General features: G+C 71.9%; 66 protein-coding genes, 2 pseudogenes and 1 riboswitch (1 of these 69 running past the window's edge). Of the genes and pseudogenes, 20 read left to right on the plus strand and 48 right to left on the minus strand.

Annotated elements, in window-relative coordinates; translation table 11 throughout:
- The 3 genes in view from AB0D48_RS05050 to AB0D48_RS05060 are tightly spaced (at most 1 nt apart) and all read right to left on the minus strand, a layout consistent with a single transcriptional unit that may run on beyond the window.
- On the minus strand, positions 1 to 135 hold the start of the coding sequence (locus tag AB0D48_RS05050) for a DUF3710 domain-containing protein (protein WP_362390879.1). It extends 654 nt beyond the left edge of the window; only the first 135 of its 789 coding nucleotides appear in the window; the start codon lies at positions 133 to 135; its stop codon lies off the left edge, out of view.
- Between the two features lies 1 nt (position 136).
- Entirely contained in the window at positions 137 to 673 is a 537-nt protein-coding gene (gene dut / locus AB0D48_RS05055) for a dUTP diphosphatase (RefSeq protein WP_362390881.1), read from the minus strand.
- Positions 673 to 1257 (minus strand): PaaI family thioesterase, encoded by a 585-nt coding sequence (locus tag AB0D48_RS05060; RefSeq protein ID WP_362390884.1) that lies wholly within the window; start codon positions 1255 to 1257, stop codon positions 673 to 675. Before AB0D48_RS05060 ends, dut begins: the two co-directional genes overlap by 1 nt.
- A 58-nt stretch (positions 1258 to 1315) precedes the next feature.
- Here AB0D48_RS05060 and AB0D48_RS05065 point away from each other — a divergent pair, with 58 nt between their 5' ends.
- The gene (locus AB0D48_RS05065; RefSeq protein ID WP_362390886.1) at positions 1316 to 1780 is read left to right on the plus strand and encodes a DUF3093 domain-containing protein; all 465 of its coding nucleotides are present in this window, start codon (positions 1316 to 1318) and stop codon (positions 1778 to 1780) included.
- A 54-nt stretch (positions 1781 to 1834) separates the two neighbouring features.
- Here the strand turns inward: AB0D48_RS05065 and AB0D48_RS05070 are convergent, their stop codons facing one another.
- The 4 genes from AB0D48_RS05070 to AB0D48_RS05085 form a co-directional block, all read right to left on the minus strand.
- Entirely contained in the window at positions 1835 to 2809 is a 975-nt protein-coding gene (locus AB0D48_RS05070) for a hypothetical protein (RefSeq protein WP_362390888.1), read from the minus strand.
- A 12-nt stretch (positions 2810 to 2821) separates the two neighbouring features.
- Positions 2822 to 3118: a DUF4193 domain-containing protein gene (locus AB0D48_RS05075; protein ID WP_030036261.1), complete on the minus strand. Its 297-nt coding sequence runs from the start codon at positions 3116 to 3118 to the stop codon at positions 2822 to 2824.
- Positions 3119 to 3501: 383 nt separating this feature from the next.
- Positions 3502 to 4746 (minus strand): ATP-binding protein, encoded by a 1245-nt coding sequence (locus AB0D48_RS05080; RefSeq protein WP_362390890.1) that lies wholly within the window; start codon positions 4744 to 4746, stop codon positions 3502 to 3504.
- Positions 4747 to 4751: 5 nt separating this feature from the next.
- Positions 4752 to 5405 carry a response regulator transcription factor gene (locus AB0D48_RS05085; protein ID WP_030036265.1) on the minus strand — a complete coding sequence of 218 codons (654 nt, stop codon included), beginning with the start codon at positions 5403 to 5405 and terminating at the stop codon, positions 4752 to 4754.
- A 246-nt stretch (positions 5406 to 5651) separates the two neighbouring features.
- Here AB0D48_RS05085 and AB0D48_RS05090 point away from each other — a divergent pair, with 246 nt between their 5' ends.
- Positions 5652 to 5825, plus strand: coding sequence for a hypothetical protein (locus AB0D48_RS05090; RefSeq protein ID WP_328928077.1), 174 nt, complete (start codon positions 5652 to 5654; stop codon positions 5823 to 5825).
- Positions 5826 to 6018: 193 nt separating this feature from the next.
- Here the strand turns inward: AB0D48_RS05090 and AB0D48_RS05095 are convergent, their stop codons facing one another.
- Entirely contained in the window at positions 6019 to 6819 is an 801-nt protein-coding gene (locus tag AB0D48_RS05095; RefSeq protein ID WP_362391113.1) for an inositol monophosphatase family protein, read from the minus strand.
- 47 nt (positions 6820 to 6866) lie between these two features.
- Entirely contained in the window at positions 6867 to 8027 is a 1161-nt protein-coding gene (locus AB0D48_RS05100) for a ferrochelatase (protein WP_362390893.1), read from the minus strand.
- 172 nt (positions 8028 to 8199) lie between these two features.
- Between AB0D48_RS05100 and AB0D48_RS05105 the strand changes: the two genes are divergently transcribed.
- From AB0D48_RS05105 to sepH, 4 genes are all read left to right on the plus strand, one after another.
- A complete protein-coding gene (locus AB0D48_RS05105; RefSeq protein ID WP_362390895.1) occupies positions 8200 to 9453 on the plus strand; it encodes an MFS transporter in 1254 nt (417 codons plus the stop codon).
- Entirely contained in the window at positions 9407 to 10732 is a 1326-nt protein-coding gene (locus AB0D48_RS05110; protein ID WP_362390897.1) for a D-arabinono-1,4-lactone oxidase, read from the plus strand. The genes AB0D48_RS05105 and AB0D48_RS05110 overlap by 47 nt, the downstream gene beginning before the upstream one ends.
- Positions 10733 to 10937: 205 nt before the next feature.
- Complete coding sequence (locus tag AB0D48_RS05115) at positions 10938 to 11255, plus strand: hypothetical protein (protein ID WP_362390899.1); 318 nt, start codon at positions 10938 to 10940, stop codon at positions 11253 to 11255.
- Positions 11256 to 11812: 557 nt separating this feature from the next.
- Complete coding sequence (gene sepH, locus AB0D48_RS05120) at positions 11813 to 12862, plus strand: septation protein SepH (RefSeq protein ID WP_362390901.1); 1050 nt, start codon at positions 11813 to 11815, stop codon at positions 12860 to 12862.
- An 81-nt stretch (positions 12863 to 12943) separates the two neighbouring features.
- Here sepH and AB0D48_RS05125 read toward each other — a convergent pair whose 3' ends face one another.
- Complete coding sequence (locus AB0D48_RS05125) at positions 12944 to 13789, minus strand: sulfurtransferase (protein ID WP_362390903.1); 846 nt, start codon at positions 13787 to 13789, stop codon at positions 12944 to 12946.
- Positions 13790 to 13965: 176 nt separating this feature from the next.
- Here AB0D48_RS05125 and AB0D48_RS05130 point away from each other — a divergent pair, with 176 nt between their 5' ends.
- Positions 13966 to 14757: a VOC family protein gene (locus tag AB0D48_RS05130; RefSeq protein ID WP_362390905.1), complete on the plus strand. Its 792-nt coding sequence runs from the start codon at positions 13966 to 13968 to the stop codon at positions 14755 to 14757.
- Positions 14758 to 14970: 213 nt separating this feature from the next.
- Positions 14971 to 15792 carry a DUF2182 domain-containing protein gene (locus tag AB0D48_RS05135; RefSeq protein WP_362390907.1) on the plus strand — a complete coding sequence of 274 codons (822 nt, stop codon included), beginning with the start codon at positions 14971 to 14973 and terminating at the stop codon, positions 15790 to 15792.
- Between the two features lie 53 nt (positions 15793 to 15845).
- Here AB0D48_RS05135 and AB0D48_RS05140 read toward each other — a convergent pair.
- From AB0D48_RS05140 to AB0D48_RS05155, 4 genes and pseudogenes are all read right to left on the minus strand, one after another.
- A pseudogene (locus AB0D48_RS05140) lies at positions 15846 to 16658 on the minus strand (aspartate kinase).
- A 461-nt stretch (positions 16659 to 17119) separates the two neighbouring features.
- A complete protein-coding gene (locus AB0D48_RS05145) occupies positions 17120 to 18229 on the minus strand; it encodes a M20 family metallopeptidase (protein WP_362390909.1) in 1110 nt (369 codons plus the stop codon).
- 130 nt (positions 18230 to 18359) lie between these two features.
- Complete coding sequence (locus AB0D48_RS05150) at positions 18360 to 18710, minus strand: hypothetical protein (RefSeq protein ID WP_362390911.1); 351 nt, start codon at positions 18708 to 18710, stop codon at positions 18360 to 18362.
- Between the two features lie 307 nt (positions 18711 to 19017).
- Positions 19018 to 19353, minus strand: a pseudogene (locus tag AB0D48_RS05155) (hypothetical protein); the annotation flags it as partial.
- Between the two features lie 420 nt (positions 19354 to 19773).
- On the opposite strand from AB0D48_RS05155, the gene AB0D48_RS05160 reads away from it, so the two are divergent.
- Positions 19774 to 20382 carry a hypothetical protein gene (locus AB0D48_RS05160; protein ID WP_362390913.1) on the plus strand — a complete coding sequence of 203 codons (609 nt, stop codon included), beginning with the start codon at positions 19774 to 19776 and terminating at the stop codon, positions 20380 to 20382.
- Between the two features lie 186 nt (positions 20383 to 20568).
- On the opposite strand, the gene AB0D48_RS05165 is transcribed toward AB0D48_RS05160, so the two are convergent.
- The 5 genes from AB0D48_RS05165 to AB0D48_RS05185 all read right to left on the minus strand — a co-directional run bounded on the left by AB0D48_RS05165 (position 20569) and on the right by AB0D48_RS05185 (position 27865).
- Entirely contained in the window at positions 20569 to 22092 is a 1524-nt protein-coding gene (locus AB0D48_RS05165; protein ID WP_362390915.1) for a hypothetical protein, read from the minus strand.
- Between the two features lie 369 nt (positions 22093 to 22461).
- Positions 22462 to 23112, minus strand: coding sequence for a thymidine kinase (locus tag AB0D48_RS05170; protein WP_362390917.1), 651 nt, complete (start codon positions 23110 to 23112; stop codon positions 22462 to 22464).
- A 75-nt stretch (positions 23113 to 23187) separates the two neighbouring features.
- Positions 23188 to 24393, minus strand: coding sequence for a nucleotide pyrophosphatase/phosphodiesterase family protein (locus AB0D48_RS05175; RefSeq protein ID WP_362390919.1), 1206 nt, complete (start codon positions 24391 to 24393; stop codon positions 23188 to 23190).
- Entirely contained in the window at positions 24393 to 24989 is a 597-nt protein-coding gene (locus tag AB0D48_RS05180; protein ID WP_073909804.1) for a DUF5998 family protein, read from the minus strand. Before AB0D48_RS05180 ends, AB0D48_RS05175 begins: the two co-directional genes overlap by 1 nt.
- Positions 24990 to 25039: 50 nt before the next feature.
- On the minus strand, positions 25040 to 27865 hold the full coding sequence (locus AB0D48_RS05185) for a GNAT family N-acetyltransferase (RefSeq protein ID WP_362390922.1): 2826 nt from the start codon (positions 27863 to 27865) through the stop codon (positions 25040 to 25042).
- Between the two features lie 184 nt (positions 27866 to 28049).
- Here AB0D48_RS05185 and AB0D48_RS05190 point away from each other — a divergent pair, with 184 nt between their 5' ends.
- Positions 28050 to 28331, plus strand: coding sequence for an HPr family phosphocarrier protein (locus tag AB0D48_RS05190; RefSeq protein ID WP_266842887.1), 282 nt, complete (start codon positions 28050 to 28052; stop codon positions 28329 to 28331).
- A 282-nt stretch (positions 28332 to 28613) separates the two neighbouring features.
- Here AB0D48_RS05190 and AB0D48_RS05195 read toward each other — a convergent pair whose 3' ends face one another.
- The 4 genes from AB0D48_RS05195 to AB0D48_RS05210 all read right to left on the minus strand — a co-directional run bounded on the left by AB0D48_RS05195 (position 28614) and on the right by AB0D48_RS05210 (position 33424).
- Positions 28614 to 29291 carry a GntR family transcriptional regulator gene (locus AB0D48_RS05195; RefSeq protein WP_362390925.1) on the minus strand — a complete coding sequence of 226 codons (678 nt, stop codon included), beginning with the start codon at positions 29289 to 29291 and terminating at the stop codon, positions 28614 to 28616.
- A gap of 193 nt (positions 29292 to 29484) precedes the next feature.
- Entirely contained in the window at positions 29485 to 30288 is an 804-nt protein-coding gene (locus AB0D48_RS05200; protein WP_362390927.1) for a M23 family metallopeptidase, read from the minus strand.
- Positions 30289 to 30301: 13 nt separating this feature from the next.
- Positions 30302 to 30460, minus strand: a riboswitch (cyclic di-AMP (ydaO/yuaA leader).
- 205 nt (positions 30461 to 30665) lie between these two features.
- Positions 30666 to 32033: a pitrilysin family protein gene (locus AB0D48_RS05205; protein ID WP_362391115.1), complete on the minus strand. Its 1368-nt coding sequence runs from the start codon at positions 32031 to 32033 to the stop codon at positions 30666 to 30668.
- Between the two features lie 20 nt (positions 32034 to 32053).
- The gene (locus AB0D48_RS05210) at positions 32054 to 33424 is read right to left on the minus strand and encodes a pitrilysin family protein (protein WP_362390929.1); all 1371 of its coding nucleotides are present in this window, start codon (positions 33422 to 33424) and stop codon (positions 32054 to 32056) included.
- Between the two features lie 191 nt (positions 33425 to 33615).
- Between AB0D48_RS05210 and AB0D48_RS05215 the strand changes: the two genes are divergently transcribed.
- Positions 33616 to 36072 (plus strand): DNA topoisomerase IV subunit A, encoded by a 2457-nt coding sequence (locus AB0D48_RS05215; RefSeq protein ID WP_362390931.1) that lies wholly within the window; start codon positions 33616 to 33618, stop codon positions 36070 to 36072.
- A 107-nt stretch (positions 36073 to 36179) separates the two neighbouring features.
- On the plus strand, positions 36180 to 38264 hold the full coding sequence (locus AB0D48_RS05220) for a restriction endonuclease (protein ID WP_362390933.1): 2085 nt from the start codon (positions 36180 to 36182) through the stop codon (positions 38262 to 38264).
- Here AB0D48_RS05220 and AB0D48_RS05225 read toward each other — a convergent pair.
- Together AB0D48_RS05225 and AB0D48_RS05230 are read right to left on the minus strand one after the other, a co-directional pair.
- Positions 38261 to 39385: a GTP-binding protein gene (locus AB0D48_RS05225; RefSeq protein ID WP_362390935.1), complete on the minus strand. Its 1125-nt coding sequence runs from the start codon at positions 39383 to 39385 to the stop codon at positions 38261 to 38263. The two genes, AB0D48_RS05220 and AB0D48_RS05225, sit on opposite strands and share 4 nt — an antisense overlap.
- A gap of 24 nt (positions 39386 to 39409) precedes the next feature.
- Positions 39410 to 40570 carry a citrate synthase/methylcitrate synthase gene (locus AB0D48_RS05230; protein ID WP_362390937.1) on the minus strand — a complete coding sequence of 387 codons (1161 nt, stop codon included), beginning with the start codon at positions 40568 to 40570 and terminating at the stop codon, positions 39410 to 39412.
- A 70-nt stretch (positions 40571 to 40640) separates the two neighbouring features.
- On the opposite strand from AB0D48_RS05230, the gene AB0D48_RS05235 reads away from it, so the two are divergent.
- The 3 genes from AB0D48_RS05235 to AB0D48_RS05245 all read left to right on the plus strand — a co-directional run bounded on the left by AB0D48_RS05235 (position 40641) and on the right by AB0D48_RS05245 (position 44272).
- A complete protein-coding gene (locus tag AB0D48_RS05235; protein WP_362390939.1) occupies positions 40641 to 41864 on the plus strand; it encodes a citrate synthase in 1224 nt (407 codons plus the stop codon).
- Between the two features lie 111 nt (positions 41865 to 41975).
- Positions 41976 to 43577 carry a sensor histidine kinase gene (locus tag AB0D48_RS05240; RefSeq protein ID WP_362390941.1) on the plus strand — a complete coding sequence of 534 codons (1602 nt, stop codon included), beginning with the start codon at positions 41976 to 41978 and terminating at the stop codon, positions 43575 to 43577.
- Complete coding sequence (locus AB0D48_RS05245; protein ID WP_362390944.1) at positions 43574 to 44272, plus strand: response regulator; 699 nt, start codon at positions 43574 to 43576, stop codon at positions 44270 to 44272. Before AB0D48_RS05240 ends, AB0D48_RS05245 begins: the two co-directional genes overlap by 4 nt.
- Positions 44273 to 44323: 51 nt before the next feature.
- Here AB0D48_RS05245 and AB0D48_RS05250 read toward each other — a convergent pair whose 3' ends face one another.
- The 3 genes from AB0D48_RS05250 to AB0D48_RS05260 all read right to left on the minus strand — a co-directional run bounded on the left by AB0D48_RS05250 (position 44324) and on the right by AB0D48_RS05260 (position 48674).
- Positions 44324 to 45916: a cation acetate symporter gene (locus AB0D48_RS05250; protein WP_362390946.1), complete on the minus strand. Its 1593-nt coding sequence runs from the start codon at positions 45914 to 45916 to the stop codon at positions 44324 to 44326.
- Positions 45913 to 46398 (minus strand): DUF485 domain-containing protein, encoded by a 486-nt coding sequence (locus AB0D48_RS05255; protein ID WP_362390948.1) that lies wholly within the window; start codon positions 46396 to 46398, stop codon positions 45913 to 45915. The genes AB0D48_RS05250 and AB0D48_RS05255 overlap by 4 nt, the downstream gene beginning before the upstream one ends.
- A 155-nt stretch (positions 46399 to 46553) precedes the next feature.
- Entirely contained in the window at positions 46554 to 48674 is a 2121-nt protein-coding gene (locus AB0D48_RS05260) for a DNA topoisomerase IV subunit B (protein ID WP_362390950.1), read from the minus strand.
- 448 nt (positions 48675 to 49122) lie between these two features.
- Here AB0D48_RS05260 and AB0D48_RS05265 point away from each other — a divergent pair, with 448 nt between their 5' ends.
- Positions 49123 to 49359, plus strand: a complete 237-nt coding sequence (locus tag AB0D48_RS05265; protein WP_215019552.1) for a hypothetical protein — start codon at positions 49123 to 49125, stop codon at positions 49357 to 49359.
- A 122-nt stretch (positions 49360 to 49481) separates the two neighbouring features.
- On the opposite strand, the gene AB0D48_RS05270 is transcribed toward AB0D48_RS05265, so the two are convergent.
- From AB0D48_RS05270 to AB0D48_RS05300, 7 genes are all read right to left on the minus strand, one after another.
- The gene (locus AB0D48_RS05270; protein WP_362390953.1) at positions 49482 to 50408 is read right to left on the minus strand and encodes a serine protease; all 927 of its coding nucleotides are present in this window, start codon (positions 50406 to 50408) and stop codon (positions 49482 to 49484) included.
- 122 nt (positions 50409 to 50530) lie between these two features.
- Complete coding sequence (locus tag AB0D48_RS05275) at positions 50531 to 52126, minus strand: RNA polymerase sigma factor (RefSeq protein WP_362390955.1); 1596 nt, start codon at positions 52124 to 52126, stop codon at positions 50531 to 50533.
- 365 nt (positions 52127 to 52491) lie between these two features.
- Complete coding sequence (locus AB0D48_RS05280) at positions 52492 to 53433, minus strand: FadR/GntR family transcriptional regulator (protein ID WP_362390957.1); 942 nt, start codon at positions 53431 to 53433, stop codon at positions 52492 to 52494.
- 136 nt (positions 53434 to 53569) lie between these two features.
- Complete coding sequence (locus tag AB0D48_RS05285) at positions 53570 to 55378, minus strand: ATP-binding cassette domain-containing protein (protein WP_362390959.1); 1809 nt, start codon at positions 55376 to 55378, stop codon at positions 53570 to 53572.
- 158 nt (positions 55379 to 55536) lie between these two features.
- Positions 55537 to 56280: an NUDIX domain-containing protein gene (locus tag AB0D48_RS05290; RefSeq protein ID WP_362390961.1), complete on the minus strand. Its 744-nt coding sequence runs from the start codon at positions 56278 to 56280 to the stop codon at positions 55537 to 55539.
- A 69-nt stretch (positions 56281 to 56349) separates the two neighbouring features.
- Positions 56350 to 58338 (minus strand): glycogen debranching N-terminal domain-containing protein, encoded by a 1989-nt coding sequence (locus AB0D48_RS05295; protein WP_362390963.1) that lies wholly within the window; start codon positions 58336 to 58338, stop codon positions 56350 to 56352.
- A 209-nt stretch (positions 58339 to 58547) separates the two neighbouring features.
- Entirely contained in the window at positions 58548 to 59813 is a 1266-nt protein-coding gene (locus AB0D48_RS05300; RefSeq protein WP_362390965.1) for a DUF4192 domain-containing protein, read from the minus strand.
- Positions 59814 to 59936: 123 nt separating this feature from the next.
- Between AB0D48_RS05300 and AB0D48_RS05305 the strand changes: the two genes are divergently transcribed.
- The gene (locus tag AB0D48_RS05305) at positions 59937 to 62096 is read left to right on the plus strand and encodes a RecQ family ATP-dependent DNA helicase (protein ID WP_362390967.1); all 2160 of its coding nucleotides are present in this window, start codon (positions 59937 to 59939) and stop codon (positions 62094 to 62096) included.
- Between the two features lie 215 nt (positions 62097 to 62311).
- A complete protein-coding gene (locus AB0D48_RS05310; RefSeq protein ID WP_362390969.1) occupies positions 62312 to 62941 on the plus strand; it encodes a hypothetical protein in 630 nt (209 codons plus the stop codon).
- Between the two features lie 261 nt (positions 62942 to 63202).
- Here the strand turns inward: AB0D48_RS05310 and AB0D48_RS05315 are convergent, their stop codons facing one another.
- Together AB0D48_RS05315 and AB0D48_RS05320 are read right to left on the minus strand one after the other, a co-directional pair.
- Positions 63203 to 63844, minus strand: a complete 642-nt coding sequence (locus tag AB0D48_RS05315; RefSeq protein ID WP_362391117.1) for a hypothetical protein — start codon at positions 63842 to 63844, stop codon at positions 63203 to 63205.
- Positions 63845 to 63893: 49 nt separating this feature from the next.
- Positions 63894 to 64604 carry a ribonuclease HII gene (locus AB0D48_RS05320; RefSeq protein WP_362390971.1) on the minus strand — a complete coding sequence of 237 codons (711 nt, stop codon included), beginning with the start codon at positions 64602 to 64604 and terminating at the stop codon, positions 63894 to 63896.
- 467 nt (positions 64605 to 65071) lie between these two features.
- Here AB0D48_RS05320 and AB0D48_RS05325 point away from each other — a divergent pair, with 467 nt between their 5' ends.
- Entirely contained in the window at positions 65072 to 66625 is a 1554-nt protein-coding gene (locus tag AB0D48_RS05325; RefSeq protein WP_362390973.1) for an MFS transporter, read from the plus strand.
- A 123-nt stretch (positions 66626 to 66748) separates the two neighbouring features.
- Here AB0D48_RS05325 and AB0D48_RS05330 read toward each other — a convergent pair whose 3' ends face one another.
- From AB0D48_RS05330 to nrdR, 7 genes are all read right to left on the minus strand, one after another.
- Positions 66749 to 68563 (minus strand): DUF4173 domain-containing protein, encoded by a 1815-nt coding sequence (locus AB0D48_RS05330; RefSeq protein WP_362390975.1) that lies wholly within the window; start codon positions 68561 to 68563, stop codon positions 66749 to 66751.
- Between the two features lie 170 nt (positions 68564 to 68733).
- Positions 68734 to 69651 carry an ADP-ribosylglycohydrolase family protein gene (locus AB0D48_RS05335; RefSeq protein ID WP_362390977.1) on the minus strand — a complete coding sequence of 306 codons (918 nt, stop codon included), beginning with the start codon at positions 69649 to 69651 and terminating at the stop codon, positions 68734 to 68736.
- 11 nt (positions 69652 to 69662) lie between these two features.
- Entirely contained in the window at positions 69663 to 70322 is a 660-nt protein-coding gene (locus tag AB0D48_RS05340; protein ID WP_362390979.1) for a histidine phosphatase family protein, read from the minus strand.
- A 72-nt stretch (positions 70323 to 70394) separates the two neighbouring features.
- Complete coding sequence (locus AB0D48_RS05345; RefSeq protein WP_362390981.1) at positions 70395 to 71000, minus strand: YdbC family protein; 606 nt, start codon at positions 70998 to 71000, stop codon at positions 70395 to 70397.
- A 32-nt stretch (positions 71001 to 71032) separates the two neighbouring features.
- Positions 71033 to 71863: an arylamine N-acetyltransferase gene (locus AB0D48_RS05350; protein ID WP_362390983.1), complete on the minus strand. Its 831-nt coding sequence runs from the start codon at positions 71861 to 71863 to the stop codon at positions 71033 to 71035.
- 158 nt (positions 71864 to 72021) lie between these two features.
- Entirely contained in the window at positions 72022 to 74910 is a 2889-nt protein-coding gene (locus AB0D48_RS05355) for a vitamin B12-dependent ribonucleotide reductase (RefSeq protein WP_362390985.1), read from the minus strand.
- Positions 74911 to 75050: 140 nt separating this feature from the next.
- Positions 75051 to 75563 carry a transcriptional regulator NrdR gene (nrdR, locus tag AB0D48_RS05360; protein WP_362390987.1) on the minus strand — a complete coding sequence of 171 codons (513 nt, stop codon included), beginning with the start codon at positions 75561 to 75563 and terminating at the stop codon, positions 75051 to 75053.
- Between the two features lie 469 nt (positions 75564 to 76032).
- Between nrdR and lexA the strand changes: the two genes are divergently transcribed.
- A complete protein-coding gene (gene lexA / locus AB0D48_RS05365; RefSeq protein WP_215016496.1) occupies positions 76033 to 76824 on the plus strand; it encodes a transcriptional repressor LexA in 792 nt (263 codons plus the stop codon).
- A gap of 149 nt (positions 76825 to 76973) precedes the next feature.
- Here lexA and AB0D48_RS05370 read toward each other — a convergent pair whose 3' ends face one another.
- From AB0D48_RS05370 to AB0D48_RS05385, 4 genes are all read right to left on the minus strand, one after another.
- Positions 76974 to 78944, minus strand: a complete 1971-nt coding sequence (locus tag AB0D48_RS05370; RefSeq protein ID WP_362390990.1) for an ATP-dependent DNA helicase — start codon at positions 78942 to 78944, stop codon at positions 76974 to 76976.
- Between the two features lie 52 nt (positions 78945 to 78996).
- The gene (locus AB0D48_RS05375; protein WP_362390992.1) at positions 78997 to 80877 is read right to left on the minus strand and encodes an IucA/IucC family siderophore biosynthesis protein; all 1881 of its coding nucleotides are present in this window, start codon (positions 80875 to 80877) and stop codon (positions 78997 to 78999) included.
- 98 nt (positions 80878 to 80975) lie between these two features.
- Complete coding sequence (locus AB0D48_RS05380; RefSeq protein WP_362390994.1) at positions 80976 to 81674, minus strand: GNAT family N-acetyltransferase; 699 nt, start codon at positions 81672 to 81674, stop codon at positions 80976 to 80978.
- Positions 81675 to 81705: 31 nt separating this feature from the next.
- Positions 81706 to 83568 (minus strand): IucA/IucC family protein, encoded by a 1863-nt coding sequence (locus AB0D48_RS05385; RefSeq protein ID WP_362390996.1) that lies wholly within the window; start codon positions 83566 to 83568, stop codon positions 81706 to 81708.
- Positions 83569 to 84792: the final 1224 nt, after the last annotated feature.

Raw genomic sequence — 84792 nt, forward strand, 5'->3', positions numbered from 1 at the left:
CACCCGGCGCGGCTGGGCGTCGAGTTCCTCGGCACCGTCGTCCTCGCCGGAGTCCAGACCGGACACGCGGCCATCGACCTGCTCGGCCGCGCCGCCGTCCTTGGCGGAGTCGTTCTTCTTGCGACGTCCGAACACGTCACTGTCCTTCCCGGTCGGTTACGACCGAAGCGTAGCCATTCCCACCCTGCTGACCAGCGCCGGATCCGGCCACGGCCGCATGACCGCCGGTGGAGCCGAAACCCCCCTCGGCCCGGGCCGAGCCGGGAAGTTCCGCCACCTCGTGGAAGCGCACCTTCTCGACCCGCTGGACAACCAGCTGGGCAATGCGGTCGAAACGCTCGAACCGGACGCTCTCGCGAGGGTCGAGATTGACCACGATCACCTTGATCTCCCCACGGTACCCGGCATCCACCGTCCCCGGGGCATTCACGAGCGCGAGCCCGCAGCGGGCGGCCAGGCCGGACCGCGGGTGCACGAACGCGGCGTACCCGTCGGGCAGGGCGATGGACACCCCGGTGGGCAGCACGGCCCGCTCGCCGGGTGCCAGCTCGGCGGCCTGGGTGGTCACCAGGTCGCAGCCGGCGTCGCCGGGGTGACCGTAGGCGGGGAGGGGCACCTCGGGGTCGACGCGGCGGATCAGCACGTCGACAGGTGCGTGGTTGCTCTGGGACATCAGGGGTTCACCTCGAAAGCGCGTGCGCGCCTGACCTGGTCCGGGTCGGCCATCGCCGCCCGGATCTCCTCGGGCCGTCCGTTGTCGATGAAGTGGTCGACCTTCACCTCGATGAAGAGGGCGTCGGCGCGCACGGCGACCGGGCCCTCCGGGCCGCCTATCCGGCCGACCGCCGTGGAGTAGATCTTCCGCCCGGCGACCGCGGTGACCTCGGCCTCCAGGTACAGCACGGTGTCCACCGGCACGGGCCGTACGAAGTCGGTCTCCAGCCGCCCCGTCACGGCGATGACGCGCAGCAGCCAGTTCAGCGAGCCGAGCGTCTCGTCGAGCGCGGTGGCCAGCAGTCCGCCGTGCGCGAGGCCGGGGGCTCCCTGGTGCGCGGGCTTGACGGTGAACTCGGCGGTGACGCGCACGCCCTCGCCCGCACGGGCCTCCAGGTGGAGTCCGTGCGGCTGGCCCTCGCCGCAGCCGAAGCAGTGCTCGTAGTGCGCACCGAGGAGCTCGCCGGGTGCCGGGGCATCGGGGTGCCGCACCGGCGCGGCCGCGTCGGCCGGGGGCGTCAACGCTGTGTTTCGTCCACTCACAGCCGCAGACCTTACCCGCGCGGCTACCCACCGGTCGCCCCGTGGCAGGCTTGACCACATGCAGCTCTCCCCCGCGCACCACGACGAACGTCTGACCGCCCCCCGCTCGTGGTGGGCCATCGCCGTACTGATCGGGCTTTCGTGCGCGCTGATGCTGCTGCCGCTGGGCACGCTGCCGCTGCTGGCGGGTCTGGTCGGGGGCACCGCGCTGGCGGGGCTGCTGGTGAGTTCGTACGGCTCCGCGCGCGTGCGCGTGGTGAACGGCGCGCTGGCGGCGGGGGACGCCCGGATCCCTGTGACGGCCCTGGGGGAGCCGGAGATCCTGGACGCCGAGGAGTCGCGCGCCTGGCGCACGCACAAGGCCGACACGCGCGCCTTCATGCTGATGCGGAGCTACGTACCGACCGCGGTCCGCGTCGAGGTCACCGACCCGGCAGACCCGACCCCTTACGTCTACGTCTCGACGCGCGAGCCGCAGGCTCTGGTCGCGGCGATCCGCGCCGCCCGTACGCAGACGAGCTGAGCCTCAGCGTTTACCGCGGGGGTCCGGGCCGCCTGTACGCAGACGAGCTGAGCCTCAGCGTTTACCGCGGGGGTCCGGGCCCTCAGGGCTTCCATCGCGTGAGCCGGGACCCTCGAGGGCGGCCCTGGTGGCCTCGGGAAGGGGCTGGACGGGCTGTTCCAGCGGCGGCAACGCCGAAAGGGCATCCCATGCCACCGCCCTGCTCCGCAGGTCGTTACGGACCTTCTCGGCGACTTTCCGTGTGTCGCGGCGGTTCATCACCGCTCCGACGGCCGCGCCGACCATGAAGGGCATCAGGTTGGGGAGGTTGCGGAACGTCCGCTTCATGATCTGCTGGCGCAGTTCGCGCTTCATCTGGCCGCCGAGCGCCGCGTTCAGCGTCGTGGGCTTCGTCAGGTCGACGCCGCGCTCCTCGGTCCACGAGGTCAGGTAGGCGAAGCTGCGCTCGCTGAGGGTGCCGGGCGCGCGCCGGCCGTAGACCTCATGGAGTTCCGCGATGAGCTTCAGCTCGATCGCCGCGACGGCGGTGACCTCCGCGGCCAGCTCCGCCACCATGGCGGGCGGTACGGGCAGCATGGCGGCCGCTCCGACACCCGCGCCGACGGTGGACGTGGCGTTGGCGGCGCCGAGGATCAGCTTGTCGGCAAGCTGATCGGGGCCGAGGCCGGGGAACTGCGCGCGCAGGGTCGCGAGGTCGCGAACCGGAACGCGCGGTGCGTTCTCGATGATCCGGTCGGTGATGTACAGGGCGGCGCTCCTGACACCTTCGCCGCCCTTGCGTACACCGTGGCGTACACCGCTCTTGACGGCTTGCAGCCGACGAGTCCCGGACCGGTGCCGGGCCTCCTCGTCGGTCTGTGTGGCCGACGGCACCGCTGGGGCGATGTCGGAGGGCACGATGGCGGTCCCTGTGGCGGAGCCGCCGGGGGCTCCAGGACCCGTCTCCGGGTCCGTGGTTCCCGCCTGCGTCTCCGCCGGGTCGCCAGCTTTCCGGAAGCGGCGCTTCCGGAAAGGTGTCGAGCCAGCCACGGCCGACGCCTCTCAGTCGCAGTCGCGACAGATCGGCTGGCCGTTCTTCTCACGTGCCAGCTGGCTGCGGTGGTGCACCAGGAAGCAGCTCATGCAGGTGAACTCGTCGGCCTGCTTGGGCAGGACCCGGACGGCCAGCTCCTCGTTGGAGAGGTCCGCACCGGGAAGCTCCAGGCTCTCGGCCGAGTCGAACTCGTCCATGTCGACGGACGAGGACGACTTCTCGTTACGTCGGGCCTTCAGCTCTTCAATGCTGTCGTTGTCGACGTCGTCGTCTGTCTTGCGTGGGGTGTCGTAGTCCGTTGCCATTTGTTCGCTCTCCCCCTCTGGGTGTTAGCGGTGTCTCAGCGCACGTAACGCACGAGAGGCCGGACTTGTGCCCGACCTGAGGCGGAGATTTTGCCTCACATCAAGGTCTGTTACTCAATCGACACCCAGCCGAACGCCTTGAGGACGATTGGCTGGGATGACGACCGGGACCGTACACGGTCCGGGGGCCGTCTTGCACAAACGCCACCCCGTGTATTTCCCGCCATTAGGGGAGCCGGAAACCCGGACTTCCCGGGCGTTCCGGCCGCTACGGGGTCACAGAACGCACATGGCCAGACACTGGGCCATGTGATCGATCACACAGACCCAGTTGCTTTCACAGGGCAAGTATTCAGCCAAAAGCGAACGTCAGGGTGACGAACTCACAAGGGAAGAGTGACACGCATCACGAGGCCACCGCCTTCCCTGGGGATCGCCTGGATCCTTCCGCCGTGTGCGCGCGCCACGGAGCGCGCGATGGAGAGGCCGAGCCCGACACCCTTGTCGCTGCCCGTTCGCTCCGTACGGAGCCGCCTGAACGGCTCGAACAGGTTGTCCACCTCGTACGCGGGAACCACCGGACCCGTGTTCGACACCACGAGGACCGCCTCGCCGTGCTGGACCTCGGTGGTGACCTCCACCCAGCCGCCCTCCGGCACGTTGTACCGGAGGGCGTTCTGCACCAGGTTCAGGGCGATCCGCTCCAGCAGCACGCCGTTGCCCTGGACGACGGCCGGCGCGCGCTCGCCGCGGATCTCCACGCCCTTCGCCTCGGCCTCCCCGCGCGCCTGGTCGAGGGCGCGCGAGGCGACCTCCGCCAGGTCCACGGGCTTGCGCTCGACGATCTGGTTCTCACTGCGCGCCAGCAGCAGCAGGCCCTCGACCAGCTGCTCGCTGCGCTCGTTGGTGGCGAGCAGGGTCTTCCCGAGCTGCTGGAGCTCGACCGGAGCGCCGGGATCGGAGAGGTGCACCTCCAGCAGGGTCCGGTTGATCGCGAGGGGGGTCCGCAGCTCGTGCGAGGCGTTCGCGACGAACCTCTGCTGGGCCGTGAAGGCCCGCTCCAGCCGGTCGAGCATCTCGTCGAAGGTGTCGGCGAGCTCCTTGAGCTCGTCGTCCGGCCCGTCCAGCTCGATCCGCCGGGTCAGGTCGGAGCCGACCACCCGGCGGGCGGTCCGGGTGATCTTGCCCAGCGGCGACAGCACCCGCCCGGCCATCGCGTAACCGAAGGCGAAGGCGATGATGCTCAGGCCCAGGAGGGCCATCAAGGACCTGCTCAGCAGGTCGTCCAGCGCGTGCCTGCGCTGTTCGAGGATGCACGCGTTGATCGCGGCATTGAACTGATCGTGCGTCTGGCCCGTACCACCCACGCCGGGGCAGGAACTGGTGACCTGGATGTCCGCCCCGCCGACGATCTTGAACGGCAGTCCGTTGCCTTCGCGCAGTGCCTGCGCGGCCAGCAAGTAGATGATCGACAGCAGCAGAATGCCGGCGATGAGGAACATCCCGCCGTACAGCAGCGTGAGGCGTATCCGGATCGTCGGCCGCAGCCAAGGAAAGGGACCCTCGGGCTGCCCGGGGTCCCAGGTCGGTTTCGGAGGCGCCGCGGGCGGCGCCGGAGTCGCTGCCACCGGCGTCAGATCCGATATCCGGAACCGGGCACGGTCACGATGACGGGCGGCTCGCCCAGCTTGCGGCGCAAGGTCATGACGGTCACCCGCACCACGTTGGTGAAGGGGTCGGTGTTCTCGTCCCAGGCCTTCTCCAGGAGCTGCTCGGCGGACACCACGGTCCCCTCGCTGCGCATGAGGACCTCCAGCACCGCGAACTCCTTGGGCGCCAGCTGCACCTCCCTGCCCTCGCGGAACACCTCACGCCGGTTCGGGTCCAGCTTGATGCCGGCCCGCTCCAGCACGGGCGGCAGCGCGACCGTGGTGCGCCGCCCGAGCGCTCGTACGCGGGCGGTCAGCTCGGTGAAGGCGAAGGGTTTGGGCAGGTAGTCGTCCGCCCCTAGTTCCAGCCCCTCCACGCGGTCGCTGACGTCCCCGGAGGCGGTCAGCATGAGCACGCGGGTGGGCATGCCGAGCTCGACGATCTTCCGGCAGACGTCGTCGCCGTGCACGAGCGGGAGGTCCCGGTCGAGCACGACCACGTCGTAGTCGTTGACTCCGACGCGCTCCAGGGCGGCGGCGCCGTCGTACACGACGTCCACGGCCATGGCCTCCCGGCGCAGCCCGGTGGCCACCGCATCGGCGAGCAGCTGCTCGTCCTCGACGACGAGTACGCGCACGTCGTTTCCTTCCTCAGGGCCCGGCAGGGCACACGTGTGTTGCGGCGTCCATCCTGCCCGTTTCGGCCGTAAACCGGCTGTAAGGCGCCGCTCACGGGGGGCGGACGGGACGGAAGTGAGGATTCCCTCGCCTCACGAGGTTTCTGGGCCCAGGGTGCCGGGGAGGACGTCACCACACCCCATCCACTCCCTGACGGCGGACTGCCACGTGCCGCCGCCGACCCACGAAGAGGGGGCGAACCCACCATGGACGCATTCACCGCGGGTCTCCTGCAGCGCATCAGGGCCACGCAGTCGGACCTCAGGATGGCCCGCGAGTCGGGCGACGACTTCCTCGCGGAAGTGGAACAGGCGGAGCTGGAAGACCTCCAGCGCCTCGCCGCCGAACACGGGGTCCCCGTGTCCGTCAGCGCCGCCTGACCCCTGATCCCGAACCCCGGTCGCCACCCCTGGCAGCCGGGGTTCCGTCATGCCGTGCCACGACAGCGCCGCCGCACCTACCAGCCCCGCCGGCGGGGGAGCAGCGGGGCCGGGCGCAGCCCCGGTCTTCCGGCCCCGCCGACGCGTGAGGCGCGGGGTCCTCGGCGGAGCCCCGGGAGGGCGGCCCGCAGGGTCAGTCGTGCCAGGCCCCGGCCTCGTCCAGCAGCGGCTGCAGCGAGGCGAACACGGCCGGAGTGGCGGCAAGGGCCAGCTCCCCCGAGGCCCGCTCACCGGGCCGCCCCCCGGTCACGGCCCCCGCCTCCCGGGCGATCAGCTCACCGGCCGCCAGGTCCCACGGGTTCAGCCCGCGCTCGTAGTACCCGTCCAACCGCCCGGCAGCCACATCGCACAGGTCGAGCGCCGCCGATCCGCCCCGCCGGATGTCCCGTACCAGGGGGATGATCCGCGCCACGACCTCGGCCTGGTGGGCCCGCCGGGTCTGGATGTATGCGAAGCCCGTCCCGAGCAGCGCCTGGTCCAGCGGCGCAGCCCCCCGGCAGGCGAGCCGCGCCGTACCGAGCCACGCCCCGCCGCCGAGCACCGCGTGGTAGGTCTCCCCGCGCATCGGCGCCGTCACGACGCCCACCACGGTCTCGCCCCGGTACTCGGCCGCGATGGACACGCCCCAGCTCGGCAGCCCGTACAGATAGTTCACGGTCCCGTCCAGCGGGTCGACGACCCACCGCACGCCGCTCGTCCCCGGAGTGTCCGCGCCCTCCTCGCCCAGCAGCCCGTCCGCGGGCCGCCGCTCGGCGAGGACGCCAGTGATCAGCTTCTCCGCCGCGATGTCCATCTCGGTCACGACGTCGATCGGGCTGCTCTTCGTCGCGGCCACCGCCAGATCGGCCGGCCTGCCGTCGCGCAGCAGCGCCCCGGCCTGCCGGGCGGCCTCCAGGCCCACGTCCAGCAGTTCGGCCTTCAGCTCTTCGGAAATCACGGTCCACTCCTCAGCGGGGATACGGCTTCAGGGGGTGTACGGCCTCAGCGGGTGTACGGGCTGTCAGCCCCCGCGGCGGCCGGCCGGGGTGCCCGCGCCGGGCAGCAGCCCACGGCGCACAGGTCATGGCTCGCGCCCAGCAGCCCCAGCGCGCACCGCTCGACGGGCTCGCCCCGTTCGGCCGCGGCCCGCTCCAGCACGAGTTCGCGCACGGCCGCGGCGAACCGCGGATCGGCCCCGACCGTGGCCGACCGGGCGACCGGCAGCCCCAGCTCCGCCGCCTTGGCCGTCGCCTCCGTGTCGAGGTCGTACATGACCTCCATGTGGTCCGAGACGAAGCCGATCGGCACCATCACCGCCGCCGGGGCCGCCGCCTCGTGGAGCGCCTCCAGGTGGTCGCAGATGTCCGGCTCCAGCCACGGGATGTGCGGGGCCCCGCTGCGCGACTGGTAGACGAGCTCCCAGGGCCGCTCGGTGCCCGTCTCCGCGCGCACCGCGTCCGCGATCACCTTGGCGACGTCCAGGTGCTGCTTGACGTAGGCCCCGCCCTCGCCGTGCTCCGTGTGTTCCTCGACCGGTCCCGAGGTGTCGGCGGCGGCGGTCGGGATGGAGTGCGTGGTGAAGACCAGGTGCGCCCCTGCGCGTACCTCCGGCGGCAGCGCCGCCAGCGAGGCGAGCACCCCGTCGATCATCGGCTGCACGAAGCCGGGGTGGTTGAAGTAGTGGCGCAGCTTGTCCACGCGGGGCAGCTCCGGGACGCCTTCCGCGGCGAGCGTCGCCAGCGCGTCGGCGAGGTTTTCGCGGTACTGCCGGCAGCCCGAGTACGAGGCGTACGCGCTGGTCGCGAGCACGGCGATGCGGCGGCGCCCGTCGGCGGCCATCGCGCGCAGCACGTCGGTCAGGTACGGGTCCCAGTTCCGGTTGCCCCAGTAGACCGGCAGGTCCAGCCCGTGTTCGGCGAAGTCCTTGCGCAGCGCGTCCAGCAGTGCGCGGTTCTGCGCGTTGATCGGGCTGACCCCACCGAAGCCGAAGTAGTGCTGTCCGACCTCCTTGAGCCGCTCGCGCGGGATGCCGCGCCCGCGCGTGACGTTCTCCAGGAACGGCACGACGTCGTCGGGTCCCTCGGGGCCTCCGAAGGAGAGCAGCAGGAGGGCGTCGTACGGGGCGGCGGGTCCGCCGGCGGGCGGGAGGGGCTGGTCTGACATGGATCGAATCCTGCCACCCGGCCTCCGCGCGCGGGAACCGGCCCGGCCGGGGCCCGACCATCGACACAGGTAAGGTGACCCTAAGTTCCCCTGTCCGGAACCTTTCCCCGTGCGGGTGCCTGGTCGGCAGTCGTAACCTGTACGAGCCGATGTCGTCCCTTACGGAGGGCCCTTGCCCAGTCCCTACCGCGCCATCTTCGCGGCCCCCGGAACCAAGGGGTTCAGCGCCGCCGGCCTCATAGGCCGGCTCCCGATCTCCATGGTCGGGGTCGGCATCCTCACGATGATCTCCGAGATCACCGGCCGCTACGCGATGGCCAGCGCACTCACGGGCACCCTTGCCCTGGCCGCCGCGGTCATCGGCCCCCAGGTCTCACGACTGGTGGACCAGTACGGCCAGCGGCGGGTCCTGCGCCCCGCGACGGCGGTCTCGGTGGCCTCGGTGGCCGCGCTCCTGGTGGCCGCCGCCAACGGGTGGCCGGACTGGACCCTCTTCGTCTTCGCCGCGATCGCGGGCTGCGTACCGAGCGTGGGCTCGATGGTCCGCGCCCGATGGACCGTGATCTACCACGACTCCCCCCGCGAGCTGCACACCGCGTACTCCTTCGAGTCCGTGATCGACGAGGTCTGCTTCATCTTCGGCCCGATCATCGCCATCGTCCTGTCCACCACCTGGTTCCCCGAGGCCGGCCCGCTGATCGCCGCCCTCTGCCTGTTCGCCGGCGTCTGGCTGCTCACCGCCCAGCGCGCCACCGAACCCGCGCCGCACCCGCGCGACGAACACACGGCCCGCACCTCGGCCCTGCGCTCCCCCGGCCTCCAGGTACTGACGGCCACCTTCGTGGCCACCGGCGCGATCTTCGGCTCCATCGACGTGTCCACCCTGGCCTTCGCCGAGGAACAGGGCCACAAGTCGTACGCCAGCTACATCCTGGCCATCTGGGCCCTTGGGTCCTGTATCGCCGGAATCGTCTTCGGCCTGCTCCATCTCAAGGGCCGGACCGAACGCAGGTGGGTACTGGGCATATGTGCGATGGCCGTGAGTATGATCCCCCTCCTACTGGCCGGGAACTTGCCGTTTCTGGCCGTGGCGCTCTTCGTCTCGGGCCTCGCCATCGCTCCCACGATGATCACCACGATGGCCCTGATCGAGGCGCACGTACCACGCGCGAAGCTGACCGAGGGCATGACCTGGATCAGCACCGGCCTCGCCGTCGGCGTCGCGATCGGCTCCTCCGTGACCGGCCTGGTCATCGACGTGGCCGGCGCGCAGCGCGGGTACGTCGTCTCCATCGCGTCGGGGATGGCCGCGGCGGCGGTGGCGTTCGCGGGTTACCGCCGGCTGACGAGGCCGGCGCAAGGGGAGGAGCCAGCTACCGATGGGGACGGCGACAGCAGGGAAGAACAGCCAGACCGCGTGGCGTAACTGGGCGGGCAACGTGTCCGCCCGGCCCACCCGCGTGGTGAACCCGGCCTCGGTCGGGGAGCTCCAGGAGGCGGTCCGCCGGGCCGCCGAACAGGGACTGCGGGTGAAAGCGGTCGGCACCGGCCACTCCTTCACCGCGGCCGCCGCGACCGACGGCGTGCTCGTACGCCCGCAAGCGCTGGCCGGGATCACCTCGATCGACCGCGTCGCCGGCACCGTCACGGTGGCCGCGGGCACGGTCCTCAAGGACCTGAACGTGGCCCTGGCCCGGGAAGGGCTGTCGCTCACGAACATGGGCGACATCATGGAGCAGACGGTCTCCGGCGCCACCAGCACGGGCACCCACGGCACCGGCCGCGACTCGGCCTCCATCGCCGCCCAGATCCGCGGCCTGGAACTGGTGACCGCGGACGGCCGGCTGCTGCCGTGCTCCGAGAAGGAGAATCCCGAGGTCTTCGCGGCGGCCCGGCTGGGCATCGGCGCGCTGGGCATCGTCACCTCGATCACCTTCGCCGTGGAGCCGCTCTTCTTCCTGACCGCCCGTGAGGAGCCCATGGGCTTCGACCGGGTGACGGCCGAGTTCGACCAGCACGTCGCGGAGAACGAGCACTTCGAGTTCTACTGGTTCCCGCACACCGGCAACTGCAACACCAAGCGGAACAACCGCAGCCAGGGCCCCGCCGCCCCGCCCGGACCGGTGAGCGCGTGGATCGAGGACGAGCTGCTGTCCAACGGCGTCTTCCAGGCGGCCAACTCGCTGGGCCGCGCGGTCCCCGCCACCATTCCCGCCATCGCCCGCGTCGCCAGCCGCGCCCTGTCGGCGCGCACCTACACGGACATCCCGTACAAGGTGTTCACGAGTCCGCGCCGGGTGCGGTTCGTGGAGATGGAGTACGCACTCCCGCGCGAGCACGTGGTCGAGGCGTTGCGGGAGCTGCGCGCGATGGTCGACCGCTCCGGGATGCGGATCAGTTTCCCGGTCGAGGTGCGCACGGCCCCCGCGGACGACATCACGCTGTCGACGGCGTCGGACCGCGAGACGGCGTACATCGCGGTGCACATGTACCGGGGCACCCCGTACCAGGCCTACTTCACTGCGGCCGAGCGCATCTTCACCGCGCACGGCGGGCGGCCGCACTGGGGCAAGGTGCACACGCGGGACGCGGAGTACTTCGCGCGGGTCTACCCGCGGTTCGCCGAGTTCACCGCGCTCCGCGACCGGCTGGACCCGGACCGGGTGTTCGGCAACGACTACCTGCGGCGCGTGCTGGGCGAGTGAGTTCAGCGGGCACTCTGCCCCTGTCCGGCCGGCGTCGAGGTGCCCGGGCCGGGAGTGCGGCTCGGGGTGGGCGTCGGGGTGGGCGTCGGTGTGTGCTGCGACGGGGAGGGACCGGGCCTGGGGCCGCCGGAGTCCGAGGTGCTCGGATCGGAGCCCGGGCCCCGGCCGCCACCGCCGTGCGCTTCCAGCCCCGTACCCGGGTTCCGTGCACGGTGGCCGCGCCGAACTCCCCGCCGGCGCCGCACCCGTCGGACTCCCCGCCGGCACCGAACTCCTCGGAGGGCGCGAACTCCCCGTGAGGCCCGGGGGGCGCGGCCTCGCCGGGGCGCGGTACCCGGCGGCCCTTGGGGTGGGAGGTCTCGCGCAGCTGGTCGCCGGTGCGCCGGAAGAAGTGCTGGATGACGGGTCCGCCGGCGGTGGCGGCGACGCCGACCACACCGGCGCCCAGGACGGTCCCGTACAGCCCATCTTCGAGGCGAGCAGGGCCGCCGCGATCGTGGCGAGGGAGCTGCCGGCCACCTGAGCCGCGCTCAGGTCGAGCTTCCTCTTCTCAGGTTCGGCGTCGTGCGCCGCCTTCTGACCCATCGCCATCCCCTGTGTGTCCTGCCCCTCCCGCCCCGGAAGCCTTCAGGAGTTACCGACACCCGAGCGAAACAGAAAGTTCCGTTTCTGCAGATTCTGTGAAGCAAGACACCCGGAAACGGACATGGGTGCATGTGGGGGCCGTCAGAGGGCATGCCAACTCACGCCGCCCGGGAGAAGTTCGGCGGCGCGGCGGTCCACCCAGGTGGCCCGAATGGAGTACTGTGACGAGCCCTGGGGTCGTCCTTCCTTACGGATGTCCGGACTCGGGAGAGGGGGCCGATTGATGGAAAACGGCACTCAAAGACCGGTGATGCCGCGGTATCGCACGGGTTCCTGCTGCGCACAGTAATCGCTCGGTCACTGTGTGTGCCCAACAGGTAACCGTGCCATAACGGCGATCAAGGGCGCATGCCCGACACGCCGGTTTAACTCGGCAAGGTTGTGGCAGGCTGCACCCGGGCAGGCCACACTCGACTAGCGGAAGCAGCGACGCACGTGACGTCGGCAGGCACCACCCGGGAGGTCCCCATGCCCGAACTGCGTGTCGTGGCCGTCTCAAATGACGGCACACGACTGGTGCTCAAGGCTGGGGACAGCACGGAGTACACGCTTCCGATCGACGAGCGGCTGCGGGCTGCCGTGCGCAACGACCGCGCGCGCCTGAACCAGATCGAGATCGAGGTCGAGAGCCACCTCCGCCCCCGCGACATCCAGGCCCGCATACGAGCCGGTGCCTCCGCTGAGGAGGTCGCTCAACTCGCCGGCATCCCCGTCGACCGCGTACGCCGCTTCGAGGGCCCGGTGCTCGCCGAGCGCGCGTTCATGGCCGAGCGCGCCCGCAAGACCCCCGTACGCCGCCCCGGTGAGAACACCGGACCCCAGCTCGGCGAGGCCGTGCAGGAGCGGCTGACCCTGCGCGGGGCCGAGAAGGAGTCCGTCCAGTGGGACTCCTGGCGCCGCGACGACGGCACCTGGGAGGTCCTGCTCGTCTACCGCGTCGCCGGTGAGCCGCACTCGGCGAGCTGGACGTACGACCCGCCGCGCCGGCTGGTCGTGGCCGTGGACGACGAGGCCCGCTCGCTGATCGGCGAGTCCGACGACCTGCCTGCCACGCCGGAGCCGAGCTTCCCCTTCGTGCCGAGGATCGCGCGGCTGCCGCGCGACCGGCCGCTGGACCGCGCCCTCGACCGCCAGTTGGAGCGGCCGACCGCCCCCCAGCCGGATCCGGAGGAGGAACGGGACACCCTGACCAGCCTGCTGGAGGCGGTCCCGAGCTTCCGCGGCGACATGGTGGTCCCGGACCGCACCGAACCTCCCGTAGAGGAAGCCGAGGCGGAGGAACCGCCGGCCCCGGCCGCCTCGGCGGGCGCCGGTGCCGCGTACGCCGATGTCCTGATGCCCCGCACGGTGGCCGGCCACCGCGACCGGCTGACGGGCACCACCGACCGGCAGGCCGAGGCCGACGGGGTCCGCCCCGGGCGCCGCGCCGCGGTGCCCAGCTGGGACGAGATCGTCTTCGGCACCCGCCGCAAGAAGCAGGAATAGCGCCGCCGCCCGACAGGCTCCGGTAGCCCCGGCGGCGGCGCCTCCGGGGCTGCTCGGGAGCGGGCGGGTGGCCTTCGGGGGCTACTCGGGGTGCGGACCCGTGGCCACCGGACGGGTCGGGTCCGACGACCACTCCGACCAACTGCCCGCGTAGAGGTCGGAGGCGATCCCCGCCACCTCCAGCGCGAGCACCTCGTGCGCACCGGAGACCCCCGACCCGCAGTACACCCCCACCGGGGCGCCGCCCGAGGCACCGAGGGCGGCGAAACGCGCCCGCAGGGCGTCAGCCGGCAGGAAACGGCCGTCCGCATCCACGTTCTCCGTGGTCGGGGCCGAGACGGCGCCCGGGATGTGGCCGCCGACCGGATCGATCGGCTCGACCTCCCCGCGGTACCGCTCGCCCGCACGCGCGTCCAGCAAGACGCCTGCACGCGCCCGCGCGGCCGCTCCGTCCGCGTCGAGCAGCCCGACAGCTCCCGGAGTTGGCTTGAAATCGCCCTCCGCCGGAGTCACCCGGTCGGCCGTCACGTCACCCCCTTCTGACGTCCACCTAGCCAGGCCACCGTCCAGTACCCGCACGTCCGTGTGACCCGTCCAGCGCAACAGCCACCAGGCCCGGGCAGCCGCCCAGCCCTGACCGCCGTCGTACACGACCACCGGCACGTCCGCACAGACGCCGGCCCGCCGCATCACCGCTCCGAAGGCCTCCGGGTCCGGCAGCGGGTGCCGCCCGCCCGACCCCGCCGGACCTGCCAGTTCGCTGTCGAGGTCGATGTACACCGCGCCGGGGAGGTGCCCGGCCTCGTACGCGGGGCGCTGGTCGGGGCCGCCCAGCTGCCAGCGGACGTCCAGCAGCACCGGCGGCCGGGAACCGGCCAGCTCGCTCGCCAGTTCGGCGGCGGAGAGGATCGTCGATTTCGTAGTCATGCGGCCCATCTTCCTCCCCTCCCGGCGCCCCCGTAACAAGCCCGTCACCAGTGGGGCGCACCGATCCGGTCATCTCTGCCCCGGGCCCCTGCGACCCGGCCCGGTCGGGGCGCGCCGAGCCCCCCGGAGTGGAAGCATCAGCACCGGTAAGCGGCACGACGGAGGAGACGGCTGACATGACCGAGGCAGCGGAAGCAACCCGGCGCACGCCCGGCACCCCGTGCTGGGTGAGCCTCATGGTGCACGGCCTGGGTACCACCGAGGACTTCTACGCCGACCTGTTCGGCTGGGAGTACGTACCTGGCCCGGGGCAACTCGGTCCGTACGTACGGGCCCTGCTGGACGGCCGCGAGGTGGCCGGCATCGGCGAGATGCCGCCGGACCGGCATCTTCCGGTCGCCTGGACCACGTACCTCGCCACGGACGACGCCGACTCCACGGCGGAGACGATCCGCGCGTGCGGCGGCACGGTCGCGGTGGGCCCGCTGGACGCCGGCATCGCGGGGCGGGTGGCGATCTGCTCCGACCCGCTGGGCGCGATCTTCGGGCTGTGGCAGGCGCAGACCCACATGGGCACCCGGCTGCACGGCGCGCCGGGCACACCGGTCTGGAACGAGCTGGTCACCCAGGACACCTCGGCGGTCGGCAAGTTCTACGAGCACGTCTTCGGCCACGAGGCGCAGACGCACTCCACCGCCTCCGACGACTTCGACTACCTGACGCTGCACCTGGAGGGCCGCCCGGTGGCCGCCGTGCACGGCGTCGGCCGCTCGCTGCCGCACGACCGGGGCCCGCACTGGATGACGTACTTCGAGGTCGAGGACACCGACGCGGCCGCCATGCGGGTCAGCGACCTGGGCGGGCGGATCCTGCAGCCGCCCCGCGAGGGGATCAACGGCCGGGTGGCCACCGTCGCGGACCCGGAGGGCGCCGTCTTCACCCTCGTACGGTCGCGGACCCGCGACTGACCTGGGCCCTCGCGCAGGCCTGTGACGGGCCGCCGCCGTCCGGCTCGCCCTGGTACCGGGCCCGGCCTCGACTCGGACGCCCGCGCGGCTTCCCGTTCTGTGATCTGCTGGAGATGTCGCCGGAGCCGTCCCGGCTGTCCGCGGTGTACCACCGCGATCGATGCGGCACGGGTACGCGTGGCGGCCCGGGCAGCTCGCGTTGTTGGGAGGCCCATGCCACACCTGCCCTCGGTCCCGCCGGCGCCCACGCGGCCCGGGGTTCTGCTGCCCGCGCGTGACCTGGCGGTCGCCTGGTTCCTGATGCTGCTGCCGGCCGCCCTGGCGTGGGTGTTCACCGTGCGGCTGTCCCGCCACACGGGGATGGAGTCCGGCACCATGGGCCTGGCGTTCCCCCTCTTCCTGCTGCTGTGGGTGGTCATGATGGCAGCGATGATGCTGCCCTCGGTGGCACCGGTGGCCATCACGTGGGTGCGCGGCATCAACCGCCGCACGGCGGGCCCTGCCCGCGCGGTCCGGGTCACCGCGTTCGTCGGCGGCTATCTCCTCGCCTGGACCGCGTTCGGGCTGCTCGCGTACGCCTCCCTGGCCGCGGCCGGGCACCTGGTGGACGGCGATCCAGGGACGGGCCGCTGGATCGGCGCCGCCGTGTTCCTCCTCGCGGCGGCGCAGCAGTTCGGGCCGCTGAAGCGGAGCTGCTTGCGGCACTGCCGCAACCCGATGTTCGCGCTGCACCAGTACGCGCGACTGCGGCCCTGGGCGAAGGACCTGCGGGTGGGTGCGCACCACGGGCTCTACTGCGTCGGCTGCTGCTGGGGACTCATGACCGTCCTGATCCCGCTCGGTGTGATGAACGTGGCCGCGATGGCGGGACTGGCCGCCGTGATCTTCCTGGAGAAACTCTGGCGGCAGGGGCCCTGGCTGGCCTGGGCCGTCGGCTTCGCGTTCCTCGTCATGGCCGTACTCGCCCCCTTCCAGGACTGGCTGCTGCCCGGCCTGACCACATCCGGTACGCCGATGGACCGGATGTCCGGCTGAACCTTCTCCGTGATCAAGACCCGAGCCTGTGAACAACGCGTGGTCATCACGAATCAGCGGCCGGTGCCTCCGTGGACGACGGCCTCGTCGCTGTCGGAGTCGAGGCCGAAGGCCGTGTGCACGGCGCGGACGGCCTCGTTGACGTCATCCTGGCGGGTGACGACCGAGATGCGGGTCTCGGGCGTCGAGATGAGTTCGATGGTGACACCCGCGTCGGTCAGCGCGTCGAAGAAGCCGGCCATGACGCCCGGGTTGATCTTCATCCCGCCGCCGACCAGGGATATCTTGGCGATCTGGTCGTCGTAGCGCAGGGACTCGAAGCCGTGACGGACTTCTGCTTCTCCAGGGCGTCGATGGCTTTGTGGCCCTCGGCCTTGGGGAGGGGTGAAGGAGACGGTGGTGTCCGAGCCGCCCCGGCCGAGGGTGGTGATGTCCTTGGAGTCCGCGGACACGCCCTGGAAGCCGGCGACGATGGCGATGTTGCCCTCGTCCAGCGCGGTGCGGATACGGCCCGGCGTGACATCGATGATGCGCGCCTTGTTGTGGACCGAGTCGGTGATCACGCCAGCCTGGCTACCGGTGAACGACTGGGCCTCGTGGCCCAGGTTTTTGATCGCCATGGCCAGCAGGGCCATGGAGATCCGCTCTCCGGCGGTCAGCAGCATGTCGAATTCGCGTCCGGCAGGCATCGGGGACACCTGCTCGGCGAGATCGATCAGCTCGTCCGTCGTGTCGCCCATCGCGGATACCACGACGACCACCTGGTGGCCGTTCTTCTTGGCATCCACGATCCGCTTGGCGACGCGCTTGATGCCCTCGGCATCGGCTACGGAGGAGCCTCCGTACTTCTGCACGACGAGGCCCACGTGCGCTCATGCCGGTTCGTGTCTACCGGGCTGGGCCAGGGCAGCGGTCATGACGTCCATTACGTAGCTCCTTGAGTGGTCAGTGCCGAAAGTGAAACCCGAGGCCGGCGTCCATCGCGCGCGGCGGGTGTTCCAGGCCGACGACGTCGGAGTGTTCGCTCGACCGCGTGGCCAGTCGTGGCACCTACGTCGTCCAGTGGTGCGAGTTCGGCGATGTCGTACCCGACGACAGCCTGGTTGTCCCCCGTGCCCCAAGGGCAGGCGACGCGCCTGGACGATCACGTTCGACACCTCGGCGGCTACCTACGCCGTCGCGGTCGGTGCGGATCGCCGCAGTGCAGGCGCGAGTTGGTGATCAGGGGCGTTGCTCCCGCGCCGGACGAGGTCTTCGGCCGAGGCGACTGCCCCTGCTGTCTCAGCGGTGCGGGTGTCCCGGCCCTGACCGCTCACACCGCGCGCTCTCACTCTCCTCGGGAGTCGCGGATCGCGTTCACCAGTCCGGTGACGAGATGCGCCCGCTCCGCCATCGCGTCGACCACCAGATACTCGTGGTCGGCGTGAGCACCGCCGCCGACCGCTCCCAGGCCGTCGAGCGTAGGCACCCCCAACGCGCCCGTGAAGTTGCCGTCGCTGCCGCCACCGACCGCCTCGCCCTCGATACCCGGCAGCAGTCGCTGAGCCATCTCGAACAACTCCGCCGAGGCCGACTCCGGCATCGGGGGCCGGCCCACAGCCCCCCGAACCACGATCTCTGCCTCGTCCAGGTGCGGAGCCAGTGCCGCCAACGCCGACTCGATGCGCTCCTTCTCCCGAGCCGACTCGACCCGGACATCAACCAACACCGTCGCCTCCGCCGGAACGACGTTGTCCGAGGTTCCCGCCGATGCCACTGTCGGCGTCACCGTCGTCCCGATCTCCGGCCGGCTCAGCGCCGCGATGTCCAGCACCTGGTACGCCGCCTCGACCAATGCGTTCACCCCCGCCTCCGGCTCCAACCCCGCATGCGAGGCGCGCCCCTTGATGAACACCTCGAACGTGCCGCACCCCTTGCGCCCCGTCTTCAAGCCCCCGCCATCGGCCGAGCCCTCGAACACCAGCACTGCGCCGCAGGCACGAGCCCGCTCCTCGATCAGAGCCCGGGAGGAACCGGAACCGACCTCCTCGTCGGCGGTCACCAGAACCTCCACACCCGATCGGTCATCCAGCGCCGCCAGGCCGTGAATTGCCTGAACCAGACCACCGAGCATGTCGAAGACTCCGGGGCCCGTCGCATGCCCGCCCTCCACCCGGAAGGGGCGGCGCTCCAGGGTGCCCAGCGGAAAGACCGTGTCATGGTGACCGAGGATCAGCACCCGAGGATCACCTCCGCCCGACCAGTGCACATGCGGCCCGGCCTGGCTCTCCACCAGGACGGCCTGCCCACCCAGCCGGCTCTCGATGACCGCCGCCACGGCGCGGGCCGACGCGTTCAAGGCGTCGAGGTCACGCGACGGGGACTCGACCTGAACGAGCGTACGCAAGTCCTCGAGCATCGCGTCAACACTCACATCAGTGCTCTGGTACATCCTCATGTCCTCAAGATACGGGGCACGCCCTTCGCAAAGGCTGCCCCCCGAACCGGTCGGCTCCCGACCGGCAGGGATCGCACACGCCGCCGTCCCGCCCGGCGCGACCCGGGCGGGACGGCGGGCCGCCGGAATCTCAGAAGCCGGCTTCCGCGACAACACGCGCAGAGCTCTCCAGCGCGGTCAGGAAGTGGCCGTCGGTCTCCGGTGTCTGCGGCAGCGACAACGTGACGAAGCCGCTCTTGCCGATGTAGACGCCCCTCTCCAGCATCTCGTGGAACAGGAGTTCCACCGGCCGCTTGTCCATACCAGCCAGATCCGAAGCACGGTTGGTGGGGGCATCGGTGGGATGGATGCCCATGAGGGACCCCCAGCCGGTGGCCTGGAAACCGTGCTCCCGCAGCAGGGCGTCAGCGCGCTTGCGCAGGCTCTCGCCGCGCTCGAACAGCGCGTCGAGGTTCGACCGCGTCAGCACGGTGCTGAGCATGGCGAGCTGGCCGCCATGGAGAACCGGTTGTTGTTGAAGGTGCCCGAAACTATGGGCGGCGACGGAGGACGCGGCAGCCTCGCTCGGCCTCGCCGACTACGGGCTCCGTGAGGACGCCCTGGCCGACCTCACCGTCGTCGAGGGGGTGTCGGCGGCGCACGCAGTCGTCGAACACGCGCCGCGTCACCGGGTGTTCAAGGCAGGCCGAGCCACCTTGGGCCAGGCCGTCAGCTCTTCCTAGCCTCAAGTCCGAGCTGTCCCGGAAAGCTCACCATCCCGGAAACGGCCGCGGAACGGGCAGAGGGTTACGGAAGTCCGTGGTGATGCCGAACGCGAGACGTCCAGGCCGAGGTCGTCCACGACCCGGTCGATCTGCTCCGGGGCCACGCACTGCGCCTCGTCCATGATCACGTAATCCGCCTTGACGCCCTGGCCGCCGCGCGACGAGGTACGCGTACAGGTCCATGCCCTCCGGCGCCTCGATCGCCTCCGTCACCAAGCCGAGGCGGGAGGACAGCTTGCCCTCGCCCGCCCGGTCGTCCCGCGTGAAGATCACACCCTGGAGCCCGCGCGCGTCGCGGTTGTGGGCGATCTGGAGCGCCGGTCTTCTTACTTGACCATCCACCAACTCATGCCGGGTCACTCTCGAGAGCGGGCGGCCGTACCTGGTGAGGCGGCAGGCCACACAGAGTGCGGGGCGGGGTGTCTGGGTGTCCGGTTGGCGGTCACGAGATCACGGCGCGCAGGCATGGAGAACCTTACGCTTTTTGCGCGGGAAGGCCCGCAGCGGCCTGGACGCGGTCCGCGCCAACCGAACAGGGGTGAGCATCGGCCCTCAGACGCCGCTTCTCCAGCTACGCGAGCCCGGGCACCGGGTTCAACGGCCGCCCAATCCGGTCACCCTCGGACTGACCGTGGGTACCGGCGTGGTATATGCAGGTGCCTGGCCTGGGAGAACAGAGAGGCCATCGGCAAGGGTCTGGACAAGGCGGGCGACTGGATCGGCGACAAGGCCGGGAAGCTCGGCAGCGCGCTGAACCCGTTCGACTAGCCAGGGAGAGAGATGCACACCACCACGGCCCCGTTCGCACTGCGCGTCTGGTCGGAAGGCGAGAAGTTCGAGCGACTGACCGGCTGGCAGGGGACATCGCAGGAGTTCGGGGAGATCACGGTGATCCACCCGCACCGCGGTAACAACGGCCATTCCCTGAGGAGCGAAGTGCGGGGCAGCCGGATCCCTTCGGCGTCCTTCTCCTCGCGCGGCTTCCATGCGCAGGTGATGACACTGCCGAGCCTGAACGGCGCGACGCTCCGACTCGGGGACGCGGTGGTGCACATGACGCGCAACCGCTGGGCGCTGACTCACCGGGGGCGCTCGCTGCGTCTGAAAGACGGCGGGGACCAGTACCGGCTGACGGCGGTCAACCGCAAGGAATACACCCTGACCCGGGCTCCGGACGCGGAGGACCCGGGAGTCACCATCAGGGTGAAGCAGTCAGGCATCGGGAAGAGCAAGCGGCTGGCGGTGAGCGTGGCGGGCCGGGCCCTCGGCGCCGACATCGCGCTCGCGGCGCTCTTCGGGGGCGTCGACAGAGCGACTCTCACCCGGCGCGGCGCCGTGCGGGCAGGCTTCTCACGGGCGTTCGGGTTCTACGCGGAATCCCAGTACTGACCGCGTTCCGGCCGGATCGCTGGCTGCGTAGGTGAGAGGAACGTTTGTAGACAGTTGCGGGAGCAGTCGCTTGTTGCTGATGTCCGGAATGTTGCTGAGATTCGGCAACGCCTGTTTGGTGTGTCGACGCCAGTCGATGGTCCACGGAGGTTGCCATGCCTGTGATCGCTACGTGGGCGTCGTCTGTCAGCGCTGGACTGCCCCCGGCGGGGTGGCGGCGCCGTTCAGGCAGTGGTCGAGGAGTGCGTGCATGCGCGGAATGGGGAGGGCCGGATTGGCCGCGGCGCCCTCGGCGGTGCGGGGGTCGGCGAGGAGGGTCTCCAGGGCTTCCGGTGACAGGCTCGGGTTGGTGACCGCTGCCCGGCGCACCGACGCGTCGGGGTCCTCCACCGGGGGGTCGGGCACGGCGGGATCGGCTGCGGCCAGGGCCCGTACGTCGGGATCCGGGTGGTCGATGAGGTGAGCCCGGCCGGTACGGGGGAACGCGGGCAGGTCCAGCAGGTGCGGACGGTGGGCAGGGCGTGTGACGAAGACATCCAGGAGGAGGTGCGGCGGAGCCAGCCGGTGGTGGCAGGCCAGCCGGATCCTCACCTCCTCGTCGTCGTCCTGCGCGAGCGTCTCGGCGAGTTCCGCCGACAGGCCCGGCCAACTTGCCGCAACCCGGCGGAGCACCGGCTCCTCGGACACCGCACAGGCGGCGAACCAGTCGGGCGACGGCCCGACGTCCGGCTCAATATGCGACCTGGTGAACGGCTCGCCGATCGGGCAGGTGCAGTCAGGACCGTGCCCGAGGACCTGATCGATCGCCCAGTACTCCGCCCAGGTGTGGGTGAAGGGGCGGAGGCGCGCGCACATCCGCACGTCCTCGTCCGGGTCCTGCATCAACTCCGCCACCAGGTCCGGTCCTACGTCGGGCCGGGCGGCGACCGACGCGCGGACCTCCGCGTCGGGGTGGCGGGCGAGACGGGCGAGGGCGTAGGCGGGGAAGTGCGGGTTCCGGGCCATGGGGAGCACCGTGCCGTCCGTGAAGCACTGCTCGACGAGCGCGGGGGACAGAGCACACGTGTCGAACACGAATCGGTTGCGCGAGCCGAAGGACGGCAGCATGGCCTCCACCCGTTCCGGGTCCAGCCGCCAGTTTCTGTCCTGCGCCGCTTCACGGACCGCGGGGTCCGGATCGTCGAGCAGCCCCGCCCGCTGGGCCGGGGTGAGCGACTCCCACCGCCACGTGGCCCGTATCCGGAGTTCGGGGTCCTCGCTGCCGGCCATGGAGCGGAAGAAGGACAGCGGGATCTGCCGGGACGAGTCGAGCCCCCCGATGATCTCGTTCACGGTGACCTTGCCGTCCACGCCCGCGTCCTGGGCGGTCAGGAGGGTCACGAGGATGTCGTCCGGCAGCGGTCGGACCCATCGGAGATAGTGACGGGGGCCTGCGGCGAGCCACCCGCGGACGACCCCCGACGGGTCCGTTGCCAAGGGGGCGAGCCGCGCCGGTTCGACGTACCGGTTGCGGGCGAGCGTGCGGCGGATGACTCCCTCCGGATGGCGCAGGGCAGCGTCGATGACGGCGTCAGGCAGGTCACGACCCTCGCACATCAGCAGGCCGGCTTCACCGGCCGCTCGATCCAACAGGCGTACCAATACGTCGGAGGGCGCCGCCCGATTGAAGGCGATGCCGCGCAGCCACAGTTCACGCCGAGAGTCGAACACCGTGTCATCCTGCCACCTCGCCTCCTGAACGAGGCCGCCCGACTACGACCGCGGCGGCGCTTACCGGCGGCTCCGTCTGCAGGGCTTCGGACCACGTGACGAGGGGCTTGCTCATGATGCGCACGCTGACCGTACCCGGCACACCGACAGGTTGCGCATCCACCCCCGCCGGGGGAACGCTCACACTGACCGACAAAGCCAGGCCGGATCGCGGTGGCTCAACTATCAAGCGAGTATGCGCATGCCGTCGTTCTTCTTGGGCGCTGCCGCCGCCACAGTCAGCGGGGTCGGCCATCCGCGCCGCCATGAGCGTCCCGCCGCTGAACACATCGAAGCAGAGAGCGTCCCCATGCGGACGTGACAGAGCGATCAGGCGTGGTTGACCGGGAGGACGTCCGGGGAGAGGGCGCCCGCGTGGGCCGCGGCCGAGGTCATGCGGCGGCGGTGGTGACGGCGGCAGAGGACCTCGTAGCCGATCTCCTCCGCAGGGCGGTTCACATCGCCGACCACGACCTGGGCGCCTTCCACCACCATGGCGCCGCCCACCGTACGGGCGTTGTGCGTGGCGCGGGCCCCGCACCAGCACAGGGCCTCGACCTGGAGCTGCTCCAGGCGGTCCGCCAGCTCGATCAGCCGCTGCGAGCCCGGGAACAGCTTGGTGCGAAAGTCCGTCGTGATACCGAAGGCGAACACGTCCATGTCGAGGTCGTCGACGATGCGGGCGAGCTGGTCGATCTGCTCCGGGGCGAGGAACTGGGCCTCGTCCACGATCACGTAGTCCGCTTTGCCGCCCTTGGAGAGCTGCGCGACGAGGTACGCGTACAGGTCCATGCCCTCCGGCGCCTCGATCGCCTCCGTCACCAGGCCGAGGCGGGAGGACAGCTTGCCCTCGCCCGCCCGGTCGTCCCGCGTGAAGATCACACCCTGGAGCCCGCGCGCGTCGCGGTTGTGGGCGATCTGGAGCGCCAGGGTGCTCTTTCCGCAGTCCATCGTTCCGGAGAAGAACACCAGCTCGGGCATGGGAAGTACGGGACCTTTCGGGTCGTGGGCGGGAACGAGGACGAGGGGGAGGACGAGGGGAGGAAGAGCGGCCGGTCAGGTGCGGATTTCGAGCAGCGGGACGAGCTGCTCGGCCGCCGTCATGGAGCCGTGCATTCCGACGAGGGCGGACTCGTTCGGCTCGTTGCGCGAGGCGGTGATCGCGACATCCGCCTGAGCGGCGGCCACGACATCGCCGATACGGCCGAGCACGCGCTCGTCGCACTCCCCCGGAGGTCCGAACCAGCCCAGTTCCAGGGCTTCTTCACGGCCGGCGACCCAGAACCGGTCGCCGAGCACCTCGCGCCACACGGTCAGTACGTCGGCCTCGGCCCCCGGCACCGCGTACACGTGCCGGGCCCGGCCCTCGCCACCGAGCAGGGCCACGCCCGCGCCCAGCTCCCAGTCCTCGTCGAAATCGATCCGGGAGTCCTCGTCGAAGGGGACGTCGACCATGCCGTGGTCCGCGGTCACGTACAGGGCCGTGCGCGGCGGCAGTTGCTCGGCGAGGCGCTGCACCAGACGGTCGACGTACATCAGCTGGCCGCGCCAGGCATCGGAGTTCACGCCGTGCCGGTGCCCGGCGCCGTCGAGCTCGCTGTAGTACGTGTACACGAGCGAGCGGTCGCCGGCCGCGAGGCGTTCGGCGGCCAGGTCCATCCGCTCCTCGCCGGTCATCCGGCCCAGGAAGGTGCCGCCACTCAGCGCGATCTTGGTGAGCGGGGTGGTCTGGAAGGCGGGCGCGGACACCTGCGCGGTCGCCACACCGGCCTTGTCGGCCAGCTGGAAGACGGTCGGGTACGGCTGCCAGGGCTTGGGCGCGGTCCACGGCTGCCAGCGGAGCTGGTTCATCAGCTCGCCGGTGGCCGGGTTGCGGACGGCGTAGCCGGGCAGGCCGTGGCTGGCGGGCGGCAGGCCGGTGCCGACCGAGGCCAGCGAGGTGGCGGTGGTCGCCGGGAAGCCCGCGGTGATCGGGCGGCCGGTGCCGCCGCGCGAGCCCGCGAGGAGGGAGGTGAGGTAGGGGGCCTCGTCCGGGTGGGCCTTGATCTGCTCCCAGCCCATGCCGTCGACCAGGAACACGCAGTTCCGGTCGGCCGGGGTCAGCTCGGCGATGGAGGCGGTGAAGCCGGGAACGCCCTGGCCGGCCACGAGGGTGGGCAGCAGGTCGGCGAGCGAGCCGCCGCCGTACTCGGGGACGGGCGCGGTGGCGAGGTCCAGCAGCTCCGGCTCGTCCGCCCAGTTCTGCGCGGCGGGGTAGGCCATCAGCGGGCGGGGGTGGACGTGGCCGCGGTGGCTTCGGAGAGTGCCTGCGCGAAGACCAGGGTCTGGCGCACCGCCTCCGGGCCGTCGCCCGCCTCGCTGACCCGCAGGCTGAGGTCGTCGGCGGTGGAGTTGCCGGTGTAGCCGTGGTCGGAGTCGCAGTTCGGGTCGCCGCAGGCGGCCGGCTCCAGGTCGATCCGGGAGACCGCGCCCCAGCCGATGGTCAGGACGACCTCGCGGGGCAGGGTGCCGGGGGTGTAGGACTCCGGGTTGGCGACGACGCGGCTCAGCACCACGGAGGAGATGCTCGACAGCTTGACGGACTCGGTGGAGGTCGTCGCGTACGGGGACGGGGACCCGGCGTCGGCCGCCTGCTCGTCGGTGTGGCTGACGATGAAGCGGTTTCCGGTCAGGACCAGCACGGTGACGTGGCGGCGCACCTCGTTGGAGTCGAAGGTCGTCTCCTGGTGGACCAGGTACGACGAAATCGGCTCGCCGCCCACCGCGGCCTCCACCGCCTCGGCCACGAGGGCCGGGTAGTAGCCGCTGCGCTCGATCGCCGTGCGCAGCCCCTGGGTCGTCGTACCGGATTTCGCCATGAGGTCCATCCTAAGGCCCGCACGGGGCGCCCCGGCCTCTCCGTACCCGCTCAGTAACTGGGGAGGGTCCGTGGTCCCAGGTCGCCGCGGGCGGGCGGGTGCGCGACGCGGACGGTGGCGCTCAGCACGGAGAGTCCCTCGGTGGCGACGACCACGGGCTCCAGGGAGACACCGATCACCTCGGGGTGGTCGTCCACGAGGCGGGACAGGCGCAGGAGCAGTTCCTCCAGGGCCGGGGTGTCGACGGGGTCGCTGCCGCGCCAGCCGAACAGGAGGGGTGCGGTCCGGATGGACCGGATCAGTCCGGCGGCGTCCCGGTCGGTGGCCGGGACCAGGCGGTGGGCGGTGTCACCGAGCAGTTCGGAGGCGACACCGGCGAGACCGAAGGAGAGGACGGCGCCGGCGGCCGGGTCGATGACGGAGCGGACGACCGTGTCGACCCCGCGGGGCACCATCGCCTGGACCACCGGCTGGAGCTCCGAGGGTTTGCCCAGCAGGGCCGTGAGGTCCTCGTACGAGCGCCTCAGCTCGGCCTCGTCCCTGAGGTCGAGCCGTACCCCGCCCAGGTCCGCGCGGTGGCGCAGGTGCGGGGCGGTGGTCTTGAGGGCGACCGGGTAGCCGAGGATCCCGGCGGCCCGGACGGCCGCGTCGGGGCTGGGCGCGGGCAGGGCGGGCAGGGCGTGGATCCCGTACCGCCCGAGGAGCTCGCGGGCGTCCCACTCGGCCAGGGTGAGCACGGCTCCGCCGTCGACGTCGGCCAGCAGCCGGGTCAGCTGGGCGGCGGCGCCGGGCTCGTCGATGTCCTCGAACTCGGGGACGTGCCCGACCTCGGCGTTGGCCCGCCGCCACTGCCCGTACCGGACGGCTTCGGCGATGGCCCGCACGGCTCGCTCGGCGGCCGGGTAGCTGGGGATCCGGCCCTGCGCCTCACGGCGCCCTCCGTCGGCGGACGCGGGCACGAAGGGCGTGTACGGGGTCCTGGGCGGGACCTCCTCGCTGCGGAGGGGCACGCCCGTTGTGTCGGCGACGGGCGGGGCCGGGGAAGGGCCCCGCGAGGCGGAAAGGGCTTCGACGAGCTCACCGAGCTCGACGTGCACCACCGCCACCGGCTTGCCGGGCACCTCGGCCACGGCCTCGCGCAGCGCATCGGCCAGCTCGTCCGCCAGCGCGTGCTCGCTCACCCAGGGGATCGCCGTGACCACCACCGCGTCGCAGTCGTCGGAGGCCAGCGCCGAGACCAGCGCCGTGCGGAAGTCCTCCGGCGAGGCCGCCGTCGTCAGGTCGAGCGGCGGCAGCGGCCGCAGCCCCTGGGCCAGGCAGGCGTCGTACGTGAGGACCCCGAGGGACTCGGAGTTGCCGAGGATCGCGATCCGGGGTCCGGCGGGCAGCGGCTGCGCGGCCAGCAGGAGGCCGACGTCGACCAGCTCCGTCACCGTGTCGACCCGGATGACGCCCGCCTGCCGCAGCAGGTCGGAGACGGTGGCGTCGGGCAGCCGGGTGCCCGGGACCACGTGCCCGGCCGGGGTGTGGCGGCCTCCCCTGGCTACGACCACCGGCTTCTCGGCCGCCGTCCGGCGGGCGAGGCGGGTGAACTTCCGCGGGTTGCCCAGGGTTTCCAGGTACATCAGGGCGACGTCGGTCGCTTCGTCGTCGTACCAGTACTGGAGGATGTCGTTGCCGGAGACGTCGGCCCGGTTGCCCGCGGAGACGAAGGAGGACAGGCCCTCACCGCGCCGGAGCAGAGCGGAGAGCAGCGCGATCCCGATCGCCCCGGACTGCGTGAACAGGCCGATCCGGCCCCGCATCGGCATCGGCGCGGGCGTCAGCGAGGCGTTGAGCTCCACCTCGGGCGCGGTGTTGATCACCCCGTAGGCGTTCGGCCCGATCAGCCGCATCCCGTACGAGCGCACCTGGCGCACCAGTTCGCGCTGGCGGGCGAGTCCGGCCGGGCCGCTCTCGCCGTACCCGGCGGACAGCACCACGAGTCCCTGCACCCCGTGTTCACCGCAGGCCGCGACGACCTCGGGGACCCGGTCCGACGGAACCGCGATCACCGCGAGGTCGACGGGGGCGCCGATGGCTTCGATCGTGCGGTAGGCCCGTACGCCGTCCAGCAGGTCGCGCGTGACCTGCTCGTTGACGGCGTAGAGGTGGCCGTGGAAGCCGCTGTCGCGCAGGTTGCGCAGCGCGGCGGCGCCCACGCCCGCGCCAGAGCGGCTGACTCCGATCACCGCGACCGCGCCGGGGGCGAGCAGCCGCTGCACCGAGCGGGCCTCGGCCCGCTGTTCGCGGGCGCGCTGGACGGCGAGGGACTCCGCGGTGGGTTCGAGGTCGAGGGTGAGGTGGACGGAGCCGTCCTCGAAGCTGCGCTTCTGCTGGTAGCCGACGTCCGTGAACACCTTGATCATCTTGGTGTTGGCGGGGAGCACCTCGGCGGCGAACCGGCGGATGCCGCGCTCGCGGGCCACCGCGCCGATGTGTTCGAGGAGGGCGGAGGCCACGCCGCGGCCCTGGTGGGCGTCCTGGACGAGGAAGGCGACCTCGGCCTCGTCGGCGGGCTCGGTGGCGGGCCGGCCGTCGGGGCCGATGCGGTCGTAGCGGACCGTGCCGATGAACTCGCCGCCGATGGTTGCCGCGAGGCCGACCCGGTCCACGTAGTCGTGGTGCGTGAACCGGTGCACGTCGCGGTCGGAGAGCCGGGGGTAGGGGGCGAAGAAGCGGTAGTACTTCGACTCGTCGGAGACCTGCTCGTAGAAGCTGACCAGCCGGCCCGCGTCCGCGGTGGTGATGGGCCTGATCCGGGCGGTGCCGCCGTCGCGCAGGACGACGTCCGCTTCCCAGTGGGCCGGGTACGAGGGGTCCGACTCGGTGGTCATGGGCCTACCTTACGGCCGGGAACGGCCGGACAGTGCTCGCGCGGCGCATTAGGCAAGCCGGGACAAAACGGTGCAAGCTGGGGAAGGCCGAACGGCAGCACATCCGGGCCGAAGGCCGGTCGGAGCATTCCGGGCGTCGTGAGAGACTGGTCTAGACAACCGTAAGAACCTGAAGGGCATCACCATGGCAGAGCGCCGCGTCAACGTCGGCTGGGCCGAGGGCCTGCACGCTCGTCCCGCCTCGATCTTCGTCCGTGCGACGACCGCTTCCGGCGTCCCGGTGACCATCGCCAAGGCCGGCGGCGACCCCGTCAACGCCGCCTCCATGCTGGCGGTTCTGGGTCTGGGCGCCCAGGGCGGCGAGGAGATCGTCCTCGCGTCCGAGGCCGACGGCGCGGAGGCCGCGCTGGACCGCCTCGCGAAGCTGGTCGCCGAGGGCCTCGAGGAGCTCCCCGAGACCGTCTGACCCTTCGGGTTCGACCCACGCAGTACGCCCGCGGACGCCGCGGCCCCACCACCCCGGGGCCGCGGCTCCGTGGTTTCCGGATCCGGCTCGGGGTCGACGGAATACCGAAGACGAGACGAAAACACGGCAGCACGGAGAAACCCGGCGCGAAATACCGGAAGCACGAAAACACGGCAGGGCAGCGCGATAATTCGGCTCCGCAGGAATTAGGCGCAGCACATGCACGCCCCCCGGAAATTCAGGCAGCGTCCCCCGGATACGCCTCTTTGTACACGAGCCCTGTTAATGCCTGCCGCTCGCCATGTTTACGGCAGGTTGCGTAGTGCTCACGGCCGACCGGAGCCGCGGCCGGTGCGCGGCCTCCGCCCGGTCGGCGTGGACCGCGGTCAGCGTCCGGGCCCGCTCCGCGTCCCCCCGCGCCACCGCGTCCACGATCGCCCCGTGCTCCGCCCACGACTCCACCGGCCGGGCCGGCGCCTCCACCACGTACATCCACGCCACCTTGTGCCGCATCTGCGTGAGCAGCGCGATCAGCCCGGGGCTCCCGGAGGCCTGCGCGAGCGTCTCGTGGAACCAGCCGCCCAGGGACCGCAGATCCTCGCCCTGGCCCCGCCTGGCCCGCTCCTGGCCCAGCCTGACCAGCCCGCGCAGCACCTTGAGGTGGGCCTCCGTGCGCCGCCGGGCCGCCCTGGCGGCCGCCAGGGGCTCCAGCAGCATCCGCAGTTCCAGGAGGTCGGCCGCCTCCTGATCGGTCGGCTCGGCCACACAGGCGCCCGCGTGGCGCCGCGTGGTCACGAATCCCTCGGACTCCAGGGTCCGCAGCGCCTCGCGCACCGGGACGCGCGAGACTCCGTACCGGCGGGCCAGCACCTCCTCGGTCAGCCTGCCGCCCGGTTCGAAGACCCCGGAGACGATGTCGTCACGAATTGCCGTGCATACCGCGTGCGCAGGAATACGCAAGACCGGACCTCCGCCTATTTCCGACTGCCACGCTCAATGGACACGCATGTGCGTGCTGCGACTCTATTGCAACACACGATAATTTCCGAGAGCGGCCGGAAATGCGAAACATTTACCCGGCGGAGCACCGCGAAGGCCCCGGCTCGGGGAGCCGGGGCCTTCGGTGGAGCGGTGTCGCGCGGTGCGCCGCGGATCAGAGGCTGACGTCGTGCGAGCGCAGGTACGCGATCGGGTCGATGTCCGAGCCGTAGTCGGCACCGGTGCGGGCCTCGAAGTGCAGGTGCGGGCCGCTGGAGTTGCCCGTGGAGCCCGACAGGCCGATCTGCTGGCCGGCGGTGACCTGCTGGCCGGCGGAGACGCTCAGCGAGGACATGTGCCCGTACTGGGTGTACGTGCCGTCGTTGTGCTTGATGACGACGTTGTTGCCGTACGCGCCGCCCCAGCCGGCCTCGACGACGACGCCGGCGCCCACCGCGTGGACGGAGGTGCCGGAGGCGGCGTGGAAGTCGATGCCGGTGTGGCTGCCGGAGGACCACATGCCGCCGCCCGCCTTGTACTGCGTGCTGACGTACGAGCCGTCGACCGGCGCCACGAAGGTGTTGAGGCGCTTGCGCTCCTCCTCGCGGGCCGCGCGCTCGGCGGCTTCGCGCTCGGCCTTCGCCTTGGCCTCGGCGAGGCGCTTGGCCTCGGAGGCCCGCTGCTTGGCGTCGGCCTCGGCCTGCGCCTGGGCTGCGGCGTGCTCCGCGGCGCGCTGCTGGGACGCGGCCTGGTCCTGGATGTCGCCCTGGAGGTCCTCGGCCACGACGACGGCGCCGAGCGCGTTGTCCTGGGCGGAGTGGTGGTCGCCGTTGTCGGCGGCGAAGGCCGGGGCGGCGAGGGAGCCGACGACACCAGTGGTGGCGAGGGCGGCTATGCCGGCGTAACCGGCGGTCTTGCGGCTCAGACGGCTGGAACCACGGTGCTTACCGGAGCCGGCGGGACGACTGCCAAACGCCATGAAGGGGCTGATCCTTTCCTTCCTTCTCGCCTACCGGGTTAGCTGACGGGTTCGGAGCAGGAAGGTCTCCTACGGGCCTCCTCTTGCGAGGCGGCCCGATTCACCCCAGGGACGCATGTGGGTCCCCGGCTCCCCAGGCTCGCGCCTGACGGGGACTCGGCGATCGCTGCCCGGTGCCACGGATGCGGCGGGTACAACTGACGGACAGCACGGGTGACGCTAGGCGGATCATCAGTCAATCGCCAAACAGACACGCCTTTTTGTTGCGTACGCCACACCACATAAAGCAACCTCTCCGCCTAACGGACAAAAAGGGCCCCGGCGGACAAGCCCGCCAGAGCCCCTCTTCGTGCCGGTCAGTTGGCCGACGGATTACGTCAGTTGCTGACGACGCTCACGTCGCCGATCCCGAGGGCGCGCACCGGCGCCTCGATCTGCGCCGCGTCGCCCACCAGGACGGTGACCAGCCGGTCCGCCGGGAAGGCCTGCACGACCGCCGAAGTCGCCTCCACCGTCCCGGTTTCGGCGAGCCGCGCGTACAACTGCGCCTGGTAGTCGTCCGGCAGCTCCTGCTCGACCTGGTCGGCGAGGGTTCCGGCGACCGAGGCGGCCGTCTCGAACTTCAGCGGGGCCACGCCCACCAAGTTCTGCACCGCCACGTCCCGTTCGGCATCGGTCAGGCCGCCCTCCGCGAGGGTGCGCAGCACCTTCCAGAGGTCCTCCAGCGCCGGGCCGGTGTTCGGGGTGTCCACGGAGCCGCTGATGGCGAGCATCGAGGCGCCCTTGCCGTCGGCGGTCGAGCGCAGCACCTGGCCGAAGGCGCGCACGCCGTAGGTGTACCCCTTCTCCTCGCGCAGCACCTTGTCCAGGCGGGAGGTCAGGGTGCCGCCCAGGCAGTACGTGCCGAGCACCTGGGCCGCCCAGACCCGGTCGTGCCGGTCCGGCCCGATCCGGCCGATCAGCAGCTGCGTCTGGACCGCGCCGGGCCGGTCCACGATGACCACGCGGCCGGTGTCGTCGGCGGTCACGGGCGGCACCGGGAGGGGCTCGGCGGTGCCGCCCGTCCAGGCGCCCAGGGTGTCCGCGAGCACGGCGTCGAGGTCGATGCCGGTCAGGTCGCCGACGACCACCGCGGTGGCCGTGGCGGGGCGTACGTGGGCCTCGTAGAAGGCGCGTACGGCCGCGGAGTCGATCCGGGCGACCGTCTCCTCGGTGCCCTGGCGCGGGCGGGACATCCGCAGGGAGGCCGGGAACAGCTCCTTGGAGAGCTGCTTGGCGGCGCGGCGCTGCGGGTTGGCCAGCTCGTGCGGGATCTCGTCGAGCCGGTTGCGCACCAGACGGTCGACCTCGGCGTCGGCGAAGGCCGGCGCGCGCAGGGCCTCGGCGAGCAGGCCGAGCGCCTTGGGCAGCCGGGAGGCCGGGACCTCCAGGGAGACCCGCAGGCCCGGGTGGTCGGCGTGCGCGTCGAGGGTGGCGCCGCAGCGCTCCAGCTCGGCCGCGAACTCCTCGGCGGAGTGCTTGTCGGTGCCCTCGGACAGCGCGCGGGCCATGATCGTGGCCACGCCGTCCAGGCCCTCCGGCTCGGCGTCCAGCGGCGCGGCGAGGTTGACCTCGACCGCGATCACCTGCTGGCCCGGACGGTGGCAGCGCAACAGGGTCAGGCCGTTGGCCAGGACCGAGCGGTCGGGGGCCGGGAACGCCCACGGCTGCGGTTCCCCGGCCTCGGGGCGCGGGTGGAAGGTCATCGTGACGGCTGCGGTGTCGCTCACTGCTCCGCCCCCTCGTTCTCGTTCGCGTCGTTCTCGTCGGACTCGTCGGACTCGTCGGCGGCGTCGTCCGCGGCGATCGGCTCGTAGACCAGCACCGCGCGGTTGTCCGGGCGCAGCCGGGCCGCGGCCACGGCCTGCACTTCCTCGGCGGTGACGTCGAGGACGCGCCGGACGGCGGTCAGGGCCAGCTGCGGGTCACCGAAGAGCACCGCGAAGCGGCACAGTTCGTCGGCGCGGCCCGCGACCGTGCTCAGCCGGTCCAGCCACTCGCGCTCCAGCTGTGCCTGGGCGCGCTCCATCTCCTCGGCCGTCGGGCCCTCGGCGGCGAACCGCGCGAGCTCCTCGTCGACGGCCGCCTCGATGTCGGGCACCTCGACCCCGCCGGACGTCTTGACGTCCAGCCAGCCCAGCGAGGGCGCTCCGGCCAGGCGCAGCATGCCGAAGCCGGCCGCGACGGCCGTCTGGTCGCGGCGCACCAGGCGGTTGTGGAGCCGCGAGGACTCGCCGCCGCCCAGGACGGTCAGCGCCACGTCGGCGGCGTCGCACTCGCGGGTGCCGTCGTGCGGGAGCCGGTAGGCAGCCATCAGCGCACGCGCCGGGACCTCCTCGACGATCTCCTCGCGCAGCTCCCGGCCGATGACGTCGGGCAGCGAGCCGTCACGGGGAGGATGCTTGCCGTCGTGGGAGGGGATGGTGCCGAAGTACTTCTCGATCCAGGCGAGCGTGCGCTCCGGGTCGATGTCGCCGACCACCGACAGCACCGCGTTGTTGGGCGCGTAGTACGTACGGAAGAAGGCGCGGGCGTCCTCCAGGGACGCGGCGTCCAGATCGGCCATCGAGCCGATCGGGGTGTGGTGGTACGGGTGGCCCTCGGGGTACGCGAGGGCGGTCAGCTTCTCGAAGGCCGTGCCGTACGGGACGTTGTCGTACCGCTGGCGGCGCTCGTTCTTGACGACGTCGCGCTGGTTCTCCATGGACTCGTCGTCCAGGGCGGCCAGCAGCGAGCCCATGCGGTCCGCCTCCAGCCACAGCGCGAGCTCCAGCTGGTGGGTCGGCATCGTCTCGAAGTAGTTGGTGCGCTCGAAGCTGGTGGTGCCGTTCAGGGAGCCGCCGGCACCCTGGACCAGCTCGAAGTGCCCGTTGCCCGGTACGCTCGCCGAGCCCTGGAACATCAGGTGCTCGAAGAGGTGAGCCAGGCCGGTTCGTCCCTTGACTTCGTGGCGCGAGCCGACGTCGTACCAGAGGCATACCGCGGCGACCGGGGTCAGGTGGTCCTCGGAAAGCACCACGCGCAAGCCGTTGGCCAGCCGGTGTTCGGTTGCTGTCAGGCCGCCGGAGCCGGCCTGGGCTGTGGCCGTGTGACCCATGGGCATGTGGTCCCTTCGATCGCGATGCAGAGATTTCTGTCAGACCTGCCACTGTATGCAAGCGCGTCGACCGCCGGATAAGTTCCCGGGTCACACCCTGGGTCGGAGTCGGCGTTGTCGGTGCCTCGGGCCACAATGGTCCGCGTCAGACCCCCCAGCACACTCATTCTTGGTTAAGGAGCCGCGCAGCGATGGCCCGCCGCAGCACGAAGACCCCGCCGCCGGAGGATTTCGAGGAGAAGATCCTCGACATCGACGTCGTCGACGAAATGCAGGGCTCCTTCCTCGAGTACGCGTACTCGGTGATCTACTCCCGTGCCCTGCCCGACGCCCGGGACGGCATGAAGCCGGTGCACCGCCGCATCGTGTACCAGATGAACGAGATGGGTCTGCGCCCGGACCGCGGGTACGTGAAGTGCGCCCGTGTCGTCGGCGAGGTCATGGGCAAGCTCCACCCGCACGGTGACGCGTCGATCTACGACGCCCTCGTGCGCATGGCCCAGCCCTTCTCCATGCGGCTGCCGCTGGTGGACGGCCACGGCAACTTCGGTTCGCTCGGCAACGACGACCCGCCGGCCGCGATGCGTTACACCGAGTGCAAGATGGCCGACGCCACGTCACTGATGACGGAGTCGATCGACGAGGACACCGTCGACTTCACCGCCAACTACGACGGACAGGAGCGGGAGCCGGTCGCGCTGCCCGCCGCGTACCCGAACCTGCTGGTCAACGGCGCGTCCGGGATCGCGGTCGGCATGGCCACCAACATGCCCCCGCACAACCTCGGCGAGGTCATCGCGGCCGCCCGCCACCTGATCCGCTACCCGCACGCGGACCTGGAGGCGCTGATGCGCTTCGTGCCGGGTCCCGACCTGCCCACGGGCGGCCGGATCGTCGGGCTCTCGGGCATCAAGGACGCCTACGAGAACGGCCGCGGCACGTTCAAGATCCGCGCGACGGTGGCGGTGGAGAACGTGACGGCGCGCCGCAAGGGCCTGGTCGTCACGGAACTGCCCTTCACGGTCGGCCCCGAGAAGGTCATCGCGAAGATCAAGGACCTGGTCGGCTCGAAGAAGCTCCAGGGCATCGCGGACGTCAAGGACCTCACCGACCGCTCGCACGGCCTGCGCCTCGTCATCGAGATCAAGAACGGCTTCCACCCCGAGGCCGTGCTGGAGCAGCTGTACAAGCTGACGCCGATGGAGGAGTCCTTCGGCATCAACAACGTGGCCCTGGTGGACGGGCAGCCGCTGACGCTCGGCCTCAAGGAGCTGCTGGAGGTCTACCTGGACCACCGCTTCGAGGTCGTCCGGCGGCGCAGCGAGTTCCGCCGCACCAAGCGCCGCGACCGCCTGCACCTGGTCGAGGGCCTGCTGGTGGCGCTCATCGACATCGACGAGGTCATCCGGCTCATCCGGGACAGCGACAACTCCGCGCAGGCCAAGGCCCGGCTGATGGAGCGGTTCTCGCTGAGCGAGATCCAGACCCAGTACATCCTGGACACCCCGCTGCGCCGGCTCACCAAGTTCGACCGGATCGAGCTGGAGTCCGAGCGCGACCGGCTGACCGGCGAGATCGACGAACTGACCGGGATCCTGGAGTCCGACACCGAGCTGCGCAAGCTGGTCTCCACGGAACTGGCGGCGGTCGCGAAGAAGTTCGGCACCGAGCGGCGTACGGTCCTGCTGGAGTCGGCGGGCACGGCGGTCGCGGCGGTTCCGCTGGAGGTCGCGGACGACCCCTGCCGCGTCCTGCTGTCCTCGACGGGCCTGCTGGCGCGCACCGCGAACGGCGATCCGCTGCCGGAGGAGGAGGGCGGCGCCCGCGCCAAGCACGACCTGATCGTCTCGCAGGTCGCGGCCACCGCCCGCGCCGACGTCGGCGCGGTCACCTCGTACGGGCGGCTGCTGCGGCTGTCGGTGATCGATCTGCCGCAGCTGCCGGACACGCACGCCGCGCCGAACCTGGCGGGCGGCGCCCCGGTCTCGGAGTTCCTCTCCGGGCTGGAGGCGGACGAGAAGGTGATCTGCCTGACCTCGCTGGACGAGTCCTCGCAGGGCCTGGCGCTGGGCACCGAGCAGGGCGTGGTCAAGCGCGTCGTGCCGGACTACCCGGCCAACAAGGAGGAGCTGGAGGTCATCACCCTCAAGGAGGGCGACCGGATCGTCGGCGCGGTCGAGCTGCGCACGGGTGAGGAGGACCTGGTCTTCCTCACCGACGACGCCCAGCTGCTGCGCTACCCGGCCTCTCAGGTGCGCCCGCAGGGCCGTCCGGCGGGCGGTATGGCGGGGATCAAGCTCACGGGGAACGCCAAGGTGATCCATTTCTCGGCCGTCGACCCGGCCCGGGACGCGATGGTGTTCACGGTGGCGGGCTCGCACGGGACGCTGGACGACTCGGTGCAGTCCGGGAAGCTGACCCCTTTCGACCAGTACCCGCGCAAGGGCCGCGCCACCGGTGGTGTGCGCTGCCAGCGGTTCCTGAAGGGCGAGGACGTGCTGGTACTGGCCTGGGCGGGCAATGCTCCGGTCCGGGCGGCGTCCGCGAACGGATCCCCGGCCGAACTGCCGGAGGTGGACCCGCGCCGGGACGGCTCGGGGACCGCGCTGCCCGCGGCCGTGGCGGCGCTGGCCGGAGGCGCGCTGTAGGACGTACGGGGCATTCAGGTGGTACGCCCAACGGGGGACGTACCACCTGAATGGCGACTAGTGTTTTCCCTCTTGGCACTGGCGGGTGGGGCGGGAGAACAGAGCTGATGAGTCGTCGCTCGGGCGTGATCGGGGACTGGGCAGAGGCCCAGCGCCGGATGCAGCAGACGCAGTTGATCCAGCAGCGCGAGGCGGAGCGCCGGCAGCGGGCGTACGAACGGGGCGTGGCTCGCGGCGAGCGGGAGCAGCAGGCGGCCCACCGGCAGCGCCGAGAAGCCGAGGCGCGGCGGCGGACGGAGTCCATCGAGGCGGAAGTGGCCCGTCTGCAGGGCCTGCTGGCGGCGGGTTGCCGGGCCCCGGCGTTCCGGATGGCCGCGCTGGTCCGGTCCGAGCAGATCGAACCCTTCAACCCCGGCACGCTGGGGCAGCCCGTGCCGATGCCCCGCCTGGAGCAGTTCCAGCAGCAGAGCACCGGCTGGACCCTCGGCTCGAACCGGCGGGCGCAGGCGGAACGCGAGGCTCACGCGCGGTACACCCAGGCCTGGCAGGCCGCGCACGCCGCGGAGGCGAGGCGGCAGCAGCAACTGGAGGCGTACCGGCAGCAGTACGACCGCTGGGCCGCTGAGCAGCTCGCCGCGGTCCGCGGGCACAACGGTGGGCTCATCGAGCTGGCCGGGAGGCTGCGCGCGGGCGATGCCGAGGCCGTGGTGGAGTACTTCTCCGCCGCCCTGTACGCCTCGACGTCCTGGCCCGAGGCGCTGCCGAGGCAGGTGGCAGCCGCGTACGACCCGGGGGCTCGCCAGCTCGTGCTGGACTGGGAGCTGCCCGGGTACGAGGTGGTACCGGAGGCCAAGTCGGTGCGGTACATGCCGAGTACGGACCAGGACAAGGAGACGGCCCGTCCGGCCACGCAGCGGCGGGCGCTGTACCGGGACGTGCTGGCGCAGTGCATGCTGCTGGTGGCGCGCGAGCTGTTCGCGGCGGACGAGTTCGGCGTACTGGACTCGGTGGTGGTCAACGGCTTCGTGGACGCCCACGATCCGGTGACGGGCCTGGAGGCGCAGCTCGTGCTCGCGACGGTATCGGCAGCCCGGTCCGCCTTCGAGGTGCTGCGGCTGGAGCAGGTCAGCGCGGTGGACTGTCTGGTCGAGGGGTTGCGCGGGCAGCTGTCGGCACGGCCGGACCAGCTCACGGCCGTGCGTGCGGGCCGCAGGCCCGGGGAGGTCGGCGGCGTCGTCAGCCACGGCGGACTGGCCGAGGGCGGCGAGGAGGAGCCCGACCTCTTCGCGATGGACCCGATCGCCTTCGAGAACCTGGTGGCGGAGCTCTTCCGGGCGATGGGCATGGAGGCGCTGACCACCCAGCGGTCGGGCGACGGCGGAGTGGACATCGAGGCGAACGACCCGTCCCCGATCACGGGCGGACGGATCGTCGTGCAGGTCAAGCGCTACCGGAACACCGTCTCGCCCACGGCGGTGCGGGATCTGTACGGCACGGTCCAGGACAAGGGGGCGAACAAGGGGGTGCTGGTCACCACCGCGTCCTTCGGGCCGGGGTCGTACACCTTTGCCAACGGCAAGCCGCTGGAGTTGGTTCCCGGTGCCAAGCTCGTGGAGCTGCTGCACCAGTACGGGCTGCGCGGACGCCTGGGCGGCGGCCCGGCGGCCGGGGTCCCGGCGCAACGGACGCCCGAGCTCGCCCCTTCCGCCGACCACAACGTGCTCGGCATGTCCTGGTCGGGCCGGGTCGCGCTCGACGTGTGCGCGCTGGTCTGCACGGGCAACCGGGTGCTGAGCGAGGACCACTTCGTCTTCTTCAACAACCCGCGGACCCCGGACGGTTCGGTACGGACGGGCGCGCACTCGGCGCCCGACAAGGCTGCGGTGGAAGTGGCCTTCGACGCCCTGCCGCGCGAGGCCGACCGCCTGGTCCTGGTGGCCGCGATCGACCCGGAGGCCGATCCGCACGCCGACCTGGCCGGCTTCACGGATGCCCGGATCCGGCTCCTGAACGCGGCCGGCGCGGAGGCCGGACAGCTGGAGGTCTCCGACGGCCGGGCCGGCGAGACCGCGCTGGTGCTCGGGTCCTTCCGGCGCCGGGCGAACGGCGACTGGGACTTCGTGATCGGCGGCAAGGGCTACCGGGGCGGGCTGGAGGACCTGCTGCGGGAGTACGGCGTCGACGTGGCCTAGACCTCCGGGGTCTCGGTCTCGGGGGTCTCGATCTCAGGGTCCGCGGGGTCCGCGGGGTCCGCGGGCCGGGCCACGTACCGCAGTACTCCCCACATGCTCTCGGGGCGCACCTGGTGCGGGGCCGGTTCGCGGCAGGCCTCCAGCTCGCGCAGCAGCCCCGGCCCGTCGGTGCCCGAGCCGATCAGGACGAGCTGCGTCAGGCGCGCTTCGCCCCGCCCCCAGGGCTGCGGGGCGAAGCGGAGGAACCGGCCGACCGCGTGGACCTCGTACCGCTCCTCGTGCCCGGGGACGCCGAAGTACACGAAGCCCTTGATCCGGTAGAGCCCGGCCGGGCGGCGGTCGAGGAAGTCGATGAACCGGCGTGGCGACAGGGCCTGTTCGGAGACGAACTCGACGCTTTCGTACGCCGCGTGCGCGTGACCGCTGTGGTCGTGGCCGTCTTCGTGGCCGGTGTCCTGACCGGCGGCCTCCGCGAGCAGGTCCTCGAAGGAGAGCTGCCCGCGGGTCTCGGTCCAGGGCCGCCGGTCGAAGAGCAGTTCCGGGTCGATCCGCCCGTGGTCGGCGCCCACGACCGGGATGCCGGGGGCGCAGAGCGCGGCGAGTTCCTTTTCGATCCGGGCACGCTCCGCTGCGTCCACGCGGTCGGTCTTGTTGAGCACGACCAGGTCCGCGACGGCGAGGTGGCGGTCGGTCTCCGGGTGCCGGGCCCTGGTGGCGTCGAACTCCGCCGCGTCCACGACCTCGACCATGCCTCCGTAGCGGATGTCCGGGTTCTCGCTGGCCATGAGCATCCGGATCATCTCCTGGGGCTCGGCCAGCCCGCTCGCCTCGATGACGATCACGTCGATGCGGTGGACGGGCGCGGCGAGCTTCTCCAGGTACGCGTCGAGCTCGCTGCCGTCGACGGCGCAGCACAGGCAGCCGCCGCCGAGGGAGACCATCGAGTCGCCGAGCTGACCGGCCACCGACATGGCGTCGATCTCGATCGAACCGAAGTCGTTGACGACGACTCCGATCCGGGTACCGCCGCGGTGGGCGAGGAGGTGGTTGAGCACGGTGGTCTTGCCGGATCCGAGGAAACCGGCGAGGACGACGACGGGGATGGGCTGCCTGCTGTTCACCCGGCCGATCGTAGCCAGGCTCCGTCAGCCGAGCGCCGGCACCGGCTGCGGCGCGGTGGGGCCGGCGTACCGGGCCGCCGGGCGGATGATCTTCGAGTCGCCGGCCTGTTCGAGGATGTTCGCGCTCCAGCCGACCACGCGGGCCGCGCAGAAGGTCGGGGTGAACATCTCGCGCGGCAGTCCGCACAGTTCCATGACCACGCCCGCGTAGAACTCCACGTTGGTGTGCAGTTCGCGGCCCGGCTTGAGTTCGGCGAGTATCGCCTCGACCTGGCGCTCGACCTCGACTGCGAGGTCCACGAGGGGGCCGCCGAACCCGCGGGCGATGTCGCGCAGCATGCGCGAACGAGGGTCCTCGGTGCGGTAGACGGGGTGGCCGAAGCCCATGATCCGGTCTCCCGCCAGGACCCGCTCGCGGATCCACGGTCCGATCCGGTCCGCGGTGCCGATGGCGTCGAGGGTGTCCAGGGCCCGGCTCGGGGCGCCGCCGTGCAGCGGGCCGGAGAGCGCGCCGATCGCCCCGGTGAGGCATGCCGCGACGTCGGCGCCGGTGGAGGCGATGACGCGGGCGGTGAAGGTCGAGGCGTTGAATCCGTGGTCGATGGTGGAGATCAAATACCGCTCGACCGCGCGGGCCTTGACCGGGTCGGGCTCCTGCCCGGTCAGCATGTAGAGGTAGTTGGCGGCGTACGGGAGGTCGTCGCGCGGCTCGACGGGCTCCAGTCCCTCTCCCAGCCGGTGCAGCGCGGTGAGCAGGGTCGGTACGGCGGCGCAGGCGGCCAGCGCGTCGGCGGCACGGCGGGCAGGGTCGAGGTCGTAGACCGGGCGGAAGCCCGCGGAGGCGCCGAGCAGCGAGAGCGCGGTGCGCAGGCCGGCGAGGGGCCCGGAGAGCGCGGTGGCCCGGGCCAGGGCGGGCAGGGCGTCCCGTACCTCGGCGGGCAGCCGGCGCAGCGGGACGGTTTCGGCGGCGAAGGCGGCGCGTTGGGCCGCATCCGCCGGCAGGGCACCGCGGAACATCAGGTGCCACACGTCCTCGAAGCTGCGGCTCCCGGCGAGCTCGACGGCCGAGTACTGGCGGTAGTGGTAGAAGCCCTCACGGCCCCGGACGTCACCGAGCTCGGTCTCGGTGACCACGACTCCCGCGAGACCGCGGGGCACTTCTACGGTGCTGTCGATGGTGTTCATGCATCGACCATCGATGATTGATGGAATCCTTGTCAATATTGATTGAATCAACATATGTAGGCTTGCGTGCATGAACGAAGAGCGACGGCTCACCACCCGGCAGGCCGCCGAACTGCTCGGGGTGAAGCCCGCGACCGTGTACGCCTACGTGAGCCGGGGGCAGCTCACGAGCCGGCGGGACCCGGTCGGGCGCGGCAGCAGTTTCGATGCGCGCGAGGTGGAGGAACTGGCCCGGCGCAGCCGGCGCGAGGCCGCGGCCCCGGCCGGGGAGCTCGCCGTACGGACCGCCCTCACCCTCATCGAGCCGGACCGCTACTACTTCCGCGGGGTGGACGCCGTGGAATTGGCCTCGCGGTACGCCTTCGAGGAGGTCGCGGAGTGGCTCTGGACGGGAACGCTTCCGCCCGGACGCCGGTTCACCGCTCCCCCGGAGCCGCTCGCCGCGGCCCGGCGGGCGGTGGCCGCTCTGCCGGAACACAGCGGGCCCGTGGACCGGCTGCGTGTGGCGGTCGCCGCCGCCGCGGTGGCGGATCCGCTGCGCTTCGACCTGTCCGAGAAGGCGGTGCTCGGCTCCGCGCGCTGCCTGATCCCCACGCTGGTCGGTGCCCTGCCCGTGCTGGGGCCCGCGCCATGGGCCGGCGACGGCCGGACGGCCCGGCAGTTGTGGGCGCGGCTGACCGAGCGGGAGCCGGACCCGGACGCGCTGGCCGTGCTGGACCTGGCGCTGGGGCTCCTGGTCGACCACGATCTGGCCGCCTCCACGCTGGCGGTACGGGTGGCCGCGTCGGCGCGGGCACATCCGTACGCCGCGGTGTCGGCCGGACTCGGCGCCCTGGAGGGGCCGCTGCACGGCGCGGCCGGGCGGCTCGCGCACCGGATGCTGGTGGAGGTCCTGGAGCGGGGCGGAGCCGCCCCGGTGGTGGCGGAGTACCTGCGGGCGGGGCGCCGGGTGCCGGGGCTCGGCCACCGGCTGTACCGGGGCGAGGACCCGCGCGCGGGGGCTCTGTTCGGACGGTTGGAGGACCTGGCTCAGGCCGGCCCCGCGCTGGCCGCGGCGCGCGAGGTGTCCGCCGTGATGGCCCGGCAGGGCGGACTGCACGCGAACGTGGACCTGGCGCTGGCGGTGCTGACGGTGTCATGCGGGATGGAGGCGGAGGCCGGCGAGACGGTCTTCGCGGTGGCGCGAACGGCAGGCTGGGTCGCGCACGCCCTGGAGGAGTACCAGGAGCGCCCGCTGCGGATGCGGCCGAGCGGGGAGTACCACGGGCCGCGCCCGCCACAGCCGATGCCGTGACGGGCAGGCCCGCACCCCTTGTGGCACGGTGCGCGGGCCATTCGCGTGCGCGATGGAGATTCCGCTTATGCCGGAGCCGACCTACCGTTGCTACTCATGCGGTTCCTCCTCATGAGCGCTCGGCGCCTCGGGCTGCCCAGACGCGCCGTCTCCCAGATCCTCCTGACCCAGCTGGCCATCGCCGGCGGGGTCGTCGCGCTGGCGACCGGGCTGTTCCTGGCCCCGCTGAGCGCGCAGCTCGACGACCAGGCCATGCGGCGCGCCCTGGCCATCGCGCAGAGCGCCGCGGCCGACCCCTCACTGGCCGCGGACCTCCTGGACTCCCGCGCTTCGGTGGACAGCCCCGTACAGTCCTCGGCCGAGCGCATCCGCCGGGCCACCGGCGCCGAGTACGTGGTCGTCATCGACCTGAACGGCATCCGGCGCTCGCACCCCAGCCCCGGACGGATCGGGCTGCCCGTCTCCACCGACCCCGGCGACGCCCTGGCCGGCCGCGAAGTCATGGAGATCGACGAGGGCACCCTGGGCCGCTCGGCCCGCGGCAAGGTCCCGCTCCTGGCCGCCGACGGCGAGATCGTCGGCGCGGTCTCGGTCGGCATCGCCTACGACAGCGTCCGCGACCGGCTGCTCGGCGCCATCCCCGGCCTCCTCGCCTACGCGGGCGGAGCCCTGGCCGTCGGCGCGCTCGCCGCTTACCTGCTGTCCCGCAGGATCCACCGCCAGACCCGCGACCTGGCCTTCTCCGACATCGCCGGGCTGCTCGCCGAACGGGAGGCGATGCTGCACTCCATCCGCGAAGGCGTGATCGCCCTCGACCGGGAGAGCCGGGTCCGGCTGGTCAACGACGAGGCCGCCCGGCTGCTCGGCCTCCCCCCGGACTCCGTCGGCTCCCTCGCCGGACGGCCGCTGGACGACGTGCTCGGCGCGGGCCGCACGACCGACGTCCTGTCGGGCCGCGTCACCGGCCGGGACCTGGTCACCGTCCAGGGCCCACGGGTCCTGGTCGCCAACCGGATGGCCACCGAGGACGGCGGCGCCGTCGCCACCCTGCGCGATCGCACCGAACTGGAGCACCTGGGCCGCGAGCTCGACTCCACCCGGGGGCTGATCGACGCCCTGCGCGCCCAGGACCACGAGCACGCCAACCGCCTCCACACCCTCCTCGGCCTGCTGGAGCTGGGCCTGCACGAGGAGGCGGTGGAGTTCGTGACCGAGGTCGTAGGGGTCCACCGCACCACCGCCGAACAGGTCACGGAGAAGGTCCACGACCCCCTGCTGGCGGCCCTCCTCGTGGGCAAGGCGACGGTGGCCGCGGAGCGCGGCGTCCCCCTGCGGCTGGCGGCGACCACCCTCCTGCCCGACCGCGTCGTGGACCCGGGCGGCCTCGTCACCATCCTCGGCAACCTGGTGGACAACGCCCTGGACGCAGCTGCCGGTTCTACAGCACCCCTGGTCGAGGTGGAGCTGCGCGCCGAAGGCCGCACGGCCGTGCTCCTCGTGCGCGACAGCGGCCCCGGGATCCCTGTCGCGCGCCGCGAGGATATCTTCACGGAGGGCTGGTCGACCAAGCAGCCCAAGGCCCACCGTGAGCGCGGGCTCGGCCTCGCCCTCGTACGCCGCCTCGCGGAGCGGCAGGGCGGCAGCGCCCGGGCCGGCGAGACAGCGGTCGGAGGGGCGGAGTTCTCCGTCGTACTCCCGGAGGCCCTGCGATGAACGAGACCCCGATCCACGTATTGGTCGTCGACGACGACGTGCGTGTTGCCCGGATCAACGCGGCGTACGTGGCGAAGGTTCCCGGTTTCCGGGTGGCCGCGCAGGCCCATTCGGCGGCCGAGGCCCTCGACTTCCTCAGCGTCCACCCGGTGGACCTGATCCTCCTCGACCACTACCTCCCGGACGAGAACGGCCTCGACCTGGTGCGCCGCCTGCGCCAGCTCGGCCACCGTACCGACGTGATCATGGTCACGGCCGCGCGCGACCTGGCCACGGTGCAATCCGCCATGCGCCTCGGCGCCCTCCAGTACCTGGTCAAGCCCTTCACCTTCGCCGGCCTGCGCACGAAGCTGGAGGCGTACGGGACGCTGCGCCGCACCCTGGAGACCGGCGGCGAGGCCGAACAGGCCGAGGTGGACCGGATCTTCGGCGCGCTCGCCGCAGCCGGATCGACGAACGACCTCCCCAAGGGGCACTCCCCCACCACCGCGGAACTGGTCCGCCAGGTCCTGCGCTCCGCCGACGGGCCACTGTCCACCCAGCAGATCGCCGACCGCGCGGGCATCAGCCGCCAGACGGCTCAGCGCTACCTGAAGCTCCTCGAACGCTCCGCCCGCGTCAGCCTGGCCCTGCGCTACGGCGAGACCGGGCGCCCCGAGCACCGCTACACCTGGCTCCCGTCGGACGGATCCTGAGCCAGCTGGTGCCGAGGCAGCCGGTCCTGAGCAAGCCGGTTCCGAGCCGGCTCAGACCGCTCCCGCGCCGGTCAGCGAGCGCACCTCGGTCTCCGCGTGCTTGCGCTCGTCGGCCTCCTCACGGGAGGTGACGGTGCCCAGCCAGCCCGCCAGGAAGCCCAGCGGAATCGAGATGATGCCCGGGTTCTGCAGCGGGAAGTACTGGAAGTCCACGCCCGGGAAGAGCGATTCGGGACTCCCGGAGAGCACAGGCGAGAGCGAGACCAGCAGCACCGCCGGGATCAGGCCGCCGTACACGGCCCAGACGGCTCCCCGCGTGGTGAAGCCGCGCCAGAACAGCGAGTACAGCAGCACCGGCAGGTTGGCCGAGGCGGCCACCGCGAAGGCCAGGCCCACCAGGAAGGCCACGTTGAGGTTCTGGGCGAGCAGCCCGAGGGCGATCGCCACCGCCCCGATGCCGACGGCCGCGAGCCGGGCCACGGCCACCTCGCTTCGCTGCCTGGCGTGGCGCCGCTTCAGGGAGGCGTACAGGTCGTGCGCGACGGAAGCCGACGAGGCCAGGGTGATCCCGGCGACCACCGCGAGGATCGTGGCGAAGGCGATGGCCGCCACGAACGCGAACAGCACCGCGCCGCCCGTGGAGTCGGCGCCGCCGCCGAGGAAGGCCGCGAGCAGCGGAACGGCCGTGTTCCCGGAGGCGTTGGAGGCCCGCACCTCGTCCGGGCCCACCAGTGCGGCCGCCCCGAAGCCGAGCACGATGGTCATCAGGTAGAAGCCGCCGATCAGCGCGATCGCCCACACCACCGAACGGCGCGCAGCCCGCGCGGTGGGCACGGTGTAGAAGCGCGACAGGATGTGCGGCAGTCCCGCAGTGCCGAGGACCAGCGCGAGACCGAGGCTCATGAAGTCGAAGCGGGCGGTCCAGTCCCCGCCGTACTTGAGGCCGGGGCTCAGGAACTTGAGCCCGTGGCCGCTGCGGTCGGCAGCGCTGGTGAGCAGCTGGTCGAAGTTCCCGTGGAAGCGCAGCAGCACGAGCACCGTCAGGGTGATCGCCCCGCCCATGAGCAGCACGGCTTTCACGATCTGGATCCAGGTCGTGGCCCGCATCCCGCCGAAGGACACGTAGACCACCATGAGGGCGCCGACGCCGACCACGGTGAGCGTCCGGGCGGCTGCGCTCGAACTGCCGAGCAGCAGGGCGACCAGACTGCCCGCGCCGACCATCTGCGCGACCAGGTAGAGCACCGAGACGACCACCGAGGAGGTGCCCGCCGCGATGCGTACCGGCCGCTCGCTCATCCGGGCGGCGACCACGTCGGCGAGGGTGAAGCGCCCGCAGTTGCGGACCAGTTCGGCGACCAGGAACAGCACCACCAGCCAGGCGACGAGGAACCCCACCGAGTACAGCAGGCCGTCGTAACCGAAGAGGGCGATCAGCCCGGAGATGCCGAGGAAGGAGGCGGCGGACATGTAGTCGCCCGCGATGGCGAAACCGTTCTCCAGCGGGGAGAACAGCCGTCCGCCCGCGTAGAACTCCTCCGCCGACCCGTGCCGGTTCCGGCTGACCCAGGTGGTGATGCCCAGGGTCACCGCGATGAAGACGCTGAACAGGATCAGCGCGAGGGTCTGGTGCTCGGTGGTCACCGGCCGGCCTCCTTCGCCCGGTTCCGTACCTGGTCGCGCTCCTGCTCGAAGACGGTCCAGCGCAGGTCGAGCGCGGCCCGGTCCCGGCGCAGCCGCGCGTGCCGGGCGTAGGCCCAGGTCAGCAGGAAGGTGCTGAGGAACTGCGCGAGCCCCGCCAGCATGGCCACGTTGACCACACCCGCCACGGGCCGGGCCATGAGGCCGGGCGCCGCGGTGGCGGTGACCACGTACGCGACGTACCAGAGGAAGAAGCCGGCGGTCGCGGGGACGACGAACCTGCGGTAGCGGCTGCGGACCTCCTGGAAGGCGGCGCTGCGCTGCACTTCGAGGTAGATGTCCGATGCGCTGGGCGCGGGGCGGCCGCCGGAAGCCGGGTCCGGTGGGGACGATTCCTCACCCTCGCCCCAGCCGACGGCCAGCGCGTCGTACCAGGGGTCGTCCAGCCGGATCGTTCCGGCATCACGACCTTCGTGCTTGTCCACCGAACTCTCCTTGTCCGCCGCCGCATTGGCCGCGTGCCCACAAGGATGGGCTCAATGGTCGCTTTCCGGACTGATGTCCCGGTGCTCTTCACTCCTTCAGGTGAGGGAACGAAGAGCACCGGTGTGCCGTGGAACCGGACGGGCGGCCCGTCGGCTCAGGCGTCGATGCGCGAGCGGTCCAAGGTCGCGGCGGAGCTCGTGATGAACTCCTTGCGCGGAGCCACCTCGTTGCCCATGAGCAGGTCGAATACCTGCTCGGCCGAATCCAGGTCGCCGATGTTGATCCTGCGCAGGGTGCGGTGGCGCGGGTCCATGGTGGTCTCCGCCAGCTGGTCCGCGTCCATCTCACCGAGGCCCTTGTACCGCTGGATCGAGTCCTTGTAGCGGATGTTCTTGCGCTGGTACTCCAGCAGGGTCTGGCGCAGTTCGTTGTCCGAGTACGTGTAGACGTACTTGTCCTGGCCCTTCTTCGGCTGGACCAGCTCGATCCGGTGCAGCGGCGGCACGGCCGCGAAGACCCTGCCCGCCTCGACCATCGGGCGCATGTACCGCTGGAAGAGCGTCAGCAGCAGGCAGCGGATGTGCGCGCCGTCCACGTCGGCGTCGACGAGCAGGACGATCTTGCCGTACCGGGCCGCGTCGAGGTCGAAGGTCCGGCCCGAGCCGGCTCCTATGACCTGGATGATCGCCCCGCACTCGGCGTTCTTGAGCATGTCCGAGACGGAGGACTTCTGGACGTTGAGGATCTTGCCGCGGATCGGCAGCAGTGCCTGGAATTCGGAGTTCCGGGCGAGCTTCGCCGTACCGAGGGCCGAGTCGCCCTCGACGATGAAGAGCTCGCTGCGCTCCACGTCGTCGCTGCGGCAATCGGCCAGCTTCGCGGGCAGCGAGGAGGTCTCCAGCGCGGTCTTGCGGCGCTGCGCCTCCTTGTGCTGGCGGGCCGCGATACGGGTCCGGGCAGCCGCGACGATCTTCTCCATCACGGCGCGGGCCTGCTGCTTGTCGTCGCGCTTGGTGGAGGTGAGGAAGGCCTTGAGCTCCTTGGCCACCACGGCGGCGACGATCCGGGTGGCGGCCGAGGTGCCGAGCACCTCCTTGGTCTGGCCCTCGAACTGCGGCTCGGCGAGGCGGACGGTGACGACGGCCGTCATGCCCTCCATCGCGTCGTCCTTGACCACGTCGTCCTCGGCCACGCGCAGCAGCTTCGCGGAGCGCAGGACCTCGTTGACGGTCTTGGCCACCGAGCGCTCGAAGCCGGAGACGTGGGTGCCGCCCTTGGGGGTGGCGATGATGTTCACGAAGGACTTGACGTTGGTCTCGTACCCCGTGCCCCAGCGCAGGGCGATGTCCACGCCGAGCTCGCGGGTGACCTCGGTGGGGGTCATGTGGCCGCGGTCGTCGAGGACCGGGACGGTCTCCTTGAAGGTGCCCGTGCCGGTCAGGCGCAGCACGTCGCAGACGGCCTTGTCCTGGGCGAGGTAGTCGCAGAACTCGCTGATGCCCCCGTCGAAGCGGAAGGTCTCCTCGGTCTTGCCGGCCCCGTCGATGCCCCGCTCGTCGCGGACGACGAGGGTCAGGCCGGGGACGAGGAAGGCGGTCTGGCGGGCGCGCTGGTAGAGCGTCTCCAGGCCAAGCCGCGCGTCCTTGAGGAAGATCTGGCGGTCGGCCCAGTAGCGGACCCGGGTACCGGTGCGGCCCTTGGGGACGCGCTTGACCTTGCGCAGGCCGTTGGCGGGGTCGAAGGGGCTGTCAGGGCCCTGCTCGGTGAACATCCCGGGGACGCCGCGGCGGAAGCTGATGGCGTGGGTGGAGCTGCCCCGGTCGACCTCGACGTCCAGACGGGCGGAGAGGGCGTTGACCACGGAGGCGCCGACGCCGTGCAGGCCGCCGGAGGCCGCGTACGAGCCGCCGCCGAACTTTCCGCCGGCATGCAGCTTGGTCATGACGACTTCGACGCCGGACAGGCCGGTCTTGGGCTCGACGTCCACGGGGATGCCGCGGCCGTTGTCGCGGACCTCCACGGAGGAGTCCTCGTGGAGGATCACCTCGATGTGGTCGCAGTAGCCGCCCAGGGCCTCGTCGACGGAATTGTCGATGATCTCCCAGAGGCAGTGCATGAGGCCTCGGCTGTCGGTCGAGCCGATATACATGCCGGGGCGCTTGCGGACGGCCTCCAGCCCTTCGAGGACGAGCAGGTGCCGCGCGGTGTAGTTGGAACCGTCCCGGTCTGCTCCGGACAGCAGCGCGCTGGAAGGCACGGACGTGTCGGCGGTCACGCAGTTCGCTCCTCGCTGAATTTCTTTTCTGGCCCGGTCGGGCGCAGGGGTGGCTCGGTTGCCGGTCGAAGGGTACCGAGGCCAGGTAGAGCCGATGCAACGCCACCCTCGCGCGTTCCTCACCCTAGTCCAGATCCGCACGGATGTTCGATCCCTCGTGGGGGTGAAGGAAACATCACGTTCCCTTCCAGGCATGAACCATTTAGGGTTCGGGCACGTCCTCATGAACACCCTGGCACTCCCGCCGGGGGAGGATGGAACTGCAACAAGCGAACGACTGACAACGCGAAACCGTAAAGCAACGCAATACGGCTCCTTCGCCGCCAACCGGCAACAGCCGGCCAGCTTCGGAAGGAAGTTTCGAGGAAAAGCCGCGAGCGGGAACGTTTTCGGCCTGGTTGGATGTTGACCCTGGTACGACAGCTCGTCGAGCTAGAGAAGAGGCGACGTGACTACTGTTCTGACACCCGCGACCCCGCTGACGGCCGCTGACCGATGCGACCGTTGCGGCGCCCAGGCATATCTGCGCGTCGTCCTGCTGAGCGGCGGTGAACTGCTCTTCTGCGCCCACCACGGTCGCAAGTTCGAGCCGGAACTCAAGAAGATCGCCGCGGAAATACAGGATGAGACCGAGCGGCTCACGTCCGCTCCGGCTGCCAATGCCGCCGAACCCGAGGACCGCTGACACAAGGCCTACACCTCGCATCCGACGAGCCAGGACCGGCCAGGCCGGTCGACGGGCGGCACCCCTGCGACCCAGGGGTGCCGCCCGTCCTCATGTCCGGCGCCAGGCTGCCGTAACGGCGGCTATTGCGTGCGATGCCCCTGCGCGGGCTCTCCATCCGCCCCGTAGGCCCTCCGGGCGCTCGGGGTGACGTCCTGGACCCTTTCGGGCTGCGCGGGCTTCTCCGGGCCTGTCACGAAGTCGGCGAGCGGTGCGATCCGCGTGTACACCCCCGGGCTGTCGGCGCGCCCGCAGCCGCGCCCCCACGACACCAGGCCGATGAGCCGCCCCTGCGCGACCAGCGGGCCTCCGCTGTCGCCCTGGCAGGCGTCCTTGCCGCCCCCGTCGTCGCCCGCGCACACCATGGAATCCGCCCGGTACTGCCCGTCTGCGTCCCCGGGGTACGCCTGCCCGCAGACCTCGTCCGGCAGCACGGTCACCGGCGCGGCGCGCAGCGCGTACGCGTAGTCACCGAATCCGCTGGTGTCGCCCCAGCCGTACACGGCCGCCTCGGTCCCCGCCGCGTAGGCGGGATGCCCCGCTCCGGCCATGGGGAGCACGTAGTGCGCCGGCACGGCTTCGGCGAGTTCCAGGACGGCGAGGTCCCCGGCGTTGCTGCCCGGGTCGTAGTCCGGATTCACCCGGGCCGAGAGGACCGCGATCTCCCGGCCGTCGGACGCCCGCAGCTCCGTGCGCCCGGCGACCACCCGGAAGTCCTCGACAGACTCGACCGGGCCGCCGAGCACCTCGCGCCCCAGGCAGTGGGCCGCGGTCAGCACCTTCGCCGGCGCCACGATGACGCCCCCGCAGAACTGCCCGCCCCTCGTACCCCCGAACCGGTCACGGCTGGCGAGGGCCACGACCCAGGGACTGTCGGCCACATTCACCGGCTTCCCCCCGATCACCACGCTGTCCGCGGCCGCCTGCGGCGCCTGGGCCAGCGGGGCCACGGCCGCTCCCGCCGCCAGGGTCAGCGCTCCCGCCAGAGCATGGGCAAAGGGACGACGCATGAGGCCTCCTGACTCCGAGTGTGCATGACTCCACCCAGAGTGGGATGCCTGGTGGCCGTGCGCACCCGCGCGGCCACCTCCCGTCGGCGACGCGGCCGCATCGCGGCCGGACCCGCCGCCCGTCAGTCGAGGTAGTCGCGCAGCACCTGGGAGCGGGACGGGTGGCGCAGCTTCGACATCGTCTTCGACTCGATCTGGCGGATCCGCTCACGCGTGACCCCGTAGACCTTGCCGATCTCGTCCAGCGTCTTGGGCTGGCCGTCCGTGAGACCGAAGCGCATCGAGACCACGCCGGCCTCGCGCTCGCTCAGGGTGTCGAGCACCGAGTGCAGCTGCTCCTGCAGGAGCGTGAAGCTCACGGCGTCGGCCGGGACGACGGCCTCGGAGTCCTCGATGAGGTCACCGAACTCGCTGTCGCCGTCCTCGCCGAGCGGGGTGTGCAGGGAGATCGGCTCGCGGCCGTACTTCTGGACCTCGATGACCTTCTCGGGGGTCATGTCGAGTTCCTTGGCCAGCTCCTCCGGGGTGGGCTCGCGGCCCAGGTCCTGGAGCATCTGGCGCTGCACGCGGGCGAGCTTGTTGATGACCTCGACCATGTGCACGGGGATGCGGATGGTGCGGGCCTGGTCGGCCATGGCGCGGGTGATCGCCTGCCGGATCCACCAGGTCGCGTACGTGGAGAACTTGTAGCCCTTGGTGTAGTCGAACTTCTCCACGGCGCGGATCAGACCCAGGTTGCCCTCCTGGATCAGGTCCAGGAAGAGCATGCCTCGGCCGGTGTAGCGCTTGGCGAGGGAGACCACGAGGCGGAGGTTGGCCTCCAGCAGGTGGTTCTTCGCGCGGCGGCCGTCCTCGGCGATGATCTCCAGCTCGCGCTTGAGCTTGGGCGCCAGCTTGTCGGAGTTCGCCAGCTTGTCCTCGGCGAACAGGCCGGCCTCGATGCGCTTGGCGAGCTCGACCTCCTGCTCGGCGTTGAGGAGGGGGACCTTGCCGATCTGCTTGAGGTAGTCCTTGACCGGGTCGGCGGTGGCGCCGGCGACGACCACCTGCTGGGCGGGGGCGTCGTCCTCGTCGTCGGAGATGACGAAGCCCTTGTTCTCCCCGCCCTCCTCCTCTTCGTCGGCCTCGGCCTTGGCGGCGTCAGGACCCTCCTCGGGGGTCTCCTCGTCACCTGCAGCGTCGGCGTCCTTCTTGGAGGCGGTCTTCTTCGCCGCCGTCTTCTTGGCGGCGGCCTTCTTGGCGGGCGCGGCCTTCTTGGCCGCCGTCTTCTTCGCCGCCGTCTTCTTGGCGGCGGGCTCCGTTCCGGGCTCCTGCGCGAGGGCGTCCGCGATCTCCGGGTCCGCCGTCCCGGTCGCGGGGGACGCCGTCTCCGCGGTGGCTGCGGGCTGCGCTGCCGTCGCCTTCGCCGCCGTCTTCTTGGCTACGGCCTCGGTGGCCGTCCGCTTGGCCGGGCTCTTCGCTGCGACGCTCTTGCGGGTGGTGCGCTTGGGCGACTCCGCGGCACTGACCATCAGCGTCACACCCTCTTCCTCGAGGATCTGGTTGAGGCTGCGCAGAACATTCTTCCACTGGGTCGCAGGAATCTGGTCAGCCTCGAAGGCCCGACGCACGTCATCGCCGGCGATCTGCCCCTCGGCCTTGCCCCGCTCGATGAGCGCCATCACAGACTCGGAATCGGCGATCTCCGGCGGGAGCGTACGGGATGTGCTGGCCGACACGAACAACCTCTCGGAACGATGGAAACGGCTTCCGACCCCGGGCCTGGTGGTGCTGGACCGGAGCCGACGACCACCGACTGGGGATGGGCCGGCGGCGCGGGCAGGGGCCGGGGAGCTGCACAGCACCCGCAAGGGCTGCTGTCTTCCCTCCGTCGGCCATCACCTCTTAGGTCATCGCGTGACCTCGCGGAGCGTTACGCCCAATCTTCGTGGCCCGAGTCACACCCCGGATACGCCAATGCCGGTCATAGGGTCATACGCGCGGTTCCGGCGCGGCCGGAACAGGGCGCCGCACGCCGGTGTCGCCGGACCCGAACGGGCCCGGCGACACGTCGTGCACCCCCGCGCCCCCGCGCGTCCGCCCGTCAGTGCTCGCGCGGTGCGGGGACCACGCGCTCGACCTCCGAATGCACCGTCAGCAGCTGGCGCATGGCGTTCTCGGCGCCCGTCGCGTCACCGGCGGCGAGGGCCTCGACCATCCGCGCGTGGTGCGCGACGCTGGCCTCGCTCGGGCGGTCGCAGGCGGTGACCGGGCTGCCGGAGACATGGAGTGCGGCGGAGACGATCCCGGAGAGGTGCTCCAGCATCCGGTTGCCGGCGACCTGGATGAGGAGCGCGTGGAACTCGTTGTCGGCGCGCGCGAAGGTGATCGAGTCCCCCTGGCCGAGGGCGTGGCCCATGATCTCGACCATGTCGGCGAGGCGCTGCTGGATGTCCGGGCGGCCGTGGCCGGCGGCGAGGCGGGCGGCGAGCGGTTCGATCGTCAAGCGGAGCTCGCCGAGCTCGCGGCGCTGGTCGTCGCGCTGGGGGCCGAAGGCCCGCCATTCGATGATGTCGGGGTCGAGCAGGTTCCAGTCGGCGACCGGACGGACCCGGGTGCCGACGTTCGGGCGGGCGCTGACGAGGCCCTTGGCCTCCAGGACCCGCAGCGATTCGCGGACGACGGTGCGGGAGACCTCGAAGCGCTGGCCGATCTCCTCGGGGACCAGCGGGCGATCGGCTCCGAGGTCGCCGGAGACGATCATCTGGCCGAGCTGCTGGACGAGTTGGCCGTGCAGTCCGCGGCCGCGGCTGCCGGCCGCGCGGCGGCCGACCCGGCTCAACTCGACGTCGGCGCCGTCCCAGTGGGGCGCTCCGACGCGGTCGGGCCCGGAGGCCTCCGCGTAGGGGTAGCGGTCGAGTTCGCCCGGGCCGGCGAGGCCGGAGTCGGCATGGCGGGCGGCGGTCATCATGGTGTGCGCAAGGGTACTCACGAATCCTTTGTCGGCCTTGCCTCCATCACCCTTGAGGTCTTTGGTGAAAAGCACACGAAAGGGTGATCGGTACCCCCTACGCAATTGACGACTTATCGTAAAGAACCGGGCCTTTTGCGGGGAGTTGCGGTCCGTGTGACGCGACGCGGACTCCAACGGTCCCGTCCGGACCCGCTCCGTACCGAAACGATCACCAACGGACCCTGCTGCGCAGTCCGGTGAACCCATAGGCGCACAACAGGACCATCAGCGACAACACCAGCGCGGTACCGACGGGTTGGGCCATCACCCGCAAAGCCCCCATCACCAGGCGGTCCGCTTCGGGGGGCCACTGCACCCAGGTCAGACTGCGCAGCCGGGGCCCCAGTCCGGTGACCGGGTACGCGGAGGGACCTTCCAGCACCTTGCGCACCAGGGGCACCACCATCACCGGCACCGCGAGCACCGCGGCCAGGCCCGCGGTGGCGGACCGGAAGACACCGGAGGCCAGAACGCCGGCCCAGGCGCAGCCGATGAGCAGCCCGGCCCAGCTCACGGCCGGGGAGAGCCAGTGCGCCGGAGTGCGCAGCGGGCCGCTGTCGAAGACGAGCGCCAGGGCGCCGGCGTCGGCCACCACGACCAGGGCGCCCAGCAGCAGGGCGAGCAGGGCGCAGACACCGAGCTTGGCCGCGAGCAGTCCCATCCGGCGGGGCACGGTGCCGCGATCGGCAGCGAGGGCGGGGTAGCGGTACTCCTCACCGAAGGCCAGGGCACCGAGCAGCCCCGCACCGAGGGCCGCGGGCGGCAGCGGCAGCAGTTCGGGCCAGGCGGCCAGCAGCCGGTTCTGCGGGGTGTGCCCGGCGCGGGCCAGTACCAGGGCGGTCAGGACGGAGACGGCGACGACGAGCGCGGTGGTGAGGAAGGGGGTGGCGGTCCCGAAGGCCCGGAGCAGTTCGTAGCGCAGCGGCCGCAGTGGCCCGCCGACGCGGCGCACCGCGGACGCGGGCCGCCCGGAGCGAGCACGCCGGGGCCGTACGCCTGAGACCTCCGCAGACGCCTCCGCAGACGCCGGGCCGGACGGCTCGCCGGGGGCGGGCGGGGGGCCGGCGGCCTCGGCGCGGGCGTGCGGAACTGGTGGCGCGGGGGCGCCGGCGTCCCCGGTTTCGTCGGCGAGCTGGTGGACGAGCACCCCGTGCCGGAACGCCGCCTCGCCGACCTCGGCACAGTTGCTGCCGTACACCGACAGGCGGCTGCCGCTCTCCGCCACGATCTCCACGGCGCGCCGGGCGGCCCGGGCCTCCCGGCCCAGTACGTCGGCCAGCCGGGCCGCGTGCGGGGTGCGCACGGCGACCCGCGGCCGCAGCCGGGTCCGGGCGAACTCGGCGGCGTCCTGGTCGGCGACGAGGCGGCCCGCCTCGATGCTGACGACCCGGTCGGCGCTGCGGGCCGCCTCTTTGGCGTCATCGGTGGTGAACAGCACCGCTCCGCCGAGGGAGGCATGGCTGCGCAGCAGCCCGTGCAACCAGCCGCGTTCGCGGGGCGAGAGTCCGGCCGCGGGCTCGTCCAGGAGCAGGGTGCAGGGGTCGGCGAGCAGCGCCGCGGCCAGCGCGACCCGTCGCTCCATGCCAAGGGAGAGCGAGCCGAGCCGCTGGTCGCGCAGGCCCGCGATACCGACGACGTCCAGCATGGCGTCGGCCCGGGAGACCGGCACGCCTGCGGCGGCGCAGAGCATCCGCAGCTGGTTGCGTACGGTGCGCGCGGGGTTGCCCGGGACGTCGCCGAGCAGCACCCCGACCTCGCGGCTCGGGTGCGGGATCCGGTGCAGTGGACGACCGCGGAAGTAGGTGACGCCGCGGCCCGGTTCGAGTTCGAGCATGAGCCGCAGCGCGGTGGTCTTGCCCGATCCCGGCTCGCCGAGCAGGGCGGTCACGCTCCCCGGGCGGGCCTCGAACGTGAGGTCGTCCACGAGGGGCGGGGCGTCGGGGCGGGGGTTGCTGGTGAGTCCGATGGCCTGGAGCATCGCTTCTCTCGCGGGGGGTGAGACCGCTCTGCGGCAGGGTGAATACCGCAAGCAAGATAACGCGATATGTCCGATTTACGACGTAACCGGTCCGATGGGATGCCAATATTGCGGTCGGAGCGGGAGCCGGAACCAGTTCCCGTGACGGCGTCTCGGCGTCAGACTTCCGGGCGCAGCATCGGCGGGTTGAGCAAGGTGGCCCCGCCCGCGCGGAACAGCTGGGCCGGGCGTCCGCCCTGACGAGTCGTCGTCCCTCCGGCCGGTACCAGGAACCCCGGGGTCCCGGTGACCTTGCGGTGGAAGTTCCGCGGATCGAGGGCCACGCCCCAGACCGCTTCGTAGACCCGGCGCAGCTCACCGACGGTGAACTCGGGCGGACAGAAGGCGGTGGCCAGGGAGGAATACTCGATCTTCGAACGGGCCCGCTCCACACCGTCGTCGAGGATCCGGGCGTGGTCGAAGGCGAGCCCTGCCTCCTGGCCCTCGGGTTCCAGCAGTTCGTCGACGGGGGCCCAGCGGGCGCTGTTCGCGTCTCCGCCGGCCCGGGGCGCAGGAAGGTCGGGAGCCAGCACCAGATGCGCCACGCTGACGACACGCATCCGCGGATCCCGCTTCGGATCACCGTACGTAGCCAGCTGTTCGAGATGGGCTCCGTTGCCCACGCCCGGCATGGCGGGGTCGTGCGCGCACAGGCCGGTCTCCTCGGAGAGCTCCCTGGCGGCGGCGGCCGCCAGGTCCTCGTCTCCGCGTACGAATCCGCCGGGCAGCGCCCAGCGCCCCTGGAACGGCTGCTCACCCCGCCGGACGACCAGCGCGCAGAGCGCGTGGCGCCGTACGGTGAGCACGACCAGGTCGACGGTGACGGCGAAGGGCGGAAAGGCCGACGGGTCGTAGGGCGACATGCGGCGATCATAGTCGTCTGCCTGACGATAAACAGCGCTTTGCTGACCTTGAAGACGGCGGAGTGGAAGCTAGCCTCCCAGTACGAGCGCATCGGCTGCCTCCTCCACCATGCCGAGGCCTAGCCGGCTGATCCGGACCGCGAAGGCCTGCCCCGACACACGCAGGCCGGAGAGCCGCAACGCGCCGAGAGGGGCGCCGGGGAGTGGGGCGAGGGCGACCGTACCGGCGGGGGCGTCGGGACGGATCCCGGCGAGGGCGGTCAGCACGTGCACCCCCGCCGCCGCGGCCACCGCGGCCGGGCGGCAGGCCGCCGGGTGCGGGAGCGGGGCGCTGCCGGAGGTGCGCTGCTCGGCCGCGAACATTTCCGGCAGCCGGTACCCGAAGCTCTCCGCCGCGTCCAGCAGGCCCCGGAGCAGGCCGGTGGCCTCCTTCTCGAAGCCCGCCTGGGCCAGTCCGGCCACCGCCACGGCACTCTCGAACGCCCGCACCGCACCGGAGCGGTGGCCGAACGGGTTGTGTCCCGGCTCCCTGGCCGCCATGCTCCGCAGTCCCCATCCGGAGTCCATGGCGGGTGCTCCGAGCAGCCGGGCCAACTGTTCGGTGCGGGACCGGTCCAGGAGCCCCGGGGCGAGCCGGCCGCCGCCCAGGAGGCCGGTGTCGAGCAGGTGGGCGGCGGCCCCCGTCAGCCGGGGCAGCGGCCGACCGTCGGGATGCAGGGCCGCCGCGGGCCGGCCCCCGTCCGGGCCGTCGATCCAGAACTCGGCCCGGAACCGCTCCCGCAGCGCGGCCGCCCACTGCCGCCACTCCTCGGCGCCGGGCCGCCCGCATGCGGCGAGCAGGTCGGCCCCCAGCAGGGCGGCCCGGTGGGCGTGGGCCTGGGTCTCGCAGCGCCGCGGCCCCGGCTCCGGATCGGCCAGGAAGCCGTCCTCGCCCTGAGCGCCCCGCAGCCAGTCGAGGCACCGCTCGGCGGCGGGGAGCAGCCGGTCCACCTCCTCCTCCGGCATTCCCCAGAGCCGCGCTTCGGCAAGCACCGCCGGGAAGGCCAAGGTCGCCTCCGTGCCGGTGCACCCCGGGGGGAGCTGCGGGCCCGCTCCCCGCAGGGGTCCCGGGATCTTCCCCGCGTCGGGCCCGCGCCCCTCGCCCTGGCTGCGGGCCAGGATCCGCAGGGTCGCCGCGGCCAGTCCGGTCCCGAGCGGCAGCGCCATCCGGGCGGCCCAGAGGGACTCCGCCGGTGCCAGCCCCAGCCGCCACGGCACCCCCGCCGCCGCGAAGGCGTCCCCCGGCTCGCCGGGATCCCTCAGGAGCAGCGCCCCGAGGTCCCCGACACTGGTCCGGAACCACGCCTCGGCTCTCGGATCGTCCCCTTCGGCCCGCGCATCGGCGAGCGGGTTGGCCACCTGCCCGGCGGGGGCCCGGGCGCCGCGGTCCCGGGTGGTCCGCAACTCGATGGTGCGGGACTCGCCGGGGCCGAGTTCGAGCTGCCAGCGCAGCAGCCCGGACGAGGCCAGCGCGTCGTCCGGCGGCGGATCGGCGGCGGTGACCGCCTCTGCGTCGCCGGTGGTCCAGCGCAGCCCGGCGGCATGCACCGCGGCGGGCAGCTCCGGACCGGCCCGGCCGGCGGCCACGGCGGCCAGCTCCGCCAGGTCGGTGCCGAGCAGAATCTCCACGGGCAGGCGCAGCGGCCGGACCGTGAAGCTGCGCAGGGTGATCCGCTCCGTGCCGTCCGCGTGGCGGACCCGTTCCACGCCGACGTCCGGGTCGGGTCCGGGGTCGGCACCGGTGCGCACCGTGGCGGTGAAAGCGGCCCGGTCCGCACCGAGGCTGCGCCCCTGGACGGCCACCGGGTCACGCCCACCCACGCGCAGCACGCACCGGGAGAGCAGCCGCCGGCCGGAGCGGTAGATGCCGTCGATCCCCCGCCCCGTCAGCTGACCGTGCTCAGGCGAGATGACCAGACAGGGCGCGGCGACGCAGATGACGGCGCCGTGCACGGGCGGCGGCTCGGGCCTGCGGGCGGCAGGCACGCCGGGTGCTCGGGAAGGTGCGGGGTGAGACATGCGTCGCCTTGTCTGCGCTCCGGTCGGTTCGGCTGGGCGGCGGCGCGGCCGGTCCCCCACCGCCCCCCAGCTGAACGCCGCCACCCCCGCCCGGGTCACGGGCCGCAGCGCCGGCCGCCCGCGCCCGGGGCGCGGCCGCTGTCCGAGGCCCGAGCCCGGGGCCCTTCGGAACCACCGCGCCGGAGGTCCCGACGGGGGCCTGAGGGCGCTCACTGCCCGCTCCCCGCGGTGCGGCGGGGTTCGCGGCGGGGAGCGGGCTTGCTGCGGCGGCCCGGGGGACGGGTACCCGCCGTCCGGCGCCCCGGCCGGGGCTCGCGCCGCCGCCGTTCCTCCCGCAGGCACTGCCTCAGTCCCTCGGGGTCGATGCCTTCGTTGCAGGCGTGGTGGAGCAGTTGGGCGAAGCGGTATTCGCCGTCCGCCCGCAGGGCCAGACCGAGGGCGATCCGGGCGGTCGGCTCGTCCCCGGTGGACCAGGAGACCCAGCCCGCGAGGGTGAGCGGGGCCGCCGCGTGCTCGCCGTAGGCTCCGACACAGCGCCGGGCGAGGGCCCGCCACAGCCGTAGGGCGGGGGCGGCCTCCTCGTCCTCCATCCACTCGGCCGCGATGTCCCGGATCTCACGGTCCTGGAGGCCGAGGATCAGCGAGGCGGCCTCGTCGTGGCCGAGCAGCGCGTCGTCCCAGTCGTCGGCGTGGGGACCTCCCTCGACGGGTGGCGCGAGGGTCATCCGCTGCATCAGTGACCGGGCCAGCGTGACGGTCTCATCGCCGACCTCCTCCCGGGTGGCCCCGTCGAGGATCTTAGGTACGAGGGCGGCGGCCGCCCGGTCCAGGGCGCGCTCCATCTCCACGGCGACGGTCCCGCGCAGGGGCATCAGCCGGCCCTCGATGTCCTTGAGGGAACCACGGACCTGGAGCCCGGCGAAGGTTGCCGCGGCGGCCATCACGGAGGTGCCGACCGCGGCCAGGGGGCTGCCCTCGGCCGGGCAGCAACGCCCGTCGGGGCACACGTAGGACCAGAACCGGCCCGCGGAGAGGCACAGCGCCTCCAGTACGGGCACGTCCAGCGCGCCGCAGGCCAGCCGGATCCTCTGGGCGAGGGGCCGCAGCCGGGTCATCACCCGTCGGCCGCTCTCCTCGCCGTGCGGTTCCTGGCAGAGGAAGACGACGATGCCGTCGGGCTTGGCGCCGCGTCGCTCGCTGCCGCGGATCAGGCAGTCGGCGACCTGCCGCGCGGTGTCCTCCCATTCCGCGGGGGTGGCCGGGATGCCGACGCGCAGCCGGCCGCCGAAGCGCCCGCCCTCGCCGTGCACGGCGACCATCACGAGGGAGTCGGTGGGGTGGAAGCCGAGCATGTAGGGCAGCGCGTCGGCCAGCTCGGCCGGGCTGCGCAGGGTGATCCGGGGGTCGGTGGCGGCTCCGGCCGTGGTGATGGAAGGCCGTTCGGACGGGGTACGTGATTCGTTGTCGTTCGTCATGTCCCGAAGATCCCGTGCGTGATCCGATCCCGAAAGCCCTGTGGATAACCATTTGACCGTTCAACATCCACAGGTGCAGTGCGGCATTGGCGCGATGTCAGAGGCATCGGGTTGCATGGGGGTATGAACGCAGACCTGAGGTCCTCGGCCGACTCCGTACTCGCCCGCCTCGTGGGCGACCCCACGGGCACCGCTCGGCTGCGCGAGGACCAGTGGCGTGCGATCGAGGCCCTGGTCGCGCACAAGCGGCGGGCACTGGTGGTGCAGCGTACGGGCTGGGGCAAGTCGGCGGTGTACTTCGTCGCCACCTCGCTGCTGCGGGCGAGCGGCGCCGGCCCCACCGTGATCGTCTCCCCCTTGCTCGCCCTGATGCGCAACCAGGTCGAGGCCGCCGCCCGCGCCGGGATCCGCGCCCGCACCATCAATTCCGCCAACCCCGAGGAATGGGAGAGGATCCAGGCCGAGGTCGCGGCGGGCGAGGTCGACGTCCTGCTGGTGAGTCCGGAGCGGCTCAACAACCCGGATTTCCGCGACCAGGTGCTCCCCAAACTTTCCGCCGCCACCGGCCTGCTCGTCGTGGACGAGGCCCACTGCATCTCCGACTGGGGCCACGACTTCCGTCCCGACTACCGGCGGCTGCGCACCATGCTGGCCGACCTCCCGCCGGGCGTCCCGGTGCTGGCCACGACCGCCACGGCCAACGCCCGTGTGACGGCCGACGTCGCGGAACAGCTCGGCACCGGCGCCGGCACGGACGCGCTGGTCCTGCGCGGCCCGCTGGACCGCGAAAGCCTGAGCCTGGCGGTACTGACCCTGCCGGACGCGGCACACCGACTGGCCTGGCTCGCCGACCACCTGGGCGAGCTGCCCGGCTCCGGGATCATCTACACGCTGACCGTCGCGGCGGCCGAGGAGGTCACCGCGTACCTGCGCCACCGCGGGCACACGGTCGCCTCGTACACCGGGAAGACGGAAAACGCCGACCGCCAGCAGGCGGAGGACGACCTCCAGGCCAACCGGGTCAAGGCGCTGGTGGCCACCTCCGCCCTGGGCATGGGCTTCGACAAGCCCGACCTCGGCTTCGTGGTGCACCTGGGCTCCCCTTCCTCACCCATCGCCTACTACCAGCAGGTCGGCCGCGCCGGCCGCGGCGTGGAGCACGCCGAGGTCCTGCTGCTGCCCGGCCGGGAAGACGAGGCGATCTGGCAGTACTTCGCCTCGGTGGCCTTCCCGCCCGAGGAGCAGGTGCGCCGCACCCTCGACGTACTGGCACAGGCGAGCCGCCCGCTGTCGCTGCCGGCCCTCGAGCCGCTGGTCGACCTGCGCCGCACCCGGCTGGAGACCATGCTCAAGGTCCTGGACGTGGACGGCGCCGTGCACCGGGTCAAGGGCGGCTGGACCTCGACCGGTGAACCGTGGGCGTACGACGCCGAGCGCTACGCGTGGGTGGCCCGCCAGCGGGCCGCGGAACAGCAGGCCATGCGCGACTACGCGGCGGCCACGGAATGCCGGATGGAGTTCCTGCGCCGCCAGCTCGACGATGAAGAGGCAGCCCCCTGCGGCCGGTGCGACAACTGCGCCGGGGCCCGGTTCACCGCCGACGTCTCGACCACCGCGCTGGACACCGCCCGCGGTGAACTCGGCCGTCCCGGCGTGGAGCTGGAGCCGCGCAAGATGTGGCCGACCGGGCTCGCGGCGGTCGGCGTGGACCTCAAGGGCCGCATCCCGGCCGGGGAACAGGCCGCCACAGGCCGGGCGCTGGGCCGGCTGTCCGACATCGGCTGGGGGAACCGGCTGCGCCCGATGCTCGCCCCGCAGAGTCCGGACCAGCCCGTCCCCGACGACGTCACCCAGGCCGTGGTGGCCGTCCTCGCCGACTGGGCCCGCGGCCCCGGCGGCTGGGCCTCGGGGGCGCCGGACGCCCCGACCCGGCCGGTGGGCGTGGTCGCGCTGCCCTCGCGAAGCCGTCCGCAGCTGGTCGGTTCGCTGGCCGCGCGCATCGCCGAGGTGGGGCGGATGCCGCTGCTCGGGACGGTCGCGTACACGGATCAGGTCCCGGAGCACGGCCTCCCCTCCTCCAACAGTGCCCAGCGGGTGCGGGCACTCCACCAGGCGTTGACCGTCCCCCCGGCCCTGGCGGCGACACTGGCCGAGGTGGCGGGGCCGGTGCTCCTCGTGGACGACCGCGCGGAAAGCGGCTGGACCCTCGCCGTGGCCGCCCGGCTGCTGCGGCGGGCGGGCGCGAAGGAGGTGTTCCCGCTGGTGCTGGCGGTCCAGCCGTAGCCGAATGCGTCATCTTCGGCGTGGCGGGGCAAGGATATGAACGGCATACCGGCGAATTCCGGTCGACGGTCTCAATTGCTCGTTGCCGCATGCTCGGGGGCCACGCGAGAATTGGAGTGCTCCCGCTCGGCTCCGCGGCACTCTCCTGGGCCGCGCCGCGGCGCGCCCACACTCCAGCCGTGCCCGTCCGCGGGCGTGTACCCGAAGGGAGGACCGTGACCTTCGGATTCGCCCCGCCCTCGACCACGTCCCTGACAACGGCCACCGGCGGCGCCAGCCGGCACGGCCGGCTGCTGGAACCCGCCGAATGGACGGCGGCGGGAATTCCGCTGCTGCGCAATCCGCGCGAGGTCGTCAGCGGCCTGCACTCGCGGCACGGCCCGGTGCCGTCGACCGCGGTCATAGCCGTCCTCGGCCCGGAGGAACGGCTCGTGGCGAGCGCCTCCTTCGTACAGCGGTCGACCTCGGCCGACGGCTGGGAGTACCGCAACGCCCTGCTCTCCGCGCTGCGCCGGGTCCTCCCGCACGACCTGCGCCGACGGACCCCGGTGCGGACGGCCGTGCTGCTCTACTGCCGCGAGGGCGACGAGCGGTGGACCGAGGAGGACGGGGCGTGGATGTGGGGGCTGCGGGACGCCTGCACCCTGCACGGGCTGCGCTGCGGCGCGTACATCACGCTGACCAGGGGCGGCTGGCAGGTTCTCGGCGAGGGCCGGGGCGGTCGGCGGCCCAGCTCGGACTCGCGGCCCCAGCGGCTCGGCGACACTGTGGCCGAGTTCTCCCCGCTCGCCCTGCACAGCGGCGGCGGCGCGGCCGAGGCCCTGCGCCGGACCGCCGCGCGCTGACCCTCGTACCGCCGCCCCGACCGCACGGTGCGTACCCGGACGGACGGATCACCGGATCACGGCCCGCCGGAACGCGCACCGCCGGCACGAGAACCGTCGGCACGTGAACCACCCCACGGGGACCCCCTGCGGGCGGAGTCCGGCGGACACGCCTCACGGCCGTACGCCCGGTTCGCGGGGTACGGCGGATCGGCCTCCGGGCTTCAAGCGGGGCCGGCCCACGGCCCGCCCCGCCCCTCGCCCACGCCGGGATACGGGGCGTCAGACGCCAGCACCCAGCACGGAGTTGATCTGCTTCGGGTCACCGCACACGATCAGCAGCGCACCGGCCCGCGCGAGCGCGACCGGCAGGGCGCCCGCGACCGCGTCGACCGCCCCGCCGTTGACGGCGAAGACCACAACCGGACGGCCGGAGGCACGCTTGACCTGCGCGGCGTCCGCGTAGAAGACGTCGTCCCCGGCGTCGTGCAGGGCCCAGTACGCGGCCTCGCCGAAGGACAGCTCGTGCGCGGCCCACGGGTGCGGGTCGCCGGTGGTGAGCACCAGGATGTCACCGGGCGCGCGCCCGGTGTCGAGCAGCAGGTCCACGGCCTCTTCGGCCGCGTCCAGCGCGCCCTCGGCGGAGGCCGGGATCAGCTGGATCTGGGGCACCGCCGCCGAGACGGACGGCGCGGCGGGAGCTGCGGTGGCTGCGGGAACGGGTCCGGCGGTGGCCTGCTGTGCGGGCGGTGCGGGCCGGACGGGACCGGGGCGTCCGGGCCGGGGCACGGCGGCGGGACGCGGACCAGGTACGGGGCGGGGGGTCTGCGCGGTGCGGCTCGCGGCCGGCGTGACGCGGGGACCCTGGGCACTCTCGTGAATCTGAGGCTCCTCGATGGCGGGGTGAGAGGCGTGACGTTGTATCTATCAAACGCCGGTACGAAACGTACCGGTCAGTGGCACATGGGTGCGATCAGAAATCGAAGCCGAGTTGGCCTCCGTTTTCCAGCTCCATCGACTCCTCGCTGCGGCGCACCTTTTTGAGGTGACGCCACCGGGGAAGCGCGTCGAGGTACGACCACGAGAGCCGGTGGTAGGGGGTCGGCCCCTGTTCCTCCAGCGCCGCCCGGTGCACAGGTGAGGGGTATCCGGCGTTGGCGGCGAAGGCGAAGTCCGCGATTCCGCCGTCCTGTTCGCCTATTTCGGCCATCATGCGGTCACGGCGGACCTTGGCGATGACCGAGGCCGCAGCGACGGCGACGCAGGACTGGTCGCCCTTGATCACCGTACGGACCTGCCAGGGCAAGCCGAGGTAGTCGTGCTTTCCGTCGAGGATCACCGCGTCCGGCCGCACCGGCAGGGCCTGCAGAGCACGCTCCGCCGCGAGTCGCAGGGCGGCGGTCATCCCCAGTTCGTCGATCTCCTCCGGGGAGGAATGCCCGAGGGCGTAGGCGGTGACCCAGGCCTCCAGGACGTCGACGAGCGCGTCGCGCCGCTTGGCGGTGAGCAGTTTGGAGTCGGTGAGCCCTGCGGGCGGCCGGCGCAGACCGGTGATCGCCGCGCACACGGTGACGGGACCGGCCCAGGCCCCTCGTCCGACTTCGTCGACCCCGGCGATGACCCTGGCGCCGGTGGTTGCACGGAGGGAGCGTTCGACGGTGTGGGTGGGTGCTTCGTACGGCATGGCGCCAGCAAGGTTACGCCGCCCCGCGCCGCCTGCACACCCCGGCCCGGGTCCGGCGCGGCTCCGTCCCGGTTCCAACCCCCGTCCGGCCCGTATCCCGATCCCCTCATTCGCTCCCGCACACCTCCACGCGGCACGTCGGCGTCGCCGCAACGACATCCACGAGAAGTGGACCAGGTACGTCCCACCACACGCCACCCCGCCCCGCTCCCCACCACAGAGGCACATGATCAGCCACTACGTCGGCTTCTGCCTCACGGACCGAACACCTCCGCAGCACCGTTGGGCGCACCCGTGGTCGCACTCGCGAAGGAAGGACCACCGGACCCGACCGCGGCCGGCCCGGCGGCGCCCACCTCGCGTGAATTTTCGGCACCGGTGAATCCTTTCGTTCACTAAGGATCCGCTCCTACCGTGGTTCCACAGTGAACGATTCGTTCACCCTTTCACTTTGGGGGGGATCCTCAGTGACAAGCTCGCAACTCGCCACACCCCGGATACCGGGCGCGGCCCGTCGGGAGGGGCGCCCCGGCGTGGCCCTCACCGTCATCGCCGCGTGCCAGCTCATGGTCGTTCTCGACGCGACGATCGTGAACATCGCGCTCCCGCACATCCAGACCGCCCTCGACTTCAGCACCACCGACCTCTCCTGGGTGCTGAGCGCCTACACGCTCACCTTCGGCGGTCTGCTCCTGCTGGGCGGCCGGGCCGGCGACATCCTGGGCCGGCGCCGCGTGTTCATGACCGGAATCCTGCTCTTCACCCTGGCCTCCCTCCTCGGCGGCTTCGCCCAGGAACCCTGGCAGCTGCTCGCCGCCCGCGCCCTCCAGGGGGTCGGCGGCGCGATCGCCTCCCCGACCTCGCTCGCGCTGATCACCACGACCTTCCCCGAAGGCCCCGAACGGAACCGGGCCTTCGGGGCGTTCGCCGCCGTCTCCGCCGGGGGTGGCGCCATCGGTCTGCTGGCCGGCGGCATGCTGACCGAGTGGCTCGACTGGCGCTGGGTGCTCTTCGTCAACGTGCCGATCGGCGTGCTGATCGCGATCCTCGCCCCGCTCTACATCAGCGAGTCCGAACGCCACCCCGGGCGCTTCGACGTCGCCGGCGCCCTCACTTCCACCGGCGGCATGGCCTCCCTGGTCTACGGATTCATCCGCGCCTCGGAGGACGGCTGGCGCGACTCGCTCACCCTCGGCTCCTTCGCCGCGGCGGTCGTCCTGCTCGCGCTCTTCGTCGCCATCGAGTCACGGGCCCCCGAACCGATCATCCCGCTGCGGATGTTCGCCGACCGCAACCGCGCCGGCACGTACGTGATCATGCTCGGCCTCGCCGCGGCGATGTTCGGGATGTTCTTCTTCATCGTCCAGTTCGTGCAGAACGTCCTGGGCTTCTCCCCGATCCAGTCCGGACTCGGGTTCCTGCCCGTGACCGTCGCCGTCGTCACGGCCGCAGGACTCTCGCAGCGCTTCCTGCCCCGCTTCGGCCCCAAGCCGTTCATGGTCACCGGAACCGCCCTCGTCGGCACCGGGCTCACCTGGCTGGCCTTCATCCGGACCGACTCCTCTTACTTCACCGGGGTCCTCGGGCCGATGCTGCTGTTCGGCTTCGGCATGGGCCTCAACTTCGTGACCCTCACCCTCACCGCCGTCTCCGGAGTCGCGCCGCGGGAGGCGGGCGCGGCCTCCGGTCTGCTCAACGCCAGCCAGCAGGTGGGGGGTTCCCTGGGCCTGTCCATCCTGGTCACCGTCTTCGGCACGGCCGCACGCACCGAGGCCGACCAGCAGATCCCCGCGTTCATGGCGCAGGCGCAGCCGGACCGGCTGGCCGCCTTCAAGGAGACCGGCCAGCTGCCCGACCCCTGGGGTGACCTCGTACTCACCCAGGGCATCTCCACCGCGTTCGGCGCCGCCGTGGCGATGGCGGGCCTGGCCCTGGCCACCGCGCTGCTGGTGATCCGGGTACGCAAGAGCGACCTGGAGGCCCTGAACGGAGGGGCTGCGAAGAGCGGCCCCACGGCCTGAGCCGGCCTGGGTGGACGTACGGCGGCCCGGGCGCGGCCCTTTCCCGCGCCCGGGCCGCGGTACCCGCCGCTCGCGGGCTCCCGTACGCGCTGCGGCCGGGCCCTCGTACCCGCCGCGCCCGCCCTAGTACTCGTAGCGGCTGCCGAACGTGCCGAGGCGCGAGCAGACCTCGTACGGAGCGGTCACCGGCCGCTCGTGCAGGATGCGGCGGGCCCGGTACTCACCGAGGCTCATGGCGTACCAGGGAACGTCGCCCTGCCCGGACATCTCCTGGTTGATCCCGCGCAGGGCGCAGGACCGCTGTGGCTCGGGCAGCCGGTCCAGAGCCGGCACGGCGTCCGCCGACAGGCTCTGGAAGTAGGCCAGGTCGATCTTGGCGTCCGCCTCGAAGCGGGTCACGTTGCTCTCGGCGACCATCCCGTCCGGGGACAGCAGGCCGAAGGCCAGGACGCCGGCCGCCACGCTCCCCGCGACCGCGCGCGGCAGCCAGCGCGCGCCGAACACCCCGGCCGCCATGATCAATACGATGACCAGCCCGAGCCACAGCTCCATCGCGGCCACCGACACCCGCAGCCTGGTCAGGCCGTACGCGTCCACGTAGAGGTCCATCCGGCGCAGCGCCGAGGCGACGACGACCAGGGTCAGCGCGCACAGCACCCCGAGGACGACGCGGACGAAGCGGCGGTCGCCCGCGCCGTCGCGCGGGGCCCAGCGCAGGGCGAGGGCGATCACGACGAGGGTGAGCAGCGTGGCCCAGAGCAGCTGCCAGAAACCCTGCCGGGCGTATTCCGCGTAGGTGAGGCCGGTGCTGGCCAGGACCTTGTCGTAGCCGCCGAACAGGACGGCCAGCTGTACGGCGTTGAAGCCGGCGAAGAGCAGGTTGAGCACGACGAGCGGAAGGGCCCATTCGACGCGGGACCTGGGCCTGCCGGGGGTCACCTTGATCCGGTCCCAGCGCAGCGGGGCCTCGGCGGCACGGGCTGCGGCCAGCGCGAGGAGGGCGCCGACGAGGAAGAGAAGGATCCGGACGGGCCCGTCCCCGACGGAGATGTCGGGCGTCAGCCCGCCGAGCAGATCGGCGAAGGCCGCGTCGGCGGAGGCGAACAGCGCGCCGAACAGGAGCAGGAGGGCCACCGCCACGGCGCCGGCCTTGGCGATGGGCAGCCAGCGGTCCTTGCTGACACCGCTGCGAGAACGCAGGCCGGACCAGGCCCAGCCGACCCCGGACACGATGGCGTCGAAGAAGCCGAGCGGGCTGAGCAGGACTCCGGGCCAGGTGCGGCTGCCGTGCAGGGCCAGCGCGCCCAGCAGAACGGCGGCGAGGATCGCGAGGGTGGACGGCCACGCCGAGTCGCGCAGGGCGGGTACGGCCAGGAGGGCGAGGCAGCCGATCGCCCAGACCACGGTCCAGGGGCGGGCCGTACGACGGGCCGTGCGGGCGGCGGTGTACGCGGCGACGGCGGCGGGCACGACGGCGAGCAGCAGGCCCGGGCCCATGCCGTCGCCGAGCAGCAGGGCGGCGGCGAGTCCCGCGAGGCCGGCCGCTGCGAGGGTGGCGGTCCCGATGGGAGCGGCCTGGGCGGGCCGCACCTGTACAACCCACGCGGGTGGCGCTGCGGCCTTGGCGCGGGCCGTGGCGGCCCGTTCGCGCCACTGCTGCTCCTGCCACGCCTGCCAGGCGGCGGCGTCGGCCGGGACTCCGGAGCCCGGCCCCGCGGGGGTGGCGGGTCCGGCCGCTGCCGCAGGTCGGTCCCCGGCCTGAGCCGTATCCGCTGGCGGATCCCCGGCTGCGGGCGCCTCGCCGGATGCCCCTCCGGTTGCCACGCCGGATGCCCTGCCGGACGCCCCGCTGGTTGTCCCGCCGGACGCGCCCTCGGACGTGCCTCCGGCCGCGCCGTCAGCCGCGGTCTCGTCCGCCCCGTCGGTGTTCTCTGACATCGTGTTCCCCTCCCACGTCGGCCGCCCCGGAGTTCCGGTGGGACGGCGAAGCGGACAGAGTAGGCCGACGTCTCGCAGTTTTGAACAGGATCAAAAGGGTCCCGTGGCAGGACCGTGACAATCGGAACGGGAGATTTCATCCCCGTCCTGGACGCCGCAGCCGACTACCGCTAGCCCCTGGCGGACTCCGGCAGCCAGGCCGGCAGGGCCTCCGTGCGCGCCAGCCACGCGGCCGGCAGCACCTCGTCTCCGCGCGCGCCCAGCACCCCGCCGACGATCGCGCACGTCGTGTCGACGTCCCCGCCCACCTGCGCGGTGGTCCAGAACGCCCGCTCGTAGTCGTCCAGCGACCGCGCCGCCGACCACAGCGCGAACGGCACGGTGTCATGGGCGCTCGTGCGCCGACCACAGCCCAGTACCGCCGCGACCGTGGTCGCGTCGCCGTAGTCCAGCATGTCGCGCGCCCGCCGCACCCCTGCGCCCACAGCGCTGCGCGGCACCAGCGCGATCACCCCGTCCAGCAGGTCCGCGGCCTTCGGCGGCCCGGCCGGGTCCGCCGCGAGCGCGGCCGCCGCGGCGACGGCCATGGCCCCGCAGACCGCTTCGCGGTGCTGGTGGGTGGTGTAGGCGGAGATCTCCGCCTGGTGCGTGGCCTGCTCGGGGTCGTCGGCGTACCAGGCGCCCAGCGGCGCGATGCGCATGGCAGCGCCATTGCCCCACGAGCCCTGCCCGTTGAACAGTTCGGCGGCCAGCGTGCGCCAGTCCTCACCCTCCCGGATCAGGCGGAGCATCCGGTTCACGGCCGGCCCGTAGCCCCGGTCGAAGTCGTGGTGGTGGGCGAAGGAGCTCGCCAGCTCGTCCTGGTCGACGCGTCCGTGCTCGGCGAGCACGGCCACCACCGAGCAGGCCATCTCGGTGTCGTCGGTCCACTGCCACGTGTCGGTGCCGGCGGGGAGTTCGCGCCGCTTGAGGCGCGGGTAGTTCACGGGGACGAAGTACTGGGAGCCCAGGGCATCGCCCAGCGCCAGACCGCGGAGGCTGGCCATGGCGCGTGCGTAGCGCCGTTCGGGAGTGGAGTCAGGGGTCATCGCGGGTCACTCTAGCCGTCCAGGTCGTAGGGCTCAGGTGTGGTCCACCGCTCAAACGGGCGGTCCATCCGGTACCGGCCGTCCGGTCCCAGCACGAGCGTCCGGAATTCGCCGTTCCCGGGATTGGACAGGGCCTCGAACTCGGCCACCGACCAGTGGAACCACCGCATGCAGAACAGTCGCATGGTCAGCCCGTGCGTCACCAGCAGCACGTTCTCGGGGTGGTCCGGGGCCTCGAAACTGCGGTAGAGGCTCTCCAGGAAGGACCCGACCCGGTCGTACACGTCGGCTCCCGACTCCCCCTGCGCGAAGCGGTAGAAGAAGTGGCCGTACGCGTCGCGGTACGCCTTCTGGAGCCGTACGTCGTCCCGGTCCTGCCAGTTTCCCCAGTCCTGCTCACGCAGCCTCGGCTCCTCGCGCATCCGGACCCGCGCCGGGTTCAGCCGCAGCTCCCGGAAGGTCTGCAGGGTCCGGCGGTACGGGGAGACGTACGCGCTGATCGTCTCGTCGCCGAAAAGCTCACGCAGCTGTTCGCCGACCGCCGCGGCCTGCTCGCGGCCGTTCTTGGTCAGCCGCAGGGCGTGGTCGGGTTCCCGTTCGTACACCGAGTCGTCGGCGTTCCCCTCGGATTCCCCGTGCCGGACAAGGACGATGCGCCGTGGTCGAGCCATCCCACGACCCTATTCGGCCACCGGCGGGCCGACCGACCGGGCACGCCGGTCAGCCGGACGGTCGTCGTACGGTCATACCGTCCACGAGGGCTCGAGGTCGACGACGTCACCGGTGAGGGCCTCGACGTCGGCCTGGATCTGGGCGCGCAGGGAGAGCCGCTCGACCCGCTCCTGCCGGTACTTGCCGTGCTCGGCGGCCGCGTGCCACATCGACAGCACCAGGAACTCCCGGCCCGGGGCCTCTCCGAAGAGCCCGCGGATCATGCCGGGCGAACCCGCCATGGCCGGATTCCACACCTTCTCCTGCATGAGGGCGAAGTGGTCGACCCGGCCTTCCCGGACGCGGGTGTGCGCCACCCGGACGACGTCTGCGTCGGTGAAGCGCGGCTCGAAACCGGTCTTCACGTCGAAGCGGTGGTCGAAGAGCGTGACCCGCGAATCGGTGTAGGTGCCGTGCTGTGCGGCGGCCAGCCGGTCGTGGCTGCGGGCCATGAAGGAGTCGTAGAAGGAACGGCTCTCCCAGAACGCGAAGACATGCGCGACCCCCTGCCGGCCCCGGCTCCAGCCGCCGCCCTGTCCCCGGAATCCCGGCTCGCCCGGCAGCCCCGCCCATTTTCGCTGCCCGCGCTCGAACCCGCGTCGGTCCGTCACCGTGCAGCGAATCCACTTGACCAGCACGGCGCCATCGTACGGTCCCGGCGCGGCCCGGGTCAGTCCCCGGCGCGGTGGATCCGCACCAGTTCCGCCGCATCCCGCTCGGGCAGCCGAAGCCCGAACTCCCGGTCGAGCACGTCCAGCAGCTCGTCCGGGCCGACGGCCCTCCGCTCGTCCCGCCCGTCGGGGTGCAGCCGGGTGAGCTCCCGCCCGACCAGCGCCCTGCGGACGCCGCCGCCCGGGTGCTGGACGATGACGCGCCCGATGAAGGCGGAGCGGGGGTGGGTGGAGCTGTAGTGGTTGAGCAGGAGGTAGTCGACGGGGTGGTACCGCTGTGGGGAGAACGCGTACAGGTCGCGCCAGGTTCCCCCGCGCAGGAGGTCCAGCACGAGGATGCCGTCGTCCTCCTCGCGGACCCGGTACGTCCACTCCCCCTGCCGCACCTCGGCACCGGGCCGCCCCAGCGGGACGGGCTCACAAGGCCCCTGGTAGCCGAACCCGGCGTCGCACAGCCACGGTTGTCCCTCGACGGTGACGACGAGGACGGCGTGCGTCACCGGCGTCAGGGAGTCCCCGCGGGTGCGGTTGCGGGCACCGCGCCCGGAGACCTCGAAGCCGATCCGCTCCAGGGCGGCGGCCAGCAGCGAGTTCTGCTCGTAGCAGTAGCCGCCGCGGCGGCTGTGCACGAGCTTGTCCTCGATCGCCTTGACGTCCAGCGCGACGGGGCGGCCGAGCAGGACGTCAAGACTCTCGAAGGTGATGGCGGCGGTGTGTGCCCGGTGCACCGCGTACAACGTCTCCAGGTCCGGACGGAGTTCCCGGCCCGCACCCGCGATCCCGAGCCGCGCCAGATACGCGTCCAGGTCCAGCTCGTCACCGCTCCACATGGCTCCCCATTTCCCCGTCTCCCCGTGTCCCTCGCGTCGTCCGCCCCGTCGGCGGCGACCGCGCCGTACACCCCAATGATCGCGGGCGGGAAAACGCCCGAGGCGGGCAGGTCCCAGGGGACCTGCCCGCCTCAGCGGATCACGATGGCAGCCCGATGTCAGCTGCAGCCGCTCGTGGAGCCGCAGCCCTCGCAGATGTAGCAGGAGCCGGCGCGCTGCATCTTCGTACCGCAGGAGAAGCAGAGCGGGGCGTCAGCGGACACGCCGAGCTGCATCTCGACCAGTTCGGCGTTGCTGTGCGCCGTCTTCGGGGCCGGGAGCGAGACGGCCGCGGCAGGCTTCGGCTCCGACGGCACGGCGGCCAGCGGGGCCGACTGCGCCAGGGCCTCGGTGTCCAGCTCCTCCTCGAGGGGCTCGTACGAGCCGGTCTCCAGGTGGCGCTGGCGCTCCTCGGCGGTGTGGATGCCGAGCGCAGAACGGGTCTCGAAGGGCAGGAAGTCGAGCGCCAGGCGACGGAAGATGTAGTCGACGATCGACTGCGCCATCCGCACGTCCGGGTCGTCCGTCATGCCGGCCGGCTCGAAGCGCATGTTGGTGAACTTCGAGACGTAGGTCTCCAGCGGGACGCCGTACTGCAGGCCGACCGAGACGGCGATCGAGAAGGCGTCCATCATGCCCGCGAGGGTCGAACCCTGCTTGGACATCTTCAGGAAGACCTCGCCCAGGCCGTCGTCCGGGTAGGAGTTCGCCGTCATGTAGCCCTCGGCGCCACCGACCGTGAAGGAGGTGGTGATCCCCGGCCGGCCCTTGGGGAGGCGCTTGCGGACGGGGCGGTACTCGATGACCTTCTCGACGGCGGCGCGGATGGTCTCCTCCGTCTTGGCGGTGACCTCCTCCTTCTCCTGCTCCTTCTTCTTGGCGGAGAGGGGCTGGCCGACCTTGCAGTTGTCGCGGTAGATCGCGAGCGCCTTGACGCCGAGCTTCCAGGCCTCGAAGTAGATCTCCTCGATCTCCTCGACGGTCGCCGTCTCCGGCATGTTGACCGTCTTCGAGATCGCGCCGGAGATCCAGGGCTGGATCGCGGCCATCATGCGGACGTGACCCATCGCCGAGATGGAGCGCTCGCCCATGGCGCAGTCGAACACCGAGTAGTGCTCGGCCTTCAGGCCCGGGGCGTCGACGACCACGCCGTGCTCGGCGATGTGGGCGACGATCGCCTCGATCTGCTCTTCCTGGTACCCCATGCGGCGCAGGGCCTGCGGGACGGTGCCGTTCACGATCTGCATCGAGCCGCCGCCGACGAGCTTCTTGAACTTGACCAGGGCCAGGTCCGGCTCGACACCGGTGGTGTCACAGGACATCGCGAGACCGATGGTGCCGGTCGGCGCCAGGACGGAGGCCTGGGAGTTGCGGAAGCCGTTCTTCTCGCCGAGGCGCAGGACGTCCTGCCAGGCCTCGGTGGCCGCGGCCCAGATCGAGTTGTCAAGGTCGTCGGTGCGCGGCGCGACGGCGTTGGCGTCGGAGTGCTGCTTCATGACGCGCTTGTGCGACTCGGCGTTGCGGGCGTAGCCGTCGTACGGGCCGACGATGGCGGCCAGCTCGGCGGAGCGCTTGTACGCGGTGCCGGTCATCAGCGAGGTGATCGAGGCGGCGAGGGTGCGGCCGCCGTCCGAGTCGTACGCGTGGCCGGTGGCCATCAGCAAGGCGCCGAGGTTGGCGTAGCCGATGCCCAGCTGGCGGAACGCGCGGGTGTTCTCACCGATCTTCTGCGTCGGGAAGTCCGCGAAGCAGATGGAGATGTCCATCGCCGTGATGACGAGCTCGACGACCTTGGCGAAGCGCTCGGCGTCGAAGGACTGGTTGCCCTTGCCGTCGTCGTCGAGGAACTTCATCAGGTTGAGCGAGGCGAGGTTGCAGGACGTGTTGTCCAGGTGCATGTACTCGCTGCAGGGGTTGGACGCGGTGATGCGGCCGGACTCGGGGCAGGTGTGCCAGTTGTTGATCACACCGTCGTACTGGATGCCCGGGTCGGCGCAGGCCCACGCGGCCTCGGCGAGCTTGCGGAAGAGCGCCTTGGCGTCGACCTCCTCGATGACCTCACCGGTCATGCGGGCACGCAGGCCGAACTTGGTGCCGTTCTCGACGGCCGTCATGAACTCGTCGTTCACGCGGACGGAGTTGTTGGCGTTCTGGTACTGGACGGACGTGATGTCGTCGCCGCCCAGGTCCATGTCGAAGCCCGCGTCGCGCAGGGCGCGGATCTTCTCCTCCTCCTTCACCTTGGTCTCGATGAAGGCCTCGACGTCCGGGTGGTCCACGTCCAGGACGACCATCTTGGCCGCGCGGCGGGTGGCGCCGCCCGACTTGATCGTTCCGGCGGACGCGTCGGCGCCGCGCATGAAGGAGACCGGGCCGGAGGCGTTGCCGCCGGAGGAGAGGAGCTCCTTGGAGGAGCGGATGCGGGAGAGGTTCAGGCCGGCGCCGGAGCCGCCCTTGAAGATCATGCCCTCTTCCTTGTACCAGTCGAGGATCGACTCCATGGAGTCGTCGACGGCCAGGATGAAGCAGGCGGATACCTGCTGCGGCTGGGGCGTGCCGACGTTGAACCACACCGGGGAGTTGAAGCTGAAGATCTGGTGCAGGAGGGCGTAGGTCAGCTCGTGCTCGAAGATCTCCGCGTCGGCGGGCGACGCGAAGTAGTCGTAGTCCTCGCCGGCCTTCGTGTATGTCTTCACGATCCGGTCGATCAGCTGCTTCAGACCGGTCTCGCGCTGCGGGGTGCCGACCGCGCCGCGGAAGTACTTGCTGGTGACGATGTTGACCGCGTTCACCGACCAGAATTCGGGGAACTCGACGCCACGCTGCTCGAAGTTGACCGAGCCGTCGCGCCAGTTGGTCATGACGACGTCACGGCGCTCCCAGCTCACCTCGTCGTAAGGGTGCACGCCGGGGGTGGTGTGGATGCGCTCGATACGCAGGCCGCCCTTGGCGGCCTTGGTCCCCTTGGCGCGGGAACCACGTGCCGAGCTGCTCGCCGTCTCTGTCATGCCGCCTCCCAATGCGGGCAAAACGCCCTAAAGTGCCAGCGCTATTCCGCGGCACGGTGCTGTGTCTCGTTATCTACGTCTCTTCGCCTGGCTCACCGGTCACACCGCGGTGCGATTGCACCGCGGTGCGGGCCGTCCGGTCAGTCGGCGGCGGAGGCGGGCACGGGGACCGAACCGGTCCCACCGGCCTCGCACTCATCAGGGTGAGGCCGCCGCTCGCGCAGTTCCGCGATGGCGGTCTCGAAGTCTTCAAGGGTGTCGAACGCTTTGTAGACGGACGCGAAGCGCAGGTAGGCGACCAGGTCGAGTTCCTGCAACGGGCCGAGTATGGCCAGACCCACGTCGTGGGTGGTCAGCTCGGCACTCCCGGTGGCGCGCACCGCCTCTTCGACCCGCTGGCCGAGCTTGGCGAGGGCGTCCTCGGTGACCGGCCGCCCCTGGCACGCCTTGCGCACGCCGGAGATGACCTTGGTACGGCTGAAGGGTTCGGTCACCCCGCTGCGCTTGATCACCATCAGTGAGGCCGTCTCCACCGTCGTGAAGCGACGGGAGCAGTCGGGGCACTGACGGCGCCGGCGGATCGACGTGCCGTCGTCCGTGGTGCGGCTGTCGACGACTCGGCTGTCGGGGTGCCTGCAGAAGGGGCAGTGCATGGTTCCCTCACCCTCCCTTTTGGCACGACTGAATCACCCCACAGAGCCCCTGAACAACAGAGACGGGCTCTGTCGGGGGCTCGTGGAGCAGCCACCAGCATATGCGATCCCAGGACCCTCAACAGACCCAAGGACCACTAGTTCTGGGTGGCAGCGCTCATCCAACCACTAGATCTTGGGTTGTGGTGGATTTCCTCGGCTCCGCGTGTCGCGACGTCCGATAGCCGGATACGAGGCCCCGCGGTGCCACACTGGAGCCAGGCTCGGAAGGCGGCGACCCGACCGGGAAGGGTACCGTAAGCGGCGGATGCCGAGCCGAACCCGCGTTCGGCCACCCGATCGTCCATACACCCCTCGATGTACCCACGCGGGACGATCTGCGATTTTTCACTCGAACGTGTGTTTGGCGCAACCTTTCGAAAGCAACTACCGTTGTCCAGCTAGGGAGAACATTTCGAGAGGGGCCGACGTGACCACCACCGCAGACAGTGCCACCATCACTGCCCAGAACCGCTCCCAGAGCCGACTTGAGCCGGTGCATGCCATGAACGACGCAAACCTGAACCCGGAGGCGGAGCCCGTGCGCCCCGCACGCTCGCTGCCAGGTCGACCTCCAGGCATCCGCGCCGACAGCTCCGGGCTCACGGACCGGCAGCGGAGGGTCATCGAGGTCATTCGCGACTCGGTGCAGCGGCGGGGTTACCCGCCGTCGATGCGGGAGATCGGCCAGGCGGTCGGACTGTCCAGCACCTCCTCGGTCGCGCACCAGCTGATGGCCCTGGAACGGAAGGGCTTCCTGCGCCGCGACCCGCACCGCCCCCGGGCGTACGAGGTACGGGGCTCCGACCAGCCCAGCTCGCAGCCGACGGACACCACCGGCAAGCCCGCCGCCTCCTATGTTCCCCTGGTCGGCCGGATCGCGGCCGGCGGCCCGATCCTCGCCGAGGAGTCGGTCGAGGACGTGTTCCCGCTCCCCCGCCAGCTCGTCGGCGACGGCGAGCTCTTCGTCCTCAAGGTCGTCGGCGACTCGATGATCGAGGCCGCCATCTGTGACGGCGACTGGGTCACGGTCCGTCGCCAGCCCGTCGCGGAGAACGGCGACATCGTCGCCGCGATGCTGGACGGCGAGGCGACCGTCAAGCGGTTCAAGCGCGAGGACGGCCACGTGTGGCTCCTACCGCACAACTCCGCCTACCAGCCGATCCCCGGCGACGAGGCGACCATCCTCGGCAAGGTCGTCGCGGTACTGCGGCGGGTCTGACCCCGCCGCCTCCATCCAGCCCCCGGGACCCACTGCGCCGGTTCCGGGGGTTGTCCCTTTTGTGTGGCTGAACCGCCGCCGCTTTCGCGGAGGTGGTCGCTCGGCGCTTCAGTTGCTCAATTGAGGGCTGCCGCCCGTGCTCCCAAGAACTACTTCCCGTCGGCCTGCGCCGCTGCATCGATCGAGGCGAGCGAGCGGCGGGCCTGGTTGCGGTCCGTGGTGTACCAGAAGTCCGGCAGCGTGGCCCGCAGGAAGCTCCCGTACCGCGCCGTGGCCAGCCGGGGGTCCAGCACCGCGACCACACCCCGGTCCCCCACGGCCCGTACGAGGCGGCCCGCACCCTGGGCCATCAGCAGCGCGGCATGCGTCGCCGCGACGGCCATGAACCCGTTTCCGCCGTGCTCCTCCACCGACTTCTGGCGGGCGCTCATCAGCGGGTCGTCGGGGCGCGGGAACGGAATCCTGTCCATGACGACCAGCTGGCAGCTGGGTCCGGGCACGTCCACGCCCTGCCAGAGCGACAGCGTCCCGAACAGGCAGGTCTTCGGGTCGGCCGCGAAGGCTTTGATGAGTTCCCCGAGGGTCTCCTCACCCTGGAGCAGGATCGGGTTGTCGAGCCGGCCGCGCAGTTCCTCGGCGGCCGCCTTGGCGCCGCGCATGGAGGAGAAGAGCCCGAGGGTTCGGCCGCCGGCCGCCTCGATCAGCTCTGCGAGCTCGTCCATCATGTCGCCGCGGGTGCCCTCGCGGCCCGGCGTGGCCAGGTGCTTGGCGACGTAGAGGATGCCCTGCTTCGGGTAGTCGAAGGGCGAGCCGACGTCCAGGCCCTTCCAGAGCGGCACGTCGTCCCCTTCGACGCCCTCCGGGGACAGGCCCAGGGAGGCCGCGACCCCGTTGAAGTCGCCGCCGAGCTTGAGGGTGGCCGAAGTCAGGACTACGGAGCGGTCCTCGAAGAGCTTCTCGCGCAGCAGGCCCGATACCGACAGGGGCGCGACCCGGAGGGTGGCGCCGAAGCGGTCGTGGCGCTCGTACCAGACGACGTCGTACTCGGAGCCGTTGGTGATCCGCTCCGCCACCCCGTGGATGCCCTCCACCGCGGCCAGGGCCTGCTTGCGGACCGCGTCCTCGTCGTGGACGGACTTGTCGCGGGTCGAGCCGATCGCGGAGATCACGTTGCGCGCGGCGTCCCGCAAAGCCATGAGGGCGTATCCGAGATCCTCGGGGATCTCCTCCAGCCGGCCGGGGAGCGCCAGTTCCATGACCCGCTCGAAGGACTCCGAGGCGGTCTGCATCGAGTCGGCGGCCTTCTCGTCGACCAGCTTCGCCGCACGCTTCACCGCCCGGTTGACCTGCCCCGGGGTGAGCTCGCCCGTGGCGACCCCGGTCACCCGGGAGACCAGCTCGTGGGCCTCGTCCACGATCAGCACCTCGTGCTGCGGCAGCACCGGGGCGCCCTCGATCGCGTCGATGGCGAGCAGGGCGTGATTGGTGACGACCACGTCCGCGAGCTTGGCCCGCTCGCGCGCGGCCTCGGCGAAGCACTCGGCGCCGTACGCGCACTTCGTCGCGCCCAGGCACTCGCGGGAGGAGACGGAAATCTGCGACCAGGCCTTGTCCGAGACGCCCGGGGTGAGGTCGTCACGGTCGCCGGTCTCCGTCTCGTCCGCCCAGTCGCGCAGGCGCAGCAGGTCCTTGCCGAGCTTGCTGGTGGGGGTGGCCGCCTCGAACTGGTCGAAGAGGCCCTCCTCCTCGTCCTGCGGCGCACCCTCGTGCAGGCGGTGCAGGCACAGATAGTTGGAGCGGCCCTTGAGCATGGCGAACTGCGGGCGGCGGCGCAGCTGCGGATGCAGTGCCTCCACCGTCCGGGGCAGGTCGCGCTCGACCAGCTGCCGCTGGAGGGCGAGGGTCGCGGTGGCCACGACCACTCGCTCACCGTGCGCGAGCGCCGGCACCAGGTATCCGAGGGACTTGCCGGTGCCGGTGCCGGCCTGGATGAGCCGGTGGGAGTTGTCGTCGATGGCTTCGGCGACGGCTTCGGCCATGGCCACCTGGCCGGGGCGCTCCGTGCCGCCGACGGCGGAGACGGCGGCGTGCAGCAGGTCGGGGAGGGAGGGCTTCGTCATAGCACTGCCAACCCTACGGGGCTCCGCCGACAGTGACCGCACCGACGAGGGTTCACGGCCGGTACAGGGGGTTGGGTACGGTGCCGTGCTGGACGGCGTGCGGGCGCGTGGAGCGGTCGCGGTAGCCGTCCTCGTAGAGCCGGTTCCGGTTCAGGCAGAGCCGTCCGATGCGCTCGCCGAGCAGGTCGAAGAGCTCGTAGCGGTCCTTGAGCTCGGGGAAGCGGGCCTGGTGGCGGAGGATCTCCGCCCGTAGGAGGGACCAGAACTCGCTCTCCGGGACGTCGAGGCGGTCCTCGCACAGGGCCGAGAGGTAGCGGAAGACGCCGACGAAGAGCCCCGAGTGGATGAACTGCGGCAGGAAGTCGGCGGGCTCTGCGAGCAGGACCGCCCGGACCTCGTCGGGCAGGGAATCCAGCTCGGGCAGCGGTTCGGAGCTGATGTTGACGTCGTCCACGAAGTCCTTCACGGCGAGCCGGACCGGGACCTCATGCTCGTCGAAGATCACGATGGTGTTCTCGCCGTGCGGGGAGAAGACGGTGCCGTAGCGGTAGAGGAAATGCAGGAGCGGGGGCAGCACGGCGGCGAAGAGGCGCTGCAGCCAGGCCTCGGGGGTGAGCCCGGACCGGGCAACGAGTTCGGCGGTGAAGGACCGGCCACGCGGGTCGGTGTGCAGGAGGCTGGCGAGCGTACGGGCACGCTCGCCGGGTGCGAGGCGGCCGGTCAGGGGCTCGCGCCAGATCGCGCCGAGGAGCTCCTTGTACTGGTACGGGACCTCGGGGAGCTCGTCGTAGACGGGGTGGCGGACGGTGACGGAGGCGACCTCGCCGAGCAGGACGACCCGGCATTCGTCGCGGAGGAAGGGGTCGGCGTCGCGCAGGGAGTGGATCCAGGCGGTGACGGCGGGGGCGGCGAGGGCGAGGTCGCTGGGCAGGCCGCGCCAGACCATGGTGTTGAAGACGGAGAGCGGGAGCTTGACGCTGTGGCGGTCGGGGCGGGTGAGGTTGAGGAAGGTGCGGATGGACTGCTGGGGCAGGCGCACGTCGGGATCGGCGGGGAGCGGGACGAGGGCGCCGGAGGCGAGGGCCGGGGCGAAGAGGGGGAGGACGACCTCGTCCCACTGCCAGGGGTGGACGGGCAGGTAGAGGTAGCGGAGCGGGTCCAGGCCGCGGTCGCGCAGAGCCTGGTCGAAGGCGGCGCGGGTGATCGGGTCGAGCTCGGTGGAGTAGAGGCGGGCGGGATCCTCCAGACCGGCGGTCCCCCGGTAGGTCGCGAGCGAGGTGTGGGCGGCGAGCCAGGGCAGTCGCTGGCGGGTGCGGGCCTCGGGGGCCCAGGCGGTGGTGTCGGAGGCGGAGAGACCGATGCGGCCCTTGTTGAGGACGAGCCAGGGGTGGCCGGTCTGGTGGCCTTCGAGGGCGGCGTAGTCGAGGTCGGCGAGGACGTCGGCGGTGAGCGCGGTGTGGTCGATCCGGGCGTCGGCACAGAGCGTGGCGCTGAGTTCGCGGACGAGGTGGCCGAGGGTGGCTCCGTCGAGGCCGAGGAGGGTGCGGGAGCGGACGAGGAAGGCGTACGGGTCCCCGAAGGCGGTCGGCGGCTGCGGGGAGGACGGGGCCGGGCAGGGGGTGAGGGTGATGGTTTCCGGGGTGACGTGCCAGCTGCCGTACGAGCGGCGGCGGGCCCGGAAGCCGAGGCTGCTGCCGTCGTCCAGGGTCAGGGTCCACGCGTCACCGGCGGCGGCCGGGACGGGGACGGGGACGGGGACGGGGACGGGCCTGATGATCTCCTCGTAGGCGAACTCGGCGAGCATCTTGGCGAGGAGTCGCCGGGCGGCGCCGTCCCAGGTCGCGCGGGTGAGTTCGGGGGGTGTGCAGGGGTGCTGGGGTGACGGGGGCGCGGAGGGAGCGGCGGAGTCGGAGGCGGCGGGAAAATTCGGCACGGGACTCCTCGGAGATCGGGAACTGCGCTTCGTCACGCAGAGTTATCAAAGGGAGAGGTGCTAAGTGGCGACGACGGTCAGGGCATGCGGGGCGGCAGTCAGAGGAGATTGCGCAGCGCCCGCTCCCGGATCATCAGGGCGGCACGCTTCTCGGGAAGGTCGAGTTCCGCATAACAGCGGAATCCGGAGCTCAGGAAGGCCGATACGGAGGGGGTGTTGCGGATGTCCGGCTCCGCGATCACGCGCGTGCAGCGGGGGCGGTTGTCGAGCACCAGGCCGGCGACGGCGCGCAGCAGTGTGGTGCCCAGGCCCCGGCCGCGGTTCGTGCCGTCTCCGATGAGCAGGTGGATACCAGTGTCGTGGGGGCGCGCCGGGTAGTGATGGGAGAGCGGGTCGAGGTCGGCCCGGTAGATCTCCCAGTAACTCATCGGTGTGCCGTCGAGGAGGCCGAGGCAGGGGATGCTGTGGCCGTCCCCGTCGAGCTGGGCCCGTAGGTGGGCGGCGGTGACGGCGGCGGGGCCGGCCAGCTCCCAGTAGGCGGCCACCTCGGGGTCGTTCATCCAGCCGGTGAGGAGTCCCAGGTCTCGGCCGGGTCGTACGGGTTCGAGGCGGAAGGCTCCGGCGGGGGTGTCGGTGCTGCCCCAGGTCGCCGGGGAGCCAAGGAGGTCTGCTTCGGCGAGGAGGGGCAACAGCTCGGCGGTGAGCCGTAGTTCGACCGTGTCGTCGAGGGCGCGGGCCGCGTCGGTGGCGTCGGTGGCGGAGCGGGCCGAATCGGCGGGGGCGTCTGTGGTGGGCATGGGGGCTCTTCCCCGCGTCGGTGCCGACGCGTCAATCGTGGAGGGGGTTGGTGATGGTGACGTAGACGGACTGGGTGTCGACGGGTCCGACGAGTTCGTCGAGGCCGCCCAGGCGGGTGAGCAGGTTCGCCTTGCAGCGCAGGGTGGGCGAGTCGAGCAGCTTCGCGGGGAGCGGGCCGAGGCCTGATGCCTTGCCGAGGAATCGGCGGAAGGCGGCGAGGAGCACGCGTTCGTCGGCGAGCCGCTGGGATCCGAAGGCTCCGATGAGGCCCAGCACGTTGTTGATGCCGAGGTAGTAGGCGAAGCGTTCGTCGGTGACGGCGTCGGAGACGAAGGTGTCGCTGAGGCTGCCGATGCCGGGGAGCCGGTGCTCCAGTTCCGCGCGGTGGGACTCGCGGAAGTAGTAGCCCTGGTTGTCGCGGTAGCGGCCGCCGACCGGCCAGCCGGCCGGGTCGAGGAGTACCAGGGTGTTCTGCTGGTGCGCTTCGAGGGCGATGCCGGCGAGCGCGTCGAAGGCGAGGACCGGCAGGACGACGTGGTCGAGGTAGCGCAGGAACCACTCGGCGGCGACGGCGGAGGTGGTGCGTCCGGTGGCGGCGGCGAGAGCGCAGACGATCTCGGCGAGCCGGGAGCTCATGGTGGTCCGGCCGGGCCATGGGCGGGGCGAGGTGAGTGCGGCGATGCAGACGGCGTCGTCGCCGGAGCGGAAGGGGTTGTGGCGCAGCAGGCAGTCGAGGCCGGGGACGGGGGTGCCGTCCGGGGAGTCGACGGCGACCCAGGCGGGGTCGCGGACGATGTCGAAGCCGGGGTGGGCCGCATGCCACTGCTCGGCGAGGCCGGTGCGGAGCAGCCGGTGCACCTCGACCCCGCGGTGGAGTTCCTTGCGGAGGTTCTCGCGGCGGGAGTTGGTGATGCGCAGGCCCAGGGAGAGCTTGAGCATGGCGGGCGCGCCCGGGCGGTGGACGGTGCGCACGGAGGAGGTGGGGTACCAGTGGGCGCCATAGGGGCCCAGGTCGTGCAGGAGTCCGGCGTCGCGGAGGGCGGCGACGGCGGGGCGCTGGAGCAGGTCGCGGGCCTGCCACGGGTGAAGGGGAAGGGGGGTGGCTCTGTCGGGGATCGGGAGTCCGGGGGCGAGGCGGCTGAGGAGAGCGGCAGCGGAGACGGGGCGGCCGCGTTCGGTCCAGGCGGATGCGGTGGCGAGGGCGGAGGGTGCGACGGCGAACCAGTGCAGGGGGAAGGAAGCGTGGAGTTCGGGTGAGTAGCGGCGTACTTCGGTCTCGGAGAGCCCTTCGCGGCTCTTCGGGTCCGGCTGGAGGGGGTGACCGAGGAGGAGGGACTGCTCGGCGGTCAGGAAGTGGTCCACACCGATGCGGGAGGGGGCGGCGGGGCGTTCGCGCCGGTCGACGATGAACTCCGCGGTGCGGCGGACCGAGTCGGCGACCCGGCCGACCAGGTCGGCGCTGCCACGGGAGCCGTCAGTCGTGGCTGTGGCCGGGGCCGTGTGCGTGCCCGTGTATGTGCCCGTGCCCTCGCGGGCGATCAGCGCGGCGAGCGTGACGGCGTCCAAGGACGGGGCGTTCGCGGGGGCGGCCGCCAGCCGGGCGGGGCCGAAGCGGTGCCATCCCGTGGGGGACCAGTACCGGACGGGGACGAGCACGACGGCGCCCGAGGCGGGGAGGGGGATGCGCAGCGGGGTTCCGGCGAGGCCGTCGGGTCGGCGCAGGCCCGCTTCGCGGACCCAGCAGCGGAGGAGGTTCTCCACCGCCGCTCCTTCGGCGGCGACGGCGGGGTCGGGGTGGTTCAGGAGGTCGGGCAGCGCTGTCGGCTCCTCCGCCGGGGGGCCTGCCCAGCCGCCGGGCCGAAGTCTGGGCGTGCCGTCCTTTTGGCGCGGCACGGTGGCCGCCGCCTCGATCCCGGTCGCGGGGGGCTGTGGGTGCGGCACTCCGGCGGCGGGGGCCGGGGTGCCGGGGCGGGGCTCGGCCGCCGGGGCGCGGTCACCGGGGCCGGTGTCGCGGTCGCCGGGGGCGCGGTCACCAGGGCCAGGGTCGCGGTAGCGGTCGCGGTCGCGGTCGCCGGGGGCGTCGTACCGTCCGGCGCCTTCAAACGGCGGTACCGGGGCCTGCCCGGAACTGGTGGTCCGAGGGGGGCCGAGGCGGGGCTCGGCAGTCGGGGCTCGGTCACCGGGGTCGGGGTCGGGGTCGGGGTCGGGGTCGGGGTCGGCGGGGGCGTCGTACCGTCCGGCGGCCCCGGTCGGCGGTACCGGGGCCTGCCCGGAAGCGGTGGCCCGGGGGAGGCCGACGGGTGTTGGCGGTGTGGAGGGAGGGATGGGCAGGAGCCGCCCTGTGGCGGCGTCGGGTGACGCCGCGGGTTGCGGCGGTTGCCACGGGGGCTCGGCGGGGCCGACGGCCTCTGCGGCGCCTGGATCGGGTGCCGTGAGCGATCCTGAGGACGGCTGCGCGGTGCGGGCGGGCGACGCCTCGGGTACCGGCCATTGCCACTGGCGCTCGGCGGGCCGGGGGGACTCCGCGGCTCCTCGCTCGGGTGCCGAGTGAGGCGCTGACGCCGACTGGGCGCCAGGGGCAGGAGGCGCCTCGGGAGCCGGCCTCTGCTGCTGAGACTCGGCAAGGCTAGGGGCCTCTGTGGCGCCTCGCTCAGGCTCCACAAGCGACCCGGAGGCCGGCAGCGCGGCGGGGGCGGGCGCCGCAAGCGACGCGGAGGCCGACCGCGCGGCGGGGGCGGCCGATGCCTCGGGTGCCGACCGCCGCTGTTCAGACTCGGTAGCGCTGGGGGACTCCGCTGCGCCTCGCTCAAGTGCCGCGAGCGACCTGAGGGCCGACTGCTCGGCGAGGATGGGCGACGCCCCGGGTGCCGGCCACTGCCACTGGGGATCGGCGGGGCGGGGGGACTCCGCGGCGCCTCGCTCGGGCGCCGGGTTTGGTCCGGAGGCCGACTGGGCGCCGGGGGTGGGAGACGTCGCGCGTGCCGACCGCTGCCACTGGGGCTCGGCGGGGCCGGCGGCCTCTGCGGCGCCTCGCTCGGGCGCCGGGTTTGGTCCGGAGGCCGACTGGGCGCCGGGGGTGGGAGACGTCGCGCGTGCCGACCGCTGCCACTGGGGCTC

Origin of the sequence: Streptomyces sp. NPDC048269 (assembly GCF_040652395.1) — a bacterium.
GTDB lineage: Bacteria > Actinomycetota > Actinomycetes > Streptomycetales > Streptomycetaceae > Streptomyces.

Bases quoted from the DNA above. Each gene is read 5' to 3' on its own strand.
- dut (WP_362390881.1), bottom strand. From the start codon at position 673: ATGTCCCAGAGCAACCACGCACCTGTCGACGTGCTGATCCGCCGCGTC.
- AB0D48_RS05065 (WP_362390886.1), top strand. From the start codon at position 1,316: ATGCAGCTCTCCCCCGCGCACCACGACGAACGTCTGACCGCCCCCCGC.
- AB0D48_RS05075 (WP_030036261.1), bottom strand. From the start codon at position 3,118: ATGGCAACGGACTACGACACCCCACGCAAGACAGACGACGACGTCGAC.
- AB0D48_RS05090 (WP_328928077.1), top strand. From the start codon at position 5,652: ATGGACGCATTCACCGCGGGTCTCCTGCAGCGCATCAGGGCCACGCAG.
- AB0D48_RS05100 (WP_362390893.1), bottom strand. From the start codon at position 8,027: ATGTCAGACCAGCCCCTCCCGCCCGCCGGCGGACCCGCCGCCCCGTAC.
- AB0D48_RS05110 (WP_362390897.1), top strand. From the start codon at position 9,407: ATGGGGACGGCGACAGCAGGGAAGAACAGCCAGACCGCGTGGCGTAAC.
- AB0D48_RS05125 (WP_362390903.1), bottom strand. From the start codon at position 13,789: ATGACTACGAAATCGACGATCCTCTCCGCCGCCGAACTGGCGAGCGAG.
- AB0D48_RS05130 (WP_362390905.1), top strand. From the start codon at position 13,966: ATGACCGAGGCAGCGGAAGCAACCCGGCGCACGCCCGGCACCCCGTGC.
- AB0D48_RS05135 (WP_362390907.1), top strand. From the start codon at position 14,971: ATGCCACACCTGCCCTCGGTCCCGCCGGCGCCCACGCGGCCCGGGGTT.
- AB0D48_RS05145 (WP_362390909.1), bottom strand. From the start codon at position 18,229: ATGAGGATGTACCAGAGCACTGATGTGAGTGTTGACGCGATGCTCGAG.
- AB0D48_RS05150 (WP_362390911.1), bottom strand. From the start codon at position 18,710: ATGCTCAGCACCGTGCTGACGCGGTCGAACCTCGACGCGCTGTTCGAG.
- AB0D48_RS05160 (WP_362390913.1), top strand. From the start codon at position 19,774: ATGCACACCACCACGGCCCCGTTCGCACTGCGCGTCTGGTCGGAAGGC.
- AB0D48_RS05170 (WP_362390917.1), bottom strand. From the start codon at position 23,112: ATGCCCGAGCTGGTGTTCTTCTCCGGAACGATGGACTGCGGAAAGAGC.
- AB0D48_RS05175 (WP_362390919.1), bottom strand. From the start codon at position 24,393: ATGGCCTACCCCGCCGCGCAGAACTGGGCGGACGAGCCGGAGCTGCTG.
- AB0D48_RS05180 (WP_073909804.1), bottom strand. From the start codon at position 24,989: ATGGCGAAATCCGGTACGACGACCCAGGGGCTGCGCACGGCGATCGAG.
- AB0D48_RS05185 (WP_362390922.1), bottom strand. From the start codon at position 27,865: ATGACCACCGAGTCGGACCCCTCGTACCCGGCCCACTGGGAAGCGGAC.
- AB0D48_RS05190 (WP_266842887.1), top strand. From the start codon at position 28,050: ATGGCAGAGCGCCGCGTCAACGTCGGCTGGGCCGAGGGCCTGCACGCT.
- AB0D48_RS05200 (WP_362390927.1), bottom strand. From the start codon at position 30,288: ATGGCGTTTGGCAGTCGTCCCGCCGGCTCCGGTAAGCACCGTGGTTCC.
- AB0D48_RS05205 (WP_362391115.1), bottom strand. From the start codon at position 32,033: ATGACCTTCCACCCGCGCCCCGAGGCCGGGGAACCGCAGCCGTGGGCG.
- AB0D48_RS05210 (WP_362390929.1), bottom strand. From the start codon at position 33,424: ATGGGTCACACGGCCACAGCCCAGGCCGGCTCCGGCGGCCTGACAGCA.
- AB0D48_RS05215 (WP_362390931.1), top strand. From the start codon at position 33,616: ATGGCCCGCCGCAGCACGAAGACCCCGCCGCCGGAGGATTTCGAGGAG.
- AB0D48_RS05220 (WP_362390933.1), top strand. From the start codon at position 36,180: ATGAGTCGTCGCTCGGGCGTGATCGGGGACTGGGCAGAGGCCCAGCGC.
- AB0D48_RS05230 (WP_362390937.1), bottom strand. From the start codon at position 40,570: ATGAACACCATCGACAGCACCGTAGAAGTGCCCCGCGGTCTCGCGGGA.
- AB0D48_RS05235 (WP_362390939.1), top strand. From the start codon at position 40,641: ATGAACGAAGAGCGACGGCTCACCACCCGGCAGGCCGCCGAACTGCTC.
- AB0D48_RS05240 (WP_362390941.1), top strand. From the start codon at position 41,976: ATGAGCGCTCGGCGCCTCGGGCTGCCCAGACGCGCCGTCTCCCAGATC.
- AB0D48_RS05245 (WP_362390944.1), top strand. From the start codon at position 43,574: ATGAACGAGACCCCGATCCACGTATTGGTCGTCGACGACGACGTGCGT.
- AB0D48_RS05270 (WP_362390953.1), bottom strand. From the start codon at position 50,408: ATGCGTCGTCCCTTTGCCCATGCTCTGGCGGGAGCGCTGACCCTGGCG.
- AB0D48_RS05285 (WP_362390959.1), bottom strand. From the start codon at position 55,378: ATGCTCCAGGCCATCGGACTCACCAGCAACCCCCGCCCCGACGCCCCG.
- AB0D48_RS05290 (WP_362390961.1), bottom strand. From the start codon at position 56,280: ATGTCGCCCTACGACCCGTCGGCCTTTCCGCCCTTCGCCGTCACCGTC.
- AB0D48_RS05295 (WP_362390963.1), bottom strand. From the start codon at position 58,338: ATGTCTCACCCCGCACCTTCCCGAGCACCCGGCGTGCCTGCCGCCCGC.
- AB0D48_RS05300 (WP_362390965.1), bottom strand. From the start codon at position 59,813: ATGACGAACGACAACGAATCACGTACCCCGTCCGAACGGCCTTCCATC.
- AB0D48_RS05305 (WP_362390967.1), top strand. From the start codon at position 59,937: ATGAACGCAGACCTGAGGTCCTCGGCCGACTCCGTACTCGCCCGCCTC.
- AB0D48_RS05320 (WP_362390971.1), bottom strand. From the start codon at position 64,604: ATGCCGTACGAAGCACCCACCCACACCGTCGAACGCTCCCTCCGTGCA.
- AB0D48_RS05330 (WP_362390975.1), bottom strand. From the start codon at position 68,563: ATGTCAGAGAACACCGACGGGGCGGACGAGACCGCGGCTGACGGCGCG.
- AB0D48_RS05335 (WP_362390977.1), bottom strand. From the start codon at position 69,651: ATGACCCCTGACTCCACTCCCGAACGGCGCTACGCACGCGCCATGGCC.
- AB0D48_RS05340 (WP_362390979.1), bottom strand. From the start codon at position 70,322: ATGGCTCGACCACGGCGCATCGTCCTTGTCCGGCACGGGGAATCCGAG.
- AB0D48_RS05350 (WP_362390983.1), bottom strand. From the start codon at position 71,863: ATGTGGAGCGGTGACGAGCTGGACCTGGACGCGTATCTGGCGCGGCTC.
- AB0D48_RS05355 (WP_362390985.1), bottom strand. From the start codon at position 74,910: ATGACAGAGACGGCGAGCAGCTCGGCACGTGGTTCCCGCGCCAAGGGG.
- nrdR (WP_362390987.1), bottom strand. From the start codon at position 75,563: ATGCACTGCCCCTTCTGCAGGCACCCCGACAGCCGAGTCGTCGACAGC.
- AB0D48_RS05370 (WP_362390990.1), bottom strand. From the start codon at position 78,944: ATGACGAAGCCCTCCCTCCCCGACCTGCTGCACGCCGCCGTCTCCGCC.
- AB0D48_RS05380 (WP_362390994.1), bottom strand. From the start codon at position 81,674: ATGCCCACCACAGACGCCCCCGCCGATTCGGCCCGCTCCGCCACCGAC.